At 74.6% G+C, this 115343-nt stretch carries 79 protein-coding genes and 1 riboswitch; of the genes, 37 read left to right on the forward strand and 42 right to left on the reverse strand.

The genetic code is table 11. From position 1 onward, the window contains the following. Positions 1–87: 87 nt before the first annotated feature. Entirely contained in the window at positions 88–4479 is a 4392-nt protein-coding gene (locus ACIA6B_RS03580) for a S8 family serine peptidase (protein ID WP_396770582.1), read from the reverse strand. Between the two features lie 255 nt (positions 4480–4734). On the opposite strand from ACIA6B_RS03580, the gene ACIA6B_RS03585 reads away from it, so the two are divergent. Together ACIA6B_RS03585 and ACIA6B_RS03590 are read left to right on the forward strand one after the other, a co-directional pair. Beyond that, positions 4735–5301 (forward strand): winged helix-turn-helix domain-containing protein, encoded by a 567-nt coding sequence (locus ACIA6B_RS03585; RefSeq protein WP_396770584.1) that lies wholly within the window; start codon positions 4735–4737, stop codon positions 5299–5301. A 55-nt stretch (positions 5302–5356) separates the two neighbouring features. Beyond that, positions 5357–6796, forward strand: a complete 1440-nt coding sequence (locus ACIA6B_RS03590; RefSeq protein ID WP_396770586.1) for a cryptochrome/photolyase family protein — start codon at positions 5357–5359, stop codon at positions 6794–6796. A 4-nt stretch (positions 6797–6800) separates the two neighbouring features. Here the strand turns inward: ACIA6B_RS03590 and ACIA6B_RS03595 are convergent, their stop codons facing one another. From ACIA6B_RS03595 to ACIA6B_RS03620, 6 genes are read right to left on the reverse strand one after another with little or no spacing between them, the layout of a single operon-like run. Beyond that, complete coding sequence (locus ACIA6B_RS03595) at positions 6801–7973, reverse strand: trans-sulfuration enzyme family protein (protein ID WP_396770588.1); 1173 nt, start codon at positions 7971–7973, stop codon at positions 6801–6803. Further along, positions 7970–13231, reverse strand: a complete 5262-nt coding sequence (locus ACIA6B_RS03600; protein WP_396770590.1) for an amino acid adenylation domain-containing protein — start codon at positions 13229–13231, stop codon at positions 7970–7972. The genes ACIA6B_RS03595 and ACIA6B_RS03600 overlap by 4 nt, the downstream gene beginning before the upstream one ends. After that, positions 13228–14247: a TauD/TfdA family dioxygenase gene (locus tag ACIA6B_RS03605; protein ID WP_396770592.1), complete on the reverse strand. Its 1020-nt coding sequence runs from the start codon at positions 14245–14247 to the stop codon at positions 13228–13230. Before ACIA6B_RS03605 ends, ACIA6B_RS03600 begins: the two co-directional genes overlap by 4 nt. After that, positions 14244–15287 (reverse strand): TauD/TfdA family dioxygenase, encoded by a 1044-nt coding sequence (locus tag ACIA6B_RS03610; RefSeq protein WP_396770594.1) that lies wholly within the window; start codon positions 15285–15287, stop codon positions 14244–14246. Before ACIA6B_RS03610 ends, ACIA6B_RS03605 begins: the two co-directional genes overlap by 4 nt. After that, on the reverse strand, positions 15284–18496 hold the full coding sequence (locus tag ACIA6B_RS03615; RefSeq protein WP_396770596.1) for an amino acid adenylation domain-containing protein: 3213 nt from the start codon (positions 18494–18496) through the stop codon (positions 15284–15286). Before ACIA6B_RS03615 ends, ACIA6B_RS03610 begins: the two co-directional genes overlap by 4 nt. Further along, positions 18493–30696, reverse strand: coding sequence for an amino acid adenylation domain-containing protein (locus ACIA6B_RS03620; protein ID WP_396770598.1), 12204 nt, complete (start codon positions 30694–30696; stop codon positions 18493–18495). Before ACIA6B_RS03620 ends, ACIA6B_RS03615 begins: the two co-directional genes overlap by 4 nt. Before the next feature lie 927 nt (positions 30697–31623). Between ACIA6B_RS03620 and ACIA6B_RS03625 the strand changes: the two genes are divergently transcribed. After that, positions 31624–34839, forward strand: coding sequence for a hypothetical protein (locus ACIA6B_RS03625; RefSeq protein WP_396770600.1), 3216 nt, complete (start codon positions 31624–31626; stop codon positions 34837–34839). A gap of 62 nt (positions 34840–34901) precedes the next feature. Here ACIA6B_RS03625 and ACIA6B_RS03630 read toward each other — a convergent pair whose 3' ends face one another. Further along, entirely contained in the window at positions 34902–35948 is a 1047-nt protein-coding gene (locus tag ACIA6B_RS03630; protein WP_396770603.1) for a zinc-dependent alcohol dehydrogenase family protein, read from the reverse strand. A gap of 154 nt (positions 35949–36102) precedes the next feature. Between ACIA6B_RS03630 and ACIA6B_RS03635 the strand changes: the two genes are divergently transcribed. From ACIA6B_RS03635 to ACIA6B_RS03690, 12 genes are all read left to right on the forward strand, one after another. Beyond that, positions 36103–37371 (forward strand): cytochrome P450, encoded by a 1269-nt coding sequence (locus ACIA6B_RS03635; RefSeq protein WP_396770605.1) that lies wholly within the window; start codon positions 36103–36105, stop codon positions 37369–37371. 144 nt (positions 37372–37515) lie between these two features. Next, entirely contained in the window at positions 37516–37965 is a 450-nt protein-coding gene (locus ACIA6B_RS03640; protein ID WP_396770607.1) for a helix-turn-helix transcriptional regulator, read from the forward strand. Between the two features lie 253 nt (positions 37966–38218). Beyond that, positions 38219–40636, forward strand: a complete 2418-nt coding sequence (locus tag ACIA6B_RS03645; RefSeq protein ID WP_396770609.1) for a nitrate- and nitrite sensing domain-containing protein — start codon at positions 38219–38221, stop codon at positions 40634–40636. A 17-nt stretch (positions 40637–40653) separates the two neighbouring features. Continuing rightward, positions 40654–41058 carry a roadblock/LC7 domain-containing protein gene (locus ACIA6B_RS03650; RefSeq protein WP_107156703.1) on the forward strand — a complete coding sequence of 135 codons (405 nt, stop codon included), beginning with the start codon at positions 40654–40656 and terminating at the stop codon, positions 41056–41058. A 49-nt stretch (positions 41059–41107) separates the two neighbouring features. Next, positions 41108–42301, forward strand: coding sequence for an ABC transporter substrate-binding protein (locus ACIA6B_RS03655; protein ID WP_396770611.1), 1194 nt, complete (start codon positions 41108–41110; stop codon positions 42299–42301). A 3-nt stretch (positions 42302–42304) separates the two neighbouring features. After that, positions 42305–43177, forward strand: coding sequence for a branched-chain amino acid ABC transporter permease (locus tag ACIA6B_RS03660; RefSeq protein WP_396770613.1), 873 nt, complete (start codon positions 42305–42307; stop codon positions 43175–43177). Further along, positions 43174–44259 carry a branched-chain amino acid ABC transporter permease gene (locus tag ACIA6B_RS03665; RefSeq protein WP_396770615.1) on the forward strand — a complete coding sequence of 362 codons (1086 nt, stop codon included), beginning with the start codon at positions 43174–43176 and terminating at the stop codon, positions 44257–44259. Before ACIA6B_RS03660 ends, ACIA6B_RS03665 begins: the two co-directional genes overlap by 4 nt. After that, positions 44256–44993: an ABC transporter ATP-binding protein gene (locus ACIA6B_RS03670; protein ID WP_396770616.1), complete on the forward strand. Its 738-nt coding sequence runs from the start codon at positions 44256–44258 to the stop codon at positions 44991–44993. Before ACIA6B_RS03665 ends, ACIA6B_RS03670 begins: the two co-directional genes overlap by 4 nt. Beyond that, positions 44993–45766, forward strand: a complete 774-nt coding sequence (locus ACIA6B_RS03675; protein ID WP_396770618.1) for an ABC transporter ATP-binding protein — start codon at positions 44993–44995, stop codon at positions 45764–45766. Before ACIA6B_RS03670 ends, ACIA6B_RS03675 begins: the two co-directional genes overlap by 1 nt. A gap of 34 nt (positions 45767–45800) precedes the next feature. After that, positions 45801–46634 (forward strand): class I SAM-dependent methyltransferase, encoded by an 834-nt coding sequence (locus ACIA6B_RS03680; RefSeq protein ID WP_396770620.1) that lies wholly within the window; start codon positions 45801–45803, stop codon positions 46632–46634. A gap of 93 nt (positions 46635–46727) precedes the next feature. Beyond that, positions 46728–48386: an FAD-dependent oxidoreductase gene (locus ACIA6B_RS03685; protein ID WP_396770622.1), complete on the forward strand. Its 1659-nt coding sequence runs from the start codon at positions 46728–46730 to the stop codon at positions 48384–48386. Further along, positions 48383–49801, forward strand: a complete 1419-nt coding sequence (locus tag ACIA6B_RS03690; protein WP_396770624.1) for an ATP-binding protein — start codon at positions 48383–48385, stop codon at positions 49799–49801. The genes ACIA6B_RS03685 and ACIA6B_RS03690 overlap by 4 nt, the downstream gene beginning before the upstream one ends. A gap of 99 nt (positions 49802–49900) precedes the next feature. Here the strand turns inward: ACIA6B_RS03690 and ACIA6B_RS03695 are convergent, their stop codons facing one another. The 3 genes from ACIA6B_RS03695 to ACIA6B_RS03705 all read right to left on the reverse strand — a co-directional run bounded on the left by ACIA6B_RS03695 (position 49901) and on the right by ACIA6B_RS03705 (position 52992). Then, positions 49901–50728, reverse strand: coding sequence for a DUF72 domain-containing protein (locus tag ACIA6B_RS03695; protein ID WP_396771215.1), 828 nt, complete (start codon positions 50726–50728; stop codon positions 49901–49903). Positions 50729–51217: 489 nt separating this feature from the next. After that, positions 51218–51823, reverse strand: coding sequence for a peptide chain release factor H (gene prfH / locus ACIA6B_RS03700; RefSeq protein WP_396770626.1), 606 nt, complete (start codon positions 51821–51823; stop codon positions 51218–51220). Continuing rightward, entirely contained in the window at positions 51820–52992 is a 1173-nt protein-coding gene (locus ACIA6B_RS03705) for an RNA ligase RtcB family protein (RefSeq protein WP_396770628.1), read from the reverse strand. The genes prfH and ACIA6B_RS03705 overlap by 4 nt, the downstream gene beginning before the upstream one ends. A 60-nt stretch (positions 52993–53052) precedes the next feature. Between ACIA6B_RS03705 and ACIA6B_RS03710 the strand changes: the two genes are divergently transcribed. Next, on the forward strand, positions 53053–53808 hold the full coding sequence (locus ACIA6B_RS03710) for a peptidylprolyl isomerase (protein WP_396770630.1): 756 nt from the start codon (positions 53053–53055) through the stop codon (positions 53806–53808). Positions 53809–53896: 88 nt separating this feature from the next. Then, positions 53897–54874, forward strand: coding sequence for a DUF2804 domain-containing protein (locus ACIA6B_RS03715; RefSeq protein ID WP_396770632.1), 978 nt, complete (start codon positions 53897–53899; stop codon positions 54872–54874). A gap of 43 nt (positions 54875–54917) precedes the next feature. Here the strand turns inward: ACIA6B_RS03715 and ACIA6B_RS03720 are convergent, their stop codons facing one another. The 12 genes from ACIA6B_RS03720 to ACIA6B_RS03775 all read right to left on the reverse strand — a co-directional run bounded on the left by ACIA6B_RS03720 (position 54918) and on the right by ACIA6B_RS03775 (position 68860). After that, positions 54918–56291: a glycosyl hydrolase family 18 protein gene (locus tag ACIA6B_RS03720; protein ID WP_396770634.1), complete on the reverse strand. Its 1374-nt coding sequence runs from the start codon at positions 56289–56291 to the stop codon at positions 54918–54920. A 102-nt stretch (positions 56292–56393) separates the two neighbouring features. Next, on the reverse strand, positions 56394–58070 hold the full coding sequence (locus ACIA6B_RS03725; protein ID WP_396770636.1) for a discoidin domain-containing protein: 1677 nt from the start codon (positions 58068–58070) through the stop codon (positions 56394–56396). A 146-nt stretch (positions 58071–58216) separates the two neighbouring features. Beyond that, positions 58217–60478, reverse strand: coding sequence for a catalase (locus ACIA6B_RS03730; RefSeq protein ID WP_396770638.1), 2262 nt, complete (start codon positions 60476–60478; stop codon positions 58217–58219). A gap of 76 nt (positions 60479–60554) precedes the next feature. After that, positions 60555–61229 carry a 4'-phosphopantetheinyl transferase gene (locus ACIA6B_RS03735; protein ID WP_396770640.1) on the reverse strand — a complete coding sequence of 225 codons (675 nt, stop codon included), beginning with the start codon at positions 61227–61229 and terminating at the stop codon, positions 60555–60557. Continuing rightward, positions 61226–62059 carry a metallophosphoesterase family protein gene (locus ACIA6B_RS03740; RefSeq protein WP_396770642.1) on the reverse strand — a complete coding sequence of 278 codons (834 nt, stop codon included), beginning with the start codon at positions 62057–62059 and terminating at the stop codon, positions 61226–61228. Before ACIA6B_RS03740 ends, ACIA6B_RS03735 begins: the two co-directional genes overlap by 4 nt. Before the next feature lie 54 nt (positions 62060–62113). Continuing rightward, on the reverse strand, positions 62114–63070 hold the full coding sequence (gene pip / locus ACIA6B_RS03745) for a prolyl aminopeptidase (RefSeq protein ID WP_396770644.1): 957 nt from the start codon (positions 63068–63070) through the stop codon (positions 62114–62116). A 43-nt stretch (positions 63071–63113) separates the two neighbouring features. After that, positions 63114–63488, reverse strand: coding sequence for a hypothetical protein (locus tag ACIA6B_RS03750; RefSeq protein WP_396770646.1), 375 nt, complete (start codon positions 63486–63488; stop codon positions 63114–63116). A gap of 92 nt (positions 63489–63580) precedes the next feature. Then, the gene (locus ACIA6B_RS03755) at positions 63581–65128 is read right to left on the reverse strand and encodes a hypothetical protein (protein ID WP_396770648.1); all 1548 of its coding nucleotides are present in this window, start codon (positions 65126–65128) and stop codon (positions 63581–63583) included. A gap of 119 nt (positions 65129–65247) precedes the next feature. Beyond that, positions 65248–66207, reverse strand: a complete 960-nt coding sequence (locus ACIA6B_RS03760; protein WP_396770650.1) for an anti-sigma factor RsbA family regulatory protein — start codon at positions 66205–66207, stop codon at positions 65248–65250. Then, on the reverse strand, positions 66204–67031 hold the full coding sequence (locus ACIA6B_RS03765) for an MEDS domain-containing protein (protein WP_396770651.1): 828 nt from the start codon (positions 67029–67031) through the stop codon (positions 66204–66206). The genes ACIA6B_RS03760 and ACIA6B_RS03765 overlap by 4 nt, the downstream gene beginning before the upstream one ends. 23 nt (positions 67032–67054) lie before the next feature. After that, on the reverse strand, positions 67055–68164 hold the full coding sequence (locus ACIA6B_RS03770) for a hypothetical protein (RefSeq protein ID WP_396770652.1): 1110 nt from the start codon (positions 68162–68164) through the stop codon (positions 67055–67057). A gap of 180 nt (positions 68165–68344) precedes the next feature. After that, positions 68345–68860, reverse strand: a complete 516-nt coding sequence (locus ACIA6B_RS03775; protein ID WP_396770654.1) for a 2'-5' RNA ligase family protein — start codon at positions 68858–68860, stop codon at positions 68345–68347. Positions 68861–68948: 88 nt separating this feature from the next. On the opposite strand from ACIA6B_RS03775, the gene ACIA6B_RS03780 reads away from it, so the two are divergent. Next, positions 68949–69458 carry a DinB family protein gene (locus tag ACIA6B_RS03780; protein WP_396770656.1) on the forward strand — a complete coding sequence of 170 codons (510 nt, stop codon included), beginning with the start codon at positions 68949–68951 and terminating at the stop codon, positions 69456–69458. Here ACIA6B_RS03780 and ACIA6B_RS03785 read toward each other — a convergent pair. Then, positions 69442–70422, reverse strand: coding sequence for a glycoside hydrolase family 88 protein (locus tag ACIA6B_RS03785; RefSeq protein WP_396770658.1), 981 nt, complete (start codon positions 70420–70422; stop codon positions 69442–69444). The genes ACIA6B_RS03780 and ACIA6B_RS03785 overlap by 17 nt on opposite strands. Positions 70423–70555: 133 nt before the next feature. Here ACIA6B_RS03785 and ACIA6B_RS03790 point away from each other — a divergent pair, with 133 nt between their 5' ends. Both ACIA6B_RS03790 and ACIA6B_RS03795 read left to right on the forward strand, forming a co-directional pair. Continuing rightward, a complete protein-coding gene (locus ACIA6B_RS03790; protein WP_396770660.1) occupies positions 70556–70939 on the forward strand; it encodes an SCP2 sterol-binding domain-containing protein in 384 nt (127 codons plus the stop codon). Next, on the forward strand, positions 70936–73008 hold the full coding sequence (locus tag ACIA6B_RS03795) for a glycogen debranching N-terminal domain-containing protein (protein WP_396770662.1): 2073 nt from the start codon (positions 70936–70938) through the stop codon (positions 73006–73008). The genes ACIA6B_RS03790 and ACIA6B_RS03795 overlap by 4 nt, the downstream gene beginning before the upstream one ends. Before the next feature lie 18 nt (positions 73009–73026). Here the strand turns inward: ACIA6B_RS03795 and ACIA6B_RS03800 are convergent, their stop codons facing one another. The 3 genes from ACIA6B_RS03800 to ACIA6B_RS03810 form a co-directional block, all read right to left on the reverse strand. Next, positions 73027–73734 (reverse strand): Pr6Pr family membrane protein, encoded by a 708-nt coding sequence (locus ACIA6B_RS03800; RefSeq protein ID WP_396770664.1) that lies wholly within the window; start codon positions 73732–73734, stop codon positions 73027–73029. Positions 73735–73757: 23 nt separating this feature from the next. Continuing rightward, positions 73758–74771 (reverse strand): hypothetical protein, encoded by a 1014-nt coding sequence (locus ACIA6B_RS03805; protein ID WP_396770666.1) that lies wholly within the window; start codon positions 74769–74771, stop codon positions 73758–73760. 114 nt (positions 74772–74885) lie between these two features. Beyond that, entirely contained in the window at positions 74886–75410 is a 525-nt protein-coding gene (locus ACIA6B_RS03810) for a DinB family protein (RefSeq protein ID WP_396770668.1), read from the reverse strand. Positions 75411–75527: 117 nt separating this feature from the next. On the opposite strand from ACIA6B_RS03810, the gene ACIA6B_RS03815 reads away from it, so the two are divergent. Both ACIA6B_RS03815 and ACIA6B_RS03820 read left to right on the forward strand, forming a co-directional pair. Next, on the forward strand, positions 75528–76418 hold the full coding sequence (locus ACIA6B_RS03815; RefSeq protein ID WP_396770670.1) for a DUF72 domain-containing protein: 891 nt from the start codon (positions 75528–75530) through the stop codon (positions 76416–76418). A gap of 92 nt (positions 76419–76510) precedes the next feature. After that, complete coding sequence (locus ACIA6B_RS03820) at positions 76511–76705, forward strand: GTPase activator (protein WP_396770672.1); 195 nt, start codon at positions 76511–76513, stop codon at positions 76703–76705. A gap of 58 nt (positions 76706–76763) precedes the next feature. Here ACIA6B_RS03820 and ACIA6B_RS03825 read toward each other — a convergent pair whose 3' ends face one another. The 3 genes from ACIA6B_RS03825 to ACIA6B_RS03835 form a co-directional block, all read right to left on the reverse strand. Beyond that, positions 76764–77393, reverse strand: coding sequence for a hypothetical protein (locus ACIA6B_RS03825; protein WP_396770674.1), 630 nt, complete (start codon positions 77391–77393; stop codon positions 76764–76766). 53 nt (positions 77394–77446) lie between these two features. Further along, on the reverse strand, positions 77447–78316 hold the full coding sequence (locus tag ACIA6B_RS03830) for an alpha/beta fold hydrolase (RefSeq protein WP_396770676.1): 870 nt from the start codon (positions 78314–78316) through the stop codon (positions 77447–77449). A 65-nt stretch (positions 78317–78381) separates the two neighbouring features. After that, positions 78382–79632 (reverse strand): globin domain-containing protein, encoded by a 1251-nt coding sequence (locus tag ACIA6B_RS03835; protein WP_396770678.1) that lies wholly within the window; start codon positions 79630–79632, stop codon positions 78382–78384. 116 nt (positions 79633–79748) lie between these two features. Here ACIA6B_RS03835 and ACIA6B_RS03840 point away from each other — a divergent pair, with 116 nt between their 5' ends. Next, positions 79749–80186 carry an RrF2 family transcriptional regulator gene (locus tag ACIA6B_RS03840; protein ID WP_396770680.1) on the forward strand — a complete coding sequence of 146 codons (438 nt, stop codon included), beginning with the start codon at positions 79749–79751 and terminating at the stop codon, positions 80184–80186. Next, positions 80186–80818: a class I SAM-dependent methyltransferase gene (locus tag ACIA6B_RS03845; RefSeq protein WP_396770682.1), complete on the forward strand. Its 633-nt coding sequence runs from the start codon at positions 80186–80188 to the stop codon at positions 80816–80818. Before ACIA6B_RS03840 ends, ACIA6B_RS03845 begins: the two co-directional genes overlap by 1 nt. A gap of 128 nt (positions 80819–80946) precedes the next feature. Here the strand turns inward: ACIA6B_RS03845 and ACIA6B_RS03850 are convergent, their stop codons facing one another. Next, positions 80947–82203 (reverse strand): hypothetical protein, encoded by a 1257-nt coding sequence (locus ACIA6B_RS03850; RefSeq protein ID WP_396770684.1) that lies wholly within the window; start codon positions 82201–82203, stop codon positions 80947–80949. A 306-nt stretch (positions 82204–82509) separates the two neighbouring features. Between ACIA6B_RS03850 and ACIA6B_RS03855 the strand changes: the two genes are divergently transcribed. Together ACIA6B_RS03855 and ACIA6B_RS03860 are read left to right on the forward strand one after the other, a co-directional pair. Beyond that, positions 82510–84624: a type IIA DNA topoisomerase subunit B gene (locus ACIA6B_RS03855; protein WP_396770686.1), complete on the forward strand. Its 2115-nt coding sequence runs from the start codon at positions 82510–82512 to the stop codon at positions 84622–84624. Positions 84625–84656: 32 nt separating this feature from the next. Continuing rightward, complete coding sequence (locus ACIA6B_RS03860; protein ID WP_396770688.1) at positions 84657–87146, forward strand: DNA topoisomerase (ATP-hydrolyzing) subunit A; 2490 nt, start codon at positions 84657–84659, stop codon at positions 87144–87146. A 108-nt stretch (positions 87147–87254) separates the two neighbouring features. Here ACIA6B_RS03860 and ACIA6B_RS03865 read toward each other — a convergent pair whose 3' ends face one another. The 3 genes from ACIA6B_RS03865 to ACIA6B_RS03875 all read right to left on the reverse strand — a co-directional run bounded on the left by ACIA6B_RS03865 (position 87255) and on the right by ACIA6B_RS03875 (position 90635). After that, on the reverse strand, positions 87255–88562 hold the full coding sequence (locus ACIA6B_RS03865) for a uracil-xanthine permease family protein (protein WP_396770690.1): 1308 nt from the start codon (positions 88560–88562) through the stop codon (positions 87255–87257). 69 nt (positions 88563–88631) lie between these two features. Then, positions 88632–89267, reverse strand: a complete 636-nt coding sequence (locus tag ACIA6B_RS03870; RefSeq protein WP_396770692.1) for an alpha-ketoglutarate-dependent dioxygenase AlkB — start codon at positions 89265–89267, stop codon at positions 88632–88634. A 42-nt stretch (positions 89268–89309) separates the two neighbouring features. Next, positions 89310–90635 (reverse strand): polysaccharide pyruvyl transferase family protein, encoded by a 1326-nt coding sequence (locus tag ACIA6B_RS03875; RefSeq protein WP_396770694.1) that lies wholly within the window; start codon positions 90633–90635, stop codon positions 89310–89312. Positions 90636–90781: 146 nt separating this feature from the next. On the opposite strand from ACIA6B_RS03875, the gene ACIA6B_RS03880 reads away from it, so the two are divergent. From ACIA6B_RS03880 to ACIA6B_RS03895, 4 genes are all read left to right on the forward strand, one after another. After that, on the forward strand, positions 90782–91990 hold the full coding sequence (locus ACIA6B_RS03880; RefSeq protein WP_396770696.1) for an acyltransferase family protein: 1209 nt from the start codon (positions 90782–90784) through the stop codon (positions 91988–91990). A 114-nt stretch (positions 91991–92104) separates the two neighbouring features. Continuing rightward, positions 92105–92551 (forward strand): hypothetical protein, encoded by a 447-nt coding sequence (locus tag ACIA6B_RS03885; protein WP_396770698.1) that lies wholly within the window; start codon positions 92105–92107, stop codon positions 92549–92551. Positions 92552–92728: 177 nt separating this feature from the next. Continuing rightward, on the forward strand, positions 92729–93493 hold the full coding sequence (locus ACIA6B_RS03890) for a hypothetical protein (RefSeq protein ID WP_396770700.1): 765 nt from the start codon (positions 92729–92731) through the stop codon (positions 93491–93493). Positions 93494–93806: 313 nt separating this feature from the next. Next, positions 93807–93946: riboswitch (cyclic di-AMP (ydaO/yuaA leader) on the forward strand. A gap of 200 nt (positions 93947–94146) precedes the next feature. Then, entirely contained in the window at positions 94147–95007 is an 861-nt protein-coding gene (locus ACIA6B_RS03895) for a C39 family peptidase (protein ID WP_396770701.1), read from the forward strand. Positions 95008–95061: 54 nt separating this feature from the next. On the opposite strand, the gene ACIA6B_RS03900 is transcribed toward ACIA6B_RS03895, so the two are convergent. Continuing rightward, positions 95062–95616 carry a hypothetical protein gene (locus ACIA6B_RS03900; RefSeq protein WP_396770703.1) on the reverse strand — a complete coding sequence of 185 codons (555 nt, stop codon included), beginning with the start codon at positions 95614–95616 and terminating at the stop codon, positions 95062–95064. Between the two features lie 633 nt (positions 95617–96249). On the opposite strand from ACIA6B_RS03900, the gene ACIA6B_RS03905 reads away from it, so the two are divergent. Next, positions 96250–97047 carry an alpha/beta fold hydrolase gene (locus ACIA6B_RS03905; RefSeq protein ID WP_396770705.1) on the forward strand — a complete coding sequence of 266 codons (798 nt, stop codon included), beginning with the start codon at positions 96250–96252 and terminating at the stop codon, positions 97045–97047. Here the strand turns inward: ACIA6B_RS03905 and ACIA6B_RS03910 are convergent. The 4 genes from ACIA6B_RS03910 to ACIA6B_RS03925 form a co-directional block, all read right to left on the reverse strand. Continuing rightward, complete coding sequence (locus ACIA6B_RS03910; RefSeq protein ID WP_396770707.1) at positions 97044–98717, reverse strand: CDP-glycerol glycerophosphotransferase family protein; 1674 nt, start codon at positions 98715–98717, stop codon at positions 97044–97046. The genes ACIA6B_RS03905 and ACIA6B_RS03910 overlap by 4 nt on opposite strands. A gap of 16 nt (positions 98718–98733) precedes the next feature. Beyond that, positions 98734–100233, reverse strand: a complete 1500-nt coding sequence (locus ACIA6B_RS03915) for a bifunctional cytidylyltransferase/SDR family oxidoreductase (protein ID WP_281934709.1) — start codon at positions 100231–100233, stop codon at positions 98734–98736. A gap of 102 nt (positions 100234–100335) precedes the next feature. Continuing rightward, positions 100336–101136 carry an ABC transporter ATP-binding protein gene (locus ACIA6B_RS03920; protein WP_343442376.1) on the reverse strand — a complete coding sequence of 267 codons (801 nt, stop codon included), beginning with the start codon at positions 101134–101136 and terminating at the stop codon, positions 100336–100338. Next, a complete protein-coding gene (locus ACIA6B_RS03925; protein WP_107156657.1) occupies positions 101129–102031 on the reverse strand; it encodes an ABC transporter permease in 903 nt (300 codons plus the stop codon). Before ACIA6B_RS03925 ends, ACIA6B_RS03920 begins: the two co-directional genes overlap by 8 nt. A gap of 155 nt (positions 102032–102186) precedes the next feature. On the opposite strand from ACIA6B_RS03925, the gene ACIA6B_RS03930 reads away from it, so the two are divergent. From ACIA6B_RS03930 to ACIA6B_RS03950, 5 genes are all read left to right on the forward strand, one after another. Further along, positions 102187–102819, forward strand: a complete 633-nt coding sequence (locus tag ACIA6B_RS03930) for a TetR/AcrR family transcriptional regulator (protein ID WP_396770710.1) — start codon at positions 102187–102189, stop codon at positions 102817–102819. 130 nt (positions 102820–102949) lie between these two features. Continuing rightward, the gene (locus ACIA6B_RS03935) at positions 102950–104059 is read left to right on the forward strand and encodes a DegT/DnrJ/EryC1/StrS aminotransferase family protein (protein ID WP_107156659.1); all 1110 of its coding nucleotides are present in this window, start codon (positions 102950–102952) and stop codon (positions 104057–104059) included. Then, the gene (locus ACIA6B_RS03940; RefSeq protein WP_396770713.1) at positions 104056–105084 is read left to right on the forward strand and encodes a Gfo/Idh/MocA family protein; all 1029 of its coding nucleotides are present in this window, start codon (positions 104056–104058) and stop codon (positions 105082–105084) included. Before ACIA6B_RS03935 ends, ACIA6B_RS03940 begins: the two co-directional genes overlap by 4 nt. Beyond that, a complete protein-coding gene (locus ACIA6B_RS03945) occupies positions 105081–106763 on the forward strand; it encodes a glycosyl transferase family 1 (RefSeq protein ID WP_396770715.1) in 1683 nt (560 codons plus the stop codon). Before ACIA6B_RS03940 ends, ACIA6B_RS03945 begins: the two co-directional genes overlap by 4 nt. Positions 106764–106805: 42 nt before the next feature. Further along, positions 106806–108425 carry a glycosyltransferase family 4 protein gene (locus ACIA6B_RS03950; protein WP_396770717.1) on the forward strand — a complete coding sequence of 540 codons (1620 nt, stop codon included), beginning with the start codon at positions 106806–106808 and terminating at the stop codon, positions 108423–108425. A 60-nt stretch (positions 108426–108485) separates the two neighbouring features. Here the strand turns inward: ACIA6B_RS03950 and ACIA6B_RS03955 are convergent, their stop codons facing one another. Beyond that, positions 108486–110636, reverse strand: coding sequence for a glycosyltransferase family 1 protein (locus tag ACIA6B_RS03955; RefSeq protein WP_396770719.1), 2151 nt, complete (start codon positions 110634–110636; stop codon positions 108486–108488). Continuing rightward, positions 110633–111991, reverse strand: coding sequence for a glycosyl transferase (locus ACIA6B_RS03960; protein WP_396770721.1), 1359 nt, complete (start codon positions 111989–111991; stop codon positions 110633–110635). The genes ACIA6B_RS03955 and ACIA6B_RS03960 overlap by 4 nt, the downstream gene beginning before the upstream one ends. Before the next feature lie 206 nt (positions 111992–112197). On the opposite strand from ACIA6B_RS03960, the gene ACIA6B_RS03965 reads away from it, so the two are divergent. Continuing rightward, complete coding sequence (locus ACIA6B_RS03965; protein WP_396770723.1) at positions 112198–114039, forward strand: hypothetical protein; 1842 nt, start codon at positions 112198–112200, stop codon at positions 114037–114039. Positions 114040–114058: 19 nt separating this feature from the next. On the opposite strand, the gene ACIA6B_RS03970 is transcribed toward ACIA6B_RS03965, so the two are convergent. Next, complete coding sequence (locus ACIA6B_RS03970; protein WP_396770725.1) at positions 114059–115243, reverse strand: hypothetical protein; 1185 nt, start codon at positions 115241–115243, stop codon at positions 114059–114061. Positions 115244–115343 lie beyond the last annotated feature (100 nt).

Genomic DNA, 115343 nt, shown 5'->3' on the forward strand with positions numbered 1-115343 from the left:
GCGGGCGGGCGCGGCCCCGGCGGGGCGCGGGGCGCCGCGCCCCGCGGCCCCCCCCCCCCCCCCCCCCCCGCCCCCGTCATGCTGCGGTCAGCAGCGGGTGGGGGAGAGGGTGAAGTCCTCGACCGTGGGCGTGGTGGAGTTGATCTTCGTCGGGCGGGTCTGGGGCTTCCAGCCGTCCTTGGCGACGATCAGCGTGAGCGGGTTGTTGCGCCGGTCCATCCAGTAGGCGTACCGGCCGTCGGCGTCGGTGGTGAACGTGTAGGAGCTTGCCCAGGAGTCGACCTGCACGGTCGCGCCCGGCAGCGGGGCGGTGACGCCCTGGCAGTTCTTGCCGGAGACCGTGCCGGACAGCTTGCCCCAGGTGGTCGGCGGCTGCGCGACCATGGTGACCGCCACCGGCGCCACCGTGTACGGGGTGTTCTCCTTGATCACGATGGACGCCGAGTACGTGCCCGGCTGGTCCACGTTCGCGGTCATGCCGACCGTGACCGTGACCGCGGCGCCGGGTGCCAGCGTGACCTTCGACCTGTCGACGGTCAGCCAGCTCACGTCGGCCGCCACCTCGGCGCACTCGGAGAAGCCGGGCAGGACCTCGCTGTCCTTGGTGGCGGTGAAGCCGCCCGACGAGCCGCCGACCTTGTAGAACCCGCAGGCCGCCCCGCCCCGGTAGCGGGGCGCGTTGGCGTTGGGCAGGTTGGCCCAGGAGCCGGTCGCCGGGTCGTACGCGAAACCGGCGTTGGTGATCGCGCCGCCCTGCGACCCGCCGACGACCAGCAGCTTGCCGTTCGCCACCGCGTACGAGGCGGCCCAGTTGTCGGCCGGCGCGTCGGCGATGGCGGTCCAGGCGTTGGCGCCCGGGTCGAACGCGTAGCCGGCCTTCTGCGAGTTCGTGCCGTCGTTGCCGCCGGTGCAGTAGACGGTGCCGTCGATCCCGCCGCAGGACAGGAACGCCACCGACTTCGGGTAGGCGGGCAGCGTCTCCCAGGTGTTCGCGCCCGGGTCGTACCGGACGACCGAGTTGGACATCGGCAGGCAGCTCGCCGTGGTGCAGCCACCGACCGCGTACAGCTTGCCGCCCGCGACGGCCTGGCCGGCGGCCGACCGGGGCGCCGGGTTGCTCGCCTTCGCGGTCCAGGTGTTCGCCGCCGGGTCGTACGACCAGGTGGCGCCGTCCGGGCCGGAGGCGCCCCAGCCGCCGGTGGCGACGATCTTGCCGTCGATCACGCCGACCGTCATCGCGGTACGGGCGCCGGGCAGGTCGGCGATGGCGGTCCAGGTCTGCGCGATCGGGTCGTACCGGTAGTTCTTCGTGCTGGAGGTGGTGCCGTCGCCGCCACCGATGGAGTAGACCTTGCCGTCGACGGTGACGACCCGGTTGTCCATCACGTTGGCCGGGTAGCCCGGGACGGCGGTCCACGGGTCGGCCTGGGGGCCGGCCGACGCGACCGACGTCGAGGACCTGCCGGACGAGCGGGCCGCGAACGACGTCGCCGCGGTCAGCCGCTGCGCCGGCGCGCCGGTCGAGCCGAGCAGCGCCTGCTCGGAGAGCCGGGACCCGTCGGCGCGTTGCAGCACGAACCCGCCGTCACGCTCGGAGAACTCGACGTCGACAGGTGCGCCGCCGGTGTTGGTGACGGTGAACGTCTTGCTGACCTTGCCGCTGGGCATCCGGGCCGTCCCGGTCAGCGACGTCGGCTGCACCGACAGCCGGCCGGCGGCCAGTTGGAACGTGGCCGTGGTGGCCCAGTCCGTCTCGACCGTGACCTGCTTGGTCTGGCTCACGTAGTTGCCGGCGCTGGCGGTGAACGGGTGCGCGCCGGTCAACGACGAGAACATCCAGTAGAAGCCGTCGGGCAGCTCGGTGTCGTCCGGGGTGGCGACCGTGGTGGCCTTCTCCGCCGGGCGGTCCTTGCTGGTCACCGTGGCGCCGTTGACGTAGCTGTTGTCGTTCTTGTCGCGCACGTGGCCGAGCACCAGGCCGCCGTCGACCGGCTTGCAGACCAGCTTGCTGCCGATCAGCACGTTGTCGACCTCCCACCACCACTCCCAACTCGCGTCGTAGTAGTGGAAGCGGACCCGCACCTGCGACTGGTTCGCCGCCTGCGGGATCGGCACCTCGGTCACCTTGCCGCGTACGTCGGCCGCCTGCCGGAGCACGTTGCTCCAGGTGGTGCCGCCGTCGAGGCTGAGGTCGACGTCCGCGCGGTCACTGTTCAGCCAGTTGTAGTCCTGGTTGAACCGGATCACCGGCGTGCTCACCCCGGTCAGGTCGACCACCGGGCTGACCAGCGAGGTGTCCTGCCTTCCGCCGTTGCCGTAGTTGTCGCTGTCGATGATGGCGAAGTTGCCGCTGCCGCCGGTCAGGTTGCCGCGCTCACCGGCGTCGGTGAACTCCCAGACCTGGCCGGAGCCGGCGTTGTCCACCACCGACCAGCCGTCCGGCACGCCGGTGCCGTCGAACGTCTCGTACTCGCCGTCCGAGCTGACCGTGTAGCCGGGGGCGGTGGCGCACTTCTCCGGGTCCGCCGGCACCGCGACGTTCGCGGTCACGTTGCCGCTGCCGACCGTGACCTCCTTGGTGACCGTGAGGTAGCCGGCGTACTGCGGCTCGATCGTGAGCCGGTAGGTCGATCCGGCCGGCAGCTTCAGGCTGTAGCGACCGGTGGCCGGCGTGGTGTAGTCCGAGATCGGCGTGCCCGCCACGCTCACCTTCGCGTAGAGCGGCCAGCCGTGCCCCGACCCGTCGGTGACCTGCCCGCTGACCGTGACGCTGGGCGTCGCGGTGAGCACCACGTCGAGCGTGGTGGTCGTGTTCTTGGTGACGGTCGCGGTCAGCGTGCGGCTCGCGTACCCGAACGCGGCGACCACCACCTGGTAGTCGCCGGCGGGCAGCAGCGAGGAGTAGGTGCCGTCGGCGCCGGTGGTCAGCGTCCGGTCCGCCGCGCCGGTCAGGGTGACCGTCGCGCCGGCCACCGCGGCCCCGGCCGCGTCGGTGACCTTGCCGGCCAGCGTGCCGTTGTCACCGATCGGGGCGGCGGCGAGCAGCGCGAGCGCGTCGAGGCGACCCTCGCCGTAGACGTTGTTGTCGTCCGTGGTGCCGCCGCACTGCGTGTCGGCCTTGTCGACAGCCGCGCCGTCGAGCAAGGCGCGCGTCGCGGCGACGTCACCGACAAGCGTGGGCGCCGCGGACCAGAGCAGCGCGATCGCGCCCGCCAGGTGCGGCGCCGCCATCGAGGTGCCGCTGATGCTGGCGTACGAGTTGTTCGGCACGCTGGAGCGGACGTTGACGCCGGGGGCGGAGATGTTCGGCTTGATCTCGCCGTTCTGCCCGGTGCCCCGGGACGAGAAGCTGGCGATGTTGTTGTTGATGTCGTACGCGCCGGCCGAGTAGTTGCTGGCCAGGCTGCCCGGCGAACCGCTGGTCTGGCAGGCGGGGCCGTTGTTGCCGTTGGACCAGACACCGAAGATGCCGGACGCGGTCCACGCGTCGGTGACGTCCTCCATGAACGGCTCGTTGGACGGCTGCGTGGTGCCCCACGAGTTGTTGATGATGTTGGGCCGCTTGCTGGCGTCCGGGTTCTCGCCGGCCAGGTCGGTGGGCTCCAGCATCCACTGGCCGGAGGAGATCAGCGCGGCGTCGGTCGGGCAGCACCCGTTCGCGGCGATCCACTTGACCTCGGGGGCGACGCCGATCTGGTTGGCGCCGTCCGAGCCGGCCATGGTGCCCATGGTGTGGGTGCCGTGCCCGTCGGAGTCGCACGGCCCGTCGTCGCACTCGCCGGCCGCGTCGTACCAGTTGTAGTTGTGGTCGAACGTGCCGTCGCCGTTGTTGCCCCGGTACGCGTTCACCAGCGCCGGGTGGTCGAACTGGACACCGCTGTCGATGCTGGCCACGGTGATGCCGGCGCCCTTGACGCCGTACTGGGACCAGACGTCGTCGGCGTTGATGTTGGCGACGCCCCACTCCAGGGCGTTCGTCGACTTCTGGTCGGTGCCCGGGGTGGTCTCCGGCAGCTTGTACTCCACCGGCGCGTAGATGCCGTCCACCTCGGTGTGGGCGGCGAAGTTCTGCGCCATGGTCAGCGAACCGCCGGTCACCTTGATGGCGTTGGTGGCCCAGAACGTCTGGTACTTCGTGCCCGAGCGGTCCAGCTCGGCGCGGATCTTCGCCTGGCTCTCGGCGGCGGTCTTCTTGAGGGCCGCGGCGACCGCGGCGCCCCGCTGGTTCCAGTCCTTGACCGCGCCGGCCCTGCCCAGGTCGGCCCGGTCGCCGAAGTGGATCCAGAAGTCGCCCTCGCTCTTGCCCTGAAGCTGCCGGGTGAGCTCGGGACGGATCTTGTCGCCGGCCGTCGCGCCGGCGCCGTTCTGCGCCTGCGCCGGGGCGCCGGTGGCGGCCAGCGCGGTCGCGGCGAGCACCAGGGCGGCGCCCGCGCTCACCAGCCGCCCGGCCAGGCCCGTTCGGTGTGGACGTCTCAGCATCGGTGCTGCCTCCTCCGATGACCCGCGGATGATCGAGCCACGACCGAAGGGCCAGGAGACTGCGCTCCCGACTGGTCACACCGGTTTGAGAAACCCCCCAGGCCCCCTGGGCGCCGTGCGGGTCTACGCCGGCCACCCGAGTGGACACTATGATCGACACCGGCGGGCGATCAATGACCGTACGTAAGCAACTTGTCACCAACAGGTCCCCGACGCGGCGACCCGGTTGACAGTCACTGTCACGGTGGGGGCGGTGTGACGACGGACGACCCGGACGCGACGTCCCCCGGCACCGACCCGGCGTCGCACCACTTCTCGCTTGTCATCGGCGTGACGCCGTCGCCCGCCGAACGGCTCCGGCTCACCGAGCTGCTGGGCGGCGTGGCACCGCTGCTGCTGGTCGCCGACCTGGACGAGCTGCGCGAGCTGATCGCTCCCGAGGGGGATGGTAGGCGGCGGCCGGCGTCGCCGCATCCGGAGGCAGCGGGGCCTCCGCCCGACCCCGGGCCCGACGGCGCGCTGGTGATCGACGTGGCCCGGTCCACGGCCCGCTGGGCCGGCCGGCAGGTCGCCCTGACCCGGCTGGAGCGCGACCTGCTGGCCTGCCTGACCAGCGAGCCGGTGCGCGTGTGGAGCTACCCGGAACTGCGCCACGCGGTCTGGCACGACGCGGCGACCGAGCGCCGCGCCGACGTGCAGTCCTTGGTCAAGCGGTTGCGCCGTAAGCTCGGTGAGCTGGGCACCGGTGTCACCATCGTCGCGGTGCGCGGCGTCGGGCTGCGGCTCACCGACCACCGTGGCCCCCGGGTGCGGGGCGGATGACGCGCTTCGCGTCCACACAGGATTCCAGTTGGCAGGAAAGGGGCAGTGTCGGGACATGGCACGCTGGCGTTGGCTCCTGGCGGACCAGCTCGGTCCCCACTTCCTCGACGACGACGCGCAACGCGTCCTGCTGGTGGAGAGCCGAACCCTGTTCGCCGCCCGCCCGGTGCACCGGCAGAAGGCGCACCTGATCCTGTCGGCGCTGCGGCACCGGGCCGCCGAACTCGGCGACCGGGCCCGGCTGGTGCGCGCCGACACGTTCCGGACGGCCCTCGCCGACCTGGGCGAGCCGGCCGAGGTGGTGCACCCGTCGTCGCGGGCGGCGCTCGCGTTCGCGCGTACCGTCGACGGGCTGGCCGTGCTGCCGCCGCGCGGCTTCGTGACCGACCGCGCCGACTTCGCGGCCTGGGCCGACCGGCGGCGGGGCCGGCTCCGGATGGCCGACTTCTACCGGTACGCGCGGGACCGGCACGACGTGCTGCCGGACCTGCCCGCCCCGGCTGGCCGGCCCCGTCGCCGGCCGCCGACCGACGTGCCGCCACCGCCGCCGATCGTCGAGGACGACATCGACGCGGCGGTGCGCCGGGACCTCGACCGTTGGGAAGCCGAGGGGATCCGCTTCGTCGGTCGGGACGCCCCGCGTCGTCACCCGGCCACGCACGCCGAGGCGCAGGCCCGGCTCGCGCACTTCCTCGACCACCGGCTCGCCGCGTACGCCGACAGTGAGGGCGTGCTCAGCGACGCCGACGGGCTGCTCGCGCACAGCGTGCTGTCGTCCTCGTTCAACCTCGGCCTACTCGACCCGGAACCAGCGATCCGCGCCGCCGAGCGCGCCGGCCGCGCCGGGACCGCGCCGCCGGCGGCGGTGCACCGCTTCGTGCGCGGCCTGTTCGGCTGGCGGGAGTTCCTGTGGCAGCTCTACTGGTACTTCGATCCGCGCTTCCGGGGCGCCGACTGGCTCGCCGCCACCCGGCCGTTGCCGGAGTGGTTCGACCGGCTCGACGCGGACGCGGTGGAGGCCCGCTGCCTGGCCGACGTGCTGGCCGGCGTCCGGGACACCGGCTGGGCCCACCAGACCGCGCGGCTGACCGTGCTCGCCAACTACGGCCTGCAACGCGGCTGGCGCGCCGCCGACCTGGCCGACTGGTTCCGGCGCAGCTTCGTCGACGGCACCGACTGGGTCATGAACGCCACCGTCATCGGCATGAGCCAGTACGCCGACCTGGCCCGCATCGACACCAGGCCGTGGGCGTTCGACGGCGGTCACCTGAACCGGATCGGCGATTACTGCGGCGGCTGCCGGTACGCGCCGAAGCAGGTGCTCGGCGACGACGCGTGCCCGTACACCGGTGGGTTCGAGGCGTTCCTGCACCGCAACCGGGAACGGCTCGCCGGTGATCCGCGGCTCGCCGCCGATCTGGCCGCGCGCACCGACCCGCAGCGCCGCGACGCGGTGCTGGCCCAGGAGGAGAAGCGCGGCGACGAGGCCCCCTGAGCCGTCAGGCCGGTGCCCCGTCGAGCGCCGCCAGGAAGTCGGCCACCAGGTCGGCGGTGTCCTCGATGCCGGTGGAGACGCGGACCAGGCCGTCGGCGATCCCGGCGGCGGCGAGCTGCTCGGGGTCCACGATGCCGGCCCACATCGAACGCGGGTGCACCACCAGCGTGCTGACGCTGCCGAGGCTGGCCGCCCGCTTGGCCAGCCGCAGCCCGGCCAGCAGCGCCGCCGCACCGGCCCGCCCGGCGGCCAGCTCGACGCCGAGCACGCCGCCGAAGCCGGTCATCTGCCGGCGGGCCAGCGCGTGCTGCGGATGCGAGGACAGCCCCGGGTAGCGGACCCGGGCCACCGCCGGGTGACCCGCCAACGCCTCGGCCAGCGCGAGCGCGTTGGCGTCGTGCCGCTGCACCCGCAGCGGCAGCGTCCGCAGGCCGCGCAGCAGCAGCCAGGCGTCGACCGGGCCGAGCGTGGCACCGGTGACGATGGACGTCCGCCACACCCGCTCGACCAGGTCCGCGCCGCCGACCACCACCCCGGCGGACACGTCGGAGTGCCCGCCGAGGAACTTCGTGCCGCTGTGCCAGACCAGGTCCGCGCCGGCGGCCAGCGGGCGCTGGTTGACCGGGGTGGCGAACGTGTTGTCCACCACCACCAACGCGCCGGCCGCGTGCGCGGACGTCACCACGGCGGCCAGGTCGGTCAGCTCCAGCAGCGGGTTGCTCGGCGTCTCCACCAGCACCAACCGCGTCTCCGGCCGCAGCGCCCGGGTGAACGCGTCCGCGTCGGTCTGGTCCACCTGGGTGTACCCGACGCCGAACCGGGGCAGCAGCCCGGTGGCCAGCGAGGTGGTGCCGCCGTAGGTGCTGCGTTGCACCACCACGTGGTCGCCGGCGGCGAGCAGCGCCAGCGCGACAGTGCTGATCGCGCCCATGCCGGACGCGGTGACCAGCCCGGTCTCCGCCCCCTCCAGCTCGGCCACCACGGCGGCCACCTGCGCGTGGTTCGGGTTGCCGTAGCGGGTGTAGAACGCGCTGCCCCGCGCCTCGGTGGCGATCTCGGTGAACCGCTCGTCGGACTCGGCGCTGAACGTGGCGCTCTGCACGATCGGCGGCGCGACCGCCCCGCCGGGAACCAGGCCGTCGTCGCCGTGCACCGCGGCGGTGCCGAAGCCGGTCATCCGCGCGCCACCCGCTCCACCAGCGCCCGGTAGCTGCCCAGCGCGGTGAACTCCGGCAGCGTCAGGTCGCTGCCGTGGCGCTGCCGGAGCAGGGTGACCAGCCGCAGCGCGCGCAGCGAGTCGCCACCGGCGGCCAGGAAGCCGGTCGCCGGGTCGCGCGGCGCGGTGCCGAGCACCTCCTGCCAGGCCGCCGACACCCGGTCGGCCCACTCCTGCCGGCCGTCGTCGCCGGGCGCCGGCGCGCTTGCCGCCACCGGGGGCAGCGGCGCGTCCGGGTCGGCGGCCAGCAGCCGGCGGAAGCCGTCGGCCAGCGCGTCCACCCGGTCGGCCGGGACGTGCCGGTGGTCGTACTGCACCATCAGCCCGAGCCGCCCGCCGGTTAGCTCGGCGTCGACGGCGAGACTGAACGCCACGTCCACGGTGACGCCCCGGCTGTCCTCGACGCGACTGCCGCCGTCGACCGGGCGCGACGGGAAGTGCGTCCAGTTGAAGAAGTGGTCGAAGCGTGGCCCCGCGCCGCCGGCCCGGACGATCTCGGCGAGCGGGAAGCGGTGGTGCCCCATCAGGTCCCGTTCGGCCCGCCACGCCTCGGCGGCCAACTCGGCCACCGACCGGGAGCCCAGCGCCAGGCGCACCGGCAGCGTGTTGAGGAACAGACCGAGCGTGGCGGCGCTGCCCTCGCCCTCCGGCCGGCTGCCGACCACCAGGCCGCTGACCACGTCGTCCCGCCCGGCCAGCTCGCCGATCAGGCGTAGGTGCACGGCAAACAGCCAGGACTTGACCGGCACCCCGGCCGTCCGGGCGACCTCGGCGACCCGCTCGGTGGTGCCGGCCCGCAGCGGCACCCGCTGGGTGGTGGTGGTCCGCGGCTGCGCGCCGCCGAGCAGCAGCGGTGGCGCGGCGCCGGCGCCGTCCAACCAGAACCGTCGGGTCGCCGCGTCGGCCAGGGCCGCCCGCTCGGCGGCCACGTACTCCCGGAACGGCAGCCCCGGATCGGCGGCGGCGGTCATCCCGGCCCGCTCCCGGTCGTACGCGTCGAGCAGGTCGGCCAGGAACAGGTGCAGGCTCCAGCCGTCCAGGACGCTGTGGTGCTCGGCGACCAGCAGCGTGAACCCGTCGGCGTCGGTGCGGACCGCGTGCAGCCGCAGCAACGGCGGCCGGGCCCAGTCGAACGGACGACGGCGCTCCTCGGCGACCAGCGCGTCGACCCGGGCCTGCCGGGCCGGCGCGTCCGCCCCGGTCAGGTCCGTCACCGGCAGCTCCACCGGCACCCGCGCGTGCACGAGCTGCAACGGCTCGGCGTACGTGCCGAGCGCGAAGCCGGTCCGCAGCACCGGGTGGGCGTCCACCAGCAGGGCCAGCGCCCGGCGCAGCGCCGCCACGTCCAGCGGCCCGGCGACCCGGTGCGCGGTGACGTTGTGGTAGACGGCCGGGTCGCCGGTCAGCTCACCGTGGTAGACCATGCCGAGCTGGAGCGCGGTCATCGGGTACGCGTCGGCCAGCCCGTCCGGCAGCCGGTCCCGGTCGGCGGCGGTGACCAGCGAGAACCGGCCGTCGTGGGCGGCCGGCTCGGGCGCCACGCCGTCCAGTGTGATCCGGCCGTGCGTGACCAGGTCCCGGATCGTCTGGTGCGTGAAGATGTCGTTGAGCTGGAACGACAGCCCGCGTTTCTGCGCCGCCACCTGCATCTGGATGCTGCGGATGGAGTCGCCGCCGAGCGCGAAGAAGCTGTCCGTGACGCCGAACGACGCCACCCCGAGCACCTCGCGCCACGCCTCGACCAGGATCTCCTCGGCCCGGTTGGCCGGCGTCTCCGCCGGGTCGCCGGCCGGCCGTTCCAGCCGGGGCGCGGGCAGCGCGGCCCGGTCCAGCTTGCCGTTGCGGGTCAACGGCAGTTCGTCGAGGACCACCACCGCGGCCGGCAGCAGGTGCGCCGGGAGCCGCTCCGCGAGCCACTCCCGAGGCGGCGCGACGGGCCCGGCGGCGGGCGTCGCGTCCACCGTCGGGCCCGCGGCGGCGTATCCGGGGCGGACCGCGTGCAGCGTGTGCCGGTCGGTGCCGGTCAGCAGGTCGTCTTGGCGGGTGACCACGGTGAAGCCCCGCGCCTCCAGCAACGCCACCAGGCCGGCCAGCCGGCCGGCGGTCGCCGTGCCCGGCGCGTCGTGCACCTCCATGGCGACCTGCGCGACGAGCGGCCAGTGCCGGTCGTCCAGGCCGGCCAGCACGTCCGCCTCGGCGCGCTGCACGTCGATCTTCAACAGGTCGATCCGGGCCGGCGCCAGCTCGTCCAGCACCGCCGACAGCGGCCGGACCGGCACGGTCAGCTCCCGGCCGGCGAAGCGCTCGGCGAGCAACTCGTCCGCGCGGTCGAGCAGCAGGTTCCGCTCGCCCGCTCCGGCGTCCCGCTCATTGGCCAGGTACCGCTTGATCACCCCGATCTCGGCGTCCGGATCGGCGTACGCGGCGTGCCCGGACATCATCGAGTAGCCCGGGTAGTAGGTGAACGAGACCTCGCCGGCCGCCCGCGACAGCCCGTACGCGTGCACCGTGGCCGGCACGCCGAACCCGTCGACGTTGCGGCGCAGGACCTCGGCCACGGCCGGCACCGGCTCGAACGCGTGGATCGTCGCGTCCGGGCAGACCTGGTGCACGAAGAGCGAGAACATGCCGATGTTCGCGCCCACGTCGAGCACCGTCGCGCCGGGCCGCAGCACGATCCCGTCCCGCAGGTAGACCCGCTGCGTGAAGATCTCGTCGTACAGGTAGCGGGTCTCGTGCGGGTTGACCCCGGCCACCCGGTCGAGGTCGAGCGCGACGCCGGCCCGCGGCCGGACGTAGGCGACCAGCCGGTCGCCGTACCCGTCGTCGTCGCGGGCGACCACCGCGGCGTCGGCGACCTCCGGGTGGCCGCGCAGCACGGCGGCCACCTCGCCCGGCTCCACCCGGAAGCCGTGGATCTTCACCTGGTCGTCGAGCCGGCCCAGGTAGCGCAGCCGCCGCTCGGCGTCGAAGCGCACCCGGTCGCCGGTGCGGTAGACCCGCTCGACGCCGCCGTCGGGCAGCGGCAGCTCCACGAACCGGCGGGCGGTCGCCGCCGCGTCACCCAGGTAGCCGTCGGCGAGCTGCGGACCGGCGACGCACAGCTCCCCGGCCACCCCCGGCGGCACCGGACGAAGCCGCTCGTCCAGCACCCGCACCGCGACGCCGGGCAGCGGCCGGCCGATCGTCGGCGGGTCCCCGGCGCGGATCTCCGCCGCCGTGGTGTCCACCGTGCACTCGGTCGGGCCGTACAGGTTGACCGGGTGGACGTCCGGCCGGGTCGCCACCGCGTGCCACAGGTCCGCCGGCACCGGCTCGCCACCGACCAGCAGCAGGCCGGGCAGCGGGGAGTCGCCCGCGCCGGCGAGCAGGATGCGGAGCTGGGAGGGGGTCAGGTCGAGCACGTCCACCCGCTGTTCCGCGAGCCAGGCCGCGAGCGCCGCGCCGTCGCGGCGCACGTCGTCCGGCACCAGGAACAGGGCGCGGCCGTGGGCGAGCTGTACGAGCTGCTTCACCGAGGCGTCGAACGTCAGCGGCGCGTTGACCGCCACCCGCAGGCCCGGCGCGCGGTCGGCGTACACGGTGGACTCCAGCGCGCCGGTCAGGTGCGCGGCGGCGGCGTGCGACACCCGGACCGGCCGGGGCGTGCCGGTGGAGCCGGAGGTGAAGATGACGTACGCCGGATCGGCCGGGGCCGGCGCGGTCGCGGGCGGCGGGCCGCCGGCCGCGACCAGTTCGGCCACCGACACGGTCGCCGGGTCCCGGTCGCCGACCACACACTCCGCGCCGACCGCCGCGAGCTGCGCGGCCAGGCGTGGCGGCGGGGCGTCCGGGTCGAGCGGCACGAACACCGCGCCGGCCCGCAGCACGCCGAGGAACGCCACCACGGTCTCCCGGGACCGGACGGCCAGCACGCCCACCGGCCGGCCGACCAGGCCGCGGGCGGCCAGCGCCGCGGCCACCCGCGCGGCCCGCGCGTCCAGTTCCCCGGCCGGGTACGCGCCGTCGGCCGCCACCACCGCCGGGGCGTCGGCGGCCATCCCGGCCAGGCCCGCGTCGAGCAGGTCGACGAGGGTACGCGTCGGCGCGGCGCCCGCCGTGCCCCCGGCCCCGGCCAGCCAGCCGGCCTCCCCGGCGCCGAGCACGGCCAGCGGGGCGTCCCCGGCCAGCGCGGCCGGCAGGCTGCGCAGCACGGCCACCAGCGAGTCGAGCAGCCACTGCCCGCCGGTCACCCGCAGGACGACCTCCTCGTCCCCGGGCAGCACGGTGAGTCGCGGCCCGGCGGGCGGGGGCGGGACCGGCACCTCCACCGCCGTCGCGCCGAGCGCGGCGACGCCGGCCGGCGCGACGGTCGGCTGGACCGCGAAGCCGGCCACCGCGCCGGTGCTCTCGTCGACCGGGTCGACCAGGTGGAACGTCTCGTCGGCGGTGGTCTCGGCGGCGCGCACGACGGCCAGCAGCTCGGCCGGGTCGGCCGGCAGCGGCAACGCCAGCCGCAGCGGCCCGTAGCCGCCCAGCGGGCCGACCACGCCGCCGGTGCCCTCGGCCTGCCGGCCGTCGTGCCAGCGGGCCAGCACCAGGTCCGTCTCCTCGGCCCCGTCCGGCGCCTCGGCCCGGCGGGCCACCGCGAGCGCCCACGCGGCGAGCAGCAGCGTCCCGACGTCGCCGGCGGCGGCGCGGGCGGTCGCGGCCAGCTCGGCGGCCGGCAACGCGGTGGTGACCGTCGCGCCCGGATCGTCGCCGTGCGGCTCGACCAGCCGCGCGGCCGGTGCGCCCGGCGCGGGCGGGGACGCCTGGTCCCGCTCCTCGACCTGCCACTCGGTGACGTCGAGGAACTGCAACGCCTCCGGGTCGGCCGGCGGCAGCTCGCCGGCGTACGCGTGGGCCAGGTCGGTGAGGAGCAGGCGCAGGCTGGCCGGGTCGGCGATCAGCGGGGTGGCGGCCAGCTCCATCGCGTCGTCGGTGAGCGTGACCGACAGCTCGCCCTGCGCGCCGACCGGGACCGTCCGGTCGTCGTCCACGTCCTGCAACGGCACCCGCAGCCCGGGGTGGTGCACGAGCGTCAGCCGCAGCGCCTCGTGTCGGGCCACCACCTCGTCGACGGCGGCCTGCAACCGGGCCCGGTCGAGCGGCCGGTCGAGCCGGACCCGGGCCCGCACCAGATCCTGCTTGCCGGACCAGGCCAGTCGCTGGACCGGGGACAGACGGTATCCGTTCACCACACACTCCGGTTGACGTAGAGGTCGGACATGGCGACCAGGATCTGCCGGTCGCCGGTGAAGGGTTCCCGGCCGTGGGTGGCCAGGAAGTTGTCCACCACCAGCACGTCGCCGCGCCGCCACGGGACGGACAGGGCGTGCTGCCGGTACAGCTCACGGATGCCGGTGACCACCTCGTCGGGGATCGGCTCGCCGTCGCCGTGGTACGCGTTGCGCGGCAGCCCGTCCGGGCCGTACTCGCGTCTCAGGGCGTCGGCCACCTCGGGCGGCATGTTCGACACGTGGAACAGGTGGGCGTGGTTGAACCACACCGTCTCCCCGGTCCGCGGATGGGTGGCCGTCGCCTGCCGTCGCGCCACGGTCCGCAGGCCGTCGTCGCCCAGCCAGGTGAACTCCGTCGCCGACGCGGCGCAGTACGCCTCCACCTCCGCCCGGTCGGTGGTCTGGAACGCCTCCTGCCAGGGCAGGTCCAGGTGTGGGCCGTAGTTGCGCACGTAGCGCACGCCGTCCCGGTCGAACCGCTCCCGCACCTCGGCCGGGATCAGCGGGGTGATCACCCGTTCGGCGGCCAGCGGGGTCGCGCCGCCCTCCCCGGTGGCGGGCTGCGCGCAGTGGAAGAACAGGTGCGTCGGCCAGTTGTGCGAGTACGACATCTCGTGGTGCAGCGGGATCCACTGGGCCGCGTTGAACTCGGTGGAGGTGAACACCCGGTCGGCCACCTCGTGCCGGGGCGCGGCCCGCTCCAGGTAGCCGAGCAGCTCCGGGCCGACCTCCCGGGCGGCCCGGCCGAAGTCGTCGGCGCTGCGCACGTCGAAGCCGCGGAAGAACACCGCCGCGTGCCGGTCCAGGTCGGCCAGCAGCTCGGCCCGTCGACCGGCGAGCCAGCCGGCCAGGTCGAGGTCGGGCACGGCGGCCTCGACCAGCAGCACGAAGCCGTCCGGGCCGAGCGTGCGTCGGGTCACCGGCGCGGTGACGCCGCCGCCGCTGCCGCGCCGCCGCGGTCCCGGGGCGCTCACGCGGCACCACCGGTGGAGGTCAGCTCGGGCGCGGCGACCGGGTCGGCCATCGCGGTGAGGATCCGCCGGGGCGGGGTGAACGGCTCCCGCGCGTGCGCGGCCAGCATGTTCTCCACCAGCAGCACGTCGCCGGCCCGCCAGTCGAACGAGCGGGTCTCCGCCGCGTACGCGGCGCGCAGCTCGGCCAGCACCTCGTCCGGAATGGGCGTGCCGTCCCCGTACGCGGTCTGGTAGGGCAGGTCCTCCTCGGCCAGCGCGGCCCGCAGCCCGGCGCTCACCTCCGGCGGCAGCGACGTGACGTGGAAGAACAACGCGTGGTTGAACCAGGTGCGTTCTCCGGTGACCGGGTGCCGGCGGACCGCCGGGCGCACCTGCCGGGTCCGCAGTTGCGTGTCGCCCACCCACTCCACGTCGATCAGCGCCCGCGCGCAGTACGCCTCGACCTCGGCGCGGGATTCGGTCTGGAACGCGGTCTGCCAGGACAGGCTGATGCCGGGCAGGTAGTTGCGCCGGTAGAGCACGCCGCGCTCCTCGAACTCCGCGACCGTCTCGGGGCGCAGCCGGGCCAGCACCCGACGACTGTCCGCCAGCGGCGTACGCCCACCGGCGGCCGGGGCCACCTCGCAGTGGAACACGATCCGCAGCGGCCAGGTCACCGTGTACGACTGCTCGTTGTGCAGCACGATCGGCTGGTCGGCGGGGTGCTCGGTGGAGGTGTAGACGCCCTCGGCGACCCGGCTGCGCGGCGAGGACCGCTCGCCGTACGACAGCACGTCGTCGGAGAGCGCCGCCATCACGGTGCGGAAGTCGTCCGCGCCGGCCACCGCGAAGCCGCGGAACAACACCGCGCCGGCGCGACGGGCCAGCCCGTCCACCTCGTCGCGGTGCCCGGCCAGCCAGCCGGCCAGGTCGACGTCGGGCACGTTGGCGTGCACCAGCGCCGGCAACGGGCCGTCCGGCCAGTCCGGCCGTACGTCCACCAGGTTCCGTTCCCGGCCGCGGCGGGGGACGGGCCGCGCGACCCGGATCTGATCGGTCATCTCTCACTCCCAGCGGTGTCGGCGCAGTCGGCCAGACTGCGCCGGGGGTCGGCGGCGGCGGTACGCAGCAGCGCGGTGAGGCGGCGGTGCCACGTCGTCATCCCGTCGTGGTCGAACAGGTCGGTGCGGTAGGTCCAGAGCGCGTCCAGCGCGTCGCGCCGGTCGTCCAGCCAGAGCGTCAGGTCGAGGCGGGCGGCGTCGGCGGTCAGCTCCACGCCGGTGAACTCGCCGCCGACGGCGCTGCGGTGCCGGGCCGGCGGCGCGTTCTGCACCCCGAACGCCACCTGGACGAGTGGGTTGCGGCCCGGTCGGCGGGTCGGGTTGAGCCGCTCCACCAGCAGGTCGAACGGGACGTCCTGGCGGGCGGCGGCGAACAGCGTGACCCGCCGGGCCTCGGCCAGCAGGTCGGCGAACGTCCGGTCCGGGGCCGGGCGCAGCCGCAGCGGCAGCGTGTTCACGTGGCAGCCGACGCCGCGTTCGGCGGCCACGCTGGTGCGGCCGGCGAAGGCCACGCCGACCAGCAGGTCGTCCCGGCCGGTGGCGGCGCCGAGCAGCGCGGCGAACCCGGCCAGCCCGACCATGTGCAGGCTGGCCCGGTGCGCGCGGGCGAGGTCCCGTACCGCCCCGGCGGTCGCCGGGTCCACGGTGGTCCGCAGCGCGGCCCCGCCCGGGTTGTTAGGCGGAGGCCCCTGCTCTACCGCAGGCGTTGAGCGGGGGCCCCTCCTTACCTCCAGTAGGTCAGGGGCGCCGCGTAGGTCGCGCAGCAGCTCGTCGGTCGCGCGGCGGCCGGCCGGCGAGGCCAGCCAGGCGTGCTGCGCGGCGGCGAGCACGGCCGGGCCGGGCGCTGGCTCGCCGGGCGGCGCGTCCGGGTCGTCGTAGGCCACCGCCAGGTCCCGGACCAGCACCCCGAACGACCAGTCGTCGGCGACCGCGTGGTGCACGACAAGCAGCAGCGCCTCCGCGCGACCGTCGCCGTCGGGCAGCAGGCACGCGCGCAGCAGCGGCCCGGTGGCCAGGTCCATCGGGGTACGCGTGCCCTCGGCGGCGAGCCGGGCCAGCCGGGCGTCGAGCGGGACGCCCGGTTCGGCCGGCGCGACCACGAGGTCCGGCCGGGCGTCGGGGCGGACCACCTGCACCGGCCCGTCCGGTCCGGCGGGCAGGACGGTACGCAGCGCGGGATGCCGGTCGACCACCCGGTGCAGCGCCCGGGTCAGCCGCTGCGGGTCCAGCGGCGCGGCGAACCGGATCGCGAACGCCAGCAGGTAGGACGTGTCGGCCGGGTCGAGCCGGTGCAGGAACCAGAACCGCCGCTGCGCCGCGGACAGCGGGGCGGGCCCGCCCGCCGGCTCACCGGGCGCGTCCCCGTCACCGGCCGGCCCGGTGGTCGTCGGCGGGCAGGTGACGTCCTCGCCGGGCACCCCCGGGTCCGCCGGCGTGCCGTCCGGATCGGCCGGCGCGTCGATCCGGGCGGCCAGCGCGGCGACTGTCGGCTGGGCGAACAGGTCACCGGGAAGGACCAGGCGGCCGGTGGCGGCGGTCAGCCGGGTGGCGCAGCGGACCGCCAGCAGCGAGTCGCCGCCGAGCGCGAGGAAGTCGTCGTCCGGGCCGGTGACCGGCACACCGAGCAGCTCCCGCCAGACCGTCGCGACAAGCGCGCCGGTCGGGCCGAGCGAACCGGGGTCGGCGGCGGGGCCGAACGTCGGCGCGGGCAGCGCGGACCGGTCCACCTTGCCGTTGGGCAGCGTGGGCAGCCGGTCCAGCCAGACCACGGCCGCCGGCACCAGCGGCGCCGGCAGCACCTCGGCCAGCCGGGCCCGCACGTCGTCGCGCCGCTCGCCGGTCAGGTAGCCGACCAGCAGCGGGTCACCGCTCGGGCCGGGCCGGACGGCGGCGGTCGCCCCGCGTACGCCGGGCAGCGCGGCGAGCCGGGCGGCCACCTCGCCCAGCTCGATCCGGTAGCCGCGCAGCTTCACCTGGTCGTCCAGCCGGCCCAGGTAGGCCAGTTGCCCGTCCGGGCGCAGCCGTACCCGGTCGCCGGTGCGGTACATCCGTTCGCCGGGGCGGAACGGGTCCGGCCGGAACCGGGCCTCGGTCTCCGCCGGCCGGCCCAGGTAGCCGCGGGCCAACCCGGCGCCGGCCAGGTACAACTCGCCGGCCTCACCGGGCGGCGTCGGTCGGCCGTCCGGGTCGAGCACGTACGCCCGGGTGCCCGGCAGCGGCCGGCCGATCGGTGGGTCGTCGCCGTCGCGCGGCACCTCGGCCCAGGTCGAGTACGTGGTGTCCTCGGACGGGCCGTACAGGTTGCACAGCCGGCGCACGTGCGGGCGGGCCCAGACCCGGGCGGCCAGCGCGGCGGTGAGCGGCTCACCGGCCAGGCAGACCGTGCGGACGCCCGGCGGCAGCGCGCCGGCGGTGAGCAGTTCGCCCATCGCCGCCGGCACGGTGTTGACGAGCGTGACGGGCAGGCGGTCCGCGCCGGGCGCGGCCAGCGCCAGCACGTCGTCCACCAGCAGCACCCGCCCGCCCCAGGCCAACGGCCCGAAGATCTCGAACACGGACAGGTCGAAGCAGACCGAGGTGGCGGCGAGCATGCCGCCCAGCTCGGTGTCGTCGAACGTCTGCCGGACCCAGTGCAGCAGCACCGACGCGGAGCGGTGCTCGATCGCCACCCCCTTGGGCCGACCGGTGGAGCCGGACGTGTAGATGACGTACGCCAGGTCGGCCGGCGTGACCGGCGTCGCCGGGTCGGTGCCGTCCCCGGCCGGGTCGAGGCGGTCGGTCAGCACGGTCGGGCCGGGGAACCGGTCGGCCAGGTCGGCGCGGGTCAGCACCAGCCGGGCCCCCGAGTCGGCGGTCATGAACGCCACCCGGGCGGCCGGGTACGCCGGGTCCAGCGGCACGTACGCGGCGCCGGCCTTGAGCACGGCGAGCAGCGCGACCACCAGTTCCGGCGTACGCGGAAGGCAGACGCCGACCCGGTCGGAGCGCTCGACTCCGGCGGCGCGCAGCACCCGGGCCAGCCGGTTCGCCGCCTGGTCGAGATCCCGGTAGGAGAGCGTGGCGTCGCCGTGCCGGACCGCCTCCGCGTCCGGGGTGCGGGCGGCCTGCGCGGCGACCATCCGGTGCAGGCAGTCCACGGTGGCCGCGCCGCCGCCGGTACGCCGGGTGGCGGCGCGGCGGGTCGGCCCGGGACGGGCGGGCGCGCTCACCGGCCCCCACCCCCGACCGCCGCCGCGAGCCGGCGGTCCGCCTCCTCCTGGATGCGGTCCTTGTCGGCGAGCACCACGCGGCCCGGGTCGTTGTCCGGCAGCTCGTCCTCCAGCCGCCGGATCCGGCGGTACGCGATGCCGCCGGCGGCCAGCGCCAACGCGCAGAGCCCGGCCAGGATCGCGGCCAGCGCCATGCCCCGGCCCGGCCCGGTGCCGACCAGCCCGGCGAGCGGACCGCCCGGCCGGGCCAGCGGGTCGAGCACGTGCTCGGCGAGCGGCCCGGCGCTGAGGAACCCGGCCGGCACCATCAGCCAGGACAGCATCTGCGCCATGGCCAGCACCCGGCCCTGCAACTCCAGGCCCACCTTGGCCTGCACGATGGCCAGCCAGTGCGTGTTCACCAGCGCGGTGGCCAGGCCCATGCCGAACAGGCCGAGCGCCGGGAACAGCGGGTCCGGCCGCAGCCCGACGGTGAGCAGCGAGACGCCGAGCAGCACGACGCTGGCCAGGATGCCGGTGGTCCGCCGGGCGGTGCCGCCCCAGACGCCCATCAGCACCGACCCGACCACCATGCCGACGCCGCTGGCGGCCAGCACCCGGCCCAGCACCGCCGGGTCGCCGAAGGAGAGCGTGAGCGGCGTGACCAGCACCTCCACCATGGCGAAGAAGTAGTTGAGCGACGCCACCAGCACGACCAGGGCGACCAGGCCGTGCCGGCGGACGATGAACCGCCAGCCGCCCAGCACCTCGCGCCGGAACGGCTCCTCCCGGCGCACGAACAGCGTGTCCGGGAAGCGGACCGACAGCGTGACGGTCACCGCCACCGCGAACGTGACCAGGTCGATCACCACGACGCCGCGCAGCCCGACCGCGAGCACCAGCGCGCCGCCGACCAGCGGGGCCAGCACGGTGCTGGTGGCGGTGCCGAGCGAGACGATGCCGTTGGCCCGGCCGTAGTAGCGCTTCGGCACGAGCTGGGTGACCGCCGCCTGGTAGGCGGGTTGCTGGAACGCGGTGGCCACGGCGGTGACGGTGATCGCGGTGAGGATGTGCCAGAGGTGGAGCTGGCCGAGCCAGAGCAGCAGCGCCAGGCTCACCGTGCCGCTGGCGGCCAGGCAGTCCGCCAGCACCATGATCCGTCGGCGGTCCCACCGGTCGGCGAGCGCGCCGGCGATCGGGGAGAGCACCACGGCCGGCAGCAGCGCCAGCACGGTCGCGGTGGCGAACAGCGACACCGACCCGGTGCGCTGGTAGACCCAGAGCCCCATGCCGAACGCGGTCAGCCCGCTGCCGATCAGCGAGACGAGCTGGCCGACCGCGACCAGGTAGAACACCGCCAGGCTGGGCGTCGCCGCCCGCCGCGCGGGGGCGTCCGCCGTGCGCGCGGTCCGGGGCGCGCTTCCGGCCGTCTCGGCCGGGAGCACCTCGACGGGTACGCCGGTGGGCCGGTCGCCCTCGACGGGCGCGGCGGCGGACCGGTCCGGCGCGGGGGCGCAGTGCGCCAGGATGACCGCGGCCAGTTCGGCCGGCTGGTGCTTGGCGAAGTAGTGCCCGGCCCCGTCGATCACCGCCAGCGACACCCGGTCGGCGAAGAACTCCCACTCCAGGTAGCGCTCCTGGTAGAGCTCGGTGGCCCGGTCGCCGCTGCCCACCACGCAGACCAGCGGCGCGGACAGCTTCCGGGGCAGCCCGGCGGCGTAGACGTCGGTGTAGTAGTCCTCGCCCCGCGCCGAGTCGGCCAGCACCACCCGCATCACGAAGTCCTTCTCGGCGGCGTCGAAGACCTCGGTGAAGAAGCCCATCGCGCGCAGCGACTCCAGCGTCCGCCGCTTCGACGCCCAGCGCTCCACCGGGAACCACCGGCGCAGCCAGCCGAACACCCGGCCGGGCAGCCGGGGCGCGGGGAAGTGCGCGCCGATCGCCACGCCGGTCACCTCGATGCCGGCCGCCTCCAGCCGGCGGGCCAGCTCCACCGCCTCGGCACCGCCGACGCAGTGCCCGTACACCGCCACCGGGCCGGTGATCTGCTCGGCCACCTCGGCCACGCAGCGGTCCACCAGCTCGTCCAGGTCGAGCATCGGCTCGTCCGGGCGGTTCAGGTCGTGGCCGGGGCGTTCCAGCGCGTACAGCGACACGCCGGCCGGCAGGGCGTCCGCCAGCGGCTGGAACGTGATCGCGGAGCCGCCGCCGAACGGCACGCAGAGCAGCGTCAGCGTGGTCGGGGTGCCCGGCCGGGCCGGGGTCAGCTCGTGCAACAGCTTCCCGGCCGAACCGCCGGTGGCGGTCAGGTGCTCGGTCAGCGCCCGGATGGTCGGGTGCCGGAACAGGTCGAGCACGCTGATCGCCGGGTCGCTGCCGGCCAGCGCCTTGATCGCCCGGAACGAGTCGCCGCCCAGGTCGAAGAAGTCGTCGTCGATGCCGACCCGGTCGTAGCCGAGCACCTCGGCCCAGCGCCGCGCCAGCGCCGCCCGCAGCGGCGTGTCCGGCTCACCGGCACCGGCCGCGGCGCGGTCACGGCGGGGCGCGGGCAGCGCCGCCCGGTCGACCTTGCCGTTGGCGTTGAGCGGCATCCGGTTCAGCGGCACGAACGCCGACGGCACCATGTAGTCCGGCAGCCAGGTGCGCGCGTACGCCCGCCACGGCGCCGGGTCGGCGGTGAAGTCGGCGGTCACGTCCCGCCCGGCGTCCGGCTCCGGGCCGTCGGTGAGCGTCAGGTACGCCACCACGGCCTTCTCGCCGGCGTCCTCGCGGACCACCACGGCGGCGTCGCGGACCGCGTCGTGCCGGCGCAGCACCGCCTCGATCTCGCCCAGCTCGATCCGGAACCCGCGCACCTTCACCTGCGAGTCGCCCCGGCCGAGGAACTCGATCCGGCCGTCGGCCAACCGGCGGCCCAGGTCCCCGGTGCGGTACAACCGCCCGCCGCCGGCCGGGTCCGGCACGAACCGCGCGGCGGTCAGCGCCGGATCGGCGTGGTAGTCCCGGGCCAGCCCCGGCCCGCCCAGGAAGATCTCACCCGGCACGCCGACCGGGACCGGATCCAGCCCGGCGTCGAGCACGTGGACCCGCATGTTGGCGATCGGGCGGCCGATGGTGGGCCGGGACCCGTCCGGGACGATCCGGTCCATGGTGGCCCAGACCGCGGCCTCGGTCGGGCCGTACAGGTTCCACAGCGCGTCCACCCGCTCGGCGAGTTGCCGGGCCAGCGGCGCGGGCACCGCCTCGCCGCCGCAGACCGCGGTCAGCCCCGGCGTGCCGGTCCAGCCCGACTCGATCAGCAACCGCCAGGTCGTCGGCGTGCCCTGGGCCAGCGTGACGCGCTCGGCGGCGAGCAGCGCCGCCAACCGGGTCGCGTCGTACGCGACGTCGCGGTCCACCAGCAGCATCCGCGCGCCGACCACCAGCGGCAGGAACAGCTCCGGCACGGACATGTCGAACGCGAAGCTCGCCATCGCCAGCATGGTGCCGTCGCGGATCAGGCCGGGCCGCTCGCGCATCGTGGCCAGCGTGTTGACCACCGCGCGGTGGCTCACCCGGACGCCCTTGGGCCGACCGGTCGAGCCGGACGTGTAGATCAGGTACGCCAGGTGGTCCGGCCCGGCCGACGACGCGACGGCGGTGTCCGGCTCCCCGGCGAGGTCCGAGGGACCCGGCTCCCCGGCCGGGTCCACCCCGGTCACCACCGTGCCGGCGAAGTCGAGCCGGTCGGCCAGGGCCGGTTCGGTGACCAGCACCGTGGCGCCGCTGTGCGTCACCACGTACCGCTGCCGCTCCACCGGGTACTCCGGATCCACCGGCACGTACGCGCCGCCGGCCTTGAGCACGCCGAGCAACGCGACCGGCAGCTCGGCCGAGCGGGGCAGGCAGACCGCGACCGGCACGTCCGGCCCGACCCCGGCCCGGCGCAGCCGGTGCGCGAGCCGGTTGGCGCGGGCGTCCAGCGTGGCGTAGTCGAGCGTGGTCCCGCCGAACGTCACGGCCGGCCGGTCGGGGCCGGTCGCCACCTGACGCGCGAACAGGTCGACGAGCGTCGGGACCCGGTCGGGCGGGGTGTCCCAGCCGGCCGGCGCCGCGGTGTCGTTCCACTCGGCGAACCGGTCGCGCTCGGCTTCGGTGAGCAGCGGCAGCGCCGCCAACCGGGTGCCCGGGTCGGCGACCGCGGCGGCGAGCAGCGTCACCAGGTGCCCGACCATCCGGTCGGCGGTCGCCGGGTCGAACAGCGCGGTGTTGTACTCCAACCGGAGGCGCAGCCCCTCGGTCACCTCGTACGCGTACAGCGCCAGGTCCTGTTGGGCGATGCCCGGCTCGACCGCGAACGGCGTCATCCGCACCCCGGCCGCCTCCACGTCCCGCTGCTCGGGCACGTTGAGCAGGTTGAACATCACCTGGAACAGCGGGTTGCGGCTCAGGTCGCGGGGCGCGTCGACCAGGTCCACCAACCGTTCGAACGGCACCTCCTGGTGGTCGTACCCGCCCAGCGCGGTGCCGCGGACCTGCCCGAGCAGCTCGGCGAACGTCCAGTCGGCGTCCAGCACGGTCCGCATCGGCAGCATGTTGACGAAGAAGCCGACCATCGGCTCCAGCTCGGCCCGGACCCGGCCGGCCACCGGCGTGCCGACGCAGACGTCGCGCTGGCCGGTCCACCGCCACAGCAGCGTCTGCCACGCGGCCAGCAACGTCATCGCCAGCGTGACGCCGTGCCGCTGGCTGAACCGGCGCAGCTCGTCGGCGGTCGACGGGGCCAGGACCAGCGTGCGGACCGCGCCGTCGAACGTCTGCACCGGCGGGCGCGGCCGGTCGGTGGGCAGCTCCAGGGCGGCGGGCACACCGGCGAGCTGCCGCCGCCAGTACCGCAGGTCGGGATGGTCCGGATCGGCCAGCCGGCCGCGTTGCCAGCGCGCGTAGTCGCCGTACTGGACGGCCAGTTCGGGCAGCGGGTCGCCGCCTCCGTCGCGGGCGGCGGCGTAGCGGGTGGCCACCTCGCCGGCCACCAGCCCGAGCGACCAGCCGTCGGAGACGGCGTGGTGCATGGTCAGCGACAGCACGTGCCGGTCCGCGGTGACGCGCAGCAGCACGGCCCGGAACAGCGGCCCGGCGGCCAGGTCGAACGGGCGTCGCACCTCGGCGGCGAGGGCGGCGTGCACCCAGCCGGGCACCGCCGCGGCCACCGCCGGCTCGACGATGCTCACCGGCGCGGCCGGCTCCGGGTCGGCCGGCGCGGTCAGCACCGGCAGATCCACCGGCCCGGCCGGCAGCACCCGCTGCACCGGGTCGCCGTCCGGCCCGAGCGGGAACACGGTCCGCAGCGCCTCGTGCCGGCGCACCAGCCCGGCCAGCGCGGTCCGCAGCGCGTCCAGGTCGAGCCGGCCGTCGAGCAGCAGCGTGGTGCCGACCGTGTAGGCGCTCTGCGCGTACGCCTGGTCCAGGAACCACAGCCGGTGCTGGCCGGAGGAGAGCGGCGCCGGCCCGGCGTCCGGCTCGGCCCGGGCAATCCGCTCCCCGGCGTCGGACGCGACGCTCGGATCGGGTGGGCCCGCCACGGGCGGCCTCCCCGGCGCGACAGCGGTCGGCTCGGCGGCGACAGCAATCGGCTCGGCGGCGGCGGCGGTCGGCTCGGCGGCGGTCGGCTCGGCGGCGGCGGTCGGCTCGGCGGGGGTCGCGGCGTCGACCGGGACCGCCACGGGCGGCGTCGTCGGCAGCCTGGCGTCGAGGACGTGCCCGCCGCTGCCCGGCACGGCGGCCACGGTCGCCGGCAGTGCCGCCGCGAGCGCCGCCACGGTCGGCCGGGCGAACACGGTCTCCAGCGGCACCGCCACGCCGAGGCGGGCGCGCAGCCGCACCACCACCTGGGTGGCGAGCAGCGAGTGCCCGCCCAACTCGAAGAAGTCGTCGACCGCGCCGATCGGCGCAATGCCGAGCAACTCCTCCCACACCGCCGCCACCGCCTCCTGCACCGCCCCCTCCGGCGCCACAAACGCGCTGCTCAACGCCGGCCGGTTGCCCGTCTCCTCCGCACGCTGATTCACGGAAAGAGTGGCCATGGCGCCCGGAACAGCCACTCTTTCCGTGAAACAGGCGCCGGCGGGGGTGGAGGTGGGGGTGGGGGTGGGGGTGCGGGGGGCCGGGGCGATCCAGTAGCGGTGCCGCTCGAACGGGTAGCCGGGCAGCGGCACCCGCCGGGTGCCGGTGCCGTGGAAGCGGTCCGGGTCGACCGGCACGCCGGCCAGCCAGAGCCGCCCCACGGCGTCGAGCAGTGTCGACACGTCGTCGGACTCGGCGCGGGGATGCCGCATCGCCGCGACCGTCCGGGCCGCCGGCAGTCCGGCCAGCCGGGCCAGGCCGCCGAGCGCGTGCCCCGGGCCCACCTCGACCACCACCGCGTCCTGCTCGGCGAGGAACGCGGCCGACTCGGCGAACCGGACCGGCTCGCGCAGGTGCCGCACCCAGTACGCCGGATCGGTGACCAGCCCGGGGGTGACCGGGCCGCCGGTCAGGTTGCTGAGGTAGGGCCGCTGCGGTTCGGCGAACCCGACCCGGGCGGCGTGCGCGGCGAACTCGTCACGCACCGGGTCGAGCAGCGCCGAGTGGTAGCCCCGGGTCACCCGCAGCGGGCGGCAGTCCACGCCGTCCGCGGTCAGCCGCTCGCGCAGCCGCCCGACCGCCGCCGGGTCGCCGGAGACCACGCACAGCTCCGGGGCGTTCACCGCGGCCAGCGACAGCCCCTCGTCGAGCAGCCCGGTCACCGTCGCCTCCGGCAGGCCCACCGCGAGCATCGCCCCGGCCGGCGTGCGCGCCACCAGCTCGCCGCGTACCCGCACCAGGCGCAGCGCGTCGGCGAGCGGAAGGACGCCGGCCAGGCAGGCGGCCACGTACTCGCCGAGGCTGTGGCCGACCATCAGGTCCGGGGTGACGCCCCGGGCCAGCAGCGTGCGGGCCAGCGCGTACTCCGTGACGAACAGCGCGGGCTGCACCAGCTCCGGGCGGGCCAGCAGTTCCTCCGCCGCCGGGTGCCCGCCGGGCGGCGGGTCGAGCACGGCGCGCAGGTGGCGGCCGAGGTCGTCGCCGAGCAGCGCGGCGCACGCGTCCACCTCGGCCCGGTAGGTCGGCTCGGCCCGGTAGAGCCCCGCGCCCATCGCCACGTGCTGGGCGCCGTGCCCGGGGAACGCGAACACCAGCGTCCGCCGGCCGCCCGGACGGGTCCCGGTGAACCGGCGGGCCGGCGTGTCCAGGGCGGACACCGCGTCGGCCCGGTCCGCCGCGACCACGTACCGGCGGTGGGTCAGCGCCGCCCGGCGGCCCAGCGCCGCCGCGACGTCCGCGAGCAACACCCCGGGGTGGGCGTCGAGGTGGTCGCGGAGCTGCCGGGTGGCGGTCTCCAGCGCCGCCGGGGTACGCGCGGACAGCATCAGCAGGCGCGGCCCCGGCGCGGGCGGGGCGACCGGGCCGGACGGCGCCGGCGGCTCCTCCAGCACCACGTGCGCGTTCGTGCCGCCCATGCCGAACGAGCTGACGCCGGCCCGGCGTGGCCCGTCGGCGTCCCACGGACGCGCGGCGGGCTCGAAGCGGAACGGGCCGGTCCCGACGTCGATCGCCGGGTGCGGCCGGTCCAGGTTCACGGCCGGCGGCAGCGTCCGCGTCCACAGGGCCATCACGGTCTTGATCAGACCGGCCACCCCGGCCGCCGCGTCGGTGTGCCCGATGTTGGCCTTGACCGAGCCGAGCGCGCAGAAGCCGCGCTCGTCGGTGCCGCGCCGGAACGCCTCGGTCAGCGCGGCCACCTCGATCGGGTCGCCCAGGCTGGTGCCCGTGCCGTGCGCCTCCACGTAGCCCACCGAGCGGGGGTGCACGCCGGCCGTGGCCAGCGCCCGACTGATCACCTCGACCTGTCCGGCGACGCCCGGCGCGGTGTAGCCGGTGCGGCGGGCCCCGTCGTTGTTGATCGCCGAGCCGCGGATCACCGCGTAGACCGTGTCGCCGGCGGCGACGGCGTCGGCCAGTCGCTTCAGCACGACGACGCCCACGCCGCTGGACTCGATGCTGCCGCGTGCGTCGGCGCTGAACGGGCGGCAGTGCCCGTCGGGGGAGTAGATGCCGCCGTCGTGGAAGAGGTAGCCGCGCCGCTGGGCCGGGAAGACACTCACGCCGCCGGCCAGCACCACGTCGGACTCGCCGGCCAGCAGGCTCTGCCGGCCCAGGTGCACGGCCACCAGCGAGGTGGAGCAGGCGGTGGCCACGGTGACCGCCGGCCCGGTCAGGTCGAGCTGGTACGCGACGCGGCTGAGCAGGAAGTCCTTGTCGTTGCCGAGCGAGAGCTGGTGCTCGCTGAGCCCGCCGGTCAGCTCCGGGTGGCCGCTGAGGTGGTCCAGCAGGTAGGAGCTGCGACCGGAGCCGGCGAACAGGCCGACCCGGCCGGGGTGGCGGGACGGGTCGTGCCCGGCGTGCTCCAACGCGTGCCAGGCGCACTCCAGCAGCAGCCGGTGCTGCGGGTCAAGCGTCTCCGCCTCACGCGGCGTGAAGCCGAAGAACGCCGCGTCGAACTCGTCGACGCCGGGCAGGAAGGTGCCGGTCCGGACGTACGCCGGGTCGTCGATGCGGGCCGGGTCCGCGCCGTCGGCGAGCATCTGCTCCACGGTGAACTCCTCGACCGACTCCACGCCGTCGCGGATGTTCGCCCAGAACTCGTCGACGGTCCGGGCGCCCGGGAACCGGCCGGCCATGCCCACCACCGCGATCGGCCCGTCCGCCGGGCCGGCGGACGCGGTCGCCGCGCGCACCGGCGGGGCCTGCGGCGCCACGCCGGTCGTGGTGACCGTGACCAGGTGCGCGGCCAGCGACTCCACGGTGGGGTGGCGGAACAGGTCGGTGGCGGTCAGCACGTCACCGAGGCGGGCCCGCAGCCGGTCCAGCACGGCCAGCAGCCGCATCGAGTGGCCGCCCAGGTCGAAGAAGCTGTCCCGGGTGCCGACCTGCTCGACGCCCAGCACCTCGCGCCACACGTCGCCGACCAGGCGTTCCAGGCGTACCCGGTCGGCGTCCCACCGGTCGGGCGGCCCCGCCGTCGCGGTGCTCGTACCGGTCCGGTGGCCGTCCGGGGCGGCGCTGCCCGGGGCGGCGCTGCCCGGGGCGGCGGGACCGGCCGGCGTGGCCGGCCCGACGGGGTGACGGGTGGCCGGGGTGTCGGCCGGCGCGGGCAGCGCGTCGGCGTCCACCTTGCCGTTGCCGGTCAGCGGCAGCGCGTCCAGCCGCACGAACGCGGCCGGCACCAGCCAGGACGGCAGCTCGGCGACGAGCGCGGCGCGCAGCTCCGCCGGGTCTGGAGCGTCGCCGGCCAGGTACGCGACCAGCCGCGGGTCGGTCGGGTCGTCCCGGCGTAGCTGGACGGTCACGTCGACGCCCGGCCGGTGCCGTCGGATCGCCGCCTCGATCTCGCCGCACTCCACCCGGTAGCCGCGCACCTTGACCTGCCGGTCGGTGCGGCCCAGGTACTCCAGGACGCCGTCCGGACGGCGTCGGGCCAGGTCGCCGGTGCGGTAGAGGCGCGCGCCGGGCACCCCGGAGAACGGGTCGGGCAGGAACCGCTCGGTGGTGCGGTCGGGCTGGCCCAGGTAGCCCCGGGCCACCCCGGCCCCGCCGACGTACAGCTCGCCGACCACGCCCACCGGCACCGGGTTGCCCCAGTCGTCGAGCACGTGCAGCGCGGTGTTCGCGATCGGTCGGCCGATCGGCACCGAGCCGTCGGCCGGCGTGTCCGGCTCCACCTCGTACGCGGCGCAGCCGACCACGGTCTCGGTCGGCCCGTACTCGTTGACCAGCGCGGTCCGTGGCGCGTGGGTCCGCCAGGGCGCGACCTGGTCGGCGCGCAGGTTCTCGCCGCCGATGACGAAGCACCGGGTGCGACCGGCCAGCTCGTCCGGGCGGAGCTGGTGAGTGACCAGTTCGAGCTGGGCGGGTGTGATCTTGACGAGGCCGAACGGCGTGGTGGTGTCGCGCAGCGCCTCGCCCAGCGCCGCCGGGCCGAGGTGCTCGCCGATCATCCGGACCGTCGCGCCGGCGGCCAGCGGCACCAGCAGGCTGGTGACGGTCAGGTCGAACCCGACCGAGGAGTGCAGCGGGACCACGTCACCGGCGCGCAGCCGGTACGCCTGGGTCGCCCAGCGCACGTAGTTGGCCACCCCCCGGTGGGTGACCATCACGCCCTTCGGGCGGCCGGTCGAGCCGGACGTGTGGATGACGTACGCCAGGTCGTCAGCGGTCGGCGCGGGCCGGCGGCGCGGCCGACGCCGGGGTCCACCGCCGACCCGCGTCGCGCCGGCCCCGGGCACCGGCGCGTCCGGCCCCGGCACCAGCAGCGCCGTGTCGCCGGGCACCAGGTGCGCCAGTTCGGCGCAGGTGAGCACCACCGACGCGGCGGTGTCGTCCATCAGGTGCCGCAGCCGGGCCGGCGGGTTCGCCGGGTCCATCGGCACGTAGGCCGCGCCGGCCCGGAGCACCGCCAGCACCGCCACGGTGAACCCGACCGCGCGGGGCAGCAGCACGCCGACCAGGCCACCGACGCCGACGCCCCGCGCACGCAGCGTCTCCGCCAGCGCCTCGGCCCGCGCGTGCAGCTCCCGGTAGCTCAGCGAGGCGTCGCCGTCGGTCACCGCCACCCCGTCGGGGGTACGCCGGGACTGCTCCTCGATCAACGCGTGCACCAGCTCGTCCGGCTCGGCCGGCGTGGCGGTCCGGTTCCACTCGCCGACCAGTCGCCGGTGCTCCGCGGGGGTCAGCATCGCGACCGAGCCGACCGGCGCGTCCGGGTCGGTCAGCAGCCCCGCCAGCAGCGTCCGGAAGTGGCCGGCGAAGCGGGTCACCAGGTCGGCGTCGAACAGCTCGGTGCGGTACTCCAGCACGGTCCGCAGACCCCTGTCGTCCTCCCGGACGGCCACCGTGAGATCGAACTTGGCGGTCTCGACCGGCACCTCGACGGTGCTCACCTGGAGGCCGTCCAGGCGGGGCGGGGCGGTCTCGCGGCCGTACACGAACATCACCTGGAACAGCGGGCTGAAGCCGGCCCGGCGGGCCGGGCGCAGCGTCTCCAACACCGTCGAGAAGGGCAGTTCCTCCCGGCTCAGCGCGTCGAGGACGGCGACGCGGACCCGCTCCAGCAGCGTGGCGAAGGACGGGTCGTCGTCCAGTCGGGCCCGGATCGCGACGGTGTTCAGCAGCAGGCCGACGAGCCGCCGTGTCTCGGGGCCGCGCCGGCCGGAGACCGGGGTGCCGACCACGACGTCCCGCGCGCCGGTCCACCGGGCCAGCAGCACGTGCAGCACCGCCAGCAGCACCATGTACGGCGACACCCGCGCCTGCCGGCAGTACGCGGCCAGTTCCTCGGTGGGCACGTCCAGCGGCACCGACAGCGTGCCGCCGGCGCCCGACGGCGCCGCCGGGCGGGGACCCCGGGTGGGCAGGTCCAGCGCGGCGGGCGCGCCCGCGAGCTGCTCCCGCCAGTAGTCGAGCTGGGCGGACGCCTCCGGGCCGGCGAGCCACTCCCGCTGCCGGCGGGCGTGGTCGCGGCAGTCGCCCTCGACCGGGTCGAGGGCCGCCGGTCGTCCGGCCCGGTGTGCCGCGTAGAGCCGCTCCCACTCCTCGTGCAGCAGGCCCAGCGACCACTCGTCGACGGCGACGTGGTGGAACGTCAGCAGGAGCACGTGCTCCTCCGGCGCGCAGCGCACCAGGTCGGCCCGGACCACCGGCCCGCGGGCCAGGTCGAGCGGCTCCCGGGCGGCGGCGCGCAGCCGGGCGTCCACCTCCCGGTCCCGCTGCCAGCTCGGCAGTCCGCTGAGGTCGTGCACCCGCAGCAGCCCCGGGCGCGGCTCGTGGACCACCTGGACGAGCCGGGTGTCCGCGCCGTCGCCGCCCGGGTCCGGCGTGTTGGTGCCCGCCGCGGGTCGGTCGACGGCGGGGGGCGGCTCGGCTGCGAGCGTGGTCCGCAGCGCGGCGTGGCGGGCCACCAGGTCGTCAAGCGTCGCGGAGAGCGCCGCCACGTCGAGCGGGCCGTGCAGCCGGTAGGCCAGCGGCACCAGATAACCGGCCGAGCCCGGGTCGAGGCGGTCCAACTGCCACATCTGGCGCTGCGCGGCGGTCGCCGGCGCGGGGCCGCCGGAGTGGGGCCGCGCCGGTGGGACGGGCACCGGCCGGGCCCGCAGGACGTCGGTCATCGCCTCCGCCTTCGTCGCTGCCGGCCGTCGCGCGGGTCGCATCCGGGCGCGGGCGGTCGCCGCGCCGGACCGTCCGGTCGGCCGGGGTGATGGAAAGATCAGGATTCCTCGATGGGGAACCGCGTTCATCATGTCACCGGCGATCTTTGTCCGCCGATCCCCGAATCGTGCCGCCGGTCGATGCTTTCGGTGTCGGGCGCTGCACGTTCGGCCAGTTCCCGGCGGCCGGTAAGAAATGTGACTGCGGCGGCTCGACGCGCAGTCCGGGGCGGCGCCCGGGGTGATGTCGCCCGTATCGGTCATCGGGAGCTTCCGCCGCCTCGACACCATTGTGGAGGGATATGCCGGATGCGGGCGGCGGGCGGTGGCGAGTCGTGCCGCCTGCTCATTGTGGCTGTTCACGGCGTCGTTGACAGCGTGATCTTCGATGGAATACGGTTCCTGGCGTAGCTGGCGCGGTTTCTGGCCGCCGACAATCGGTGTGCGCGTTCCGGCGTCGGTGTGCCGAATTTTCGCGATCGATTCGGTAATTGCTCCGACGCGCCCGCTGCTGTCGGATGTTCGGCGTTCGCCGAAAACGGTTTCCCGTTCGGCGCTTTGTGTCGGCAGGTGACGCCGACCGTCGTGCGCCGGTCCCCGCCCCGCCCTCCGCCGCCGCGCCGACTAGAGATCGATCATGGTGGACGGACCGGACGGCGCGGGACGGGCCGAAAGGCGCGACGGGGGTCCGGGCGGTAGGCGGGCGGCCAGCCGATCGGTGGAGCGGGGTCGCCGTGTGGCCGGAATTGATGACGAGCGGTCGATTACCGGTGCGGCAACGTATCGCGAGCACCCCTTGCCTCCTACGGTGACGTCCGGCACGCGGACGGAGGGAAGTCGGGAGCCACCCGAGGGGCGCCGTCCGGGCGGACAGGGAGAGTTGTCTCGATGCGAGTTTGGAGTCGCGCGGTAGCGGTGCTCGCCGCCGGCGCGGTCGTGGTGGCGGGGGTGCCGGCGTTGGCCGGCGTCGTCACCGTCACCGACGCCGGTGTCACCGGGCGCACCGGCGCCCAGGCGACGGGGGGTCGCGCCGCGCTCGGCGCCGCCCGGACGGTCGCCACCAGGGCGCAGGTCACGCCGGGGGACACCCGGCTGATGCCGAGCACGCCCCGCACCGACACGCCGCGGATCACCAACGGCGAGATCACCGACATCGAGGTGATCGGCAACCGGGTCTTCATCGCCGGCACGTTCACCTCGATCGCGAACGTCGGCGGCACGGCGATCGCGCAGAAGTCGCTGGCCTCGTACAACCTGGACACGGGCAAGGTGGACACCGGCTTCAAGCCGACCATCGACGGCGCGGTGGCGGCCGTCGAGGCGTCGCCGGACGGCACGTCGCTCTACATCGCCGGCTCGTTCAACACGATCAACGGCGTCACCAAGCGCAAGATCGCCCGGCTCAACCCGACCACCGGCGCGCCGGTGGCCGCGTTCACCGCGACCGCCAACGCGCGGGCGACCGCGCTGGCCGTGAGCCCCACCGCCGTCTACGTCGGCGGCCAGTTCGCCACCGTCAACGGCGTCGCCCGCAGCGGCCTGGCCGCGCTGAACCCGACCACCGGCGCCGTGGACACCGCGTTCAACCTGCCGGTGACCGGTGGCATCGGCGTCGGCGGCATGCTCACCGTGCAGCAGCTCAAGCTCACCCACGACCGCAGCAAGCTGCTGGTCGTGCACACCGGCCGCCAGATCGCCGGGCAGGACCGCTACGGCGTGGCCCTGATCGGTACGGCCAGCAAGGCGCTGCTGCCGTGGCGGACCCGGCTGTGGGAGGACAACCTCTCCTTCGTCGGCGGCATCCAGCGCGTCTTCGCCGGTGACATCGCGCCGGACGACTCGTACTTCGTGGTCACCAGCGGTTCGGGCGGCGACCGGCCGCCGATCAACGACACCGCCATCGCGTACTCGCTGACCGGAAACGACCACGTCGAGCCGCTCTGGATCTCCCGGCACTTCGACAGCATCTACTCGGTCGCGATCACCGACACCGCCGTCTACGTCGGCGGTCACTTCAGCTGGCAGGAGTCGCCCACCTCGAACGTGCCGTGGCCCGGCCTGGACAACGTCGGCTACGGCACCGGCCAGGGCCTGAGCGGCTACGGCCTCGGCGACCAGGTGGTCCGCCGCGACCACCTCGGCGCGCTGGACCCGCTCACCGGCACCGCGCTGGAGTGGAACCCCGGCTCCAACTCGTACGAGGGGGAGAAGGCGATGCTGGCCACCGAGCGCGGCCTGCTGGTCGGCGGTGACGGCAACGTCAAGGGCGGCAAGACGACCGGTCGGGTCGCGTTCTTCGACCTGTCCAAGGAGCCGGCGCCGTCGGCGCTGGACACCACGATCACCACGCCGATCGAAGGCGCGGTCAAGCAGGCCGGCGAGTCGTTCGACCTGGGTGGCCAGGCGCTCGCCCCGGCCGGCGTGTCCAAGGTCCAGGTCGAGGTCATGGACCGCAACAGCGGACAGTACCTCCAGGCCGACCTGACGACCTGGGGTGCGTTCAAGTCGCTGAACGCCACGGTCGCCGAGCCGAACGCCACGTCCACCACCTGGAAGCTCCCGGTGTCGCTGCCGGCCGGCGTCTACCAGATCCAGGCGAAGACGGTCGGCCGCGACGGGGCCGGCGACACCACCAAGGCGATCAAGAAGATCGAGGCGTTCCGCTTCGACGACCTGCCGCCGGCCACCCGGATCACCGCGCCGACCGCCGGCCTGATCGCCACCCAGAGCTTCGTCGCCACCGGCACCGCGACCGACGACAAGGGCGTCAGCTCGATGATCTACTCGTTCCGCACGCCGGACAACCGGTACCTGCAGGACGACGGCAGCGTCGCGGCGGTCTACAACACGTTCCGGGGCGAGCCGGACGTGCTCGGCGCGACGTCCGCCACCTGGCAGTACGAGGTGACGCTGCCGACCGAGGGGCAGTGGCGGATGACCGCCACCGCGGTCGACACGGCCGGACAGAGCGACCTGCGCGGCGACACCCGGGACTGGACCGTCTCGGCGACCGGTGTCCCGCCGACCGTGGCGATCACCGCGCCGGTGGCGATGACCCCGCCCACCGCCGCCGCGCCGGTGACCGTGGCGCCCGGCGCCACCGTCACGTTCGCCGGCACCGCGGCCGACGAGGACGCGCTGAAGTCGGTCGAGATCTACCTGCGCAACAACACCACCCGCGAGGCGCTGGCGGCGGACGGCACCTGGGGCGCCGACTCGGTCGCCGCGTACCACCGGATCTCCCCGACCAACCTCGACGCCGCCACGTTCGACTGGTCCTTCACCACGGTTCCGCTCACCCCGGGCGTCTACGACTTCCGGGTACGCGCCACCGACAGGCTCGGCCTGACCACGTCCAACACCAACCTGGGCCGGCTCACCGTCACCGCGCAGGTGCCCGGCGACGCCTTCCCGAACGGGCTGCTCAGCTTCACCGGGACGGACCAGAACGTCGACCGGCTGCACCTCGACCTGGCCGGCACGGCGACCGACGACAAGGGCGTGCAGGCCGTCCGGGTGGCGCTGCGCGACCTGGACACCGGCCGGTACGTCCAGCCGAACGGCACGATGGCCGCGGCGTTCGCCACGCTCGACGCGACGCTCGCCGCCCCGAACGCCACCAGCACCGCGTTCACGCTCCCGGTCGACCTGCCCACGAAGGGCACCTACAGCGTCGAGGCGTGGGCGGTGGACACGGCCGGCCAGCAGGACGGCTCGACAAGTGGCGCCACCGCGAAGTACCTGGTCTACCCCGGTGACCTCGACCCGACGCTGGAGCCGAGCATCACGCCGGTCGAGGGCGAGGTCTACACCGGTGGCCGGATCGTGGTGACCGGCCGGGCGGTCGACGACGTCGGCATGCAGAAGGTGGAGTTGCAGATCACCAATGCCGCCGGGCAGGGCATGAACGCGGCCGGCACGTTCGGCCGGGCCGGGACGTGGATCGCGGCGTTCCTCACCAGCCCGGGTTCGCCGGGGTCGAACTTCGCGTACACGTCGCCGGTGGTGCCGGCCGGCACGTACACGGTGACGATCCGGGGCATGGACAACTACGGGCAGTACCAGCAGCCGGTGCGTACCGTCTCGGTGACCGTCACCGACTGATCCCGGTCGGCCGCGGGCCGGTCCGCGTCGGGTCCTTCCGACGTCGGGCCGGCCCGTCGCCGTCAGGGGCGGACGAGCCGCATCCCGGCGGTGGCCGGCCGGTCCATGGTGGCCAGCGCCGCGGGCGCGTCGGCCAGCCCGAGGACGCCGGTGACCAGCTCGCCGGGTCGCAGCACCCCGGCGGTGACCAGCCGCAGCAACTCGGGATAGGCGTGGGCGGGCATTCCGTGGCTGCCCCGCAACTCCAGCTCGTGGGCGATCACCAGGTCCATCGGCAGCGCGGGCCGGCCCTGCGCGGCGGGCAGCAGCCCGACCTGCACGTGCCGGCCGCGCCGGCGCAGGCTCTCGATCGAGGCGACGCAGGTGGCGTGACTGCCCAGCGCGTCGAGCGAGAGGTGGGCCCCGCCGCCGGTCGCGTCGCGGACCGCGGCGGCCACCTCGCCGGGTCCGCCGAGCGCGGACCCGTCCAGGCAGACCGCCGCGCCGCTGCGCCGGGCCAGCGCCAGCGCGGCGGGCGCGACGTCCACGGCCACCACCAGGGCGCCGCTCGCCGCCGCGATCAGCACGGCGGACAGGCCCACCCCGCCGCACCCGTGTACGGCCACCCACTCGCCCGCGGCCACCCGCCCCTGGGCGACCACGGCCCGGAACGCGGTGGCGAACCGGCAGCCGAGCGCGGCGGCGGTCCCGTCGTCCACCTCGTCCGGCAGTCGGACCAGGTTGACGTCGGCGTGCCGCACCGCCACGTACTCCGCGAACGAGCCCCAGCCGGTGAAGCCCGGCTGGGTCTGCCGCTCGCAGACCTGCTGGTCGCCGACGAGGCAGGTGGGGCACCGCCCGCAGGCGCAGACGAACGGCGCGGTGACCCGGTCGCCCGGCCGCCAGCCGCGTACGTCGGCGCCGACCGTGGCGACGACACCGGCGAACTCGTGCCCGGGCACGTGCGGGAGCCGGATGTCCGGGTCGTGGCCCCGCCAGCCGTGCCAGTCGCTGCGGCACAGCCCGGTCGCGCCGACCCGGACGACCACCCCGTCGCGCGCCGGGACGGGGTCGGCCACTTCCCGCACCTCGGGCCACGCGTTGAACTTCTCGAACACCACCGCCCGCATCCCGCCATCCTCCCCGGCCCCGGGGTGCGGAGGGCAAGGGGCAGGGCGCAAGTTGCGGGAAAGCGGCAGAAATATATTGATGCCGGCAAATCTTGACGCGTGTTCGTGTGGTGGCGCACGGTAAGGAAAGCGGCCGGTAGTGCAGGAGGCGGTCATGCGGTTGAATCCGTTCGCGGGAGCGTATCTCACCGATCCGGCCGGCGTCTGGGCCCGCCTGCTGGCCGCCGACGGCGGCGTGCACCACGACGACGAACTCGGGTTGTGGCTCATCACCCGGCACGCCGACGTCCGGCGGGCGCTGGCCGACGCGCGGACGTTCGGCAACGCGCTCACGCTCGCCCCGGTGTACGACATCTGCCCCGAGGCGCTCGCCCTGGTCGCCGGCATCGACGCCCCACCCACCACCGCCGCGGCCGACCCGCCGGTGCACCCCCGTACCCGCCGGGCGCTGCGGGTCACGTTCGCCAACACCCCGGAACGGGTGGAGCAGCGCTACGGCCGGATCGTGCGTCGCCGGGTCGACGAGCTGGTGGCGCGGCTGGCCACCCGGGCCGGCGACGAGGTCGACCTGGTCCCGGCGTTCACCGCCGAGCTGCCGCTGCTGGTGCTGCTCGACATCCTCGGGGTGCCGGCGGGCGACGTGCCGCGCATCCGGGCCTGGGCGGACGGGCAGATCGCCCTGATCTGGGGCAGCCCCGACCCGGCCGAGCAGGTCCGGCTGGCCGGCGGGCTGTTGGAGTTCTGGCACTACTGCCAGGACCTGGTGCGGCGGCGGCTGGACGGCGGCGGTGACGACTACGTCGCCGAGCTGCTGGCGTACCGGGGCGGCGACGACGAGGTGCTGACCGTCGCCGAGGCGTCGAGCATCGTGTTCAACCTGCTGGTGGCCGGGCACGAGACCACGGCCGGGCTGCTCGCCCACGCGGTCGACCGGGCGCTGTCCGAGCCGGGCCGGTGGCGGTCGCTCGCCGAGCGTCCGGAGCGGGTCCCGGCGTTCGTCACCGAGACGCTGCGCTTCGCGCCCGCCATCGACGGCTGGCTGCGGGTGACCAACCAACCGGTCACGCTCGGCGGCGTGGACATCCCGGCCGGGGCGCGCTGCCTGTTGCTGATCGGCGCCGCCAACCGCGACCCGGCGGTGTTCGATCACCCGGACCGGTTCGACCCGGACCGGCCGGACGCGCACGACCACCTCTCGTTCGGTCACGGCCCGCATTTCTGCATCGGCGCGGCGTTGGCCCGGCTGGAGGCGGGCACCGCGCTCACCCGTCTCGCCGCGGCCCTGCCGGACCTGCGGCCGGCCCCGGGGCATCCCCGCGTCTTCCGGCCCAACCTGGCGTTCCGCGCGCACCGCGGGCTGCCGGTGACCGTCGCGCCGCCGGTGCCGACCGAGCGCCGTCCGGTCGCGCGGCCGGTGGCGTGACCGGGCGGCGTCGGCGGACACGCAGCGGAGTCACGTCTTCACACCCGTACGCCGGTGGGTTAAGAATGACCCCCTGCGAACGCCCAGTCATCGCCCGTCCTCGATCTGCTGCCGATGCCGGTCCGGCGTCGCGAAGGTGAGCACATGGATCGCACGCCCGCGTCGAGCGCCGCTCCCTCCGCCGCCAGCCGCCAGTTCCGTGCCGAGCTGCGCCGCTGGCGGACCCGGCGTGGCCTGACCCAGCGGGCGCTGGCCGAGCGGGTGCGGTTCAGTCGGGAGACGGTCGCCGCGGTCGAGTCCGGCCGGCGGTTCGGCAGCCAGGAGTTCGCCGTCCGGTGCGACGAGGTGCTCGCCACCGGCGGGCGGCTCGCCGAGCTGTGGCCGCAGGTCGCCGCCGAGCAGTTGGCGGCGGACGGTCGACGGGGGCCCCGGCTCGGCGAGGTGGAGCCGGCCGGTTCACCGGCCGCGCGGCGTGATCCGCGCGATCCGCAGGCGGTGGTGGCGGCGATCGACGAGCTGCGGGAACTGATCGGTCAGGTGCTCGCACAGCCCGAACCGGAGGGCCCGCCGCCGTCGGCGGCCAACCGGCACTGACCGGGGTCGATACCTCGGTCCGGGTGTGCCGTCGGCGTCGCCAACTCTGGGTACAGATGCTGGTACGGCCTGTTTGTACCACGGTCGGGTCTGGCCTCGGCGCGTGGCTTCCGGCGGAATGAGACGTGCAATCCGCAAGTGCAGATAGAAGTTTGCCGATCAGCGCGGGGAGTCAGCAGTGGCGTCGAGCACGAGGTCCCACGCGGCCCGACCCTACCCGCCCCGCCGCCGTCGGTGGCGCATCGGCGGCCGGATGCGTCTCATCGTGGCGGCCCCGCTCGTCGCCGTGATGGGTTTCGCCGGGCTGGCGCTGACCGAGAGCGCCCGACAGACCGCCCGCGCCAGCGATCTCGGCCAGCTCGCCCAACTCGGCGCCGAGGCGGGTGGCCTGGCCCACCGGTTGCAGTACGAGCGGATCGTCGCCGCCGACCTGCTCACCCGGGGCGCCCCCGACCAGCAGGACGCGTTCGCGGACGCCACCACCGCCACCGACGCGGCGGTCGCCGGATACCGCCGGCAGCGGGCCCGGGTGCCCGTCGGCGCCGCCGCCGAACAGGCCGTCCTGCCGCGGATCGACGCGGCGCTGGCCAACCTCGCCCCGCTGCGCGCGCAGGTCCGCACCGCCGAACGCGCCTCGGTCTCGGCGATGACGTTCAGCTACCGCATCGTCATCGCCGACCTGCTCGGTCTCCGGGAGAGCGTCACGCTCGGCGTGGTCGAGCCGCGGATCGCGGACGGCATCCGCGCCTCCGCCGCGCTGTCCACAGTGGCCGAGGCGGTCGGCCAGCAGCAGGTGGCCGTGCTGCGCGCGGTCACCGCCGGCCAGCTCACCCCCGCGCTCCAGCAGGACATCACCGCCGCCCGGACCGGCGTCACCGAGGCGTCGCTGGCCTTCCAGGCGCTCGCCCGGCCGGCCTGGCAGGGCTGGTGGGAGCAGGCCGGCAGCGGCGAGAACGCGCTGCGGCTGCAACGGCTCCTCGACCAGGTGGCCCGGACGGCGGTCGGCGACCGCCTCGAACTGGACCTCGGCACCTGGCTCACCGCCACCCAGCAGTGGGCGGTCCGCCTGGCCGAGCTGCGCCTACGGGTCGACGGGGCGGTGCTCGACGACATCCGGGCCGCGCACGCGGACCAGCGCCGCCGGACCGTGGTGGAGGCGGCGGCGGCCCTGCTGGCACTGCTGCTGACCGCGTTTGTCACCTGGGCGGTGGCCCGCCAGATCACCCGGCGGCTGCGCCGGCTGCGGGACGCGGCCAACGCGGTCGCGTTCGAGCGGCTGCCCCAGGTGGTGGCCCGGCTCCAGGAGCCGGACAGCGCCTCGGTCGACCCGGACGACCTGGCCCGTCGCCAGGCCGTCGACGCGCTGGAGGTCTCCGGCGACGACGAGATCGGTGAGGTCGGGCAGGCGTTCAACGCGGTGCACCGGGCCGCCGTGCGGACCGCCGCGGAGCAGGCCGTGATGCGGGCCAACACGGCGGAGATCTTCATCCACCTGAGCCGGCGGGAACAGCGTCTGGTCGACGCCGTGCTGGCCCAGGTGGACCGCGTCGAGCGGGACGAGACCGACCCGGACCGGCTGCACCAGCTCTACGCGCTGGACAACCTCGCCACCCGGATGGGCCGGATCAACGCCAGCCTGCTCGTGCTGGGCGGGGTGGGCGTCGGCCGGGTCCGCCACCACGACGTGCCGCTGCCGCAGGTGCTCCAGGCCGCGCAGAGCCAGATCGAGCACTACGCCCGCATCCGTCTCGGCCTGGTCGACGGCGACGTCGCGGTGGCCGCCGAGTCGGTCGACGAGGTGGTGCACCTGCTGGCCGAGTTGATGGAGAACGCCACCGGCTACTCACCGCCGGCGACCGAGGCGTGGGTGACCGGTCGGAGCCTCGGCGACCGGGTGATCGTGCAGATCAGCGACGAGGGCGTCGGCCTGCCCCCGCACCGGCGGCAGCAGCTCAACGACCTGCTCGCCCAGCCGCCCGCGATCGACGTGGCCACCGTGCGGGCGATGGGACTGGTCGTGGTGGGGCAGCTCGCCACCCGGCTGGGCGCCGCCGTGCAGCTCCGGTCCGGTCCGCGGCGCGGCACCATCGCCGAGGTGACCCTGCCGGCCGCGCTGCTCCGGCCGCTGCCGCCCGAGGAGTTCCTGCTCACCCCCGAGCGACCGTCGCGCCGGGCGGCCCGCGCCACGGTCGCGTCCCCGGTCGTGCCGGCCACCGTCGTGCCCGCTGGTCCGCGGCCCGCCGTCGTGCCCGCCGGTGCGCGGCCCGCCCCGCAGCCCTGGGCCGGTGGCCCGGCCGCCGACCGGGCGCTCCCGGTCGCTCCGGTGTTCCAGCCGGCGTCGTCGGCCACCGCCGACGCCCCCACCGAGGAGCTGATCATCTTCGACCAGGTCAACCACTGGTTCCAGGCCGACCGGCCGGGCGACGACGCGTCCTGGGCCGGCCCGGCGGACGACGCCTGGCGCACCGCGGCGCGCGCCGACGAGCCCCGGGTCGCCGGCACCACCACGTCCGGGCTGCCGCGCCGGCAGCCGCAGGAACACCTGGTGCCCGGCGGTGTCCCGGCGCCCCGGCAGGCCACCGAGCACCGGGACCCGGCGCGGGTGGCCACCGCCATGGCGGCGTACGCCCGTGGGGTCGCCGGCCGCCGGACCAACCTGATCACCAACTGACCCGACAGGGAGTGCACGTGACCGACCACCAGGATCTCGGCTGGCTGCTGGACGCGTTCGCCGAGCGCGCCGCCGAGGTCACCCACGCGATCGCCATCTCCAGCGACGGTCTGATGGTGGCCGCCACCCGCGGCCTCCCGCCGGATCGGGCCGACCAGTTGGCGGCCACCGGCAGCGGGCTGGTCAGCCTGCTGCGCGGCGCGGCGGCGTTCTTCGACGCCGGCGCGGTGATCTCCAACGTCACCCAGCTGGAGGGCGGCTTCATGTTCTCCATGGCGTTCAACGACGGCGCCTCCCTGCTCGTGCTCGCCGATCCGCGGTGCGACGTCGGCAAGGTCTCCTACGAGATGGCCGAGTTGGCGAACCGCATCGGCGACGCGCTCACCCCCGCGGCCCGCGCGGCCCTGAGCCGCAGCCGCTGACCGCCGGCCTCCCGCCGGACTCCGCACCCCTGACACCAGGAGAGACAGCATGTCCCTGACCCTGACCCGGCGCCGCCGTGCCCGCACCGCGGCGCTGCTCGCGTTCGTCCTGCTCGCGGCGCCCGCCTGCGCCGACGACGGCCCGGCCGCCGGCCCCGGCGGCACCGTCAAGATCGGCCTGCTCGCGTCGCTCTCCGGCACCTACCAGTCGGTCGGCAAGGACATCCGCGACGGTTTCCAGCTCTACCTGTCCGGCCACGACGGCAAGCTCGGCGGGCGGACGGTCGAGCTGGTCGTCGCGGACGAGGGCAACGGCGCGGCCACCGCCGTGCCCGCCGCCACCAAGCTGCTCAAACAGGACCGGGTGGTGGCGCTCACCGGCATCGTCGGCGGCGGCTCGGTGGCCGCGGTCCAACCGCTGCTCACCGAGACGAAGGTGCCGTTCGTCGGCTCCAACGGGCGGCCGGAACTCAAGGACGTGTCCCGGGTCTGGCACACCTCCTACCTCTCCGACGAGCCCGGCGAGGCGATCGCGGCGCACGTGCGCGAGGACGTCAAGGGCAGCGTCTACGCGATCGGCCCGGACTACCAGGGCGGCTGGGACGAGCTGCGGGGCTTCACCGAGGCGTACGCCAAGGCCGGCGGGAAGCTGGCCAACCCGGACGGCAAGACCACGTTCACGCCGTTCCCGGCGACCACCAACTTCACCCCGTACTTCGCCCGGATCAAGGCGTCCGGCGCGGACGCGGTCTACACGTTCTACGCCGGCAGCGCCGCCGTCGACTTCGTCAAGCAGTACGCCCGCTCGGAGATCAGGGACGTGCCGCTCTACGCCGCCGGCTTCCTGACCGAGGGCGGTGTGCTCGACGCGCAGGGCGACGCCGCGCGGGACATCTACTCGGTGCTGAACTACTCACCGGACCTGGACAACGCGGAGAACCGGGCCTTCGTGGCCGCCTGGAAGGCCGAGCACGACGGCTCCCCGACCACGTACGCGATGGCCTCCTACGACGCGGCGGCGGTGCTGGACCGGGCGATCGCGGCGGCCGGCGACGACGCCACCCCGGACCGGATCAACGCGGCCATCGGTCAGCTCGGGCAGATCGCCAGCCCGCGCGGCACCTGGCAGTTCTCGCCGACCACCCACGCCCCGGTGCAGAAGTGGTACCTGCGTCAGGTCCGCCCCGACGGCCGGGCGCTGTCCAACACCGTGGTCGGCGACCTCGCCACCGTGGGCGGTTGAGACGTGCCGGTCGACCCGTACGTCGTCCCGGCCGTGGACGGGGTCGCCTACGGGCTGCTGGTGTTCGTCGCCGCATCCGGGCTGGTGCTCTGCTTCGGCGTGGCCGGCATCCTGAACCTGGCCCACGGCACGTTGTTCGCGATCGGCGGCTACACCGCCGCCGCGTTGCTGGACGGCGGCTGGGCCAGCCTGGCGCTCGCGCTGGCGGTCGGCGTGCTCGCCGCCACCGCCGCCGGCGCGCTGGTCGCGGTGCTGCTCACCCGCGTCGCGGCGGCCGGGCACCTCACCCAGGCGCTCGTCACCTTCGGCGTCGCGCTGGCCGGCGGCAGCCTGCTGGTGGCCGCGTTCGGCCCGGACGACCCGCCGGTCCGGGTACCGGCCGCGCTGGACGGGTCGGTGGCGGTGGCGGGGCACCGCTACGCCGCGTACCGGCTGGTCTTCATCCTGGTGGCCGCGGTGCTCGCCGGCCTGCTGCACCTGGTGGTGCGTCGCACCCGGGCCGGCATGCTGGTGCGGGCCGCGGTCGACGACGCCGAGATGGTCGCCATGCTCGGGGTGAGCCCGGCCGTGGTGCGGGTCGGCGTGCTGGCCGCGGCCGGCGCGCTGGCCGGGGCCGCCGGCGTGCTCGGCGCGCCGATCATCGGGCCGGGGCCGGGCACCGCCGACGCGGTGCTGCTGCTCTCCCTGGTCGTGGTGGTGCTCGGTGGCCTCGGCTCGATGACCGGCACGCTGCTCGCGGCGCTGGCGGTGGGCCAGATCCAGACGCTCGGCGTGGCGCTCGTCCCGTCGGCCGCCCCGTTCCTGCTCTTCGCCGCCATGGCGGTGGTGCTCGCGGTCCGGGCGCGCGGCCTGGCCACCGCCCGGAGGGCGACATGAGGGACCGGGCCGTGCGGGCGTTGCGGGTGACCACGCGGTCCGGGCGGCGCGCGGTGGACGACGTGCGGGAGCGGGCCGTGCGGGCGCTGCGCGTGGCCGTCGCCGCGGCGGTGTTGGTCGGCCTGGTCGCCGCGCCCTGGACGGTGGACGACTACACCGTGGCGTTGCTGGCCCGCACGCTGGCGTTGGGCCTGGTCGCGGTGAGCGTCGCGCTGCTGACCGGCGTGGCCGGGCTGCCCACGCTCGGCCAGACCGCGCCCTACGCGGCCGGCGCGTACGCCGGCGCGGTGGTCGGCGGCCAGCTCTCCGACGTCGGGCCGGTGCACCTGCTCGTCGCGGCCGGGGCGGGGGCGGCGCTGGCCGTGGTGGCGCTGCCGCTGGTGCTCCCGGCCCGCGGGGTGGTGCTCCTGATGATCACGCTGGCGGTCGGCGAGCTGGCGGTGGTCGTCGCCGGCCGGTGGACGTCGGTGACCGGCGGCACGGACGGTCTCGCCGGCATCGCCGCGACCCGGCCGCTGTGGGGGCTGCCGGTGCTGGCCACCGACCGGGCCCGCTACCTCTACACGCTGGTGGTGGTGGCGGTGCTCGCCGGCCTGGTGCTGCTGGTGCTGCGCGGCCGGGTCGGGCTGCTGCTGCGGGCCGGCCGGGACGACGAGGCGCGGCTGCGGGCCAGCGGGCACCGGGTCGCGGCGCACGTGGCCGGCGTCCACGTCGCCGCCGGCGCGATCGCCGGCGCCGCCGGCTCGCTGCTGGTCACCGCGCAGCAGTACGTCTCGCCGGCCGACTTCGGGTTCGACACCTCCGCGCTGTTGCTGCTCGGCGTGGTCGTCGGCGGAACCGCCTCGGTCGGCGGCGCGCTGGTCGGCGCCGTGCTGGTGGTCGCCGCCCGGGACTGGCTGTTCGGCGCGTTGCCCGGGCAGGCGCCGCTGGTGCTGGGCCTGGCCTTCGTCGTGGTCGCGCACCTGCTGCCCACCGCCCGCCGCACCCGCCGGGCCGGGCGTCCCCGGCCGCCGTCCGTCCCGGACGACGCGCGTCCCGGCGACGTCCGCCGGCCACCCGCGGTGACCGGGGTACGCGCATGACGCCGCTGCTCACCGCCGAGGCGGTCACCGTGCGGTACGGGTCGCTGACCGCGCTGGACGGCGTCGACCTGCGGCTGCCGCTCGGGCAGCGGCACGCGCTGATCGGGCCGAACGGCGCGGGCAAGACCACGCTGCTCGACGTGGTGGCCGGCGTCACCCGGCCGGCCGCCGGCCGGATCAGGCTGGGCGGGCACGACGTCACAGGGCTCGGGCCGGCCGCCCGGGCCCGGCGCGGCCTCGGCCGGATCCACCAGCGTCCCGCCGTCTGGGGCTCGCTGACCGCCCGGGAGAACGTGCTGGTCGCCGCGCTGCCCCGACGGGCCGGCCGGTGGCAGCCGGCGGCGCGGCGGCGGGCGGCCGGGCGTACCGCGGACGCGCTGCTGGACCGGGTCGGCCTCGGCGACCTCGCCGCGACGCCGGCCGGGCAGTTCGCCCACGGACAGCGCCGGCAACTGGAGATCGCGGTGGCGCTGGCCGGGCGGCCCCGGCTGCTGCTGCTCGACGAGCCGGCCGCCGGGCTGTCCGCGGCGGAGGTCGGCTGGCTGGCGGAGTTCCTGCGCGGGCTGCCCCGCGCGGTCGCGGTGCTGCTGGTCGAGCACCGGCTGGACCTGGTCTACGCGCTCTGCGACACGGTGACCGTGCTGCGCGACGGCCGGACGCTCGCCACCGGGTCGCCCGCCGAGATCCGCGCGTCCGGCCCGGTCCGGGAGGCGTACGCGGAGGGAGTGACGTGATGCTGCGCATCGACCGGCTCTGCGCCGGTTACGCCGGTGGCACCGTGCTGCACGAGGTGAGCCTCGACGTGCGGCCCGGCACGGTGCAGGTGGTGGTGGGTCGCAACGGCGCCGGCAAGAGCACGCTCGTGCACTGCGTGGCCGGGCTGGTCCGGCCGCACGCCGGGCGGATCGAGCTGGGCGGCGTACCGGTCACCGGCCGGCAGCCGCACCGGATCGCCCGCGCCGGGGTGGGGCTGGTGCCGCAGGGTCGGCGGGTCTTCTCCCGGCTGACCGTGGCCGAGCACCTGGTCCTGGCCGCCGCGCCGTGGCGGGCGGCGACGCCGGGCGGCGAGGGCTGGACGGTCGCCCGGGTGCTGGAGCTGCTGCCCCGGCTCGCCGACCGGCTGCGGCACCGCGGCGACCAGCTCTCCGGCGGCGAACAGCAGATGCTGGCGATCGCCCGGGCGCTGCTCGGCCAGCCCCGCGTGCTGCTGCTCGACGAGCCCTGCGAGGGGCTCGCACCGGACCTGGCGCTGCGGGTCCGCGACCTGGTCCGGTCGCTGGCCGGGGCCGGGCTGACCGTGCTCCTGGTGGAGCAGCAGATCCGGCACGCGGTCGAGGTCGCCGACCGGGTCGCGGTGCTGGAGTACGGCCGGGTGGTCTACGACCGGCCGGCCGACGAGGCCCGGGCCGACCCGGGCGCGGTGGCGGCGCTGCTCAGCGTCGCCGCGGTCGCGGAGCCACCGGCTCCCCGGCCCCGGCCCGGGCTGCCCACGCCCTCGGGCCCGTGACACCGACCGACCGCGAACACAGGAACGAGGAACGATGCCGACCGACGTCCCCGAGACCGGGTCCGCCCCCCGGACCGACTACGCCTTCGACACCGGCGCCGCCGACGCGGTGCCCCAACTGCACGCGCTCGAAGCCTTCCTCGATCCGATCACCACCGGCCGGCTCGCCGCGCCGCTGCTCGCCCCCGGCGTCCGGTGCTGGGAGGTCGGCGCCGGCGGCGGCTCGGTGGCCCGCGCCATGGCCGCCGCCGTCGGCCCGAACGGCCGGGTGCTCGCCACCGACCTCGACCTGACGCACCTGCGGCCGGCCGGCAACCTCGACGTCCGCCGGCACGACGTGCGCCGCGAGCCGCCGCCGGGGGACGGGTTCGACGTGATCCACGCCCGGCTGGTGCTGCTGCACCTGCCGGAGCGGCGCCGGGTCCTGCGCACGCTGGCCGACGCGCTCGCCCCGGGCGGGTGGCTGGTGGTCGAGGAGTTCGACTGCACCGCGCCGCTGCGGGTGCTCACCGCACCGAGCGACGACGCGGCGAAACTCTTCGCCCAGGTCACGGACGCGGTGCTGAGCATCCTCCAGAGCCATGGCGCGGACCTGGCCTGGGCGCAGGACGCGCACGCCGAGATGGCCGCCGCCGGCCTGGTCGACGTGGACACCGTCAGCCACGCGCAGAGTTGGGCGGGCGGCTCGCTCGGCATCTCGCTGTACGGCACGAACTCCCGCCAGCTCGAACCGGAACTGCTCGACGCCGGGCTGTCGCCGGGCCAGCTCGACGCGTTCCGGCGGCTGCTGCGCGATCCCGGGTTCGCGGCGATGTCGTACCAGTTCGTGTCGACCCGGGGCCGGCGTCGGGGTCCGGAACGGCGGTGACGCGCGGGCCTCGGCGTAGCGGGCCCCCGCCGAGGCCGGCGCCACCCGGTCTGGTGGTGCGGGTCGGCCTCGGCGGGTGCTTGGATGGACGGCATGCCCAACCCCGCGATCCTCACCGTCGACGACGACCCGGCCGTCTCCCGGGCGGTCGCCCGCGACATCCGGCGTCGCTACGGCGACCGTTACCGGGTGGTCCGGGCCGACTCCGCCGAGGCGGCGTTGGACGCGCTGCGTGAGTTGAAGCTGCGCGGCGAGCAGGTGGCGGTGCTGCTCGCCGACTACCGGATGCCGCAGATGAACGGCATCGAGTTCCTCGAAGCGGCGATGGACCTGTTCCCCGCCGCGCGCCGGGTCCTGCTCACCGCGTACGCCGACACCGACGCCGCGATCAACGCGATCAACGTGGTGGACCTCGACCACTACCTGCTCAAGCCGTGGCACCCGCCGGAGGAGAAGCTCTACCCGGTGCTGGACCAGCTCCTGGCGTCGTGGACCGCCGAGGGCGCCACGACCACGCCCGAGCTGCGCGTGGTCGGGCACCGCTGGTCGGCGCCGTCGTTCACGGCGCGTGACTTCCTGGCCCGCAACCTGGTGCCGTTCCGCTGGGTGCTCGCCGACGAGCCGGAGGGCGCCGGGCTGCTCAGCGCCGCGGGCGTGACCGCTGCCGACGTACCCCTGGTGGTGACCGCGGACGGCACGTCGCTGGTGCGGCCGACGACGGCCGACCTGGCCGCGCGGGTCGGCCTCGCCACCACGCCGGCCGCCGAGTTCTACGACCTGGTGGTGGTCGGCGCCGGCCCGGCCGGGCTGGGCGCGGCGGTCTACGGCGCCTCGGAGGGGTTGCGGACCGTGCTGATCGAGCGGCGGGCGACCGGCGGGCAGGCCGGGCAGAGCAGCCGGATCGAGAACTACCTCGGCTTTCCGGACGGCGTCTCCGGCGCCCAGCTCACCGACCGGGCCCGCCGGCAGGCGCTGCGGTTCGGCGCGGAGCTGCTGAGCGCGCGGGAGGTGGTGTCGCTGGAGAACGCGGGTGGCGCGCGGGTGCTGCGGTTCAGCGACGGCAGCAGCGTCGCCGCGCACACCGTGGTGCTGGCCACCGGCGTCTCCTACCGGATGCTGCCGGCACCCGGGCTGGCCGAGCTGACCGGGCGCGGCTGCTTCTACGGCTCGGTGGCGAGCGAGGCGCCGAGCTGCGCCGGGGAGGACGTCTACATCGTCGGCGGGGCGAACTCGGCCGGCCAGGCCGCGGTGCACTTCTCCCGGTACGCCCGGCGGGTGCACCTGCTCATTCGCGGCGACGACCTCTCCCGGTCGATGTCCAGCTACCTGATCGACCAGATCGCCCGGATCGACGCCATCGAGGTGCACCCGTGCACCGAGGTGGTCGGCGGCGCCGGGCAGGAGCACCTGGAACGGGTGACGCTGCGGGACATGCGCACCGGCGAGACCCGGGACGCGGACACCTCGTGGCTGTTCGTCTTCATCGGCGCGGAGCCGCACACCGACTGGCTCGACGGCGCGGTGGCCCGGGACCGTCGGGGCTTCGTGCTGACCGGGCCGGACCTCACCCGGGGCGGCCACCGGCCGGCCGGCTGGTCCCTGCCGCGCGACCCCTACCACCTGGAGTCCAGCATGCCGGGCGTGTTCGCCGCCGGGGACGTGCGGGCCGAGTCGGTGAAGCGGGTCGCGTCGGCGGTGGGGGAGGGCGCGATGGCGGTCTCCCTGGTGCACCGGTATCTGGAGGCGCAATGAGTACGGATCGGCTCACCACGGACGAGCTTCGCGGGCTGTTCCTGTTCGAGTCGCTGACCCCGGAGCAGCTCGCCCACCTGGCCGAGCACGGCCGGGTGGAGCGGCGTCGCGCCGGCGAGGCGGTCTACGTCGAGGGCGAGCCGGCGAGCTGCTTCTACGTGCTGCTGGACGGCACCGTGGCGATGCACCAGCGGGTCCAGGGCGACGAGGTGGAGGTGAGCCGCACCAGCCAGCGCGGCGTCTACGGCGGCGCCATGCAGGCGTACGTCGGCGACCCGGCCGAGCAGCGCTACCGCAACAGCCTGCGCGCGGTCACCGACTGCGCGGTGTTCGCGCTGCCGGCGGCGATCATCGCGGACGCCATGCGCGGCTGGTTCCCGATGGCCACCCACCTGCTGGAAGGGCTGTTCATCGGGATGCGCAACACGCAGACCATCGTCGGTGAGCGGGAGCGGCTGCTGGCGCTCGGCGCGCTCTCCGCCGGGCTCACCCACGAGCTGAACAATCCGGCGGCGGCGGCGGTGCGGGCCACGTCGGCGCTGCGCGGCCGGGTGGCGAAGATGCGGCACAAGCTCGCCATGATCGCGGATGGTCGGCTCGACGGTCGGCGTCTGCACGACCTGGTCGCGTTGCAGGAGGAGGCGGTCAAGCGGGCTGCCGCCGCGCCCACGCTGTCGCCGCTGGCGGCCAGCGACGCCGAGGACGAGCTGGCCGACTGGCTCGACGAGCACGGCGTACGCGGGGCCTGGGAGCTGGCCCCGACGCTGGTGGCCGGCGGCCTCGACACCGGCTGGCTGGCTCAGGTCGACGCCGCGGTCGGCGGCGACGACCTGGAGTCGGCGGTGCACTGGATCACCTACACCATCGACACCGAGCTGCTGATGGGCGAGATCGACGACGCGGTCACCCGGGTGTCCGGGCTGGTCGGCGCCGCGAAGCAGTATTCCCAGCTCGACCGCGCGCCCTTCCAGACGGTGGACGTGCACGAGCTGCTCGACGCCACGCTGGTGATGCTCCAGGCGAAGATCCCGGCCGGCGTCCGGGTGGTCCGGGAGTACGACCGGAGTCTACCCACGGTGTCGGCGTACGCGGCCGAACTCAACCAGGTCTGGACGAACCTCATCGACAACGCGCTGGGCGCGATGGCCGGCGACGGCACGTTGACGGTGCGTACCGGCCGCACCGACGACCGGCTGACCGTGGAGATCGCCGACACCGGTCCGGGTATCCCGCCGGCGGTCCGGCCGCGCATCTTCGAGCCGTTCTTCACCACCAAGGCGGTCGGCGAGGGCACCGGTCTCGGGTTGGACATCTCGTACCGGATCGTGGTCAACAAGCACCACGGCGATATCCGGGTCCGATCGGAGCCCGGCGACACCCGGTTCACGGTGCTGCTGCCGCTCACGCCGGCCTGACCGGGCGCGGCCTGACCGGACGCGGCCGGGGGCCGCGCTCGGGCACGGCGCCCGGCCGATGCCGGGTGGCGGGCGGGCGGCCCGCGACGGCGGGGACCGTCAGAACAGGGTGGCCGGGCCGACCGGCTCGGGTTCGGGCGGCGGCGCCAGCTCGGGCAGGCGGGCGCGGACCTGGTCGTGGAACCGGCGGGCCAGCTTGGGGGCGTCCGCGTTGTCCGGCGTGTGCACGAACACGGTCGGCGAGCGGCCTTCGCGCAGCCAGTCGACGACCACGTCCAGCCACGGCTGCCAGCCCTCGACCGTCGCGGCCGGGTCGTCCCGGCCGAGGTAGCGCACCACCGGCCGGTCGGTCAGCGCCCCGGTGCGTCTCGGCAGCCGTGGCTTGCGCGTCCACGCCTCCCGCTCCGCGTCGCTTGTCGGCGGCGTCCGGAAGAACGCGGTGGTGTCGAACGGGATCCACTCCGCGTCGGCCCGGCCGAGCATCCGCTCCAGCGGCCGGGCCGCGCCGGGGTCGGTGAAGAAGGCGGGGTGTCGGACCTCGACCGCGTAGCGGTGGGTGGCGGGCAGGGCGCGCAGGAACCGGTCGAGGTCGGGCACGTCGGTCGGGCCGAACGAGCCGGGCAGTTGCACCCAGAGCATGTGCGCCCGTGGGCCGAGCGGTTCCATCGCGTCCAGGAACGCCCGCAGCTCGGCCTCGTCACCGGTGAGGCGGCGCTCGTGCGTGACCACCTTGGGCAGCTTCGCCAGGAAGCGGAACTCCCTGCCGGTCTGTTCCGCCCAGGACGCCACCGTGTCCCGGGCCGGGATGGCGTAGAACGTGGTGTTGCCCTCGACCGCGTCGCACCAGCCGGCGTACGCGCGCAGCCGCTCACCGGCCGGCAGCGGGTGCGGCAGGAACCGGCCTGCCCAGGACCGGTGCGTCCACATGGCACACCCGACGTGCAGCCGCATCCGGCCTCCTCCCGCGCCGCGGACGGGGACCGCCCGAGCCGGTGACCACCGTATCCGGCTGGGGCGTCAGGCCGTATCTCGGCACCGGTCACCGTGCGTGACCTCGGCGGAGGAACAATCGGGTCTGCGCCGTTATACCTCAGGGTCATATTTATGACGCTGAGGTATAACGCTTCACGTCCCGTGATGCCGCCGGCCCCGACTCGCCGAGGGCGGTCCAGAGACGCCGGGAAGGTGACACCATCACCGACGCTGCCGGCGGCGCCGGCGTCGCCCAGCCGGCGTGGACGGGCGGCGATCCGGTCCGCGGGTGGCGGTCGGTCCGGGGGTGGCGGCCGGTCCGGGGGTGGCGGCCGGTCCGGGGGTGGCGGCCGGCTCGGGGGGTGGCGGCCGGTCGGGGGTGGCGGTCGGGCCGGCGCTGGCGGGCAGGCCATGGACGCCGTCCGAGGCCCGGGCCGATGCGCTTCACGGCCGTTCCACCCGGGTCGGGTCGCCCCGGACCAACTCGTCGTGGGTCCGCCAGCGCGCCGTCGCGCCGTCGCGCCGGGCGGCCTCGTCGTCCTCGGCGACCCGCCGGCTCAGCAGCTCGACCGCGATCCGGCGGTTGAGGTGCAGGTGCCGTTCGGTGTCCACCACCACGACGTGCCCGGACGGGCGGTGGGTGGCCCGGACGGCGGTGCTGGCCTTGTTGCGGTGCTGCCCGCCGGGCCCGCCGGTGCGGCAGGGCACGAACGCGATGTCGGCCTCGTGGAACGGCGTGGACACCGGGTCGGCGCGGTGCGGGCGGGCGGTGACGTACCAGTTCTTGCGCCCGTGACCCGGCCGGTAAGGGCTGGGCGCCTGCCAGCAGAGCGTGTCGGTCCAGCCGGCGGCGAACTCCTCCGCGCCGGCGCCGGTGAGCCGTAGCCGCACCGACCGCCAGGTGCCCGGCCGGTCATCCGGCACGCTCTCCACCCGGGTCGTGCCCAGGCGGTGCCGGGCGGCGTCGGCCTCCAGACGGGACAGCAGGCGGGCCAGTGCCCACGCGCACTCCGCCGGGCCGCGCCCGGCGGACAGGAACAGCTCCGTCACCGCCGCCCCCGGCGGCGGGCCGGCGCGACATCAGGCGTCTTGTAGGTGACCAGGGGCACCGTGGTGGTGACCGGCGTGGCCAGCCGGTGCGCCACCAGGTCGCCGATCACCTGCTCGATCCGCTTGTACGCGGTGGGCGCCTCCTCGAACAGCAGTTGCCGGTCGCCGCACACCACGATCGAGCCGACCGGCGTGCGGCGCAGCTCCTCGACGGTGTGCTTGGCCTTGCCCCGGCGCAGCGCGTCGGCGCGGGACATCTTCCGGCCGGCGCCGTGCGCCACCGAGTGGTTGGCGTCCGCGCCGGCATGCGCGGCCACCAGGTGGGACGGGGTGCCCCGGGTGCCGGCGACCAGCACGTCCCGGCCGTCGCCCGGGGCCGCGCCCTTGCGGTGCAGGTAGTGCCCGTCACGGAGCTCCACCAGGTTGTGGCACTGGTCGACGACCGGCTCGGTGGGCTCGGCGCCCAGCGCGTACGCGACCCGGGCGGCCAGCAGCCGCCGGTTGAGCGAGCCCCACCGGACCGCGTCGTCGTGCCGGGCCAGGTAGGCGTCCGGATCGGGCGCGGGGCCGGCGCCGTGCGCCTCGGTGTGCTCGCGCAGGATCCGCTCGCCCAGCCCACGCGACCCGGAGTGCACCACCAGCACCAGGTCACCGGTGGCCAGCCCGAGCCGCGCGGCGTGCTCCGGCGCGTCGAGCGCGCCGACGCGGGCCAGCTCGACGAAGTGGTTGCCCCGGCCGACCGTGCCGAGGCCGTCGAGGTGGCCCGCGGGCACGTCACCGGTCCGCACCGACCAGGCCGGGTCATCGGCGTCCCGCTCGGGGTGCAGCGCACGGTCCAGGTCGGGGAAACGGGCGGCGAGTCGTTCCGGTACGGCCCGGCGCAGCGCGATCGGGAACACCGCGATGCCGCACCCGATGTCGGAGCCGACCAGGAACGGGTAGAGCACCGTCGAGGCCATGGCGGCGCCGATCGGGGCGCCCTTGCCGGGGTGCAGGTCGGGCATGGCGGCGACGTGCGTCATGCCGTCCAGCGCGGCGACCTGGTGGCACTGGTCGAGTGCGGCGGACTCGATCCAACTGCCGGGGGAGGAGAAGACGGAGACGGAGGCAGGCACGGACCGACACCCTCCCGGACCCCGCCGCGCCCGGCAACCGACTTTCGTCGACATCGGGTCACCGGCTCCATAGACTCCGGTCGTTCTGGTACCACGAGTCCAGGGAGGACCCACGTGTCGAGCGAAACCCGACCGCACGCCGCCCCGCTGCTGGCCCGCCTCGCCGGGGTGACGGTGGCCGCCGTCGCGCTGGTCGCCGGCTCCGCCGTCGCCGCGACCGCGGCCCCGGCCGCCGACCCCGCACCGACCAAGGGGCCGTGCGCGTACACGCCGACGCCGGACGAGCCGGCGGCCCGGCCGGTGCCGCTGCCGCCGGACCCGCGCCGGACGCCGGACCGGGGCACGGTTCGGGTCACGCTGCGCACCAACCAGGGGCCGATCGGGCTGACCCTCGACCGCGAGCAGGCGCCGTGCACCGTGCAGAGCTTCCTGCACCTGGCCCGGCACAAGTTCTACGACCGGACGCCCTGCCACCGGCTCACCGCGTACCCGACGTTGACGGTGCTCCAGTGCGGTGACCCGTCCGGCACCGGCGAGGGCGGCCCGGGTTACCGGTACCGCGACGAGCTGCCCACCGACCTGCCGCCCGCGCCGACCGACCCGACCGGCGTCCGCCGCCTCTACGCCCGCGGCACTTTGGCCATGGCGAACGCCGGCCCGGACACCAACGGCAGCCAGTTCTTCCTGGTCCAGGCGGACTCGGCGCTGCGCCCGAACTACACCGTCTTCGGGCGGGTCGACGCGGCCGGGCTGGCCACGTTGGACCGGATCGCGGCCGGCGGCATCGCCGCCACGCCGGAGGACCCGGCGCCGGTGGACGGCGCGCCGGCCCAGCCGGTGGAGATCTGCAAGGCCACCCGGGGCCGCTGACGGCGACGGCCCGGCGGGACAGCTGACCTCCCGCCGGGCCGCCGGGCGGCTGTCGTCGTCCCGTCGTCCCGCCCGGTAGCCTGCGGCGGTGACGCACGAGCGGGAGATCACCGAGCCGGTCGACCTGTGCCGTCCCGACGGGCGGTTGAACCCGGCGGCGGTCGGGTGGAGTCGCCGCCCGCTGCACCGGTCCAACCTGCGCGGCTGGGGCCGGGCCAAACGGTGGGAGCACTGGGGCGTGGTCACCCCGACACACATCCTCGGCCTGGTCGCGTCCTCGCTGGACTATGCCGGCGTGCAGAGCCTCTACCTGCTCGACCGGCGGACCGGCCGGGAGACCGTCACCGAGGCGGTGGTCCCGTTCGCCCGGGGCGCGGTGTTGCCGCCGGTCAGCGGCGCGGGGGCGGTCCGGGCCCGTGGTGGCGGACTGGTCGTCGAGGTGGACCAGGGCCCCGACGGCAGCGCTGTCCGGGCCACCGCGCCCGGTGTCGAGGTCGACCTGACGGTGCCGCTGCCACCGGGGCACGAGTCGCTCGGCGTGGTGGTGCCGTGGAGCACCCGCCGGTTCCAGTACACGGTCAAGGACGTGGGCCGCCCGGTGCACGGCACGCTGCGGGTGGACGGCACCACGTACCCGGTGGGGGCGGAGTCGTTCGCGGCGCTGGACCACGGTCGCGGCAAGTGGCGGTACGCGGTGCGGTGGAACTGGGCGGCGGGCAGCGGTCCCGGCCGGGCGATCCAACTCGGCGGCACGTGGACCGACGGGACCGGCTCGACCGAGAACGCGGTCTTCGTCGACGGCCGGCTGCACAAGATCGGGGACGACCTCGCCTGGCGGTACGACCGCACCGACTGGCTGCGGCCGTGGCGGATCACCGGTGACCGGGTGGACGTCACCTTCCACCCGTTCCACGAGCGGGTGGCGCGCACGAACCTGGTGGTGCTGGCCGGCGAGACCCACCAGTGCTTCGGGCACTTCACCGGCTGGGCCGCCACCGACGACGGCGCGCGGGTGGACCTCGACGGCCTGGTCGGCTGGGCCGAGGAGGCGCGTAACCGCTGGTGACACGCGTCCCCACCGGGGCCGGCGGGGACGCGTGTCCGGGCGGTCAGGCCGGCAGTCGCCAGACCTGGTTGGCGCCGCCGAAGCAGTCCCAGATCTGCAACCGGGTGCCGTCGGCGGAGCTGTTGTCGGTGGCGTCCAGGCACCGGTTCGACACCGGGTTGCGCAGCGTGCCGTTGCTCTGCGCCTGCCAGACCTGCGCGCCGGTGCCGTTGCAGTCCCAGAGCTGGATCTTCGTGCCGTTCGCGGTGCCGGCGCTTGTCACGTCGAGACACTTGCCCAGCGACCGCAGCGTGCCGTCGCCGCCCACGGTCCAGCTCTGCGCGGCGGTGCCGTTGCAGGTGTAGAGCTGGATCGCGGTGCCGTTGGCGGTGCCGGCGGCGGCGACGTCGACGCACTTGCCGCCGATGCCGGTGATCGGCCCGGTCCGCCCGGACGGCGGTGGGGTGGTGCCGCCGGTGACCGTGTCGTAGATGGCGCTGACCAGCGACGTCGCGCCGGTGGTGTCCTGGGACAACTCCCAGTTCATCATGCCGCCGGCGTTCGCCAGGGCCCACTGCGTCTTGCGCTTGACCGTCGGGAGGCCGTTGTAGCACTGCTGCGCGCCGCCGGCCGTGGTGCAGTCCCGGTTGGCGTTGGCCGGGTCCATGCCGACCAACGCGGCGTACGTGTAGTAGCCGGGCCGGCTGTAGAACGGCACGCCGAGCACCGCCTTGGCGGCGGGCAGGCCGCGCGCCTTCCACCCGTTCACGGCGGCGATCGACCAGTCGTAGTTGGCGTGCGGGGTGCCGCCGTCGTACGCCATGATGTTGAGCCAGTCGACCGAGTTGAAGACCGTGGTGGGTACGCCGTTGACGTAGTAGCCCTCGGCGACCACGGCGGCGGTGAGCAGCTTGCCGCGGCTGTGCAGGGCGCTGCCGAGCTGCTGCATCAGCAGCGTGTAGTTGCTGGCGGACGCGCCCGGGTCGGGGTATTCCCAGTCGATGTCGACCCCGTCGAGGTTGTACTGGTTGACGAAGGCGACCACGTTGTTCACGAACGCGCCGCGGGCGCCGGAGTTGGCGGCGAGCGCCTCGAACGCGGAGTCGTCGCCGTCGTTCCAGCCGCCGATGGCGATGGAGACCTTGACGTTGTTGGCGTGCCCGAGCGAGACCAGCGAGGAGAGCTTGCTCGGGTTCTCCACCGCGCGCAGGCTGCCGTCGCCGTTGGGCAGCACGAAGGCGTAGTTGACGTGGGTGAGTTTGCCGTACTGGATGCTGGTGACGCTGCCGCTCCACGACGGCATGTAGCCGACGCTCTTGAAGCCGTTGGGCAGCACCACCGCCTCGGCGGCGGACGGGCTGAGGGCGAGCGTCGCGGCGGCGGTGGCCAGCGCGAGCGCACCGGCGGCGAGGCGGCGCCGGAGGTGGGGTGTGGGCATCGAGGGCCTTCCCGGGGACGGGGGGCGGACAGGGGGTGTTCCTCGAGGTGGACCAAATATTAAAGACTATTAACTAAGTCGTCAATGATGGACTTCGATGAGTCAGGCGGCGTACGCGGAGAGTTGCGCGAGCTGTCCGGCGGGCCAGCCGGTGTTGCCGGTGAACCGCACCCGCAGGTACCGGACCGGGCTGGCGGTGAACGTCAGCGTCGCCTGGTTGCCGGTGGCCGGGTCGAACCGGACGCCGACCGGCCCGGTCAGCGTGGTGAACGTCGTGCCGTCCGTGCCGCCCTGCACCGCGAGCGTCTGCGTCCGGGCCTCCCAGCCGGCCGGCAGCGCGAGCACCAGGCGGGCCACCGGCCAGGTCGTCCCGAGATCGACCTGCCACCACTGCGGGAACGCGCCGTTCGCCGACTCCCAGTACGTGCCCCGGTCGCCGTCGACCGCGTTGCCGGCGCCGAACGGCCCGTTCTGCTGGCTGCTCGCCGACGCCGGCCGACCGGCCGCCAGGTCGCCGCCGGGTGGCTGGCCGCCCCCGGTCACCGGCGGCGTGGGTCGCACCGCCGTGAGCGCCAACTGGCCCTTGAGCATCCGGCCGCCGTCCGCGGTGATCCGCAGGTAGTAGTCCGCCGAGCAGGCGGTGCCGTCCTCGTCGAGCGCCCGGATCCCGGTCCCGGCCGGGGTGGCCGCCGCCGTCTCGCTGGTCTTGGCGATCTGGTTGCCCTCGTTGAACTCGTCGAACATGGACACGTAGAGGCCCTGTGCGCCGAGTCGCACCATGTTGTAGAGGTGTCGCCAGTAGAAGTCACCGTGCCGCCGGTGGCCGGCGGACAGGTCGCCCGGCATCACGCAGGGCTGGTAGTCGATGCCGTGCGCGGCGCAGTCGGCCAGGTCGGGCGCGTTGACGTTGGTGAGGAACCAGTCCAGCCCGTCGAGCGTGCCGGTGCGCCCGACCATCCACGGGGACAGCATGTCGAACGCGTGGTAGACGTCGGCGAAACCGGGGCGGGAGTCGTTGATCCCCTGCCGCCAGTACGTCGGCACGCCACCGATGACGTAGCAGCCCTGGGCCTTCAGCCACCGCACCACGTCCAGGCAGGCGGCGGGCGCGAACGGCCGGCCGTCGTCGGCGAAGCCGAACCCCCACACGCAGACCACCGGCTTGCCGTTCTGCCGGGCGTACGCCGGTGAGGCGGTGTGCGCCGACATCCTCGTCGCCCAGTCCTCCTTGAGCTGCGATTGCATCGCGGTCCAGCCGGTCACGTCGTACATCACGTAGAACTTGCGGCCGAACCGCTCCGCCGCCGAGCGCACCTTGACCGCCATCGCGTCGCGGGTCGGCCCCTCGTCGCCGAACGGGTTGAACCGCTGTAACGCCGCGGTGTCGCAGCCGTACTCCTGCATCCAGCGGAAGTGGGTGTCCACGGTCTGCTGGTCGTAGGAGGAGAAGAGCGTGGCCGGCCGGCCGTCGCCGAGGTTCGGATAGGCGGTGGGGTAGCCGCGGGCGTACTCCCGCATGTCCGGCCAGGACACGATCGTGGTGTTCGACGGCGAGGGGGACTGGAACCGGTCCCGGCTCCAGTGCCACCAGCCGCCGATCGGGGCCCCGTCGCCGGGACAACTGAACCAGCCCTGGTAGCCGACGGAGACCTTGCCGACCACGTCGCCGGGGGGACTGGCGGCGGCTGCGGGGATGGGGGAGAGCGCGAGGTCGGGCAGCGCGGCGAGCGCGGACCCGGCCACCACGGACCGGATCAGGGTACGGCGGGTGGGCGCCATGTGGACCGCTCCTTCGAGGGGAGGAAGAAATTGACGGTCATCATGACAGCGCACGACACAGAACTGCAATACTCAGACAGGTCTATGAAACAAACAGCGTGAGGGGCGGCCCGCCGGTGGCGGACCGCCCCTCGACCGCGCGTCGGTCAGGCGACCGAGGCCGGGAACCGCTCCCAGACCCGGTGCGCCGCCATCAGTTGCCGCACCGACTCCAGCGCCTCCGCGCCGGAGCCCCCGGTCACCACGCCCGGCGAGCCGGCCACCCCGGTCAGTCGCAGCACCTCGGCGCCGGCGCCCCACGCGCCGATCGCCTTGGCGTGCCGCCACGCCTCCTCGACAAGCAGCGACACCCGCGGGTCGACGGCGGTCGCACCCGGCGCGCCGGCCTTGGCGTCCCGTGCCGGCAACGCGTCCGGCGCCGGCGCCGGCGCGCCGGCCAGCAGGACCGCGTCGAACTCGACGGAACGGGCCGTGGCGAATGTCCGTTGCACCGGCAGCCCGCCCACCGTGCCGCCGTGCGCGGCGATCAGCAGCGGCACCATGCCGGCCGCGAACACCGCGCGCTGGACCTGCGCGACGTCGTCGAGGTCACCGTCGGCGTCGACCACGATGCCCACCATCCGGCCGTCGGCCGGCCACTCCCGGCCGACCTGGGACAGCGCCGGGCTGGGCTGCACCTCGGCCAGCGGCACGGTCGGCTGCGGCGCGGGCAGCCCCAGGCCGGTGGCGACCTGCTCGCAGAGCACCGGGTCGATGTTGGCCAGGCACTGGAGCTGCCGCTCCTTGATCGCCTGGTGGTAGCACTTGCCCAGCTCGAACGTGTACGCCCGGATGATGTGCTCCTTCTCCACCGGCGACATGCTCGCCCAGAAGAGCCGGACCTGGCTGTAGTGGTCGTCGAAGGAGGCGGGCGCGGCCCGGACCTTCGGCGCCTCGGCCACCGTCACCGGCACGTCGACGAACGCGTGCTCCCGGTCACCGGCCGGGAACGGGTTGCCGCCGTCGAGCGAGTTCGGCCGGTAGGGCGCCACCCCGGCGTGCACCGCCTGCTGGTGGAAGCCGTCCCGGAGCATGTCGTTGACGTCGGCGTGCGGCCGGTTGATCGGGATCTGGGTGAAGTTCGGCCCGGCCAGCCGGGTGAGCTGGGTGTCCAGGTACGAGAAGAGCCGACCCTGCAACAGCGGGTCGTTGGTGACGTCGATGCCCGGCGGCAGGTGCCCCAGGTGGAACGCCACCTGCTCGGTCTCGGCGAAGAAGTTGCGCGGCGTCCGGTTGAGGGTGAGCGTGCCGATGGCCTGCACCGGCGCCAGCTCCTCCGGCACGATCTTCGTCGGGTCGAGCAGGTCGATCCCGGCGAACGTCTCCTCCGGCGTGTCCGGGAAGACCTGGATGCCCAGCTCCCACTGCGGGTACGCGCCGGCCTCGATGGCGTCGTACAGGTCGCGGCGGTGGAAGTCCGGGTCGATGCCGTTGATCAGCTGCGCCTCCTCCCACTCCAACGAGTGCACCCCGAGCTTCGGCTTCCAGTGGAACTTGACAAGCACCGTCGCGCCGGCGTCGTCGACCAGGCGGAACGTGTGCACGCCGAAGCCCTCCATGGTCCGGTAGGACCGCGGGATGCCCCGGTCGGACATGTTCCAGATGGTGTGGTGCTGCGCCTCGGTGTGCAGCGAGACGAAATCCCAGAACGTGTCGTGCGCGCTCTGCGCCTGCGGGATCTCCCGGTCCGGGTGCGGCTTGGCGGCGTGGATGATGTCCGGGAACTTGATCGCGTCCTGGATGAAGAAGACCGGCATGTTGTTGCCGACCAGGTCGAACGTGCCCTCGTCGGTGTAGAACTTGGTGGCGAAGCCCCGGGTGTCGCGGACCGTGTCCGCCGAGCCGCGCGAGCCCAGCACGGTCGAGAAGCGGACGAAGACCGGCGTCTCGCGCCCCTTCTTCAGGAAGCCGGCGCGGGTGACCTGCTCGGCCGCGCCGTTGGCGACGAAGACGCCGTGCGCGCCGGCCCCTCGGGCGTGCACCACCCGCTCCGGGATCCGCTCGTGGTCGAAGTGCGTGATCTTCTCGCGCAGGTGGTGGTCCTGGAGCAGCACCGGGCCGCGCGGGCCGGCCTTGAGCGAGTGGTCGGTGTCGCGCAGCCGGGCGCCGTTGGCGGTGGTGAGGTACGCCCCCTGCTGCCCCTTGGCGATCTTCGGCACGCCGGTCTCCGCGCCGGTCGGGGTACGCGTGTCCGGCGCGCCCTGCTCGTCCTTGGGTGGCAGCGGGCCGTGCGGCGCGGTGGGCTCCTCGAGCGATGGTGGGGCGCTGCCCGGCGCGCCCGGCACGTCCGGCGTCAGCACCTCGCCGACCTTCTCGACGGCGGCCTCGACGACACCCTTGACGACCTGGGCGGGCTTGCTGGATTCCATCAGGACCTGTCCTCCGTTGCGGTGAAATGACCAGGCCCCTCCGGCCCTACCCCCGACGGGGCGGGACAAACGCGGATCACCCGGGCGGATGTCCCGGGTGCGGCACGACCACCGCGGTCAGCACCAGCCCCCGCTCCACCAGCCAGCGGCCGTCGAGCACGTCCAACGGCGGCCCGCCGTCGGTCCGCGTACCGTCGACCAGCACCCGGGCGGTGAACCGGCCCGCCGGGTCCAGCGTCAGCTCCGCCTCCTCGAACCCGAGCCACCGGCTGGTCAACGGGTACCACGCCTTGTAGACGGACTCCTTCGCGCTGAACAGCAGCCGGTCCCAGTGCACGCCCGCGTCGGCGGCGCGCAGCCCGGCCAGGTGCGCCGGCTCGCCGGCGACGGTGACCGCCTCGGCCACCCCCTCGGGCAGCGGCCCGTGCGGCTCGGCGTCGATGCCCAGCCCGGCCAGCGCGGCGGCCGGGGCCACCACCGCCGCCCGGTACCCGGCGCAGTGGGTGATGCTGCCCACCACCCCGGCCGGCCAGAGCGGCTCCCGCCGGGGACCGGGGCGGATCGGGGCTGGCGGGTGCCCGAGCCGGGCCAGCGCCTCCCGCGCGCAGCGCCGGGCGGTGACGAACTCCTGACGGCGGCTGGCCACCGCGCGGGCCACCAGGTCCTCCTCCCCGGGGTACGGCTCGTCGCCGGCCCGGTCGATGAACGCCTCGACGGCCACCGCCGCCGACGGCAGCAACGCCTCGATCACGGGGCGCCGCCGAGGATCCGCCGCATCGGGCGCGGCTCGCCGCCCCGGCGGCCCCACTCCCGCGGGTAGCCCAGCGACACCTCCTCGAACCGCACCCCGTCGTAGTGGGTGGTGCGGGGGATGTGCAGGTGGCCGTAGACCGCGACGGCGGCCCGGTGCCGCACGTGCCAGTCGGCGCTGCGCTCGGTGCCGCACCACTGCGCGAACTCCGGGAACCAGAGCACGTCGGTGGGCTGGCGGACCAGCGGCCAGTGGTTGACCAACACGGTCGGCAGCGCCGGGTCGGTCGCCGCCAGTCGCCGTTCGGTCGCCGCCAGCCGCGCCCAGCACCACGACTCCCGGTCCGGGTACGGGTCGGGGTGCAGCAGCATCTCGTCGGTGCACACCACCCCGGACTCGTACGCCACCCGCAGCGACTCCTCCTTGGTGGACGTGCCCGGGGCGCGGAACGAGTAGTCGTAGAGCAGGAACAGCGGGGCCACGGTGACCGGCCCGCCCGCGCCCCGCCAGACCGGATAGTCGTCCTCCGGGGTGAGCACGCCCAGGCCCCGGCACATGGCGACGAGCGCCTCGTAGCGCGCCACTCCGCGCAGCGTCACCGGGTCGGTGGGATGGGTCCACAGCTCGTGGTTGCCGGGCGCCCAGACCACCCGGGCGAACCGGTCACGGAGCTGCGCCAACGTCCGCTCGATGTCGGAGAACAGCTCTCCGACGTCGCCGGCCACGATCAGCCAGTCGTCCGCCGACTCCGGTCGCAGGCCGTCCACCACCGCCCGGTTCTCCGGGTACGACACGTGGAGATCACTGACCGCGTACAGCGCACCCGTCATTCGGCCGATCTTGCCAGCGACGGTCCCGAATGGCCAGGCGCGGGAGGGCGGTGTTCAGCTCACCAGGTCGGCGACCCGGTCGACGGCGCGCAGCAGCTCCCGCGCGATGCCCGGCTCGGCCGCCGAGTGGCCCGCGTCCGGCACGATCCGCAGCTCCGCCTCCGGCCACCGGCAGGCCAGGTCGTACGCGGACACCGGCGGGCAGCACAGGTCGTAGCGGCCGTTGACGATCACGGCCGGCAGGTGGCGGATCCGGTCCACGCCGTCGAGCAGTTGCCCCTCCGCGAGGAAGCCGCCGTGCACCGCGTAGTGCGACAGGATCCGGGCGATCGGCAACGCCCGCTCGTCGGCGGTGAAGTGGTCGAGCACCGCCGGGTCGGGGCGCAGCGAGGAGTTCACCGCCTCCCACCGCCCCCAGGAGCGCGCGCAGGCCCGCGCCACGTCGGCGTCCGGGCCGTGCAACCGCCGGTGGTAGGCGGCCAGCACGTCGTCGCGTTCGGCCGGCGGGATCGGGGCGACGAACCGGGCCCACTCCTCGGGCTGGAGGTGACGCAGGCCGCCCTGGTAGAACCAGTCCCGCTCGCTGCGCCGCAGCAGCAGCACGCCGCGCAGCACCAGGCCGGTCACCCGGTCCGGGTGCGCCTGCGCGTACGCCAGGCCGAGCGTGACCCCCCACGAGCCGCCGAACACCAGCCACCTGTCGATGCCGAGCCGCCGTCGGATGGTCTCCAGGTCGGCCACCAGGTGCTCGGTGGTGTTGGCCCGCAGCTCGCCGAACGGGGTGCTGCGGCCCGCGCCGCGCTGGTCGAACAGCACCGCGCGGTAGCGCCCGGGATCGAAGAACCGCCGCGCCGCCGGCACCAGACCACCGCCGGGCCCACCGTGCAGGAACACCACGGGTACGCCGTCCGGCCGGCCGACCTCCTCCACGTGCAGGACGTGGCCGTCACCGACCGGGACCCGGTGGGTGGCGTACGGCTCGACGGGCGGGTGGAGGGCGACTCCGGTCATGCCCGGTGATTCTGCCCGCCCGACCCGCGGCGCGTGGGCCGGCTCAGCAGGCGACGTTGCCGCCGAGGTTGTCGAGCAGCGCGTCGGCGACCCAGCCGGAGACACCGGTGGTGGTGTCCCGCAGGTAGGTCCAGGTGTAGGTGGTGTGCCCGTTCGCGCTGACCCGGTCACCGCTGGCGAAGCAGTGGAAGTCGACGTTGTGGCTGAGCTGGCCGTAGCCCAGGGAACCGCAGGTGGTGTGCGGGCCGCTGCGGATGTTGACGTTGGTGGCGTTGAAGAGCTGGCCGAACTTGGTGTCCACGTTGGAGTGGGGGTGGCTGCAGCTCGCGCTGGCCGGCGTCGCCGCGCCCACCACCGCGACCCCCGCCGCGGCGACGGTCAGGAGCGCCGCCGCGCCGATCGAGGATGCCTTGCGCATGTCGAACCCCCGAAGTCGAGGCGGCAAATAGATCCACATATTTGCATATCGCAAACGCAGGTGGCAAGGGCGCCGGCCGGTGGCCCCGACCGTCAGGCCGGGGCGCGGACGCCGGTGTCCGGCCCGGTGGTCTCCGCCTCGGGCACCGCGCGGGGCGCCGGCGTCCGCACCGCGAACGCGTCGAAGCTCGGCCCGTCCAGCCGCTCGATGAACGGCTCGGCGCGCGGCCGGTCGACGTCGTCCCGCTCGGCCTCCGCCCGCCCCGCCCGGGGCCGGTCGTTCTCGTCCCGCTCGACCTCCACCCGGTCGACCTCCACCCGGTCGGCGTCCGCCCGGTCGGTGTCGGTCCGGTCGGCCGACGCCGGCTCGGTCGCCGCCGCGACGGTCCCCATCAGCCGCGCCGCCACCTGCGGATACTCGGCGGTCTCGCCACCACCCGCGGCGGCTGCCATCACCGCCGCCGCGGCCAGGTCCGCCACTCGCTTGGCCTCCCGCTGCACCCGGGCCCGCGTCTCCTTGGCGTGCTGCTCGGCCAGCTCCGCCGCGCGCCGCGCCTCGTCCAGCCGCCTGGTCTCGGCGGTCAGGTCCCGGCGTACGCCGACCAGCCGCTCCTCCAGCTCGGCACCGGCCCGCTCGATCGTGGTGATCTCCCCACGGGCCTGCTCCAACTGCTTGCCGACGGTCTCCAGCTCGCTCTTGAGCTGGGTCAACGCCTCCTGCCGCTGCTGGATCTCCCGCTGCACGGCGGTGAGCTGCACCTGGTGCGCCGCGGTCTCCTCGTCGGCCCGCTCACGCACCTCGGTGGCGTACTGCTGGGCCTCGGCGACCAGCGCGGCGATGTCCCGCTCGGCGGCCGTCGCCCGGTCGGCCAACTCCTGCTCGGCCGCGGCCCGCCGCTCGTCCAGCTCGCGGGCCATGGTCGCCTGCCACTGGGCCAGCTCCTGCTGGGCCTTGCTCCGGTTGGCCTGCACCTCCTGCTGGATCTGGGTGCGGGCGGCCTTCACCAGCGCCTCGGACGCGGACCGGGCCTGCTCGACCTGCTGCGTGGTCTGCTCGCTGATCCGCTTCGCCTCCTGCTGGGCCCGGTCGTGCACGGCCTGCCCCTCGGCGCGCAGCTTCTCCGCCAGCTCCCGGACCGCGGCCAGCTCCGCCTGCGCGGCGACCCGGCGCTCCTCGTCGGCCCGCTCCTGCTCGGCCCGGCGGTTGGACAGCTCCTCCTCCAGCTCGCGCCGGTCCCGGGCGGCCTGCTCCTGGGCCGCGGTCAGCACCCGCTCGGCCTGGGCCTGGACGTCGTCGGCGCGCTTGGTGGCCATCTCGGTGATCTGGCCGGCCTGCTTCTCGGCCAGGTCGAGGATCTGGTCGACCATCGGGCCGAGGTCGCGGAACGACGCCCGGTCCACCGCCGTCGGACGGTCCCGCAGCTCGACCGTCTCGGCCTGCGCCCGCTGCACCTGCGTGGTCAGGTCGCGGATCTGGGCGTACGCGCGGTCCCGGGCGGCGGTCAACGCGCCGATCTCGCCGTCCATCTGCTCGACGTACCGGTCGACCTGCCGTTTGTCGTAGCCGCGCAACGCCGGGTCGAACCGCGGTCGCGCGGACACGTCGTCGTGGGGTGCGAACGGTTCCTCACCGTTGGACATGCGCCATCCTCCGTCGGTTCGCCAGCGCCAGGCCGCGGGGCACGATGAGGCGCAACGGTACCGTGTGCGCGCACGGCGCTCGCCCCGCCCCGCCCCCGGCCCGCCGGTCGGTCCGACGGTCAGACCGGGAAGTGCGGATTCCCCGCCGTCAGGCGGATGGTGAAACCGTCGGCGTCCCGGTGGTGGGTGACGTGGTCGCAACTCTGGTGGCTGATCCACAACCCCAGGCCGCCCTCGGTGCCGTCACCGGCCGGCAGCAGCCCGGCGTACGGGTCCTTGGGGCCGGCGCCCCGGTCGTGGACGCTCACCACCATCCGGTCCGCCGCGCACCACAACCGCAGGCGCACCGGCGGCGTCCCGTGCCGCGTCGCGTTGCACACCACCTCGCTGACGGCCATCACCAGGTCCTCGACGCTCTCGGGCGGAAGGCGCCCGGGGTCGGCGGCGCGGACCGCCTCGCGGGCGTGGGCCGGCGTCGGGTCGGTCAGCTCGACCAGCGGCGTCGTGTGTTGAACCGGGTCCAGCGGGGGCGGCCGGCACTCGGCCAGATAGGTCGACGGCTCGGTGTAGACGCCGGTCGCCTCGTGACCGCCGTCCGGCCGGGCGATCCGCGGATGGGTGCGCATCACGTCCGCCAGCACGTGCGGCGACGCCACCCGCCGGTCGTAGGCGCAGATGCCCCAGAGCGGGAAACCGTCGTAGGCGTGGTTGATCGCCGACTCGTAGCGGGCCCACGCGTCCCAGGTGGCGCCGAGCAGCGCCGACGGCAGCTCACCGACCATCCGGAGCTGCGCCCGGCCCGGCGCGGCCGAACCGAGCCACTCCCGGTAGGCCCGGATCGCCGTGGCGGGCCGGGCGTAGACGCCCCCACCGGGCAGGAAGGTGACGTCCGCGCCGGCGGGCAACGCCCGGCGTACCAGCTCGGCGTGCGGCGCGTCCAGGCTCACCGCGACGCGTTCGCCGGCCTCGATGCCGTCCAACAGGAACGGCAGCGCCACGGCCAGCAACTCCTCCTCGGAGTCGTAGAGGAGCGCCTCGTGGAAGTAGCCCACGTGGCCGGCCGCCGCGCCGGTCCTCACCGGACCACCTCCACCCGTACCCCGGTCAGGCTCAGCAGCTCGACCAGCCGGGCGGCGGCCGGCCGGCGGGTGCGCAGCACCGCGACCGCGTCGTGCCGACGGGCGTGGTCGCGCAGGAGCAGCAGGCTGCGGTGGTCGACGAAGCGCAGCCCCGTCGCGTCGAACACCAGCCGCCCGGCCGTCGGGCGCGGATCGGCCCGCTCCAGCGCGGCGGCGAAGAGCCGGTGGGCGGTCGGGTCCAGCTCGCCGCCGAGCGCCACCACCGCGTCACCGCCGCCGGCGGACAACCGGAACGGCACGTCGGTGTTGGTCTCCGGATGCATGCAGGCCAGCTCCGCGATCGCCGCGTCGCCGAGCACCCGCCGGTCGTAGGCGCAGACCGCCGACATCGGCCGGTGCCGCATCCAGTGGTCGATGCGGTGCTCGTAGCGGGCGAAGGCGTCGCGCTGCGCGACGGTGCGGACCAGGCTGGTCGCCTCGGCCAGCACCCGCAGGCCGGTGTGGCCGGCGGCCAGCGCCTCGGTGGTGGCCCGCACGTACGCCTGCACCTGCCGCTCCGGGTCGACGACCTCGTCGTGTCGGTAGGCGTGGCCGACCGCGAACAGCCGCACCGCGCCGCGTCGCCGCGCGGCGTCGAAGCCGGGCACCGACCCCAGTCGGCGGGCCACGGTGCCGGCCTCCTCCGGGCCGACCAGCCAGACCTGCTCGCCCGCGGCGAGACCGGTGGTGACCTGCGCGACCGCCCAGGCGTGGAACACCGCCGGGTCGTCGTAGGCGAGGCAGGCATGGCCGTGGCCCGGGTCCGACACGCCCCCGTCGGTCACCGGCTCCACCTCATCGGCCCATCCTATGCCGCGACGAACTGGAGATCGCGCCAGGCGGTGGCGTCGAGCGGCGGGTCACCCAGCGCGAAGTCGGCCCAGTTGTTCCAGTACGCGACCGCGTCCACGTCGGTCTGCTGACGCAGCCAGCCCACGTGGTCCCGGACCGCCTGCGCCCGGCCGGCGCCGGTGGTGTCGGCGGTGGTCCGGCTCAGCCCGTACTCGGGCACCAGCAGCCGGACGCCGGGACAGGCGGCGCGCACCCTGCCGAAGGCCACCCCGAACATCCGGGAGGCGGGCCAGTACGCGGCGGTGTCCCGCGAGAAGCAGTCCACGCCGTAGTGCGTCATGCCCGGGTAGGCCCAGTCGGCCGGGTTGCCGCCGCCCTCGTCCAGCCAGTAGCGGGTGACGATCGGGCCGTGCCCGAGCACCCAGCGCCGGTTGGGGTGCCCGGCCACGAGCTGGGTCACCCGGCCCGCGGTGGCCCGGTACGTCGCCGGCGTCACGTCGCCCATCGGCTCGTGGTACCAGGTCAGGTAGATCGGCCGGCGTACGCCGTCGAGCCAGCCCGCCAACTGCTCGACGTCGTCCTTCCAGGAGACGTGCATGACGGCCGACGGCGCGTCGACGAACTTGCCGGCGTCCAGCGCGGGCAGCTCCGGCAACGCGTCCGCGTCCGGGCCGTCGGTGCCGTAGTCGCGCATGTAGCGGATGTCCGGATAGTCGGCGACCACCTGCCGGGTCCGGGCCCCCTTCTCGGCGCTCATCCCGACCAGCAGCGGCACGGTCAGCGTGAGGCTGCCGGTGCCGGTGCGGCCGGCGGCGTCCCGCGCGGTCGCGGTCACCGTGACCGGGCCCCGGCCGGCCAGGACGGTGACCGTGAAGGTGGTCGGGTCGGTCCCGCTCGGGGTGACCGTCACGCCGGGCGACGTGCTGGTGAGCTGGATGGTCAGCGGGACGCTCAGGTCCACCCGGACCGGAGCGTCCCAGGCGGCGCCGGTGGGGTCGCTGACCCGGCCGGCGACGGTGAACAGCCGCGAGTCGGGGTGGTAGGCGTCGACCCGTACGGTGGTCGACTGCCCGGGCAGCAGGACGGTCCGGGTGGCGGTGACGGAACGGATCACGGGTGCGGCCATCGCGGTCTCCTTCGGGTGGGCTCGTCTGCGCTCCGGCCGCACGTCCTCGGGTGGCCAGAATGGCTCTGACCTGCGCTTTCCTCAGCTTGCCCCGGTTCGGCGCGAATCGCCACGGGTGGCCGCAGATGGCGCGAAACCCGGCCTTCCGGCTCCGGGCCGGTCGTCCGCCGGCCGGTGGGATCAGGGCAGCGGCCGGGCGATGTCGCGGGCGTGGTCGGTCACGGCGGCGCCGACCACGGTGGCGGTCAGCGGCAGCACCTCCAGGCAGCGACGCACCGCGGCGGCCATCAGCGGGTTCGGCACCCGCATGGAGAGCGTGCAGTGCGGCACCCAGCGTCCCGGCCGGTAGTGCTCCACCACGTCGACACCGGCCCGGGCCAGCCGTTCGTGCACCCCGGCGTGGTGGGCCAGCAGCTCCGACGTGGGCGCCGGCCCGAGCCAGAGCACCCGTCCGACGAACTGACCGGCGTGCTGGAACTCCAGGCGCAGCGGCGCGGCCACCACCGTCCCGGCGAGCGCCGTGGCCACCCGCTCCGGGTCGAGGCGGGGCGCGACGGCCAGCGAGACGTGCGGGCGGTGCCGCTGCGCCAGCAGCGACCGCATGCTCGGCACCCCCTCGGACTCCAGCAGGTCCCACAACACCCGGATCCGCCGGGAGGCGTCGGTGTCCAGGTACAGCTCCAGCGCCGCGACCACCCGTCCACCCTAGGCGGCGAGGTTTGCCGCCCCCGCTGGGCGGTACTGCCCGGGGGACGGCACGAGACGGTGGGGGAGTGAGGCGCACGTGGACGTGAACGACCTGCTGACCGAGGCGTACGGGCGACTGCCGGACCTGGTCGCCGGGGCCCTCGACGGGCTCGACCCCGATCAGCTACGGCAGGCCCCGGCGGACGGGGCGAACCCGGTGGGCTGGCTCGTCTGGCACCTGACCCGGATCCAGGACCACTACGTCGCCGACCTGCTCGGCGAGCGGCAGCTCTGGGTCACCGGCGACTGGGCGGGCCGGTGCGGCCTGCGCCCCGATCCGGACGACACCGGCTACGGCCACGGGCCCGAGCAGATCGCCGCCGTGCGCCCGGAGAACGGTGACGTGCTGCTCGACTACCACCGGGCGGTGGTGCAGCGGAGCGTGGCGTACCTGCGCGGGCTGCGTCCGGCCGACCTGGACCGGGTGGTGGACGAGAACTGGGACCCGCCGGTGACGCTCGGCGTCCGGCTGGTGAGCGTGCTCGACGACGACCTCCAGCACGCCGGGCAGGCCGCCTACGTGCGCGGGCTCATCCGGCGGCGCTGACCACCGCCCGCGCGCGGCCCAGCGCGGCCCGCCCGAGCAGGAAGCACGCCTGCGCCTCGGGGGAGGTGCCCGGGCCGGCGAAGTCCGGCGCCCCGCTCACCCCGGTCACCCGCCCGTACCGGTCCACCCGCCGGGCGGCGGCGGCCAGCAGCTCCGCGCCGGTGTCGAACCACGACGGCGGCAGCCAGCCGTCCGCCACCCCGGTCAACGCCGCGTAGCCGAGCAGTTGGGCGGTGTTCGCCTCCCGGAACGTGCCCGGGTCGTCGAGCACGTCGGGAAAGAGGCCGTCGTCGGTGCGGTACCGCAGGCAGGCGGTCAGCACCTCCGCCGCGTGCCCGGCCAGCTCGGCGCGCGTTCCCGCCGGCCAGCCCGACGCCAGGCGCAGCGCCCGGGCGATCCCGGCCACCACCCAGCCGTTGCCGGTCCCCCACGGCTGCGGGCGGTCCAGCTCGCCCCGGTCGGCGTCCCAGCGGGCCGCGTAGAGGCCGGTACGCGCGTCGTGCAGTCGGCGCCGGTGCCCCGTCACCTGGGCGGCGGCCAGCTCGGTCCGGCCGGTCAGCGCGAGCAGCGGCACCACCATGTAGACCGTGTCGGCCCACACCTGGCGGCCGTCGAGCAGGTGGAACAGCGTGCCGTCGACGTCCCGGGGGGCCCGGCGCGTCAGCCAGTCGAGCTGGGCGTCCAGCGCGGCGGCGTACCTCGGATCGCCGGTGCTGATCGCGGCGTGCCGGACCACCTCGCCGCAGGCGGCGCCGTTCACCGCGCCCACCGACCCGGCCAGCTCGCCGAGCCGGCCGTCGGGCCGTTGCCGGGTCACCGCGGCGTCCGCGACGAGCGTCGCCGCGTCCAGGCGGCCCAGGTCGAGCAACGCCTGCCCGGTGATCCCCTGCTCCCAGGACTCCCGCTGCATGGTCAGCAGCGCGAGCAGCACCCGGTCGGTGGTGGCGTCAGCGGTCGTCGACATGGCCGTCCGGTACCCGCCCCGGCGGCCCGTCTCACCCGGAGCGGGTGAGTTGGACTCACCCGGGCGGCGGGAACGCTGCGGCCACGGCGGAGCCGGGCGTCGGGCCGCCGCGACGACGCACGAGGGAGGACCGATGAGCACCTCCGCCGCGGAGCACCTCGCCCGGGGGGCGGCCGGCCGGCACCCCGAGCTGCCGGAGACCACCTCCGGAACCATCCGGTTGGACCTGCGGGAGAACGGCCGGACCGAACACTGGTACCTGAGCATCGACCGGCAGGACGTGCGGGTGGCCCGCTCGGCCGAGGAGGCGGACCTGATCGTCCACGCCGACCGGGAGGTGTTCGACCGGATCGCCGCGGGCCGCCTGCACCTCGCCGCGGCGCTCCTGAGCAACGCCATCACCGTGCAGGGCAACCTGAGACTGCTGATGACGTTGCGCCGGATCTTCCCCGGTCCGCCGGACGCCCGGCACCCCCGGGACGTGGCCGGCTCCCCCCACCGGCCGGCGGTCCGATGAAGCAGGAACTGGTCTCCGTCCTCACCGGCAACACCTTCGCCATGGGCGACGCGCAGGGCGACATGGAGGCCCACCCGTGTGCGCCGATCGGCCTGTTCTCCTTCGACACCCGGTTCCTGTCCCGCTGGGTGCTGACCGTCGACGGCGAGCGGTTGCAGTCGTTGTCCCGCGACGACCTGACCTCCTTCGAGACCCGCTTCGTGCTGGTGCCCGGCGCCGCCAGCCACTACGTGGACGCGGACGTCTCGGTGATCCGTTACCGCTCGCTCGGGGAGACGTTCCACGAGCGGATCATGGTGCTGAACCACTCCGCCGAGCCGGCCGACTTCATCGTGCGGATGGAGATCGGCAGCGACTTCGCCGACACCGCCGAGATCCGCCACCCCGCCCCGCGCCGGCCGGTGGCCACCGTCGACCCGGAGCAGCGCGAGCTGCGGATCCGCTACCAGCGCGGACGGTTCACCCGGGAGACCCGCGTCTCCAGCACCGCGCCGGTCGAGATCGACCAGCGGGGGATGACGTTCCGCATCCGGGTCGACCCGAACGGCGCCTGGCGCACCGACCTGCACGTCCAGATGATCATCCAGGGCGCCGGCGAACGGGACCTGCGGAGCGATATCGAGGCGCACCGCCAGCAGGTCCGGCAGGGCATGCACGACGACCTGGACCGCTGGTTCGACCAGGCGCCGCAACTCGTCGCCGAACGCCAACCCCTGGCCGCCGCGTACCGGCAGGCGCTGACCGACCTGGCCGCGCTGCGGTACACCCCCCTGGCGTACGCCGAGCGGGTGCCGGTCGGCGGGCTGCCCTGGGCGATGACGCTGTACGGCCGCGACGCGCTGATCACCTGCCTGGAGACGCTGCCGTTCACGCCCGAACTGACGCCGCCGACGCTGCGGATGCTCGCGCTGTTGCAGGGCGGTCAGCTCGACGACTACCACGACGAGGAGCCCGGCAAGATCCTCGGCGAGCTGCGGTACGGCGAGGCAGCCGCGTTCGGCGAGGAGCCGACCGCGCTCTACTACGGGGCGGCCGACACCACGCCGCTCTTCGTCGTCCTGCTCGACGAGTACGAGCGCTGGAGCGGCGACGCGGACCTGGTCCGGCAACTGCGGCACCCGGCCCGGATGGCGCTGGACTGGCTGACCGAGTACGGCGACCCGTACGGCGACGGCTACCTGCGCTACCAGTCGCGCAACACGGTCAACGGGCTGGCCAACCAGACCTGGCGCAACTCGCCGGAGGCGATCGTCGACCGGCACGGCGTCGAGCCGCCGTTCCCGCGCGCCACCGCCGAACTTCAGGGGTACGCGTACGACGCGCGGATCCGGGGCGCCCGACTGGCCCGGGAGTGCTGGGACGACCCGGAGTACGCCGAGCGGCTGGAGGCCGACGCGGCGCGGCTGCGGGAACGGTTCAACCGGGACTTCTGGCTCCCCCAGCGGGGCTACTACGCGCTGGCCCTCACCCCCGACGGGGAGCCGGTCGACGCGCTCACCTCCGCCCTCGGGCACCTGCTCTGGAGCGGCATCGTGGAACCCGAGCGGGCCGACGCGCTCGCCGCCCACCTGTGCGGGCCGGCCCTCTTCTCCGGCTGGGGCGTGCGCACGTACGCCGAGGGGCAGCGGCCGTACAACCCGGTCGGCGCGCACCTCGGCGCGGTCTGGCCGTCGGACAACGCGCTCGTCGCGGCCGGTCTGCGCCGCTACGGCTACGACGCGGAGGCCGCCCGGATCGCCGCCGGCGTGCTCGGGGTGGCGGAGACGCTCGGCGGGTCGGTGCCGGAGGTGATCGCCGGCTATCCGCGCCGGGTCACCAAGCACCCGGTGCAGCTCCCGGCCGCCGGCCGACCGCAGTCGTGGGCCTCCGGCGGTCTGCTGATGCTGGTCGCGGTCATGCTGGGACTGCGTCCGTGCGGGGACAACCTGCTGGTGGACCCCGCCATCCCGACCGGCTACGGCCGGATCGAGCTGCTCGACGTGCCGGGCCGGTGGGGGCGGGCCGACTCGTACGGCCGGGAACGCGCCAGCCGCCGACGGCTGCGGGCCGGCACCCCGGAGGCCGCCTGACCCCGCGGCCAGCCGCCGTCAGCCGGCGGCGCGGCTCGCCGGTGTCGTCGGCTCGGTGGCCGGGGACGGTGGCCCGCCCACCGGCGCCGCCGGTTCCGCACCCGCCCGGGCGAGCAGCCGGTCGACGCCCACGAACAGCAGGCCCAGCAGCCAGAACACCGCGGCGAACCCGAGCGCGCTGAGCCCGACGCCGGCGTAGCCGAGCTGCCCGGCGTCGAGGAACGGGTACGGGTAGCGGTGCACGACGAGCCCGCGCACCAGCGCGAACCCGAGGTACGCCAGCGGGAACACCAGCCACCAGGCGGCGTACCGGGGGCGCAGCCGGCCGCGCCTGTCGAACAGCGCCCAGTCGGCGATCGCGAGCAGCGGCACCACGGTGTGCAGGAGGTGGTTGCCCCACCACTCGCCCGGCTCGCGGTGCGGCTGGGCCATCGCGAACGGGCTCGCCGGATTGGCCAGCACCAGGTGGTAGACCGTGCCGGTGATGGTGATGTAGAGCGTCACCGCGCCCTTGAGCACGCTCGGTGGCTCCGGCCGGCCGCGCGCCGCGCACCAGGCGGCGTAGCCGGCGAGGACGCCGGCCGCCACGTTGCTCTGGATGGTGAAGTAGGGCAGCAGGCCGGTCACCGTGGCCGGGCCGAGCGCGGTGAGCACGATGCCGGCCACCACGCCGAGCACCACGGCCAGGCGGAGGAGGATCGCCGGTCGGCGACGCCGTGGGGTCACCGGGGCAAGTTACCAGCCGGTCGTCAACCGGCGCGCCGGCCGGTCGGGTCGGGGGCGGCGTCGTCAGGTGTCCGGTCGGCGCCGGGGCCGCCCGGTGTCCGTGCGGTGTCGGAGCCGGGACCGGCCGGCGTCCGTGCGGTGTCGGCGGTGGGGCTGACCAGCGGTCCGGTGGCGGGGGCGGTCGGTGGCCGTACCGTGCCGGCCGGCGGGCCGGACGGGGCCGGGGTGGGAACGACACCGGTCGGCGGGCCGCCCGTCGGATGCTCCGGCCGCCCGCTCGGGTCGCCCGGCGTCGGGGTGCCGGACCCGGTCGGCGCACCGGTGCCGTCGAGTAGGGCGGCGCAGTAGCCGACCACCCGGTCCGGGCCGCCCGCGGCGGCGACCAGCCCGGCGAAGGCCGGGGTGCCCAGCGCGCGCCGTCGCTCGGCCCCGGCGACCGCCCGGTACGCGGCGCAGAGCCCGGCCGGGGCGGACGGATCGGGGGCGCCGACGGTGGGACCGGGGACCGGACGGCTCGGGCGGCCCGGGGGCGTGGAGGCGGCCGTGGGTCGGGTGCCGGTGCTGACGCCGACCGGTGGCGCCTCGTCGCGGGTGGCGCCGGGCAGGTTGCCGGTCACCGCGGCCAGCGCGACGCCACCGGTGAGCGACGCGGCCAGCGTGGCGACGGCGAGCTTGACGCCCAGCAACCCGGCGAACCGGCGGGCCGGCCGCCCGCCCGCGGCGGGGCGTCCCGCCGCGCGCCGCCGCCCGAGGACGCCGGCTGCCGGCCGCAGCCCGGGGACGCCCGCCGCCGGCCGTCGCCCGGGGACGCCGGCTGCCGGCCGCCGCCCCGGGGCGCCGGCCGCCCGGCCGATGGCCGGGATGCTCGCCCGGAACGCCGCGACGGCGGCGGCCTCGCCGTCGAGCTCCCCGGCGTCGGGCCCCGCCCGGACGGCGTCGAGGAACCTGACGAGCGCGGGGGGAGCGGTCTGCGCACCGTCGGAGGAGCCGGCGAGCAGTCGCTCGACGGTTTCCTGGTCCAGGCGGGATGCGTCCATCTCGTGACCCTCAGCGCCGCCACCTGTGGGAGCGTCACACGCCGGACCGGGCGGGCGGCGTGAGACCGGTCACCCTCGCCCGCGCCGCGCCCCCACCTCGGGGACGGATGGGGGTCAGCCCATGGTCTTCGCGCCGTCGATCGACTCGCGGATGATGTCGGCGTGGCCGGCGTGCTGGGCGATCTCGGCGATCAGGTGCAGCAGCACCCGGCGGACCGTCCAGGCGGCGCCCGGCTCGAACCACGGCTCGTCGGGCAGCGGATGCGCGGCGTCCAGGTCGAGTGTGGTGACCAGCGCGTCCGTCGCGGCGGCCACCCGGTCGAACTCGGCGAGCAGCGCGACCAGGGTGTCGCCCTCGTCCATCCGGAACTGGCCGGACCAGTCGATCGGCTCGCTCCGCATCGCCTCGGCGCCGCCCTCCGCGAAGCGCGCCCAGCTCCGCTCCGTGATCGCCACGTGCTTGACGATCCCGCCGAGGCACAGCTCGCTGGCCGTGCTGCGGCGCGCGGCCTGCGCGTCGTCGAGCCCGGCCACGGTCTGGCGCAGGAAGCCACGGTGCCGGCGCAGGGCGGCGAGCAGATCGGCCCGCTCGCCGGTGGGCACCCGGTCGGTGACAGCCATGCCGTTCGTGACAGCCATGCCGTTCGTCCCTTCGATCGTTTCCGGGCCACGGTACGACCCGGCACCGACAACTCCGGCGCTCCACACCGGAGCCTCCGGTTGCCGGTCCGTCCGGTTCGCGGTGAACTGAACGACATGGGTGTCATCAAGGTGGGCACGTCCTCATGGGCCGATCAGATGTTGGTCCGTTCCGGCTGGTATCCGCGCGGGGCGAACACCCCCGCCGGCCGGCTGCGCTGGTACGCCGAGCACTTCGCGTTGGTCGAGGTGGACACCTCGTACTACGCCGTGCCGGCGCCGGAGACCACGACGGCGTGGGCGGACGCCACCCCGCCCGGATTCACCTTCGACGTCAAGGCGTTCCGGCTCTTCACCGGCCACCACACGCCTGTCGACGCGCTGCCGAAGGACCTGCGGCCGACCGGTGGCCCGAGCCGGATCCGGTGGCGCGACCTGTCCGCCGGGGCGTACGACCAGCTCTGGGAACGGTTCCACGCGGCGCTGGCGCCGCTCGCGGCGGCCGACCGGCTCGGCGCGGTGCTGTTGCAGTTCCCGCCGTGGCTGGCCCGCGGCGAGGCGGCCCGGCGGCGGATCCTGGCCGCCGCCGAACGGTGCCGGCCCTTTCCGGTCACCGTCGAGCTGCGCCACTCCTCCTGGTTCACCGAGGACGCCGTGGTCGACACCGTGACGTTCCTGCGCGAGCACGGCCTCGGATACGGCTGTGTGGACATGCCGCAGGGGCACGTCTCCTCGGTGCCGCCGATCCTGGTCGCCACCACCGACCTGGCGGTGGTCCGGTTCCACGGACACAGCGACGCCTGGTCCAGCGGCGACAAGCAGGAGCGGTTCCGCTACGCCTACGGCGAGTCGGAGCTGCGGCACTGGTCCGTGCTGCTGCGCGAGCTGGCCGACAAGTGCGCCGAGCTGCACGTGCTGACCAACAACTGCTGCGGCGACCAGGCCCAACGGGACGCCGCCCGCCTCGCCGAGCTGCTCGGGGTGGTGCCCGCCGCCGTGCGTGCCTAGCGCCCCGACCGGCCACCGCGCCACCGGAGCACCCGGGTTTTTCCGGCCGCCGCACGGGTACCGGCCAGGGACGACAGCGAGGGGGCGAGCAGGTGGACGAACGGCGGGACGAGACGACAGCGGACGGCCGGGATGCCCGGGCGACCCGGGAGGCCGAGGAGGCGCACGGCGGCAGCATGGCCCCGGGCCTGGTGGACGACACCGGACGACCGGTGACCGGGTCGCCGGTGCCGGAGAACGAACCGTCCGCGCCCGGCGTGCCGGGGGAGGACGGCACCGGCTCCTGACCGGGCACCGCGCGGCCGGCGACCCACCCCGATGTGGGTCGCCGGCCGCGCGGTGGGCTCAGCGGCCGGCCGCGACCAGATGGCGGCCGGCCGCGCCCATGGCGGCCATCTTGCCGAGGTTCTTCGGCGCGGACATCAGCCCGCCTCCGCGGCTCAGCATGCCGCGGAACACCTGACCGGGCTTCTGCTGCTCGCCCATGTAGGCGGTCATCACGACGAGCGCGCCGGTCAGCGCCGGCACCGCCCACTGGAGCAGCTTCATCTGCCGCTGACTGGCCGCGACGGTGGCCGGCGTGTGGTGGTTCGGTTCGGTGATCCCGTCGACGGGCGGCCCGCCCGCCTTCTCCAGCCGCATGCCGATCAGCCGGCTGTAGCCGGTCACCGCCAGCGCGCCGACGGTCAGCGCGGTCTTCACCGCGCTGGCCTTCCCCACCCCGGACTGCCGGGCCATCCGCGGGCTCTCGGTGACCAGTTCACCGACCGCGCCGGCCAGGTGGGCGCCGATCGCCGCCGCGTTCACCGGAGTCCACCGCGCCCAGCCGGCCGAGGCCACCGGCAGTCGCTGAGTCGTGTCGTCGATTCGTGCCGCCGCGCCGTTGACGCCGAGCGCCCCCATCAGTGAGCCGCCGAACCAGGCCGCCAGGCCCAGGTCGTGCATCGAGCGCAACGCGGTGTGCCGTTCGGACATCTGATCCCCCTCCGCCGTGTTCGGGCGGTGCGGCATACCCGTCCTCGGCCGGCTCACGCCCCCGGGAGCCGTCCCGGCAGCGCGCCGGCGAACGCGGCCACCCGGGCGGCCAGCGGCGCCGCCGCGCGGACCCAGGTGAAGTGGTCCAGCGCGGCGCCCGCCTCGGCGACGGTGTAGCGGTGCCGGGTCACCGACGCGCCGGTCAGCTTGTCGCAGAGGTGGTCAAGCGTCTCGTGCGGCGTGTACTGGTCGTCGTCGACGCTGACCGCGAGCACCGGCGTCCGGATCCGCCGCACGGCGGCCTCCGCGTCGACGCCGTCGAGCGCCGGGAACCGGCCGGTACGGGCGGTGTGCGCCCAGTCGCGGATCACGCCGCTCGCCTGCCGGCCGCCGAACCCCCAGCCGGGCCAGACCCCCAGCAACCGGGCCACCGCCGCGATGCCCTGGGTGTACGGCAGCACGCCCCAGCCGCGCCGGCCCGGGTAGCGACGCCACCACGGCAGGCCCACCGCGACCAGCGCCAGCCCGTCCACCCGGCCGGCGTCGTGCAGCGCCTGGTGCAGCACCGCCACCTGCCCGCCGAGGGAGTGCCCGAGCAGTACCCGGACGCGGCCGTCCAGCCGGGGCTTGAGCGCGTCCAGCACCGCGCCGACGTCGGTGGCCAGCTCGGCGTAGCCGTACCGGCAGGTGCGCGCGGGCGCCGGGGTGCTCTCCCCGGTGCCGCGCAGGTCCGCCACGATCACCGCGAGCCCGGCGTCGCGCAGCGCGGCGGCGAACGGGCGGTAGTAGCGGGCCCGGACGCCCATCGCCGGCCAGATCACCACCACCGGCGCGCCGGGTGGCCCGGCCGGCTCCGGATAGACCTGGACGCCGATCCGGGCGCCGTCGACGTCCACGTACTCCTGCGTGTACTCGCCACTCACCGGCCCAGCCTAGCTACCGGCGGGTAGCAAGCGGTGGGTGGACCCGTCGCACCGACCCCGGCCGGTCAGCCGGGCAGCATCCCGGGGCCGAACACCTCGTAGGCGATCCGCCGGGCCGGCACGCCCCGGCGCAGCAGGTCACCCCGGACCAGGTTCATGAACGCGATCGGGCCGCACAGGTGGGCGGTGGCCCCGGCGGCGACCGGGATCCGGTCCGGCTCGACCAGGCCGGCGCGTACCTCCGCCTTCAGCGGGGGCAGTTCGGCGTCGGCGGTGTCCTCGTACCAGAGGTGGACCGCCAGGTTCGGCAGCCGCTCCTGCATCGCGGGCAGTTCGTGCCGCAGCGCGTGGGCGGCGGCGGTGCGGTCGGCGTGCACCACTGTCACCTCGCGGCGCGGGTCCCGCTCGGCCAGGTGCGCCAGCGCCGCCATCGCCGGGGTGAGCCCGATGCCGGCGCTGACCAGCAGCAGCGGCCCGCCGTCACCGGTCGCGTCGACCTCGCCGAACGCCGGGCTCAGCCGGAGCGTGTCGCCCACGGACACCCGGTCGTGCAGGTACCCGGAGACCAGGCCGTCCGGCGCGCCGGCCTGACCACGGACCCGCTTCACGGTGATCCGCCACTCGGCGGCGCCCGGTCGGCCGGAGAGGCTGTACTGCCGGATCTGCCGTCCCCGACCGCCGTCCAGGTCGACCGCGACCGAGACGTACCGGCCGGGCGTGAAGTCGGGGGCCACGCCGCCGTCGGCCGGCGCGAGCGTGAACGAGACGACGTCGGCGGTCTCCCGGGCCCGGCCGGTGACCCGCCAGTCCCGCCACACCGGGCCGCCCTCCGGCACGCCGGCGCCGGCGTACAGTCGCGCCTCCCGGGCGATCAGTTCGCAGGCGAGCAGCCAGTAGACCTCGTCCCAGGCGGCGGCGACCGCCGGCGTGACGGCGTCGCCGAGCACCTCGGCGACCGCGGCGAGCAGATGCCGGCCGACGACCGGGTACTGGGTGGCGGTGATGCCGAGCGAGGCGTGCTTGTGCGCGATCCGGTCCAGGACCGCCCCCCACGGCAGGCCGGCGTCGTCCCCGGTCAGGTGCCCGGCGTACGCGACCACCGCCGCGGCGAGCGCCGCCTTCTGCTGGCCGGTCGCCTGGTTGCCCCGGTTGAACAGGTCGAGCAGTTCCGGGTGGGCGTCGAACATCCGCCGGTAGAACCGGCCGGTGATCGCCTCACCGTGGGCCCGGACGGCGGGCAGGGTCGCGGTCACCACGGCGGCGGAGGATTCCGAGAGCACGGCGTGTCTCCTTCTGGCGTCGAACGGGTCGACCACCACCAAACAGGAATCGAGGATTCCTCTTCAGGGTCCAAGGTCCCGGAACGGGCGTGGCACGGATCACCGTCGATCCGCCCGTGTCGCGTACGGCGTCCAGTGACTAGTGTCGTGGTGTGAGGCTCAACCGGTCGACGGACATGGCGCTGCGGATCGCCATGCTGACCGCGGCGTCCCCGGTCCGGGCCACGGTGGACGAGTTGGCCACCCGGCTCGCCCTGCCCCGCAGCCACGTGGCCAAGGTGGTGCAGCGGTTGCAGCGGCTCGGCGTCCTGGTCACCATCCGGGGCCGCTCCGGCGGGGTGGCCTTCGCCGAGCACGCCGGCGACGTGACAGTCGCCGCGGTGGTGCGCGCCTTCGAGGGCGACGACGAGGTGGTCAACTGCGCCGAACCGGCCTGCCCGCTGGTCACCGGCTGCCGGCTGCGCGGCGAGCTGCGCCGGGCCCAGGCCGCGTTCCTCGCCGTGCTCGACGGCGTACGCCTCGGCGACCTGGTCGACGGCCCGGCCGGGCCGCTCCTGCTCAGCCTCGGCGCCCGGCCGGCCCTCCCCTGATGGGCGTCTCGCACCCGGTCTTCGCCCGGCTCTTCGCCCGGGCCAGCGTCGCGATGGACGCCGCCGGCGCGGCCACCCACCGGGGCCGCCTGGTCGCCGGGTTGCGCGGCCGGGTGGTCGAGGTCGGCGCCGGCAACGGCCGCAACCTGCCGCACTACCCGCCGGCCGTGACCCGGGTGCTCGCCGTGGAGCCGGAACCCCGGCTGCGCGCCCTCGCCCGGGAGGCCGCGGCCACCGCCCCGGTCCCGGTGACGGTCGCCGCCGGCCTGGCCGAGGCGCTCCCGGTCGCCGACGGCGCCGCCGACGCGGTGGTGCTGTCGCTGGTGCTCTGCTCGGTGCCCGACCAGGCGGTGGCGCTGCGCGAGGCGCGCCGGGTGCTCCGGCCCGGCGGTGAGCTGCGTTTCTACGAGCACGTGGTCGCGTCGACGCCGGGCCTGCGCCGGGTCCAGCGTGTCGCCGACGCGACGCTCTGGCCGCTGCTCTGCGCCGGTTGCCACACCGCCCGCGACACCGTGGGCGCGATCCGGGCCGCCGGCTTCACCGTGACCGGGCTGGACCGGTTCCGTTTCCCCGCCGCCGGGATCCCGGCGCCCGCCTCGCCGCACGTGCTCGGCACCGCGACCCGCGCCTGACCGTCCGTGGCGACCTGTCGCTGGCGAACCGAGAGAACCTGGTGCACGCCTCCGACGCGTGCCCACGTGCGGGGACGCCGGCCGGCGACGGCCGGCCGGCGTCCCCGGCGCACGCTGACCGGGTGGCGTCAGCTCACGCTGATGGTGCCGTCCGGGGCACGGACGCAGGACACCGCGCGGGCGCCGGTCACCGCCGCTCCGCTCAGGCAGCGGCCGAGCACCTGGTGGCCGGCGGCGCTCGGGTGCCACGACTCCTGGCAGGTCTGGAAGTAGGTGCCGCAGGCGTTCGCGATCCGCTGGATGTCCAGCTTGTCGTAGCCGGAGAGACTGGTCACGAACGTGCCGCTCGGGCCGTCCATCAGCCGGATCGGGGTGGCCAGCGCGTTCGCCGGGCTGCCCGCCGACTCGCAGAGCCGGGCGCCGTCGAACGCCCGCTGCACGTTCAGGTAGACCAGGTCGTCGGCCGGGAACTCGGCGGCCAGCGTGCCGCGTACGGAGCTGACAAGCGTGCCGAGCCCCTGGGAGAAGCGCTGGCCCGGGGCCAGGCTGGCGCGGTGGATGGGGCAGCCGGCCGCGTACCGCTCCGCGCCCAGCGCGCGGAACTTGTCCCGGGTGTCGTCCCGGCTGTCCTCGCTCCAGTAGCTCTGGTCCAGCTCGTACGGCAGCGGGTTGGTGTAGTCCTGGAACACCACCCGGTGCTGGCCGTCCGCGTCGACCTCGTCGAGCGTGGTGAGCAGTTGCCGCAGCGCCGCCGTGGTCTCCGCGGTGGCGGCCGAGAACTGCGCGGCGGTGCCCAGGTCGGCGTCGGTGCACGGCTTCTGCTCCACCGGCCCGCCCAGGTACGCCCAGAACTCCCACCAGCCCGTCCACGCGTCCGCGATGAAGCGGTTGGCGCACTTCTCCGCCACGCTGCCGAACGTGAAGGAGCTGTTGTTCGAGCCGAGCCCGACCAGCACCAGGTCGATGTCGTGGGTCCGGGCCACCGAACGGAGCTGGTCGAGCTGGGCGGCCACCTGCCGGCCCTTGGCCCGGCTGGCCGAGGCGTTGGCGATGTCGTACGGCTGCCCACCCGAGCAGGCCAGGTTGAACCGCGCGGCGATGCCCGGCAGCTCGGCCCGGAACAGCGAGGCGTTCGGTGAGCGGTGGCAGAAGTAGGCGTTGGCGTTCGCCGCCGACCAGCCGGGGAAGCCCTGCGCGACGCCGTTGACGTCGACCACCGGGGAGTACCCGCCGGCGCCCTCGCCGCTGATGAAGCTGTCACCCAACGCCACCGCGGCGGTGGGCAGCGCCGCGGCGGCGGGCGCGGCGGGCGCCACCGCGGCCGGCAGCGCTGCCGTGGCGAGCGCCAGCGCCGCCACGAGCACGGAACGACGGAACACGGACATGCCCCACCTCACCCTCACACATAGAAACGTGAAAGATCCTCTGAGGTGGCGATCACATCACGGGCGTGTGACGGGCGTCAATGCCCGGACACGCGGTCGCGACCGGTGTTAACAATCCGCCGCGACCGACCGGGAAGACGAGCGGCGGCCCGGTCGTTGTCGGACACGGACGCCGTCCCGCCGTCGTCGGACACCGCCGCCGGGGGGCGGCCCGCGGGTCGACCGGGCAACACCGCACCCGGGTGCATCTCACCTGTCGGAGCGCCGGGCTAGGCTCGCTGCGGCGCGCCGCGCCCGGCGATCGCCGTGGGGACCGCTCACGGTGAACGGCACCACACCGCCGAGACCTGGGAGTACGACCAGTTGACCGCACAGCCTGAGACGCTCTACGGGGCCGACGACCTGACCCACCTGGAGGGCCTCGACGCCGTCCGCAAGCGCCCCGGCATGTACATCGGCTCCACCGACAGCCGTGGCGTGGGTCACCTCGTCAACGAGATCCTCGACAACTCCACCGACGAGGGTGTCGCGGGTCACGCCACCGCCGTCGACGTGATCCTGCACGCCGACGGCTCCGTCCAGGTCGACGACGACGGGCGCGGCATCCCCACCGACGTGCACGCCAAGTCCGGCATCTCCGGCGTCGAGCTGGTGCTCACCCGGCTGCACGCCGGAGGCAAGTTCGGCGGCTCGGGTTACAAGACCTCCGGCGGCCTGCACGGCGTCGGCGCCTCCGCCGTCAACGCGCTCTCCCGCCGCTTCGACGTCACGGTCCGCCGCGCCGGCAAGGTGCACGCCATGTCGTTCCGCCACGGCGTACCGGGGATCTTCGACGGGGACGGCCCGGACGCGCCGTTCACCCCCGGTCCCGGTCTCCAGGTCGTCGGCGCCGTCAAGCGCGGCCAGCGCACCGGCACCTCGATCCGCTGGTGGCACGACCCGCGATACTTCGAGACCGGCGCCGCGCTCGACACCGAGGCGGTCCGGCTCAAGCTGCGCAACACCGCCTTCCTGGTCCCCGGGGTGGCCTACCGGCTGCGCGACGAGACCGGCGAGCAGACGGTCGAGGAGCGCTTCCACTTCCCCGACGGCCTGACCGACATGGTGGAGTTCCTCGCCCCGGCCGGTGACCGCCCGGTCTCCGGCACGCTGCTGGTCACCGGCGAGGGCACCTACCGCGAGAACGCCGCCGACGCCAACGGCGTCATGCAGTCCAACGTGCAGCGTCGCGCCGAGGTCGAGATCGCGTTCCGCTGGGGCACCGGCTACGACCGCACCGTCGAGTGCTTCACCAACACCATCCGCAACGCCCACGGCGGCACCCACCGCAAGGGTTTCGAGCGGGCGCTGGCCCGCACCCTCGCCGAGGCCGCCCGCACCACCCGGGGCCTGCTCAAGCCCAAGGAGGACGCGCCCACCCTGGACGACGTCCTGGAGGGCATGACCGCGGTGGTGCACGTGCGGATCCCGGAGCCGCAGTTCACCTCGCAGACCAAGGACGAGCTCTCCACCGCCGGCATCACCAAGGTGCTCCAGGGCCTGGTCGAGGCGCACCTCAAGAGCTGGCTGGACGACCGCCGCACCAAGGCCGAGGCCCGCACGGTGCTCCAGAAGATCGTCGACGCGGCCCGGGTCCGGCTCACCCAGAAGCAGCAGAAGGACGCGGCCCGCCGCAAGACCGCGCTGGAGGGCGCGGCCATGCCGGCCAAGCTGGTTGACTGCCGCGCCGGAGGCATCGACAGAAGTGAATTGTTCATCGTGGAGGGGGACAGCGCCCTCGGGACGGGGCGCCTCGCCCGATCCGCGGAGTACCAGGCGCTGCTGCCGATCCGGGGCAAGATCCTCAACGTGCAGAAGGCCAACCTCCAGCAGGTGCTGGACAATGCCGAGTGCGCGGCGATCGTGCAGGTGCTGGGCGCCGGCTCCGGGCGGACGTTCGACCTGTCCACGCTGCGCTACGGCCGCGTCCTGATCATGGCGGACGCGGACGTCGACGGCGCGCACATCCGGACGCTGCTGATCACGCTCTTCGCCCGCTACATGCGACCGCTGATCGAGGCCGGCCGGCTCTACGCCGCGATGCCGCCCCTGCACAAGATCACCACCAGGGGGCGTAACCCGCAGACCGTCTACACCTACACCCAGGCCGAGATGGAGGCGACGGTCCGCAAGCTGGAGAAGGCCGGCAAGCAGATCGTCACCCCGATCCCGCGCTTCAAGGGCCTCGGTGAGATGGACGCCGACGAGCTGTGGGAGACCACCATGAACCCGGCCACCCGGGCGGTCCGCCGGATCACGCTCGACGACGTCGACGCCGCCGAGCGGATCCTCGAACTGCTCATGGGGGAGAAGGTCGAGCCCCGCCGCAACTGGCTCATCGACTCCGCCGACCGCGTCGACCGCGACGCCATCGACGCCTGACCACCGCGCTCGTTTCGGAAGGAAGCTGCACCATGGCACGCCGCAAGGACGACCGCGCGAAGGCCGATCTCTCCGCCTTCGACCAGGCCGGCGCCCGCGTCTTCGACAACCCGCTGGTCACCGAGGTTTCCGACTCCTACCTGGAGTACGCGTTCTCGGTCATCCACTCCCGCGCCCTGCCGGACGCCCGGGACGGGCTCAAGCCGGTGCACCGGCGCATCCTGTGGTCGATGCACGAGTCGGGGTTCCGGCCGGACCGCTCCCACGTCAAGTCGGCCCGCGTGGTCGGCGACGTGATGGGTCGCTACCACCCGCACGGCGACACCGCGATCTACGACGCGATGGTCCGACTCGCGCAGGACTTCTCGCTCAACGTCCCGCTCATCGACGGGCACGGCAACTTCGGCAGCCCGGACGACGGCCCGGCCGCGGCGCGCTACACCGAGGCCCGGATGTCGCGGGAGGCCATGCTGCTCGTCGGCGAGCTGGGCGAGGACACCGTCGACGTCGAGCCCAACTACGACGGCTCGCTGACCCAACCCACCGTGCTGCCGGCCGCCTTCCCGAACCTGCTGGTCAACGGCGCGTCCGGGATCGCGGTCGGGATGGCGACCAACATGATCCCGCACAACCTCGGCGAGGTGGTCCAGGCCGCCCGCTGGTTGATCAACCACCCGGACGCCACGCTCGACAAGCTCATGGAGTTCGTGCCCGGCCCCGACCTGCCCACCGGCGGGCTGCTGCTCGGCCTGGACGAGGTGCGCCGGGCGTACGAGACCGGGCGCGGCGTGGTGCGGATGCGTGGCCGGGTGGAGATCGGTCCGCTGGAGGGCAGCCGGGGCCGGCAGGCCATCACCGTCACCGAGCTGCCGTACGGCGTCGGCGCCGAGAAGGTCATCGCGGCCATCACCAACGAGGTCAACAAGACCAAGCGGCTGACCGGCATCGCCGACGTCAAGGACCTCACCGACCGGGAGAACGGCACCCGCCTGGTGGTCGAGTGCAAGGTCGGGGTCAACCCGCAGGCGCTGCTGGCCGACCTCTACCGGCTGACCCCGCTGGAGCAGTCCTTCGGCGTGAACAACCTGGTGCTGGTGGACGGCCAGCCGCGCACGCTCGGGCTCAAGGAGCTGCTGGAGGTGTTCCTGTCCCACCGCTACGAGGTGGTGACCCGGCGCACCGCGTACCGCAAGCGCAAGCGCGAGGAGCGGCTGCACCTGGTCGACGGCCTGCTGATCGCGCTGCTCGACATCGACAAGGTCGTGAAGCTGATCCGGGCCAGCGAGGACGCCCAGGCCGCCAAGGACGGCCTGATGCAGAAGTTCAAGCTCTCCGAGATCCAGGCCGGCTACATCCTGGACACCCCGCTGCGGCGGCTGACGAGGTACGACCGGCTGGAGCTGGAGGCCGAGCAGGAGAAGCTGCGCGGGGAGATCGCCGAGCTGTCGACGATCCTCAACGATGAGAAGGTGCTGCGGAAGCTGGTCTCCGACGAGCTGGCCGCGGTGGTGAAGCAGTTCGGCGTGCCGCGGCGCACCACGCTCGTCGACGGCGACCTGAAGGAGGTCCTCGCCGCCTCGGTGCCGGCCGGCCCGCTGGAGGTCGCCGACGACCCGTGCCAGGTGATCCTCTCCGCGACCGGGCTGGTCGCCCGCACCGCGGCCGAGTCGGAGGAGGCGGCCGAGGCGCGTCGCCGCAGCGGCCGGGTCAAGCACGACGCGGTACGCGCGGTGGTGCACTCCACCGCCCGGGGGCGGGTGCTGCTGGTCACCAGCGCCGGCCGGGCCTTCAAGATCGACGTCCTGCCGTTGCCGGTGCTGCCGGAGCAGTCCGGCACGGTGTCGCTGCGCGGCGGCATGTCGGCCGCCGAGCTGGCGCCGTTGGCGCCGGGGGAGACCGTCGTCGGGTTGGCGCCGTTGGGCCCGTCCGCCGAGGGGTCGCCCGGTCTGGCGCTGGGCACCCGGCAGGGCGTGGTGAAGGTGTGCGCGCCCGACTGGCCGGTCCGCTCGGACGAGTTCGAGGTGATCTCGCTGCGGGAGGGCGACGAGGTGGTCGGCGCGTCCTGGCTGACCGACGGCACCGAGGCGCTGGCGTTCGTCTCCTCGGAGGCGTCGCTGCTGCGCTTCCCGGCGTCCCTGGTCCGTCCGCAGGGCGTCAAGGGCGGCGGGATGGCCGGCATCAACCTCCCGGCGGGGGCGCGGGTGGTCTTCTTCGGCGCGGTCCGCACCGACGACCCGCGGCACGGCGAGCCGATGGTGGTCACCTCGACCGGCGCCACGGTCAAGGTCACGCCGATGACGGCGTACCCGGCGAAGGGCCGGGCGACCGGCGGCGTGCGCGCGCAGCGGCTCCTCAAGGGTGAGGTGGAGCTGTCGGTGGCCTGGATCGGCCCGCGGCCGGTGGGCGCGACGGCCAACGGTGACCCGGTGGACCTGCCCCCGGCCGACCCGCGCCGCGACGGCTCCGGCTTCGCCGTGATGCTCGGCCCCACCGTCATCGGCCACCACATCGACCGCGACTGACCCCCACCCCCACCCCCCACCCCGCCCGGCGCGCGCTGATTCCCGGAAAGAGTGGCTATCCCGTCCCGGATAGCCACTCTTTCCGGGAAAGAGGGGCCGGGGTGAGGGTCAGGGGGTGGTGCCGCGCACGTGGGCGATCAGGCGCATGCCGTGGTAGATCGCCAGGGCGGCGGCGGTGCCCAGCGCGATGCCGTTGAAGGACAGGTCACCGGCGGTAAGCGTGTAGTTGGCGGCGCCGACGATCACCGCGACCGCGGCGGTGAACAGGTTGACCGGGTCGTGGAAGTCGACCCGGTTCTCGATCCAGATGCGGGCGCCGAGCACCGCGATCAGGCCGTACAACGCGGTGGTGGCGCCGCCGAGCACGCCGGCCGGCACGGTGAGGATCAGCGCGCCGAACTTCGGGCAGAGCCCGAGCAGGATCGCCGTGCCGCCGGCCACCCAGTACGCGGCGGTGGAGTAGACGCGGGTCGCGGCCATCACGCCGATGTTCTCCGCGTACGTGGTGGTGCCGGAACCGCCGCCGGAGCCGGCCAGCACGGTGGCGACGCCGTCGCCGAGGAACGCGCGGCCCATCTGCCGGTCGAGGTTCCGGCCGGTCATCGCCGCGACCGCCTTGACGTGCCCGGCGTTCTCCGCGATCAGCACCAGGATGACCGGGATGACCAGCACGACGGCGCGCAGGCTGAAGCTGGGCGTGTGGAACTCCGGCAACCCCACCCAGGCGGCCTGCCGGAGCCCGGTGACCGCCTGCTGGTCGAGCTGACCGGTCAGCGCCGCGACCAGCCAGCCGACCACCACGCCGAGCAGGATCGACAGCCGGGCCAGGAACCCGCGGAACAGCACGGTGGTGACCAGGATCGCCAGCAGCGTGACCACGGCGATCAGCGGTTGCGCCTTGACGCCGGTGCCGGCGCCGGCGCCGTCCCAGGCGACCGGCGCGAGGTTGAGCCCGATCAGCGCGACGATCGCGCCGGTGACCACCGGCGGCATCAGGGCGTCGATCCACCGGGCGCCGGCCACGTGCACCACGACGCCGACCAGCGCCAGCGCGGCGCCCGCGACCACGATGCCGCCGAGCGCCGCGCCGATGCCGCCGTCGGTCTTGGCGGCGATCACCGGGGCGATGAACGCGAACGACGAGCCGAGGTACGACGGCAGCCGGTTACCGGTGATCAGCAGGAACAGCAGCGTGCCCAGGCCGGAGAAGAACAGCGTGGTGGCCGGCGGGAAGCCGGTGATCAGCGGCACGGTGAAGGTGGCGCCGAACATGGCGACCACGTGCTGCACGCCCACCCCGACGGTGCGCGGCCAGGAGAGCCGTTCGTCGGGATGGACCACGTCGCCGGGGCGTACCGACCGGCCGTCGCCGTGAAGGCTCCACGGGGAGCGGCGGATCATGGGGAACCGGGTCATCGCCTCGCCCTTCGTCTCGGGTGACGGGGCGGGATCGACCCTGGGAGTTGTTTCTAGCACGGGGCCGGGTCAGGCCACCCCGGCGGGGCGGAACTGGACGCTGACCCGGGGCCCGACCGGGCGGGTGGTCTTCGGCACGGCGTGTTCCCAGGTGCGTTGGCAGGAGCCGCCCATCACCACCAGGTCGCCGTGGCCGAGCGGAAAGCGCAGGCCGGGGCCGCCCCCGCCGCGCGGGCGCAGCAGCAGCGGGCGGGGCGAGCCGAACGAGACGATCGCCACCATGGTGTCGGTGTGCGCGGAGCGGCCCTTGGTGTCGCCGTGCCAGGCGACGCTGTCCCGGCCGTCGCGGTAGAGGCACAGGCCGGCGGTGACGAACGGTTCCCCCAGCTCGGGGGCGTAGTGCCGGCTGAGCGCGTCGCGGGCGGCGGTGAGCACCGGGTGCGGCAGCGGTCGGCCGCCGGCGTACCAGCAGAGCAGGCGCGGCACGTCGACCTCGGTGTCGTACATGGTGCGGCGCTCGGCCCGCCACGGCACGTCGTGCCGGAGCGTGTCGAGCACCGAGTCGGAGCCCCGCACCCAGCCGGGCAGGTGGTCGACCCAGGCGCCCCGGCTCAGCTCGTGCCGGGTCCGCCCCGCGAGCGGACCGAGGGTCGGCCCGTGCTCGGCCAGATCGAGCATCGAGGGCTGGTACGCGACGTCGGACACGCAGGCGATCGTACCCCGGCGGTCGAACAGGCGTACGACGGATCAGCGTCGCAGCATCCGGCGGACCGGGTCCGGGACGGCCTGCTTGATCCGCTCGCGCAGCCCCTGTGCGCGCAGCGTGCGCACGGTGTCGGCGAGCCGACGGTTCTCGTCGTGGAGCCGCTGGATGCGGGTCAGCAGCTCGGCCGGCGGGGTGGTGCCGGCCGGTCGGACGGCCGGCGGGAACTCGGTCTCCGCGACCCGCCTGTCGAACGCCGCGGCGCTGTCGCCGTCGGCGAACGAGGTGCCGAGGTCGTGCTTGGCGAGGAACGCGGTGATGGTGTCGAAGCGGGCCTTGTGGCCCTCGGTCAGCGCGGTGTAGTCGGCCTCGGCGTAGAGGTCGGCGGCGTCGACGTCGGCCGGCACGTCCCGCATGATCCGGTGCGGGATGCCGAAGTACCGGGCCAGCTCCAGGGTGCGCGAGTCGTGCGCGAACAGGTAGCCGGGCGTGCCGGCGATCAGCGCGGTGATGGTGCCGTGGATGCGGGTGCCGAAGTTGAAGTCGAAGCCGGACAGGTGCGCCATCCAGGTCCACGGGTCGACGAACATCCGCACCTTGTCCTCGACGAAGAGCGGATGCGAGGTGTGCAGTGGCATCTCGCTGTGCTTGCCCCGGTGCTCGGGCGCGTCGCCGTAGAGCAGCGTGCCGAGCGTGCGCAGGTCCTGCGGCACGTAGCACAGGTTCGGGTAGCGCTCCCGGTGGCGGCGGACGACCGGGGCCATCGACGAGACGTACGGGGAGATGGTCAGCGCGATCCGGTCGTCGGTGGTCAGCTCCGGCCGGGTCTTCTCCAGCGTGAACGTGTCCCCGTGCAGGAACATCGACGGGCAGCCGATCTGCTCCACCGCGGAGAAACCGAGCGTACGCAGGTAGCTCTCGGTGATCTCGCCGCGCACCCCGATGCTGTGCGACCGGTCGAGCACCGCCCGGCAGAACGCGCTCACCGGCTCGTCGATCTGGCGGAGGTACTCCCGGTCGCCGTCGACGTTCGTCTGCACGCCCACACCGAGGACCACCACCGGGATCTTCAGCCGCTCGATCAGCCGGGTCATCGGTTCGAGGCGGTTGACGAAGCTGCGCCGGAACGCGTTGGCCAGCGGAATGACGAAGACGTCGTACCGTTCGTTGATCTCGTCGGCGTCGCGCGGGTCGGCGAGCTTCCGGGTCGACGTGACCTCCGCCGTGGAGGTGGCCAGCAGCTTGTTCGCGGCATGGCTGAAGACCAGGTTGCCGGTGTTGTCGCTGATCCAGTTGCCGGCGAAGGTCTCCTCGGGCGTCAGGACGTCGAACGGGCCCTTGCGGGCGCGGAGGAGGATCCGCTGGTGCATCCGGTTGCTCACCTTCCGTACGGGCCCGGCGGGCCCGTACGGGGCCCCGCCGCGCGGGAACGGAAATCCTATCCGCCGCCTGCCGGAACCGGTCCGGACCTCGCCGCGCCGGAATCCGCCCCCGGCCACCCGGTAAGGTGCCCGGGATGACCAGCGCCCCGACCACCACCCGTGCTCCGCGTCTGCCGTCGCTGACCGGGCTGCGCTGGATGGGAGCCCTGCTGGTCTTCGGCTTCCACGCGGGCACCATGCGGATCATCGCGGAGCCGCAGTGGCAGGCGGTGATGGGCAAGGTCTTCAGCCTCGGCCTCTCCGGCGTCGAGTTCTTCTTCATCCTCAGTGGCTTCGTGCTCGTCTGGTCGTACCGGGACGGCGAGTCGGGGTGGACGTTCCTGCGCCGCCGGGCGGCCAAGATCTACCCGAACCACGTGGTGACGTTCCTGGCGGCCCTGGCCGTGGCGGCCTGGTTCGCCGACCCGGTGCTGCCGTGGGCCGCGATCGGGAACCTGTTCCTGGTCCAGGCGTGGATCCCGCTCAACGGCTACTTCTACAGCATCAACAACGTGAGCTGGTCGCTCTCCTGCGAGCTGGCCTTCTACCTGTGCCTGCCGCTGGTGGTGCCGTGGCTGCGCCGGGCGCGTACCGGCGTGCTCCGGGCCGTGCTGGTCGCCGCGCCGCTGCTCATTCTGGCGCTCTGGCCGGGCCAGCACCTGGTGCCCGAGGAGCAGCGGTGGTGGTTCACGCAGATCTTCCCGGTCACCCGCTCGTTCGAGTTCTGGATGGGGGCGGCGGCGGCCGAGCTGATGCGCCGCCACCGCTGGCGGGGACCCGGGCTGACCACCGCCAGCCTGGCCTTCGTCGCCACCTGGGTGGTCGCCGCGCTGTGGATCCGGGCCGAGTTCTGGGCGGCGCTGCTCGCCGTCGCGTACCTCTTGGTCATCACCGCGGCGGCGGGCGCCGACGTGCGGGGTCGGCGGACCCCGTGGCGGTCCCGGCCGATGCTCTGGCTCGGTGAGGTGTCGTTCGCGTTCTACCTGGTCCACGTGCTGGTCATGGTGACCGTGCTGCGGCTCACCGGGGACTGGGGGACCGGGCTGCCCGGGTGGCGGGGCCCGCTCGCGGTGCTCGGCTTCCTGCTGCTCACCCTGGCGCTCGCCGCCGTGCTGCACCGCTGGGTGGAGGAGCCGATGATGCGCCGCCTCGGCCCGTCGCGCCGGGCCCGCTGCGGTCCGGCCGCCGCCGCGCCGGCACCGGGCGTGCCCGCACCGCGAGCGGCCGTCGACGACACCGGCGCGGCGTCCGCCGGGGAGCCGGACCCGTCGATCGAGTACGCCGGGCGGCGCCGGCCGGACTGAGCGGTCCACCCTGGTCAACGGCGTCGCGACACGCCGGGCGACGATGCGCTGTGCCCGGATCGGCGGTAATTTGTTCCCGTGGCTCCGATCGCGCTCACCTGTCCCGTGTGGTGGGTGGCGCGCTGGGTCGCCCGGACGCTGGCCAGCCTGGCCGTGGTCGTCGCCTGTTCGCTGGGTGCCGCCACGCTGCCGACCGGCGTGTCCCCGATCGCACCCGCGGCGGCTGGCCCGGTCGCCGGGTTGCGGGCCGCCGACGCCGACCGACCGGCCAGCCGTGTCGCCGACCGACCGGCCGGCTCCGCCACCGACCGGCGGGGCGACACCGTCGCCGACCGGCGGGGCGACACCGTCGCCGACCGGCGGGACGTCACCGTCGCCGAGCGGCAGGGCGACGCCGTCGCCGACCGGCAGGGCGTCCCCGCCGTCGATCGGCAGCGGAGCCACGTCGGCGTTCCCGAGCCGCAGCCGGTGGGCGATGTCCCGCCCCCGACCGGGCGGCACCCGTTCCCGGTCGGCCAGCCGCCGGCTCCGTCCGGTCCGCGGGCCCCGCCCGCCCGCTGACCCGCCGAGGTCCACGCCCGCCCGCTGACCCGCCACGGGCCCGGCCCGTGACCGCGCCCACCGAACCTCACCCCGCACCGCCCCTCGGCGGCCCGGCGGCGCCCGAACTCCGGCCGCGCCCCGCCCCCGACCGGCCGTGCGGAGTTACCCGCCACTGTCTTCCGTGAGGTGCCGACCATGTCGCAGACCGTTCTTCTCAATTTCCTCACCGCCGTCCCCGAGGCCGCCGCCATCTGGTCGGCGCTGACCGTGCTCGCCCTCGTCCTGCTCGCCGTGCTGGTCGCGCGACCGGAACGCGACGGCGCGGAGGAGCCGGCACCCGAACCGGTCGACGCGGAGGCGCTCCACCGCGCCGACCTGGCCCGCTACGCCGACGAGGTGGCGGTGGCCGCGGCCGGGGCCGCGCAGACCGCCCGTCGCCGTCGCGAGCAGTGGCTGGCTGCCCAGAGCGAGGCCGAACGGGCCTGGAGGGCCTACGACGAGGCGGACGCCGCCGCCCGCCGCCTGGCCGGCGCCGGCGCGCTGCCCGCCCCGCACACCCCCCGCACCCCCGCCGAGTACGCGGCGCGCGAGCGCTGGCTGCACCACGCCGCCATGACCGCGCACTGGCGGGGGGAGCTGACCGCCCGCCAGCTCGCCGACGTGCTCGCCCACCGCAACGGGTGGGACCCGCGCCGGCACCCGGCCGAGCAGGAGATCGTGCTGGCCCGAACCGTCCGCGACGGTCGGCGGGCCGGCTGGGAGACGGCCGCCGAGCGGGAACGCCTGGCGTGGCGGGACGCCGAACTGGCCGCCGAGGCGGCCCGCACGCTCGCCGCCGAGGCGTACGCGGCTGCCACGGCGCTGCGGCCGGTGCCCACGTCCCGCGTCCCGACGGCGAGCCGCGTTCCGGTCCCGTCGGCGGTGCGGGGGGCCCGGTGGCGTCCGGCCCGCGTCGGCTGAGCGCCCCCGGGGAGCACGTCGACCGAATCGTTACCCGGAACCGGTGAGGCCGGTCACCGGAGGTGTCCGCCGGCGACCGGCCGGATCGATGGCCCCTGCTGCGCCCGTTGCCCGGTTCTCCGCCGTCCGGATGTCCGCTTCCTGCCGCACGGCGCCGAGCTGGCCGCTCGTCCCATTGAGGGAGGTCGGTGACCGGCTGTTCCGAATCCGTAGTCGTAGAGGACGTTTACGCAGGTGAGGGCGCTTGGCAGGGCGTGTACCCGCCGGTAGTGTCGGCGCGTCCGGTGCGGTTCCCGATCGCAGATGGCGACGCCGCGCCGACCCGCCTAATCGTGCATACGAACCGGGGACCCAACGCAACACCGGGGTGAATCCGCGAGCCCACGGCCGCGGTAGGGCGTACTTCCCGCCCGAATCCGTCAGCTAACCCGGTCGGCGGCCACGGAAGGAGTTCCATCCCGTGCCCACCACCCCCCGAACGTCTCCCCGCCTCCACGGCCCCGGGGTGCCGGCGCTCGCCTGACGCGACGCGCTTCCGACCCCGTCCCGCCCGGCATCCGGGCGACTTCCCGCGGCCGTCCCGCCCGCCAGCGCGTGTGAGTTCCTCCACGCGCGGGGTCGGCGCGTGCCGCCCACCCCCGTGGAGGAAACCCGTGAAGTACCACCTGAAGCGCCACCTGCGTCGCCTCGCGACCGAGCGTCCGTACCAGATCATCGCCGGTTCGGCGGCGGCCCTCGTGCTGGCCGGCGGCACCGGCGCCGCGCTGACCGCCACCGACGACGCGCCGACCCGGCAGGAGAACACCGCCGCGGTGGCGGAACTCGGCTCCCGCCTCGGCGACACCGCCAGCCGCAGCGAGGCGCGCATCGCCGTCCCGTCGCCGAGCGCGTCGCCCAGCGCCTCGCCGAGCGCCTCCCCCCGCCGCTCGCCCAGCGCCTCGCCCACGGCCTCGCCGTCGGCGAAGGTCGCCGACCCGGACACCACCCGCAAGGCCACGCCGAAGCCGCCGTCGAGCAAGGTGCTCGACTACGACTACCAGGCGCAGACCACCTACTACTACTGCGGCCCGGCCGCGGTGCGGAACGCGCTCAGCGCCACCGGCATCGAGCGCAGCCAGGACACGCTCGCCGTCGCGCTCGGTACCACCGAGATGGGCACCAACTCGGCCGAGGACACCACCCGGGTGCTCAACCAGCAGGTCAAGGGCGACCCGTACCGGACCCGCATGATTCCTGGCGCGGCCACCAAGGAGCAGATCGACCGGCTCCAGGCCGACGTGGTCAACGCGGTCCGCAACGGCCGGGCGGTGGTCTCGAACGTCGTCGGGGACGCCACCGACACCAACGGCGGCTGGCACTCGTTCCCGGGCGGCCACTACATCGCCGTGGTCGGCTACCAGAACGACGGCCGGACCGTACGGATCGCCGACTCGGCGGACCCGTCGCTGCCGGCGTACTGGGTCAGCACCATCGACCTGGCGAACTGGATGGCCACGCGCGGCTACTCCGCCTGACCGTACGCGTCGAAGGCCGGCACCCCGGTTCGGGGTGCCGGCCTTCGTGGTGTCTCAGCTGTTCCAGTGCTGGTTGACGAGGTCGGTGGCCTGCTTCTCCCACTGCGCGTACGCGTCCGGGTAGGCCGACACCTGCACGGTCTGGGCGGCCTTGGTCAGCGGCATGTCCTGCCAGCCGTCGACCTGCTTCAACCCCTTCAGGAACGCGAGCGTGGAGTATTCGGGGTCGGTGATCTGCTCCGGGGTGCCCCAACCAGAGGAGGGGCGCTGCTGGAACAGACCCAGCGAGTCGTGGTCGTTGCGGTCACCGAGGTGACCCAGGTTCTCCAGCTTCGACTCCTGCAACGCGGTGGCGATCGAGATGACCGCGGCCCGCTCCGGCAGCCCGGCCTTCTTCGTCGCCGCGATGATCGCCTTGACGTTGGCCGTCTGCTCGTCGTTCAGGTTGATCGTGGACTGCTCACCCTGCACGCTCGCCACCGTGACCGGCTTGCCGGCGGTAGCGGCGTGCGCGGACTCGACGTGACCGGCGATCGGACCGGCGAACACACCACCGGTGAAAGCCAGACCAGCAATACCCAGCACACTCTTACGCAGCATCGTGTTCACGGGGGGCTCCATTCGGGGGTCAACGCACCCGGGGGGTGCGGGCACCGTCAGGCGCACAAGACAAGTTCTGGCTGCTCGCGGGGCGGGGGCCTCAATCGCGGCGCCGGAAGTGTGTGCAACGACCGGGGACCCACCGTCATTCCCGGGCGGGGCCGGCGGCGGGGGCCGCTTGCCTTCCTCGGCCGTGCACCGGGATACAACGCCGCCACCCCGTCGACGATTCCGCCGCGAGCGTGCCGCCCACCACCCCGAAACCGGACAACGCACCCACTGAGGCACGCCCGGCACTGGAACGCTACGGATGTCTCACGCGCGCCCAGACGTCCACCGCGTTCCACTCGCCGCCCCACCCGGCCGTTGGCTGGCGGACAGTCAGTGCTCCGGAGCCTGCAAACCTGATGGCGTGGACGGGTCAGGACGGCGACCCGTCCACGCCCTCAAGTTCGTAGCGCTGCGGGCGCAAGCACCGCCCGGCGTGCCCGACGCGTCGACACCGCTCCGCGCCCAGCTTCTGGAACGACGCGGTGGTGTCTCCCGGTTCCGAGGACGGTCACCGCGTTCCATTCGACCCGGGGCGGCACCGGCCGTGCGTGGTCTCGCGCGGGGTGTCCGTGCGGTGGCAGACTGCGGCGTATGGGCGATGCGACGGCGACCCGCCACCTGGTGCTCCTGCACGGCATGGGCGCCACCGGCGAGGTGTGGTTGCCCTGGGCGCCGCTGCTGGAGCGTCGCTGGCAGGGACGTTGGCTCGCCCCCGACCTGGCCGGCCACGGCTGGTCACCGCCGTTGCCGGGCGCCGGGTACTCGTTCGCGGCCCTGGCGCGGCGCGTGGCGGACGGGCTCGACGCGCTCCGGCTCGGCCCGCACGACCGACTGGTGCTGCTCGGGCACTCGCTCGGTGGTGTGGTGGCGCTGGCGCTCGCCGCACGGCAGCGGGGCCTGCCGGTCGACGCGGTGGTCGGGCTGGGCATCAAGGTGGTCTGGTCACCGGCCGAGCTGGCCAAGGCGGACGAGTTGGCGGCCCGGCCGGTGACCTGGTTCGCCACCCGTGACGAGGCGGCCCGCCGCTACCTGCGGGTCTCCGGGCTCGCCGGCCTGTTCGCCCCCGACCACCCGGTGGTCGACGCGGGGCTGCGGCGGGAGGACGGCCGCGGGCACCGGAGCCACCCCGGCGGCGACGAGCGGGGCGGTGGACGGTGGCGGCTGGCCATGGATCCGGCCGCGTTCGCGGTGGGTGAGCCCGACATGCCCGCCCTGTTGGCCGCCGCCGACGCGCCGGTGCTGCTGGCGCGCGGCGAGACGGATCCGATGGTGACGGACGCCCAGCTCAAGGCGTTCGGCGTGCCGGTGGCCACCCTGCCCGGGTTGGGCCACCACGCCCACGTCGAGGACCCGGCGGCGGTGCTCGCCCTGCTCGACCCCTATCTCTAGGCCGGACGCGGCGCCGGGACGGCCCAGTCCGGTTCCAGCTCGCGGCGGGCGGCGGAGAGGAACGCCTCGGCGTAGCCGTCGGCGGGGAAGTCGCCCAGGTAGCGGGTCCGGGCCGTCCAGCGCTCGGCAGCCTTCGGGTCGGTGTCGAGCAGCGCGGTGAGCACGTCGTCCACGTTGGACATGTCGCGGCGCAACACGTAGCCGGTGGCCGCGAGTGGGAACCGCTCGACGAAGTGCGCGCCGTCGGCGCCGGTGTCGGTGACCGCGTAGGGCTTGCCGGAGTAGAGCCAGTCGGAGATGACCCCGGAGACGTCGGAGACCAGCGCGTCGGCGCGGTTGACGCACTCGGTGAGCGTCAGCTCCCGGGCCGCCGCCGCGCCCCACAGGTGCGGCCGGCCGGTCTTCGCCCTGTCGGCGGCGAGCAGTTCGGTGAGCCGGGCGAGCTGTCGCGCCGAGGCCGGGTTCCGGTCGGTGTACGGGTGGGCGCGCAGGATCACCGCCGCGCCCCGGTCGATCAGTCGGCGGATCAGCGTCTCGGCCACCGGCAGCGAACAGTAGTTGGCGTCGGCGTGGTGCCCGGTCCAGGTCGGGGTGTAGAGGACGGTCGGGTGCGCCGACGCCGGCCTCGGCTCCCCGCGTACCTCGATGGCCTCGACCTGGGGGCGGCCGACCACGACGAACTTCTCGGCGGGGATCTCCACGCCGGCGCGGGCGTACCTGTCGATCGCGGCCTGGCCGGCCACGAAGATCTTGTCGAAGATCGCCGACACCGGGTTGGCGCTGGGCGCCTTGTCGCTGTCGCCGTGGTGCAACTGCACGTGGGTGAGCTGGTGGAACCGGATCACGTGGGCGTTCTTCGCGCCGTGGTTGACGTAGAACGCCGCCCGCAGGCTGGGCACCAGCGCCTCGTCGAGCGCCTTCAGGGTGGGGCAGAGGACCACCGGTGCGCGGGTGGCGGCGGCCACGGTGGACAGGAACTCGGGCTCACGCACCACCACCAGGAACGGCCGGCCGATCCGTTCCAGGTAGGGCAGCCACATGGTGACCTGATACTCCGACCCGGGCGGGGCGGAGAAGTGCAGCACGAACTCCGGCTGTTGCCGACGCAACGCCCGGCCGACCGGACCGCCCCCGGCCGGCGGCCGGAACCGGCGCCGGGCGAGGTCGAACGCGATCGCGGCACAACCGGCGCCGACCAGCAGCGTGGCGGCCAGCGGCAGCCAGGCCGGCAGCGGCCACGCGGCGGCGAGCGCCACCAGGGCGAGCAGCGCCAGCAGGGCGTCGCCGAGCCGGGCGGTGACCAGCGGCGTCCAGGAGCGGACCGGCAGGTTCGCTGCCCGGATCTCCAGCGCGCCGGCCTGCCGCAGCGGGCCGACCAGCAGCACCAGGCCGAGCAGGACCAGCGCGGTGGCGGCCAGCGCCGGATCGAACCCGTCGTCGGCGCGGCGGGCGTAGCCGACCAGGATCCCGGCGGCCACCAGCACCGTCTCGACGAGCCCGTCGGCGCTGGGCCGGACCCGGCGCTCCCAGGCGGCGGCGGCCAGCGCGGCGACCGCCAACGCCAGGCCGGCGCCGGTGGCGCCGGTGAGCGCCACGACGAGGAACGCCAGCACCGCCAGCCCGCTGGTCAGTACCCGGGCGAGCAGCTTCCGGACCAGGTCACCACGCATCTGCACGTCCCTCGGATCAGGCGCGGGTGGACAGCTCGGACCGGTGCGCGCCGGGCTGCGCCGGCACGTCCGCCACCGGTTCGCCGGGAGCCCGGCGGACGTCGACCACCTGACCGGTCAGTTCGGAGATCAGCACGTCCAGGGATGCCTGGGCGACCGCCTCGGAGGCGAGCAGCGTGTGCTCCGGCTCCTCGCCGAACGCCTTGGTCCGCATCGGGGTGGCGGTGCGTTCCGGGTTGACGCAGTTGACCCGTACGCCGAACTCCGCCCACTCGTCGGCGAGCGCCTGGGTGAGGTTGACCAGCGCGGCCTTGGTGGCCGAGTAGAGCGCGTACCGGGCCCGGCCCCTGGTGTAGGAGCTGGACGTGTAGAGCAGCAGCTGCCCCTTGGTCTGCTGGAGGTACGGCAGCGACTGGCGCGCGATGGTGACCGGGCCGACGAAGTTGACGTGCAGGAGCCGGTCCATCGTCTCGTCGTCCATCTCGGCGAGCGCGCCCTTCTCCAGGATGCCGGCGGTGACCACCACGTGGTCGATCCGGCCGGTCGCCTCGAAGGCGGTCTTCAGCGCGGCGGCCACGTCCTCGGCGCGCTCCACGTGGGTGCCGGTGCTGGACCGGCTGAACGGGAAGACCTGGGCGCCGTAGCCGCGGGCCAGTTCGGTGAGGTCGTGCCCGATGCCGTAGCTGCCGCCGAAGACCACGATGGTCCGGCCGGTCAGCTCCTCGGCGTAGCCGCGGTGGCTGAGCCGGGGCGCCTGGGCGGCGGCGAGCTGGAACAGCTTGTCGGCCAGGTGCACGTCGACCGGGTGGGTGACCTTGATGTTCTCGTCCGAGCCGTCGATCACCTTGATCGGCGTGCCGGGCAGGTAGCGCAGCACCACACCGCAGTCGTCGGTGGCGGCGAAGTCGGGGTCGCCCTCGGCCCGCCGGTACGCCTCCCGGATGGTGCCGGAGCGGAACGCCTGCGGGGTCTGGCCCCGGCGCAGCCGGGACCGGACCGGGATGTCGGTGATGCAGTCGTCCGCGTCGACCTGGACGATCGTGTCGGCGGACGGGATGGCCACGTCGACCGCCGAGTAGCTCCAGAGCGCGTTCACGCACTCGCGCACGATCCGCGCGCTGACCAGCGGGCGGACCGCGTCGTGGAAGAGGATGTTGACGTCGCCCTCGCCGACCGCGTCGAGCGCGATCCGGGTGGTGTCGTTGCGCGTCTCGCCGCCCTCGATCACCTTGGTGACCTTCCGGAAGCCGGCGCCGGCGACGATCCGTTCGGCGTCCGGCACGTGGCCGGTGGCCATCAGCACGATGATCTCGTCGATCTCCGGCGCGGCCTCGAAGACGGCAAGCGTGTGCTCGATGATCGGCTTGCCGGCGATCTTCAGGAGCTGCTTCGGGATGCCCAGACCGAGGCGGGTCCCGGTGCCCCCGGCGAGGATCACGGCCACCGTACGCGTGGGGCGCCAGGGTGCCGGGCTCGCCGGCGCGGCGTCCGGTGCGGTGGTGTGGTCCTGCGTCATTGCCGTACCTCACTCTGGGTGAAGGGGATGGGTCCGGAAACCTTAACGCGAACGGCGGAGCGCACCGCCCGGACCGATCCCGGGTCGGTGCGCTCCGGCGGGTTACTTCTGGTTCTCGTAGGCGTCGCAGACCTCCTGGGTGGGGCCGTCCATCCGCAGGACGCCGCTCTCCAGCCAGATGGTCCGCTCGCAGGTGTCCCGGATCGAGCCGATCGAGTGGCTGACCAGGAACACGGTGCCGGCGCTGTCGCGCAGCTCCCGGACCCGCTGCTCGCTGCGGACCCGGAACTTGCGGTCGCCGGTGGCCAGCGCCTCGTCGATGAGCAGCACGTCGTGCTTCTTCGCCGAGGAGATCGCGAAGCGCAGCCGGGCGCCCATGCCGGAGGAGTAGGTGCGCATCGGCAGCGAGGCGAAGTCGCCGCGCTCGTTGATCCCGGAGAACTCGATGATCTCCGGGGCGATGCGCTTGACCTCGTCCGGGTGCATGCCCATGGCGAGGCAGCCGAGCACCACGTTCCGCTCGCCGGAGAGGTCGTTGAGCAGCGCGGCGTTCACGCCGAGCAGGGACGGCTGGCCCTGCGTGTAGACCGCGCCCCGGGCCGGCGGGAGCAGGCCGGCGATGGCCCGCAGCAGAGTCGACTTGCCGGAGCCGTTGCTGCCGATCAGGCCGATGGCCTCACCCTCGTACGCGGTGAAGCTCACTCCCTTGACGGCGTGCACCTCGCGGATGTTCGGCGCCTTGGTGCGGGAGACGATCCGCTTGAGCGCGGAGACCGGGGTGGTGCCGCCGGCCGCGCCCTTGTGGATCCGGTAGATCACGTGCACGTCGTCCACCACCACGGTGGGGACGCGGCCCGAGTCGGTCACGGTGCCGGCGTTCACCGGCAGCGTCTGCTCAGCCACGGCCGTACTCCTTCTCTCCGCGCCAGAAGTAGACGAATCCGCCGACGCCCATGACGACCGCCCAGAACACGCCGAGCGCCCAGAGCTTCGGCGGGGAGCTCACCATGTTGGGCTGGTGCGAGTCGAGCAGCGCGTAGCGGGCCAGCTCGATGAAGACCAGCGGCGGGTTCCACTCCAGGATGCTGGCCGCCCAGGAGGGCAGGTGCTCGCGCAGCAGCGCCACCGGGTAGAGCACGCCGGAGGCGTACAGCCAGGTGCGCATCACGAACGGCATGATCTGCTTGAGGTCGGCGACCTTGGAGCCGAGGCGGGCCATCACCATGCTCAGCCCGACGTTGAAGATCGTCTGAAGCAGCAGCATCGGGGGCAGCAGCAGCCAGCGGAACGTGACCGGCTCGCCGGTGAGCAGCACGATCGCGGCCAGCACCACCATCGACATGAGGAGCTGCTGGAGCTGCACCAGGGTGACCGTGATCGGCAGCGCGGCGCGCGGGAACTGCAACGCCCGGATCAGCCCCAGGTTGCCGGTGATGGCGCTGGTGCCGTTGGTGGCCGCGGTCTGGGTGAAGATGAAGATGAACACACCGGTGCACAGGTACGCGATGAAGTTGTTCACGTTCCGGTGCTGGGCCAGGATCAGCCCGAAGATCAGGAAGTAGACCGCCGCGTTGGTCAGCGGGGTCAGCACCTGCCAGAGTTGGCCGAGCTGGGTGTTGCTCAGCGAGGACGCGACCTTCGCCCGCGAGTACGCGGTCATGAAGTGCCGGTACGCCCAGAGCCGGCGGGCGTACTCGCCCAGCGGCGGTCGTTCGCCGGCGACCCGCAGTCCGTACCGCCCGGCCAGTTGGGCCCGGGTCAGTCCGGATTCGGGGTCGGCCACCGCGGTGTTGGCCATGGTCAGGCGCTCCGATCTTTTCGTGCCGATGGGGAGCAGTGCGGTGAAGACATCCAGCGTGGCCGGGCGGGGAGGAGCCGCCTCGCTGCTGCATGGAAGGTAGTCCACCGAACGTCGGGACGCAACCGTACCGTCGTTGCGCTACATTGTCCCACGTGACGACCGAGAAGAGGCGTGCCCCGGCCGGCGCGGCGGTGCTGCGCGGCGAGATCACCAGCGCCATCCGCACCGCCGTGATGCAGGAGTTGGCCCAGGTCGGCTACGGTCGCCTCTCGATCGAGGCGGTGGCCCGCCGGGCCGGCGTGAGCAAGACCGCGATCTACCGACGGTGGCGTTCCAAGCTCGACCTGGTGCTGGACATGGTCTCCGCGGTGGCCGGGCGGAACATCCCGCTGCTGGACACCGGGAGCCTCCTGGGCGACCTGGAGATCCTGCTGCACGTGATGGCGCGTGCGTTGCGTCACCGACTGGCCGCGCAGATCATCCCGGACCTGCTGGCCGAGGCGGCGCGCAACCCCCAGATCGCCGAGAAGCTCCAGGCCGCGCTGGACGACTACCAGCAGGCCGTCGGCCGGATCCTGATCGGCCGGGCGGTGGACCGCGGGGAGCTGTCCCCGGACACCGACCGGCGGGCCGCGGTCGACCTGATCGTCGGGCCGGTCTACTGGCGGATGGCCATCTCCCGGGCCCCGCTGGAGGCGGCCGAGGTGCCCCGGATGGCCGCCGCGATCGTCGCGGCGCTGCGGGTAGCATGCTTGGGGCCTGCCCGCGACGAGGTGGAAGTATGAGTCACCCGTCGATCATGAACAGCGCGGAACATCCGGTCGGACACTGAGCGCGAACGCAGCGTTTTCCGTCCAGACCGTTACCATCCCCCCGAACGTCCCCCACAGTCACGCGTCGACAGGAGGAAGCCCCATGGCCGGGCCGCATCCAGAGTTCATTCCCCCAGCACGACCGATCATCGGCGAGGCCGAGATCGAGGCGGCTGTCCGGGTGCTGCGGAGCGGCCGGGTGGTGCAGGGCCCCGAGGTCGCCGCGTTCGAGGAGGAGTTCGGCGACCTGGTCGCCGGCCGGCACTGCGTCGCCGTCAACTCCGGCACGTCCGCGCTCCAGCTCACCCTGATGGCGCTCGGCTTCGGCCCGGGCGACGAGATCATCGTGCCCTCGTTCTCGTTCGCCGCCAGCGGCAACGCGGTCCGGCTGGTCGGCGCCGAGCCGGTCTTCGTGGACATCGAGCCGGGCAGCTTCTGCGTCGACCCGGAGGCGGTCGCCGCCGCGATCACCCCGAAGACGGTCGCCATCATGCCGGTGCACCTCTACGGCCACCCCGCCGCGATGGACCGGATCATGGCGATCGCGCAGCAGCACGGCCTCGCCGTCGTCGAGGACGCCGCCCAGGCGCACGGCGCCGAGCTGAACGGCACCCCGGTCGGCGCGTTCGGCACCGCCGGCTGCTTCAGCTTCTACCCGACCAAGAACATGCACTCCCTCGAGGGCGGCATGATCACCACCGCCGACGCCGGGCTCGCCCGCACGCTGCGGCTGCTGCGCAACCAGGGCATGGAGCAGCGGTACGCCAACGAGATCGTCGGCGCCAACATGCGGATGACCGACGTGGCCGCCGCCATCGGCCGGGTGCAGCTCGGCCAGCTCGCCGGGTGGACCGAGCAGCGTCGCGCGAACGCCAAGTTCCTCGACTCCGCGATCACCGGCATGGTCACCCCGCCGGTCGCCGACGGCGCGAAGCACGTCTACCACCAGTACACGGTGCGGGTGACCGGCGACCGCGACGCCGCCCAGGCCCGCCTCACCGAGCTGGGCATCGGCAACGCGGTCTACTACCCGACCCCGATCCACCGGCTCAAGCCCTACCTGAACGCCGACGGCCAGCCCGGCCCGTGGGAGCTGCCGGAGACCGAGCGGGCCGCCGCCGAGGTGGTCTCGCTGCCGGTGCACCCGTCGCTGAGCCAGGCCGAGCTGGAGCGGATCGCCGACGCGGCGAACGTCGCGGGCGGTGCCCGATGAGCGGGGGACGCAAGCTGCGCGCCGGGCTGATCGGCCTCGGCGCCATGGGCCGCAACCACGCCCGGGTGCTGTCCAACCTGGACGGCGTCGAGCTGGTCGGCATCGTCGACCCGGCCGGCGACACGACCGGCACGCTGCGCGCGCCGGTCGTGGCCGAGCTGAGCGACCTGCTGGCGCTGGGCGTCGACTACGCGGTGGTCGCCTGTCCGACCGCGCTGCACGAGTCGATCGGCCTGGAGTTGGCCGCCAACGGCGTCTGCGCGTTGATCGAGAAGCCGCTCGCGCAGTCCGTCGAGGCGGCCACCAAGCTGGTCGACGCGTTCGAGACGGCCGGGCTGGTCGCCGGCGTCGGTCACATCGAGCGCTACAACCCGGCGTTGCAGAGCCTGCGTACCCGGCTGGAGGCCGGTGAGCTGGGCGAGGTCTTCCAGGTGGTCACCCGCCGGCAGGGCCCGTTCCCGCACCGCATCGCCGACGTCGGCGTGGTGATGGACCTGGCCACCCACGACATCGACCTGACCGCCTGGGTGACCGGCCAGGAATACACGTCGGTCGCCGCCCGCACGGTCTCCCGCAGCGGCCGGCTGCACGAGGACATGGTCGCCGTGGTCGGCACGCTCGCCGACGGCACCATGGTCAACCACCTGGTCAACTGGCTGAGCCCGCTGAAGGAGCGGTCCACCGTGGTCACCGGCGACAAGGGCTGCTTCGTCGCCGACACGCTCACAGCGGACCTCACCTTCTACGCCAACGCCGCCATCGACACCGAGTGGGAGGCGCTGCGCGCGTTCCGCGGCGTGGCCGAGGGCGACATGGTCCGCTACGCCATCCCGAAGCGGGAACCGCTGCTGGTCGAGCACGAGCGCTTCCGCGACGCGGTCGAGGGCAAGCAGAGCGACATCGTCACCCTGCGGCAGGGTCTGCGTACCGTGCAGGTGGCGGCGGCGCTGCTGGAGTCCGCGTCCGACGGCAAGGTCGTGTCGGTCGTGTCGAGCGGCAGCGACGCGGAGCCGGCGCTGCGATGAGCCCCGCGCCGGTGCGGCGGACGGTCTCGGCGGTACGGCGGCGGATCCCCCGGCGGTGGCGCATCGCGCTCCGCCGGGCCGCCGCCGGCACCCGGCCCTTCCAGACCCCGTCGGTACGCGAGCTGTGTGAGCTGCCCGCCGGCACGCCGCTCCTGGTGCACGCCGGTGGGATCACGGCGGACCGGGCGCTGGACGGGGTGGTCCGCACGCTCGACCGGTTGCCCGAGTTCCACCTCGCGTTGGTCTGCGACGAGGCGGAGCGCACGGCGGCCCGGGACCTGATCTCCCGCGCCGGCAAGGCACGTCGCCGGATCCACCAGGTGCCACGCCCCCGCGCGGTGACCGCCGCGTTCCTCGCCTCGGCGGACGTGGCGGTGTTCGGCTTCGACCCGGACGCCGGTCTGGCGCTGCTCGACACCTACCTCGCCGCCGGGCTGCGGATCGTCGCGGCGGACAGCCGGGTGGTCCGCGAGCACCTGGCTGCCCGACACGGGGCCGGCGAGCTCTTCGCGCCCGGCTCGCTGCCCTCCTTCGCGAAGGCGGTGCAGCGGGCCCGGCAGCACGACGACGGGCCACCCGCGCCGGACGCGCCCCCGGTCGCGCCGATCGAGGCCGGCACCCCGGGCCCCTGGCGGGCGCTCGGCGCCGGCCCGGTCCGGCTGGGGCTGGGCACCGCCAACTACGCCGGGCAGCTCTCCGCCCTGGCGGTGGCGCTCACCACCGCCCGGACGGACGTCGGCGTCGAGCTGGTGATGGCCAAGCCGCCGGAGACCTACCGCTACCCGGCCGACCGTTACCTGAACTACCCGGGCGAGCACCGGCTCGACGTGCAGGCGGAGCAGGCCCGCCGGGTGCTCGGCTGGTACACCCACCTGATCGTGGACGCGTTCCGCCCGGTGCTCGGCCGGGCCAACGGCGACGACATCGCCGCCGACCTGCCCGCGCTGCGCCGGGCCCGGCTCAAGGTCGCGCTGCTGGCGCACGGCAGCGAGATCCGCCATCCGGGCACGCACCTGGAACGGCACGCCGAGTCCGCGTTCCGGGACGCCGACCCCGAGCTGCGCGAGCGGCTCACCACGGTCGCCGAACGCAACCGCCGCACCGCCGAGGAGAGCGGCCTGCCGTTCTTCGTGACCACCCCCGACCTGCTGGACGACGTGCCGTTCGCCACCTGGGCGCCGCTGATCGTCGACGTGGCCGACTGGGCCTGCGACCGCCCGGTGCTGGAACGCGCCCGGCCGGTGGTGCTGCACGCGCCGTCGAAGCGGTGGACCAAGGGCACCGACCGGCTCCTGCCCCGGTTACAGGAGCTGCACGACCGCCACGTCATCGACCTGCGCCTGGTGGAAGGGCTGCCGCACCACGAGATGCGCCGCCAGGTGCAGGACTGCGACATCGTGGTCGACCAGCTCGTGATGGGCAGCTACGGCACCTTCTCCTGCGAGGGGATGGCCGCCGGCCGGGTCGTCGTGGCGTACGTCAGCGAGGGCCCGCACCGGGCCGCCGGCGTCCGCCCGCCGATCGCCAACGCCACGCCCGACACCCTGGTCAAGGCCATCGAGTCGCTGCTCGACGACCGGCCCGCCGCGGTCGCGCTCGCCGCGGAGGGCACGCGTTACGTCCGTGACCACCACGACGGGCGACGGACGGCCGAGGTCTTCGACGCCTTCCTCCGATAGCCCCGCCCGCGCCCGCCCCCCGTCAACGAGGAGAAGCACCCGATGCAAGCTGGCTCGAACACCGATGCCCGACCGACCCGGGGACGGGTGGTGATGCTGGTCGACAACGGGGTCCACGGCGACTCCCGGGTGCAGAAGGCCGCCCGGTCCGCGGCGGACGCCGGCTGGGAGGTCGTGCTGCTCGGCATCCGCAACGCCCGCTCCGAGGTGGACACCTGGCGGATCGGCGGCGCGGAGGTGCGCCTGCTGCGCGTGCCCAAGCCGCTGCACCGACTGCCCCGGGAGTACAGCCGCTCACTGCGCCGGCCGCTGGCGTACGCGTCGACCAGCCGGGCCGCGTACCGGGTCCAGGAGATCAAGGCATGGCAGGCCGACCTCTACGAGCGCCGGGTCCGCGCCCGGGCGCTCGGCGGCGGGCTGCCCGCGACCGTGGGACAGGCGGCCCAACTGCCGTCCCGCGCCGCCGCCACGGCGCTGGCCCGCTGGGTCCGGTTCCGCAACGGGGAGACGCACCGGCTGCGCAAGGCCCAGCTCGACCCGGAGGCGCCGCTCACCCGGCTGCCCATCCGGCTCTGGCAGAGCGTGCTGGGCAACCGCGCCTGGCGTCGGCTGGACCCCGGGCTGTGGGACTTCGAGCTGGCGTTCCGGACCGCGCTCGACGAGCTGAAGCCGGACATCATCCACGCCAACGACTTCCGGATGCTCGGCATCGGGGCGCGGGCGACGCTGCGGGCCCGGGCCGCCGGTCGGCACACCAAGCTGGTCTGGGACGCGCACGAGTTCGTCGGCGGCATCACCGGCCGGGCCGACAACCCGCGCTGGCTGCCGGCCCAGATCGCCTACACGGCCGAGTACGCGGCCTACCCGGACGCGGTGGTGACGGTCTCCGACACGCTCGCCGACCTGCTCCAGGAGACCCACAGCCTGCCGGAGCGGCCGGCCGTGGTGCTCAACGCGCCGATGGCCCCGCCGGCCGAGGCCGAGGGCGAGGTGCCGGACCTGCGGGCGCTGTGCGGCGTGGACGACCGGACGCCGGTGCTCGTCTACTCCGGCGCGGTGAACCCGAGCCGGGGCTGCCAGATCATGGTGGAGGCGCTGCCGGAACTGCCCGACGTGCACGTCGCGTTCGTGACCATGAATCCGAACGGCGACAACACGTTCTCCGAGCGGCTGCGGGAGCGGGCCGTCGAGCTGGGCGTCGCGGACCGCGTGCACCTGCTGCCGTACGTGGCGCACTGGCAGGTGGTGCCGTTCCTGTCCGCCGCGGACGCCGGGGTCATCCCGATCCACCACAAGCCCAACCACGAGCTGGCGCTGATCACGAAGTTCCTGGAGTACTCGCACGCCCGCCTGCCCATCGTGGTCAGCGACGTGAAGACGATGGCGCAGACCGCGCGGGCCACCGGCCAGGGCGAGGTGTTCACCGCCGAGGACCTGGCCGACTACGCTCGCGCCGTGCGGGCCGTGCTCGCCGACCCGCAGCGCTACCGGGCCGCCTACGACAAGCCGGGCCTGCTGGACGGCTGGACGTGGGAGGCGCAGGCCCGCATCCTCGACGAGGTCTACACCTCGCTGCGGGGCGCGTCGCGCGCCGGCGGGGGCCGCCCGCCGGCGTCCCGGCCGGCCGAGGACAAGCAGCAGCTCGCCGGCACCTCGCGCTGACCCGACGAACGAGTTCGGCCGGCTCCCCGAGGGGGAGCCGGCCGAATCCGTTTCCGCCGGTCAGTCCGCGCTGGTCGGCGGCTCCAGCAGCAGCCGGTCGAAGTCCTTCTGGGTGACCGACCAGTCCCAGGTGCTCAACACGTGCGACGCCGCCGCCCGGCCCGCCTCGCGCCAGACCTCCTCCGACGCGGTGAGCGCCAGGATCCGCTCGGCGGCCTCCTCCGGCGTGCCCACCACCCAGTCGCTCGGGAAGAGCGTCCGGGCGCTGTGCTGGCGGCCGGCGAAGAACGGCCAGTCCCGGACCACCGGCACGGCGCCGCTGGCCGCGCCCTCGACGAGCGCGCAGTGGAAGCTCTCGCGCAGCGAGGTGCTGAGGATGACGCCGACGTCGGTGAGCGCACCGGGCACGTCGTCGGTGCGGCCGACCCGCACCACCGCGCCGGCCGCCTCCAACTCGGCCAGCTCGGCGTCGAGGTTCCGGACGTACGCCGCGACCGCCGGGCTGAGTTCCGGGTTGAGCGGGTCGCCGACCAGCTTGAGGCGGTACCTGTCGTCGCGGCGGCGCAGCTCCCGCAGCACGGCGAGGGCCCAGCGCGGATCCTTCGCCAGCGAACTCAACCCGACCAGCCCGAGGGTGAACCGGCTGTCGGCGGAGACCTTCGGCGCCACGTACCGGTGCAGGTCCATGGCGTTGAAGATCATGTGCGTCCGGGGCCCCTGCGGGGCACGCAGCCGCGGCACCGCGGCCAGCGCCAGGTCGCGGAGGTGCTCGGAGACGAATACCACGTCGTCCACCCGGGACCAGTCGGTCACGTGCGGCCACCAGCTGAACGCCTCGAAGCTGTGCAGCCGGACGACCACCCGGGTGGTGCCCGGGTCGATCATCGACAACATCGCGGCGCCCAGGTTGCACCAGTCCACGAAGACCGTGTCGGCCCAGTCGAGGTGCGGACCCCATGCCTCCTGGACCTCGCCGGCCCGCTTGGAGGCGCCGGCGAGCATGTGGAGCGTCACGTTCGTGCGGCCGTTGCTGAGCACCGGGAGGATCGACTCCTCCATCAGGTTCAGCCGGCGGACCTCCACCCCGGGCATCGCCTCGTAGCGGTCCAGGATCGGCCCGAGGAAGTTGTCGTTCAAGCCGGTGAAGAAGAGCATCCGGTGCGGCCGGTCGGCCGGCGGGAACGCCGCCGGCTGCTGCCGGCCGCGCGGGGTCGCCAGCGCCCGGCCGGCGTCGCTGTCGTGCAGCGGCGCGAGGAACTTCGCCGGGTCCTCGGCCAGCGGCGAGGTGGTGCCGTCGAACTGCACGACCCGGTGGAACAGCAGGTTGAACGCGCGCAGCACGTGCGGCGCGGCCTTGCCCGGGTTGCGCTTCTTCAGGAAGCCGTCGGCCAGTTTGAGCTGGCCCCGCACCACGGTCATCAGGTGCTCGGGCACCCGGCCCTGGCTCAGCTCCGCGTCGACGATCGGGCCGAGGAGCTGCCCCCGGGTCGTCGGGCTCTTCAGGCGGCCCTGCGCCGCCAACGCCACCCGCTTCGCGCTGGCGCCGTGCCCGGACTTGAGCATCGTGCCGGTGACCCGCTGGGCGATCTTGCCACGGTGCCGTTCCGGCAGGCCGGGCGCCGTGACGGCCCCCTGCCAGAACCAGCGCACCGGGCTGAGCTTCATGGCCCGCTTGCCGGTGCTCAGCTCGAACATCCGCTTCGCCAGGTCGACGGTCTGGTTGCGGGTCGCGCTCGTCAGCACGGACGGGGCGGGGCCGACGGTGTGCAGCCGGGGACGGCGGTAGCGCGCCGGGTCGGCCGACCGCTTCTCCACCGCGCGCAGCGCCGGGGCGATGCCGTAGACCGCGTCCGCGCGCCGGTGCCGCTGGGCCAACTGCCAGACCGTGTGCAGCGCCTGCGCGTCCAGCGCGACCAGGACGTCGGCGCGCCTGGCGTGCCGGCGGACCCACGGGTCGCGCTGGGCGCGCAGCCAGGGCCGCCGGGCCGGGCTGGCCCGCTTGACCATCCGGCCGAACCGCGGGCCCAGCTCCTTGGCGGTCGGCAGCAGGTGCAGCTCGGCCAGCTCAGCCGCCGCCGGGATCCGCTCCGCCGGGTCGAACGTGGTGGCCACCCGTACGGTGACGCCCAGGTCGCGGAACTGCGTCAACGCGTCGGTGAGGACCGCCACCCGCCCGGGGACGGTGCCCATCACCATCAGGACCTCGATCATGACCTACCTTCTCGGGCCAGGACGCGTGCGCCGGCGGGGGACGTCCGCGGGGCGCCGGTGCCGAGGACCAGCTCGGTGACCTCGCGGACGGCGGGAATGAGCTGCTCCTCGCGGGCGTACTGCCGCGCCTCGGCGCGGGCCTCCGCCCGCTCCCGGGGGCCGGCCTCGCGGGCCATCGCGGCGGCTCGCCGGAACGCGCCGGCCAGCTCGGCCGGGTCCAACCCGACCGCGCCGGTCCAGAGCGGGTACGTCGACAGCACGGTGGAGGCGTCGTGGTCCGCCTCGTGGGCGGAGACCACCGGCATCCCGGTGGCCATGTACTCGTAGACCTTGCCGGAGGTCATGAACCGGCCACCGGTCACCATCAGCACCACCGCGTCCCACCGGGAGTAGAGGTCCACCACCTCGGCCTTGGGCACCGAGCCGCCGACCACCACCCCGTCGACGGCGGCGGCCCGGAGCAGCTCGGCGTGGGCGTTGTCGCCGCGCGCCCAGGCCGCGCCGATGTGGCCGCGGACCTCGAAGCGGGCGTCGGCCAGCGCCGGGTCCTCCGCGCGCGCCGTCCGCCAGCCCTCCAGCACGGCGCTCAGCAGCGGCACCGGCAGGTTGAGCGCGCCGAGGTAGCCGAAGGTGAGCGGCCGGTCGGCGGGGGCGGGGAGCGTCTCGGCCGGGATGCTGGCCGCGTCGTAGCCGTTGCGCACGACCCGCATCTTGTGCGCCAGCTCCGGATAGCGTTCGCGGTACCAGCGGGAGATCGGCTCGTTCACGTTCCAGATGGCGATGGCGTTGGTCAGCAGCTTGATCTCCCACTGCCCGGAGACCGACTCGCGGGTGAACGCCTCGCCGTTGTTGATCACGTCGACCGACCAGCCGTCGCGGAAGTCCACCACGTACGGGACCCGGTGGGTCTCCCACAGCTTCCACGTGGCGGACAGGTTCACGTACGGGGCGCAGGTGGTGACCAGCAGGTCGACCGGCCGCTCCCGGTGGATCTGGAGCAGGGCCTTCTCCAGCGCGGGACGCCAGCCGCCGAAGACCGGCTCCGGGAAGATCTTCAGGTTCTGCTTGCGCAGCTCGGCCAGGTAGTCCAGGTGGGCAAGCGCACGCTGCTCGGTGAACGCGCGGATGTCGGTCTCCAGGTCGTCCCGGAACAGCGGCAGCTTCACCACCCGGACGTGCGGGTCCAGCCCCTGGGACAACGTGTGGTCCAGCCCGTACTCGCGCTCCCACGCCTCGTCCGCGATGGTGACCGCGGTCACGTCCCAGCCCGCCGCGGCGAACTGGTTCGCGGTCTCCCGCATCCGGTAGGCGCAGCTCTTGGCGGCCGGCGGAAAGCCGATGGCCAAATAGATCATGTGCGGTCGGGACCCGGACCGTCGCGGCCGGGGGAGCTTCAACGAGTCCCAGAGAGTTCGCCCGTTGTTCATCGATTCCGATCCTGGGAGGGTGGGGGAGAGCGGAACGGCCCTCGGACAGCCTGCGGACCCTACAATAACGCCGTCCCGCGCGCCGGACGTGCCACCGAGGGGTGGGGGCCACCGCTTTCGTAGACTGCTACGCCATGACCTCGCCCGCGCCCGACACCCGCGATCGTGAGCCCGTCCCCGCCGGGGACGCCGAGGTGGCCGGTGGCGACACCCCCGGTCCGGCGCCGGCGGCCGAGGGTCGTCCGGCCCGCCGGCGGTGGTCCCGGGTCGACGCGGTGGTCGCGCTGGTGTTCCTGCTCGGCGCGGTCTGGGTCACCGCCCGGGGCTGGCGGGACCCGGGCGGGCGACTGCTCGGCAGCCGCCCCAACGACCAGGGCTTCAACGAGTGGATGCTGGCGTACGCGGCGCACGCGGTCAGCCACCTGGAGAACCCGTTCTTCACCACGCTCCAGAACGCCCCGACCGGGGTGAACCTGATGACAAACGTCGGGCTCCAGCTCCCCGGGCTGGTGCTCGCCCCGGTCACCCTGCTGTTCGGCGCGTCCTTCTCCTATCTGTTGTTCATCACGCTGAACCTGGCCGGCACCGGATACGCCTGGTACCACGTGCTCTCCCGGCACCTGGTCGACTCCCGGGCCGCCGCGTTCCTCGGCGGGCTGTTCTGCGCCTTCGCCCCGGCGCTGGTGTCGCACAGCAACGGCCACCCGCACATCACCGCGCAGTGGCTGGTGCCGTTCATCGTCTGGCGGGTGGTCGCGCTGTCCCGCGGTGGGCACGTGGTCCGCGACGGCCTGGTGCTGGGCGGGCTGGTGGTGGCCCAGTTCTTCGTGAGCCTGGAGATCCTCTTCCTCACCGCGCTCGGCTGCCTGATGCTGGTCCTGGCCCACCTGGCGGTGCGACCCCGTGACGCGCTGCGCCGGGCCCGCCCGATGCTGCCCGGGCTGGCGATCACCGCCGTGCTGGTGGGGGCCGCGGCGGCGTACCCGCTCTGGATGCAGTTCGCCGGGCCGCAGCACCGGGTGGGCCATCCGGGCACCCCGGACATCTACGCCCTCAAGCTCGGCTCGTACGTCAAGTACGCCACCCAGTCGGTGGCCGGCGGCCCGACCAGCGCGGTCGGCTGGGCGCCGAACACCACCGAGCAGGCCAGCTTCTACGGCTGGTCGCTGCTGGTGCTCGCGGCCGGCGCGCTGTGGTGGCTGCGGCGGGACGTGACCGCCCGGGTGCTCGGCGTCGTCGGCCTGGTCTCGGCGCTGTTCTCGATCGGCACCACCTGGACGTCCGGCACCCGCCGTACCGACATCCCGGCGCCGTTCGCGCTGGTGCAGGACCTGCCCGTGTTCGACTCCGTGGTGGTGGCCCGGTTCGCGCTGATCACCACCGTGGCGCTCGGCGTCCTGCTGGCCGTGGCCGCCGACCGGCTCGCCGCCCGGCGGGACGAGCCGTCCGGGCGACTGGCCGCCCGGGTCGGCGCCGTCGCGGTGGCCGCCGCACTGCTGCCGGTGCTGCCGGTGCCGCTGGAGGCGCGGGGCCGCACGCCGGTGCCGGAGTTCGTCACCGGTGGGGCCTGGCGCGACCACGTGGCGCCCGGTCGCACCCTGGTGCCGGTGCCGGTCAACGGCATGACGTCGCTGTACTGGAGTTCCGCCGCGGTGGCCGGCTTCGCGGTGCCGGAGGGCTACTTCCTCGGGCCGGTCTCGGCGACCGACGCCACCGGGCGCTGGGGCGTCGACCCGCAGCCGACCGCCAAGCTGCTCACCGCCGTGTCCCGGGGCGAACGGGACACCGCGGTCGGACCGGCCGACATCGCCCAGGCCCGCACCGACGTGCGGCACTGGAAGGCCGACGCGGTGGTGCTGCCGGACCGGGGGGCGCGCCGCCACGACGACCTGAAGGTCGTGCTCGACGCACTGTACGGCCCCGGCCGGCGGGTCGACGACGTGTGGCTCTGGGACGTCCGGCCGGTCACCCGCTGACCGCCCGGCGGCGGGCCGGTCAGGGCGACTTCGTCCAGATCAGCAGCAGGTACCCGCCGAAGTAGGCGGAGAACACGACGAGCGTCACCAGCACCGTGACGGCCCGGGCCCGACCGGCCCGGGCCAGGCCCACGGCCGCCGGCAGCAGCAGCGGGAACGCCGGCAGCAGGAACCGCGCCTTGGAGTGGTAGTAGCCGGCCGCGCCGAGCGTGGTCACCAGCAGCAGGCCGCTGTAGAGCAGCAGTGGCCAGGGCTGCCGGTCGAGCACGCTCAGCACGAAGAACATCAGCGACACCACCGCCACCACGGTGACCACCAGCAGCGGCAGCGCGGCCACCTGCACCAGCGCCTGCTGCCCCCGGTCGACGGTGTAGACGCCGAAGTCGAACGAGGTGCCCCAGCCGGCCGACTGGATGTGGAACCAGCCGTCCGGCCGTCCGGTCCGCGCCCCCACCCAGGCCAGGTACGCCAGCCAGCCGGCGGGCGCGAGCAGCAGCGCCGCGTACGGCCGCCAGCCGTCCCGCCGCCGGAGCGCCGCCAGCAGCGCGGCCAGCCCGACCACCGGGATCAGGGACGAGGCGGTGGGCCGGGTCAGGCCGGCGAACAGGCAGACCACCCCGGCGGTGACCCAGTGCCGGCGCAGCAGCGCGTACAGCGTCCACGCGGCGAGCGCGGTGAACAGGCTCTCGCTGTAGCCCATCGACTCCACCACCGCGTGCGGCACCGCCGCCCAGAGCGCGGCGAGCAGGACGCCGGTGCGCCGGTCGTGCAGGTACGCGCCGATCGCGAACAGCGCCCACGCGGCGGCCAGCCCGGCCAGCCACGCCACCAGCAGCGCCGACTCGCGGGGGCTGAGCGGGGAGATCCGGTCCAGGGCCCCGGTCAGGCCGGGGTAGAGCGGGAAGAACGCCATGTTGCTCTGCGTCTTCTCGTACCCGTCGTAGCCGTGCCGCGCGATCGCGAGATACCAGCCGCCGTCGGCCCGGGTGAGCTCCTCGACCGGGTTGCGCCCCACGTTGCGGGCCCAGATCCAGACGGTCAGCAGCCCGATCAGGCGGATCACGGCGTAGACCGCCAACGCGGGCAGCGCGGCGCGGGCGGCGTGGCGCAGCCGCCCGGCGGGCGTGGGCCGGGGCGGGTCGGGCGCTGCCGACGCCGGGCGGCTCGGTTCCTCGGTCGTCACCACGTCCATTGTCTGATCCATCCGCGCTGACCTGGAGTGATCCGGCGGCACGGGGGCCGCGGGCGGGCGGCCTACCGCCGGCCCGGCGACGACCCGGGGCGAGCGCCGGTCGTTGAACAGC

This window comes from Micromonospora sp. NPDC051141 (assembly GCF_044455765.1).
Taxonomy (GTDB): domain Bacteria; phylum Actinomycetota; class Actinomycetes; order Mycobacteriales; family Micromonosporaceae; genus Micromonospora.

Excerpts from the sequence above, each read along its gene's own strand:
- ACIA6B_RS03580 (WP_396770582.1), bottom strand. The coding sequence starts at position 4,479 with ATGCTGAGACGTCCACACCGAACGGGCCTGGCCGGGCGGCTGGTGAGC.
- ACIA6B_RS03590 (WP_396770586.1), top strand. The coding sequence starts at position 5,357 with ATGGCACGCTGGCGTTGGCTCCTGGCGGACCAGCTCGGTCCCCACTTC.
- ACIA6B_RS03595 (WP_396770588.1), bottom strand. The coding sequence starts at position 7,973 with ATGACCGGCTTCGGCACCGCCGCGGTGCACGGCGACGACGGCCTGGTT.
- ACIA6B_RS03610 (WP_396770594.1), bottom strand. The coding sequence starts at position 15,287 with ATGACCGATCAGATCCGGGTCGCGCGGCCCGTCCCCCGCCGCGGCCGG.
- ACIA6B_RS03620 (WP_396770598.1), bottom strand. The coding sequence starts at position 30,696 with ATGACCGACGTCCTGCGGGCCCGGCCGGTGCCCGTCCCACCGGCGCGG.
- ACIA6B_RS03625 (WP_396770600.1), top strand. The coding sequence starts at position 31,624 with ATGCGAGTTTGGAGTCGCGCGGTAGCGGTGCTCGCCGCCGGCGCGGTC.
- ACIA6B_RS03630 (WP_396770603.1), bottom strand. The coding sequence starts at position 35,948 with ATGCGGGCGGTGGTGTTCGAGAAGTTCAACGCGTGGCCCGAGGTGCGG.
- ACIA6B_RS03635 (WP_396770605.1), top strand. The coding sequence starts at position 36,103 with ATGCGGTTGAATCCGTTCGCGGGAGCGTATCTCACCGATCCGGCCGGC.
- ACIA6B_RS03640 (WP_396770607.1), top strand. The coding sequence starts at position 37,516 with ATGGATCGCACGCCCGCGTCGAGCGCCGCTCCCTCCGCCGCCAGCCGC.
- ACIA6B_RS03645 (WP_396770609.1), top strand. The coding sequence starts at position 38,219 with ATGCGTCTCATCGTGGCGGCCCCGCTCGTCGCCGTGATGGGTTTCGCC.
- ACIA6B_RS03655 (WP_396770611.1), top strand. The coding sequence starts at position 41,108 with ATGTCCCTGACCCTGACCCGGCGCCGCCGTGCCCGCACCGCGGCGCTG.
- ACIA6B_RS03665 (WP_396770615.1), top strand. The coding sequence starts at position 43,174 with ATGAGGGACCGGGCCGTGCGGGCGTTGCGGGTGACCACGCGGTCCGGG.
- ACIA6B_RS03670 (WP_396770616.1), top strand. The coding sequence starts at position 44,256 with ATGACGCCGCTGCTCACCGCCGAGGCGGTCACCGTGCGGTACGGGTCG.
- ACIA6B_RS03675 (WP_396770618.1), top strand. The coding sequence starts at position 44,993 with ATGCTGCGCATCGACCGGCTCTGCGCCGGTTACGCCGGTGGCACCGTG.
- ACIA6B_RS03680 (WP_396770620.1), top strand. The coding sequence starts at position 45,801 with ATGCCGACCGACGTCCCCGAGACCGGGTCCGCCCCCCGGACCGACTAC.
- ACIA6B_RS03685 (WP_396770622.1), top strand. The coding sequence starts at position 46,728 with ATGCCCAACCCCGCGATCCTCACCGTCGACGACGACCCGGCCGTCTCC.
- ACIA6B_RS03690 (WP_396770624.1), top strand. The coding sequence starts at position 48,383 with ATGAGTACGGATCGGCTCACCACGGACGAGCTTCGCGGGCTGTTCCTG.
- ACIA6B_RS03695 (WP_396771215.1), bottom strand. The coding sequence starts at position 50,728 with ATGTGGACGCACCGGTCCTGGGCAGGCCGGTTCCTGCCGCACCCGCTG.
- ACIA6B_RS03705 (WP_396770628.1), bottom strand. The coding sequence starts at position 52,992 with ATGTCGACGAAAGTCGGTTGCCGGGCGCGGCGGGGTCCGGGAGGGTGT.
- ACIA6B_RS03720 (WP_396770634.1), bottom strand. The coding sequence starts at position 56,291 with ATGCCCACACCCCACCTCCGGCGCCGCCTCGCCGCCGGTGCGCTCGCG.
- ACIA6B_RS03725 (WP_396770636.1), bottom strand. The coding sequence starts at position 58,070 with ATGGCGCCCACCCGCCGTACCCTGATCCGGTCCGTGGTGGCCGGGTCC.
- ACIA6B_RS03730 (WP_396770638.1), bottom strand. The coding sequence starts at position 60,478 with ATGGAATCCAGCAAGCCCGCCCAGGTCGTCAAGGGTGTCGTCGAGGCC.
- ACIA6B_RS03740 (WP_396770642.1), bottom strand. The coding sequence starts at position 62,059 with ATGACGGGTGCGCTGTACGCGGTCAGTGATCTCCACGTGTCGTACCCG.
- pip (WP_396770644.1), bottom strand. The coding sequence starts at position 63,070 with ATGACCGGAGTCGCCCTCCACCCGCCCGTCGAGCCGTACGCCACCCAC.
- ACIA6B_RS03750 (WP_396770646.1), bottom strand. The coding sequence starts at position 63,488 with ATGCGCAAGGCATCCTCGATCGGCGCGGCGGCGCTCCTGACCGTCGCC.
- ACIA6B_RS03755 (WP_396770648.1), bottom strand. The coding sequence starts at position 65,128 with ATGTCCAACGGTGAGGAACCGTTCGCACCCCACGACGACGTGTCCGCG.
- ACIA6B_RS03770 (WP_396770652.1), bottom strand. The coding sequence starts at position 68,164 with ATGGCCGCACCCGTGATCCGTTCCGTCACCGCCACCCGGACCGTCCTG.
- ACIA6B_RS03785 (WP_396770658.1), bottom strand. The coding sequence starts at position 70,422 with ATGTCGACGACCGCTGACGCCACCACCGACCGGGTGCTGCTCGCGCTG.
- ACIA6B_RS03790 (WP_396770660.1), top strand. The coding sequence starts at position 70,556 with ATGAGCACCTCCGCCGCGGAGCACCTCGCCCGGGGGGCGGCCGGCCGG.
- ACIA6B_RS03795 (WP_396770662.1), top strand. The coding sequence starts at position 70,936 with ATGAAGCAGGAACTGGTCTCCGTCCTCACCGGCAACACCTTCGCCATG.
- ACIA6B_RS03805 (WP_396770666.1), bottom strand. The coding sequence starts at position 74,771 with ATGGACGCATCCCGCCTGGACCAGGAAACCGTCGAGCGACTGCTCGCC.
- ACIA6B_RS03810 (WP_396770668.1), bottom strand. The coding sequence starts at position 75,410 with ATGGCTGTCACGAACGGCATGGCTGTCACCGACCGGGTGCCCACCGGC.
- ACIA6B_RS03815 (WP_396770670.1), top strand. The coding sequence starts at position 75,528 with ATGGGTGTCATCAAGGTGGGCACGTCCTCATGGGCCGATCAGATGTTG.
- ACIA6B_RS03825 (WP_396770674.1), bottom strand. The coding sequence starts at position 77,393 with ATGTCCGAACGGCACACCGCGTTGCGCTCGATGCACGACCTGGGCCTG.
- ACIA6B_RS03845 (WP_396770682.1), top strand. The coding sequence starts at position 80,186 with ATGGGCGTCTCGCACCCGGTCTTCGCCCGGCTCTTCGCCCGGGCCAGC.
- ACIA6B_RS03850 (WP_396770684.1), bottom strand. The coding sequence starts at position 82,203 with ATGTCCGTGTTCCGTCGTTCCGTGCTCGTGGCGGCGCTGGCGCTCGCC.
- ACIA6B_RS03860 (WP_396770688.1), top strand. The coding sequence starts at position 84,657 with ATGGCACGCCGCAAGGACGACCGCGCGAAGGCCGATCTCTCCGCCTTC.
- ACIA6B_RS03865 (WP_396770690.1), bottom strand. The coding sequence starts at position 88,562 with ATGACCCGGTTCCCCATGATCCGCCGCTCCCCGTGGAGCCTTCACGGC.
- ACIA6B_RS03875 (WP_396770694.1), bottom strand. The coding sequence starts at position 90,635 with ATGCACCAGCGGATCCTCCTCCGCGCCCGCAAGGGCCCGTTCGACGTC.
- ACIA6B_RS03880 (WP_396770696.1), top strand. The coding sequence starts at position 90,782 with ATGACCAGCGCCCCGACCACCACCCGTGCTCCGCGTCTGCCGTCGCTG.
- ACIA6B_RS03890 (WP_396770700.1), top strand. The coding sequence starts at position 92,729 with ATGTCGCAGACCGTTCTTCTCAATTTCCTCACCGCCGTCCCCGAGGCC.
- ACIA6B_RS03905 (WP_396770705.1), top strand. The coding sequence starts at position 96,250 with ATGGGCGATGCGACGGCGACCCGCCACCTGGTGCTCCTGCACGGCATG.
- ACIA6B_RS03910 (WP_396770707.1), bottom strand. The coding sequence starts at position 98,717 with ATGCGTGGTGACCTGGTCCGGAAGCTGCTCGCCCGGGTACTGACCAGC.
- ACIA6B_RS03915 (WP_281934709.1), bottom strand. The coding sequence starts at position 100,233 with ATGACGCAGGACCACACCACCGCACCGGACGCCGCGCCGGCGAGCCCG.
- ACIA6B_RS03925 (WP_107156657.1), bottom strand. The coding sequence starts at position 102,031 with ATGGCCAACACCGCGGTGGCCGACCCCGAATCCGGACTGACCCGGGCC.
- ACIA6B_RS03935 (WP_107156659.1), top strand. The coding sequence starts at position 102,950 with ATGGCCGGGCCGCATCCAGAGTTCATTCCCCCAGCACGACCGATCATC.
- ACIA6B_RS03940 (WP_396770713.1), top strand. The coding sequence starts at position 104,056 with ATGAGCGGGGGACGCAAGCTGCGCGCCGGGCTGATCGGCCTCGGCGCC.
- ACIA6B_RS03945 (WP_396770715.1), top strand. The coding sequence starts at position 105,081 with ATGAGCCCCGCGCCGGTGCGGCGGACGGTCTCGGCGGTACGGCGGCGG.
- ACIA6B_RS03950 (WP_396770717.1), top strand. The coding sequence starts at position 106,806 with ATGCAAGCTGGCTCGAACACCGATGCCCGACCGACCCGGGGACGGGTG.
- ACIA6B_RS03955 (WP_396770719.1), bottom strand. The coding sequence starts at position 110,636 with ATGATCGAGGTCCTGATGGTGATGGGCACCGTCCCCGGGCGGGTGGCG.
- ACIA6B_RS03960 (WP_396770721.1), bottom strand. The coding sequence starts at position 111,991 with ATGATCTATTTGGCCATCGGCTTTCCGCCGGCCGCCAAGAGCTGCGCC.
- ACIA6B_RS03965 (WP_396770723.1), top strand. The coding sequence starts at position 112,198 with ATGACCTCGCCCGCGCCCGACACCCGCGATCGTGAGCCCGTCCCCGCC.
- ACIA6B_RS03970 (WP_396770725.1), bottom strand. The coding sequence starts at position 115,243 with ATGGATCAGACAATGGACGTGGTGACGACCGAGGAACCGAGCCGCCCG.